Below are 109462 nucleotides of genomic sequence, written 5' to 3' on the forward strand. Positions count from 1 at the left end.
GCAGGAGCTGGAAGCGCGCGACGGCTGGCGCCTGCAGCAACTGGTGGAGAATACCCTGAGTCGCCTGCAGCTGCCGGCGGAGAAGACCCTGGCCGAGCTGTCCGGTGGCTGGCGCCGCCGCGTGCTGCTGGCCCAGGCGCTGGTGGCCGAGCCGGATCTGCTGCTGCTCGACGAGCCGACCAACCACCTCGACATCGGCGCCATCGCCTGGCTGGAAGAGGCGCTGCTCGGCTTCAACGGCGCGGTGCTGTTCATCACCCACGACCGCGCCTTCCTGCAGAGCCTGGCCACGCGCATCCTCGAGCTGGACCGCGGCCACCTGATCGACTGGAACGGCGACTACGCCAGCTTCCTGGTGCACAAGGAGCAACAGCTGGCGGCGGAAGAGGCGGCCAACGCGCTGTTCGACAAGCGCCTGGCCCAGGAAGAGGTGTGGATCCGCCAGGGCATCAAGGCCCGTCGCACCCGCAACGAGGGCCGCGTGCGCGCGCTCAAGGAGATGCGCAGCGAGCGTCGCGAACGCCGCGAACGCCAGGGCAATGCCAGCATCCAGCTGGATGTGGCGGACAAGTCCGGCAAGCAGGTGATCGTCGCCGAGCACGTCGGCTTCGCCCATCCCGGCGGCGAGCCGCTGATCCGCGATTTCTCCATGGTGCTGCAGCGCGGCGACCGCATCGGTCTGCTCGGCGCCAACGGCACCGGCAAGTCCACCCTGCTCAAGCTGCTGCTCGGCGAGCTGCAGCCGACCAGCGGCAGCATCAAGGTCGGCACCAAGCTGGAGGTGGCCTATTTCGATCAGCTGCGTCTGCAGCTGGATACCGAAAAGACGGTGATCGACAACATTTCCGAAGGCCGCGAGTTCATCACCATCGACGGCCAGAATCGCCATATTCTCAGCTACCTCGGCGACTTCCTGTTCAGCCCGCAGCGCGCGCGCTCGCCGGTCAAGGCGCTGTCCGGTGGTGAGCGGGCACGCCTTTTGCTGGCCAAGTTGTTCAGCAAGCCGGCCAACCTGCTGGTGCTGGACGAGCCGACCAACGATCTGGACGTGGAAACCCTCGAGCTGCTCGAGGAAGTGCTGCTCGGCTTCCCCGGCACCGTGCTGATGGTCAGCCACGACCGGGCCTTCCTCGACAACGTGGTGACCAGCACCCTGGTGTTCGAGGGCGAGGGCCGGGTGCGCGAATACGTCGGCGGCTACCAGGACTGGCTGCGCCAGGGTGGTTCGCCGCGCCTGCTCGGGGTTGGCAAGGAGCCGGGTGAGAAGCCGGCCCAGGACAGCAAGCCGGCGACGGTCGAGGCGGCGGTGGTCGCCCCCGCTGCGGTCGCGCGCAAGAAGCTGAGTTACAAGGATCAGCGCGAGCTGGATGGACTGCCGGCACGGATGGAGGCGCTGGAGAGCGAGCAGGCCGCTCTGCAGGAGGAGATCGCCAATCCCGATTTCTATCTGCAGCCTCAGGAGCAGACCCATGCGGCTCTGGCGCGTCTGGAGTTCCTCCAGCAGGAGCTGGATCGTTTGCTGGAGCGCTGGGCCGAATTGGAAGGTTGATGCACTGACACGGATACGGACACGGAGTAGGGAATGACCATCGAGTACAGGATCACGCTGGATGACAACCATGAGTTCAATTATCGGGTCGAGCTGAATCGCAGCTACGATCCGGCCGCCGCCAACGATGCGCCGCGCTGGACCCGCCTGGATCACGAGCAGTGCAGCAACTGCCCGCTGAACAAGGACATCAACACGCACTGCCCGGCGGCGGTCGACCTGTACCAGGTGATCGAGGATTTCCGTGGGCTGCCGGCCTTCAAGAAGGCCAAGGTACGTGTGATCACCGCCGAGCGCGAGTACTACAAGGAGGTCAGTCTGGAGGCCGGACTGCGTGCCCTGCTCGGCGTGCTGATGGCCACCAGCGCCTGTCCGATGCTCTGCCGCCTCAAGCCGATGGCCCAGCAGCACCTGCCGTTCGCCAGCAACCAGGAATTCATCCTGCGTACCGTCTCGCTGTACCTGATGCGCCAGTACTACAACATGCGCGAAGGCCGGCATGCCGACTGGGAACTCAAGGGGCTGGTCAAGAACTACCAGCAACTGCAGCTGGTCAACCAGGCGTTCTGGCAGCGCATCCACGATACCTGCGAGAACGACTCCAACCTCAAGGCCTTCCTCAGCTTCTTCTCCATGGCCTCCAGCGTGTCCTATTCGCTGGAAGCCCAGCTCAGCAAGATCCGTCCGCTGGTGATGAGCAGCGGCACCGAACTGGGCGTGTTCTGACTCGTTGCGTCATGCCGGGCGCAAGGCCCGGCGTGACGCAGTTGACACCCTTTACTCTGGTTTCTTCAGATGCACCGCCAGTACGTCGCAGGGCGCGCCGTGCAGCACGTCGTTTGAGGTCGAGCCGAGTAGCAGGGCCAGGCCGTGGCGGCCGTGACTGCCGACCACGATCAGGTCGCAGCCCTGCTCGCTGGCCAGACGGTGGATCTCCTGGCGCGGCTGGCCGAAGGCCAGGTGGGTGTTGTCCTTGGTCAGTTCGGCGTGGCTGGCGGTGAAGCCGTCCAGCTGGGCGCGCGCCTGGTCGATCTGTTGCTGCTGCAGCGCCGACAGATCCATCGGCACGTCGCCGCCAAAGGCCATGGACATCGGTTCGACCACGTGCACCAGCGACAGGCGAGCCTGGCAGCTGTGGGCCAGTTCTATCGCGCGCTGAATCACGGTGTGGCAATCATCGGTCATGTCGACCGCGACCAGCAGGTGTTGGTAGTTCATTTCGCTTCTCCGTGGCAGGGAATGGATTCCAGTATGGCCCAGCTTGCAGCTCGGCTGTTGGTTCATGATGCAGCAGTGGCGGGCGAAAGCCATGATATTGGTCAGCTCCTGGCGCGTCTCGCCCGGGCAGTCGCCTCGCGGTGCTCGATTGACAAGCCTATGGAATTCCCCGAGGGTGTGGCAATCGGATCAAACACCCGTATGAATCGGTTTGGGTCGTGCCGGGTGCCTGCGCGTAGTTTGTCCTGAATGATCCCGGTGCTGGCGGCTATCCTTGCCGGATGGCGTGTCGGGTGCGCAAACCGGGGCGGATGTGCAGGTTCACGCTTCCATAGATGGAGATCAGTCGATGATTTACCAGGGTAAAGCCATCACCGTTGCGGCGCTCGAGGACGGTATCGCCGAATTGAATTTCGATCGCGAGGGCGAGACCGTCAACAAGTTCGACCGTCTGACCCTGAGCGAGCTGCACGAGGCGATTGCCGCTATCGGCGCCGAGGCTGCAGTGAAGGGCGTGATCGTCACCAGTGGCAAGGAAGCCTTCATCGTCGGTGCCGACATCGGCGAGTTCCTCACGCTGTTCGGCCTGCCGGAGGACGAATTGCTGGCCGGCAACCTCGCGACCAATCGCATCTTCAATGCCTTCGAGGACCTGCCGCTGCCCTCCGTGGTGGCGATCAACGGCCTGGCCCTGGGCGGCGGACTGGAGATGTGCCTGGTGGCGGATTTTCGCGTCATGGCCGACAGCGCGAGGGTCGGCCTGCCGGAAGTGAAGCTGGGCATCAATCCCGGCTGGGGCGGCACCGTGCGCCTACCGCGGCTGATCGGCGCCGATAACGCTATCGAGTGGATCGCCAGCGGCAAGGAAAACGATGCGCAGGCTGCGCTGAAGGTCGGCGTGGTCGATGCGGTGGTCGCCCCAGCACGGCTGCGCGAGGCGGCGCTGGATCTGTGCCGTCGGGCGATGGCTGGCGAGCTCGATCATCGGGCGCGTCGCCAGCCCAAGCTGGAGAAGCTCAAGCTCAACCAGCTCGAACAGATGATGGCCTTCGAAAGTGCCAAGGGCTACGTGGCCGGCCAGGCCGGGCCGCACTATCCGGCGCCGGTGGAGGCGGTCAAGACCATCCAGAAGGCGGCCAGCCACGGCCGCGACAAGGCGCTGGAGATCGAGGCGCTGGGGCTGGTCAAGCTGGCCAAGACCGAAGTGGCGCGCAGTCTGGTCGGCCTGTTCCTCAACGACCAGGCGCTCAAGCGCCAGGCCCGCGCCTATGACAAGGACGCCCGCCCGGTGAAGCTGGCCGCCGTGCTCGGCGCCGGCATCATGGGCGGCGGCATTGCCTACCAGTCGGCGGTCAAGGGCACGCCGATCCTGCTCAAGGACATCCGCGAGGAAGCCATCCAGCTCGGCCTCGACGAAGCGGCCAAGCTGCTCGGCAATCGGGTGGAGAAGGGCCGCCTGACCCCGGCGAAGATGGCCGAGGCGCTCAATGCGATCCGCCCGACGCTGTCCTACGGCGATTTCGCCCAGGTCGACCTGGTGGTCGAGGCGGTGGTCGAGAACCCCAAGGTCAAGCAGGCGGTGCTCGCCGAGGTGGAGGGGCAGGTCGGGGCGGACACCATCCTGGCCACCAACACCTCGACCATTTCGATCGATCTGCTGGCAACGGCGCTGAAGCGGCCGGAAAACTTCTGCGGCATGCACTTCTTCAATCCGGTGCACATGATGCCGCTGGTCGAGGTGATTCGTGGCGCGAAGAGCAGCCCGGCCGCCATCGCCACCACGGTGGCCTATGCGCGCGCGATGGGCAAGACGCCGATCGTGGTCAACGACTGCCCGGGCTTTCTGGTCAATCGCGTGCTGTTTCCCTACTTCGGCGGCTTCACCCGCCTGGTCGCGGCGGGTGTCGACTTCCAACGCATCGACAAGGTCATGGAGACGTTCGGCTGGCCGATGGGGCCGGCCTACCTGCTCGACGTGGTCGGCATCGACACCGCCCACCATGCCCGCGCGGTGATGGCGGCCGGTTTCCCCGAGCGCATGAAGGACGACGGGCGCAGCGCCATCGATGCACTCTTCGATGCCGGTCGCCTCGGGCAGAAGAATGGCAAGGGCTTCTACGTCTACCACCCCGACAAGAGCGGCAAGCCGAAGAAAATGGCCGATCCGGGCGTGCACGAGGTGCTGGCGCCGGTGGTCGGCGAGCGGCGCGAGTTCTCCGATGAGGAGATCGTTGCGGTGATGATGCTGCCACTGTGCCTGGAGGCGGTGCGCTGCCTGGAGGACGGCATCGTCGCCAGTGCGGCGGAGGCGGACATGGGCCTGATCTACGGCATCGGCTTCCCGGCGTTCCGCGGCGGTGCGCTGCGCTACATCGACAGCCTCGGCCTGGCCGAATTCGTTGCCCTGGCTGATCGGCATGCCGGGCTCGGTCGGCTGTACCAGCCGACCGAGAAGCTGCGCGAAATGGCGAAAGCCGGCCGCAAGTTCTTCGCCTGAGCGCGCAACGACTGGAGCGAGAAAAAGTTATGAGCCTGAATCCGCGAGACGTGGTGATCGTCGACTTCGGTCGCAGTCCCATGGGCCGTTCCAAGGGCGGCATGCACCGTCATACCCGCGCCGAAAACCTGTCGGCCGAACTGATTACCCGCCTGCTGGCGCGCAACCCCAAGGTCGATCCGGCCGAAGTGGAGGATGTGATCTGGGGCTGCGTCAATCAGACCCTCGAGCAGGGCTGGAACATTGCGCGGATGGCCGCGCTGATGACGCCGATCCCGCATACCAGTGGCGCGCAGACCGTCAGCCGCCTGTGCGGCTCGTCGATGAGCGCGCTGCACAGCGCTGCCCAGGCGATCCAGAGCGGCAACGGCGATGTGTTCGTGGTCGGCGGTGTCGAGCACATGGGCCACCTGCCGATGACCCACGGTGTCGATACCAACCCGCAGCTGTCGCTACATGTGGCCAAGGCGGCCGGCATGATGGGCCTGACCGCCGAGATGCTCGGCAAGATGCACGGTATCAGCCGCGAGGCGCAGGACGCGTTCGCCTTCCGCTCGCACCAGCTGGCGCAGCAGGCCACGCTGGGTGGCGGCTTCAGGGACGAGCTGATCCCGATGCAGGGGCATGACGAGCACGGCTTCCTCAAGGTCTTCGACTACGACGAGACCATCCGTCCGGAAACCACCCTGGCCGGACTGGCCGAACTCAAGCCGGTGTTCAACCCCAAGGGCGGCACGGTGACGGCCGGCACCTCCTCGCAGATCACCGACGGTGCCTCGTGCATGATCGTGATGAGCGGGCAGCGCGCCATCGACCTCGGCATCCAGCCGCTGGCGGTGCTGCGTTCCATGGCGGTGGCCGGGGTGGATCCGTCGGTCATGGGCTACGGGCCGGTACCGGCGACCCGCAAGGCGCTCAAGCGTGCCGGCCTGAGTCTGGACGATATCGATCATGTCGAACTCAACGAAGCCTTCGCCGCCCAGGCCCTGGCGGTGCTCAAGGATCTCAAGCTGCTGGAGCGGATGGACGACAAGGTCAACCTGCACGGCGGCGCCATCGCCCTCGGTCACCCGTTCGGCTGCTCCGGGGCGCGGATTTCCGGCACCCTGCTCAACGTGATGAAGCAGCGCGGCGGCACCCTCGGTCTGGCGACCATGTGCATCGGCCTCGGTCAGGGTATCTCCACGGTGTTTGAGCGCGTCTGACCTTTTTGCATGACGCAAGCCGGGGCCGTGCGCCCCGGTTTGCGTTTCGGCTGGGCAATGGCTGGGAGGTGAACATGACGCTGCAAGCCGGACTCTACCGTCACTACAAGGGGCGTGAGTACCGCGTGTTCGGGCTGGCCCGGCATTCCGAGACGGAAGAGCAGATGGTGGTCTACCAGGCCCTGTATGGCGACTACAGCCTGTGGGTGCGGCCGCTGGCGATGTTTCTCGAAACCGTCGAGGTGGATGGCGAAACCCTGCCGCGCTTTGCCCTGGTGCGCGGCGAAAGCGTGGAATTTCGCTACGCTGAGGGCAATCGGTAATAGTCGCGCGCTTGACCTCGTTACACCGGCCACTATATATAGCGTGGCCTTATCAGGGCGCAGTTACATTTAATTGCATATTCTGCGCCGACGGTGCCAACCGTTCATCTCGACATCTTTTCAGGAACTTTCCGATTCATGGGCAAATCTCTGGTCATCGTGGAATCCCCGGCCAAGGCCAAGACGATCAACAAGTATCTGGGCAACCAGTACGTGGTGAAGTCGAGCATCGGCCACATCCGCGACCTGCCCACCAGCGGCTCGGCCAGCAAGGAGCCGGTCAAGCGCGGCAAGGCGGCAGCGGCCGAAACGCCGGCGCTGTCGCCGAAGGAGAAGGCCAAGCGCCAGTTGTTCACCCGCATGGGCGTCGACCCCGAGCACGGCTGGAAGGCCAGGTACGAGATCCTGCCCGGCAAGGAAAAGGTGATCGAGGAGCTGCGCCGTCTGGCCAAGGATGCCGACACCATCTATCTCGCAACCGACTTGGATAGAGAGGGGGAGGCGATCGCCTGGCACCTGCGCGAAGCCATCGGTGGCGACGACAGCCGCTACAAGCGCGTGGTGTTCAACGAGATCACCAAGAAGGCCATCCAGGAGGCCTTCTCCCAGCCCGGCGAGCTGGACATCGACCGGGTCAACGCCCAGCAGGCGCGTCGCTTCCTCGACCGCGTGGTCGGCTACATGGTCTCGCCGCTGCTGTGGGCCAAGATCGCCCGCGGCCTGTCCGCCGGCCGTGTACAGTCGGTGGCGGCGAAGCTGGTGGTGGATCGCGAGCGCGAGATCCGCGCCTTCATTCCCGAAGAGTACTGGGACGTGCACGCCGACCTGGCCACCGATAGCGGTGCCCAGGTGCGTTTCGAGGTCACCCGCCAGGGCGGCGAAGCCTTCAAGCCGGTCACCGAAGCGCAGGCCATGGCTGCGGTCGAGGCGCTGAAGGCTTCTGCCTACCAGGTGGCCAAGCGAGAGGACAAGCCGACTTCGAGCAAGCCTTCCGCACCGTTCATCACCTCCACCCTGCAGCAGGCGGCGAGCAACCGTCTGGGCTTCGGGGTGAAGAAGACCATGATGATGGCCCAGCGTCTCTACGAGGCCGGCTACATCACCTACATGCGTACCGACTCGACCAACCTCTCCGCCGATGCCCTCGACATGGCGCGCGGTTTCATCGAGGGCGAGTTCGGCAAGCAATACCTGCCGGCCCAGGCGAATGTCTACAGCAGCAAGGAGGGCGCCCAGGAGGCGCACGAGGCAATCCGTCCGTCCGACGTCAACCTCAAGCCGACCCAGCTGACCGGCATGGAGCGCGACGCCGAGCGTCTGTACGAGCTGATCTGGCGCCAGTTCGTCGCCTGCCAGATGCTGCCGGCCGAGTACCTGTCGACCAGCGTCACGGTCAAGGCCGGCGAGTTCGATCTGCGTGCCAAGGGCCGCATCCTCAAGTTCGACGGCTTCACCCGCGTGCTGCCGCCGCAGAGCAAGCCTGGCGAGGATGACGTGCTGCCGGACATGGCCCAGGGCGACCAGCTCAAGCTGCTCAAGCTCGACCCGGCCCAGCACTTCACCAAGCCGCCGGCGCGCTACTCGGAAGCCAGCCTGGTCAAGGAGATGGAGAAGCGCGGCATCGGCCGGCCGTCGACCTATGCGGCGATCATCTCGACCATTCAGGATCGCGGCTACGTGACCCTGCACAATCGCCGCTTCTACGCCGAGAAGATGGGCGACATCGTCACCGATCGCCTGTCGGAAAGCTTCGCCAACCTGATGGACTACGGCTTCACCGCGGGCATGGAAGAGCGCCTGGACGACGTGGCCCAGGGCGAGCGCGAGTGGAAGCACCTGCTCGACGAGTTCTACGCCGACTTCAAGCAGAAGCTCGAAGCCGCCGAGGTCAGCGACGGCGGCATGCGTGCCAACCTGCCGACCCTGACCGATATTCCGTGCAAGGACTGCGGTAGGCCGATGATGATCCGCACCGCTTCCACCGGCGTGTTCCTCGGTTGCTCGGGCTACGCGCTGCCGCCCAAGGAACGCTGCAAGGCCACCGTCAACCTGATCCCCGGCGACGAGATCGCCGCCGACGACGAGGGCGAATCCGAGTCGCGGGTGTTGCGTGGCAAGCACCGCTGCGCCAAGTGCGGCACGGCGATGGATGCCTATCTGCTCGACGAGCAGCACAAGCTGCACATCTGCGGCAACAACCCGGACTGCCCGGGTTACGAGATCGAGGAAGGCCAGTACCGCATCAAGGGCTACGAGGGCCCGAGCCTCGAGTGCGACAAGTGCGGCAGCGAGATGCAGCTCAAGACCGGCCGCTTCGGCAAGTTCTTCGGCTGCACCAACAGTGAATGCAAGAACACCCGCAAGCTGCTGAAGAGCGGCGAGCCGGCACCGCCCAAGATGGACGCGGTGAAGATGCCCGAGCTGCGCTGCGCCAAGGTCGACGACGTCTATGTGCTGCGCGACGGCGCCTCGGGCCTGTTCCTCGCTGCCAGCCAGTTCCCCAAGAACCGCGAAACCCGCGCACCGCTGGTGGTCGAGCTGCTGCCGCACCGCGACGAGATCGATCCCAAGTACCACTACCTGCTGGAGGCACCGCAGCAGGACCCGGACGGCCGCCCGGCGGTGATCCGCTTCAGTCGCAAGACCAAGGAGCAGTACGTGCAGAGCGAGGTGGAGGGCAAGCCCAGCGGCTGGCGCGCCTTCTACGCTGACGGCAAGTGGACGGTGGAAGACAAGCGCTAAGCCGAAGTCTCGGCAAGCTCTAACGGAACCGGCCGGTGCGTGCAGACGCCCGGCCGGTTCTGCGTTGGGGCTGCGCATGGCGCGCGCTGCGGAGGTTGGCCTCGGCGGCGTATACTCGGGATTCTGTCGAGGAGTCCGCCATGGCCAACGAGCTGTATACCCGTACCAATCAGAAACTCTACTTTGCCGGTCTGGCGTTGGAAGCCTGGCGCGCTGCCGAGGCGGCCCAGGCGTTGAATGCACGGACGCAGATCCAGGCGGCCCGCGAGAGCGCGCTGTTCCATCTGTACGGCGCAGCGCTGGGCCTGTGCCACGAGATCGCCGGCTACTACCGCCTGCCCCAGGCGGCTGCGCCACAGGTCGAACAACTGCTGACCGCCGAGGTGCTGGAGGCTGCGCCCAGTCCTGAGTTGGCCGAGATGGTCGAGCTGGCGCAGGATCGCCAGAGCTGGTTGGGGCAGCTGCTGAGTGCCTACGGCGGGCTGTTCGAGCCGCCGCGCGAGGCGAAGAGGGCCAAGGTCGATCCATCCTTGGCGTTGATCACCGCGGTCAGCGTGGGCGAGCCCGTGCAGGCCGAGCTGGAGTTACCGGCACTGGCTGACTGGCAGCAGCAGATCAGGCTGCTGGCGGCACGCTTTCGTGAAGGCATGAGCGAGTGGTGACAGCCCGCCCGGGTGGCTCCGTCCGCGGTCGGTTGGCCGGACTGATCGCCGCCGCTGCGGGGCAGGGGGCTGTCCGACGCATGGCGGGGTGATCTTGTCGCTGCGCTAGGGTGTGGCGCACGGCGCTGTTACAATGCCGGCCTTTTTCCGCGGAGCACCTTTCCCATGCCGACATCCTTCCTGGAAATCGTGGAATTGCCCGATGGCCGCATCGTCCTGCGTCGCGGCGACGATGAGGAGGCGCTGGTGACTCTCGAGTTTTCCGAGGATGCCAAGGTCTTCCTGCAGGGGCTGCACATCGAGGTGGCCAAGGCCATGTTCAATCTGGGCGTGCAGATGGCCGGCAGCATGGCCGATGGCGACTACGAGCAGGATTACAACGGCGAGTCGCGCGTACTGCACTGACCCGCGGGTGGTTCGAATGCTCTGCGGAAGCCCGCAGCTTAGGCTGCGAGCTTCTCAGAGCCGGACTCAGCGGCGAATGACGCCGACGCTCAGGCCTTCGATGACGAACTCCTGATCCGGCTTGTCCAGATCGATCACGATCGGGGCGAACTCCGGATTTTCCGCCAGCAGCTGCACGCGCTTGCCGCGCCGCTGGAAGCGCTTGACCGTTACCTCTTCGCCGATTCGCGCGACCACGATCTGCCCGTTGCTGGCCTCGCGGCAGGCATGCACGGCGAGCAGATCGCCATCCAGAATGCCCACGTCCTTCATGCTCATGCCGTGCACGCGCAGCAGGAAGTCGGCGCGTGGATGGAAGAATTCCGGGCTGATCCGGCAGCTGTCCTCGATATGCTGCTCGGCGAGGATCGGTGCGCCGGCTGCGACCCGGCCGATGATCGGCAGTTCGCCCTCGCGCAGCGCCGACTCGCTGTCGGGGATGCGGATGCCGCGGGAGGCGCCGGGAATCATCTCGATGGCACCCTTGCGGGCCAGCGCGCGCAGATGCTCCTCGGCCGCGTTGGGGGAGCGAAAGCCCAGCTGTTGGGCGATTTCGGCGCGGGTCGGCGGATAGCCGTGCGCGTCCAGCCAGCTCTTGATGAAGGCCAGGATCTCGCCTTGGCGCGGTGTCAGTTTCTGCATGGACCGTGCTCTGTCTTTTTATCCAGTTGCTGGAAGTATATACAGGGTTGCGGCTCTGGCAACCACTTTGCCAGCCGGGCCCTACGTGGCCGGTTGGCGAGAGGGCGGCAGGGCGTACATACTCACTGGATCAAGCACTTGAAACTCTGGTTTCAAATGCATGTTCGCCAGGTGGGGGGATCATGGTCCAGTCGGAAACCGTCGAGCGGATTCTCGATGCTGCGGAGCAGCTGTTTGCCGAGAAGGGCTTTACCGAAACGTCGCTGCGGCTGATTACCAGCAAGGCCGGGGTGAACCTGGCTGCGGTGAACTATCACTTCGGCTCCAAGGAGGCGCTGATCCAGGAGGTTTTCGCCCGGTTCCTCGGGCCATTCTGCCAGGGACTCGAGCGCGAGCTGGAGCGCCGGCAGCGTCCGCCCGCCGCGGCGGCGGCCACGCTCGAGGAGCTGCTCGAGCTGCTGGTGGAGCAGATGCTCAGCCTCAAGCCGCGAATCGGTAACGACCTGTCGATCTTCATGCGCCTGCTGGGGCTGGCCTTCAGTCAGGGGCAGGGGCATGTGCGCAGCTATCTGGAGATCATGTACGGCAAGGTGTTCCGCCGCTACACGGCGCTGCTGGATCAGGCGGCGCCGCGGATTCCGCCGCTGGAGCTGTTCTGGCGCATGCATTTCATGCTCGGGGCGGTGGCCTTCAGCATGTCGGGGATCAGGACTCTGCGGAGCATGGCCGAGGCCGACTTCGGTGTGCAGACCTCCACCGAGCAGGTGATGCGCCTGATGGTGCCGTTCATGGCGGCGGGCATGCGTGCCGACAGTGCATTGAGCGACGAGATGCTGGACGCGCGCCCGTGTTTGCAGGGCCGAGTCGGTGTTGTGGAATAAGGCGCGCTGCTGACGGGTGCGTCCGGTCGTGCGGATCGGCTAAGCTAGCGCATCCCTGCCAAAAGCCATGCCCATGCTCGATCTGCTGCATATTTCCATCGCCGACCAGTGCCTGTACAGCTTCGCTGCCGGCGAGCTATGCCTGCGCCTGCCGGTCTCCACCGCCCTCAACGGGCCGGGCGAGCAGCAGGGCTCCGGTTGCACGCCGCGTGGCCGCCATCAGGTGCGCGCCAGAATCGGTGCCGGTCTGCCCGAGGCGGCGGTGCTGGTGGGGCGGCGCTGGACCGGCGAGATCTGGTCGCCGGCGCTGGCCGCGCAGCATCCGCAGCGCGACTGGATCCTCACCCGGATTCTCTGGCTGAGCGGCTGCGAGCCGGGGCGCAACCGCCTCGGTACGGTCGACACCTTCCGCCGCTACATCTACCTGCACGGCACCCCGGACAGCGAGCCGATGGGCGAGGCGCGCTCGCATGGCTGCATCCGCCTGCGCAATGCCGACCTGCTCGCGCTGTTCGAGCAGGTGCCGCTGCACTGTCCCGTGATCATTGATGAAGCGCCGCAGCCGCAATGGCGGCTGGCGGCGCTTGACTGAGGAGTTCGAATGTCTGGTTCGCTGATGCTGGATATCGCCGGCACCTGGCTGACGGCCGAGGATCGGCAGCTGCTGCGCCAGCCCGAAGTGGGCGGCCTGATCCTGTTCGCCCGCAACATCGAGCACCCGCAGCAGGTCCGCGAGCTGTGCGCGGCGATCCGCGCCGAGCGCCCCGATCTGCTGCTGGCGGTGGATCAGGAGGGCGGCCGGGTGCAGCGCCTGCGTCAGGGCTTCGTGCGCCTGCCGTCGATGCAGGCGCTGGCGGCGGCGCCCGATGCGCTGCAACTGGCCGCGCAGTGCGGCTGGCTGATGGCTAGCGAAGTGCTGGCGGTCGGCCTCGACTTCAGCTTCGCGCCGGTGCTCGATCTGGATCACGGACGCAGCACGGTGATCGGCTCGCGCTCGTTCGGTGCCGATCCGCTGCGGGTCGGCGAACTGGCGGCGGCCTTCATCGGCGGCATGCGCGAAGCCGGCATGGCCGCCACCGGCAAGCATTTCCCCGGTCACGGCTGGCCCGAGGCGGATTCGCATGTGGCCATCCCGCGCGACGAGCGTTCGCTGGAGGAGATCCGCGCCTGCGACATGCAACCCTTCGCGCGCCTGGCGCCGCTGCTCGACGGCATCATGCCGGCGCACGTGATCTACCCGCAGGTCGACGAACAGCCGGCAGGCTTCTCGCGGCGCTGGCTGCATGACATCCTGCGTGGCGAGCTGGGTTACCGTGGAGTGATTTTCAGCGACGATCTGAGCATGGCTGGCGCCCACGTGGCCGGCGCCGCCGATGCGCGGGTGGCGGCGGCGCTGGATGCCGGCTGCGACATGGCGCTGGTGTGCAATGACCGCGGGGCCGCCGAACTGGCCCTCGAATACCTGCAGCGCCGTGGCGTCAGCCCCGCGCTGCAGCTGGCCGGCATGCGCGCACGGCGCTGGCCGGGACAGGATTATCGGGCCCAGCCGCGCTGGCTCGAAGCGCAGGGCGCACTGCGTTCGGCCGGATTGATTGAATAAGGAGAGCACAATGGCAGTGGTAGCAATCATCGGCGGAACCGGGCTGACCCAGCTCGAAGGACTCAGCATCCGCGAAGCAGTATCGCTGGAAACGCCCTATGGCGCGCCTTCGGCCGACATCCTGCGCGGCGAGTTCGGCGGTCGCGAGGTGCTGTTCCTCGCCCGTCACGGTCATCCGCATCGCATCCCGCCGCACCAGGTCAACTATCGGGCCAACCTGTGGGCGCTGAAGCAGGCCGGTGCCGAGGCGATCATCGCGGTCAATGCGGTGGGCGGCATTCATGCCGCCATGGGCACCGGGCACTTCTGCGTGCCGCACCAGCTGATCGACTACACCTGGGGGCGCGAGCACACCTTCTACGAAGGCGAGCTGGATCATGTCACCCACGTCGACTTCACCCATCCCTATGCCGAAAACCTGCGCGCCAAGCTGATCGGCGCACTGCAGGCTGAAGGCTATCCATACAGTGGGCATGGCGTGTATGCCTGCAGTCAGGGGCCGCGCCTGGAGACCGTGGCGGAAATCGCCCGCATGGAGCGTGACGGCGCAGATATCGTCGGCATGACCGGCATGCCGGAAGCCGTACTGGCCCGCGAACTGGCGCTGCCCTACGCCTGCCTGGCGCTGGTGGTGAATCCGGCGGCCGGCAAGTCGACCGGGGTGATCACCATGGCCGAGATCGAGCAGGCCCTGGCCGACGGCATGGGCAAGGTCAAGGCTGTGCTGCAGCGGGTGCTGGCGCAAGCCTGATAACCGCCAGCAACGGAAAAGGGCGGCAGATCATCGATCTGCCGCCCTTTTTGCTGTCTGGCGCTGGCTTCAGAGCGGGCTGACGCGGATCAGGGCGCCCAGACTCGGATGGTCGAGGTAGGTCAGCTGGCCGGGAATCAGGCGGCGCTGGATCTGCAGGCGTTCGCTGGAGGTCAGGAAGCCGTCGCCGTTGAACTGGTTGACCCAGGTCTGCAGGTTCAGCTCGAGCTGGCGGCCCTGGGTCAGGTCGAGCACGCCTTCGACCGGGAAGTGGCCGTCGCTTTGCTTGCCGGTGGCGAAGCGCAGCGGCGCCGGGCTGGTGCCGACGCCCTGCTGCCAGGCCTTGTGCAGCAGCACCCGGTAGCCCTGGCTGCCTTCCAGCTTGGCCGCGGTGTCGGTCAGTGCCGGGCTGCGCTCGCGTTCCGCGGGGATCGCCGCGGCATTGCCGGCCCAGTCTTCCGGTGCCGGCTGGCTGGCGTGCACGGCCTTATCCGCCTGGCGGAAGACGATCAGTTCGACCTGGTACAGCGCTTCGGCAAAGGCCGTGGGGGCGATCAGCAGCAGCGCGACCAGCAGGGGGCGGAGCAGTCGGGGCATGGGGTTTTCCTTCAGGCGGATGGTGGAGTCAGGCGCTCGAACAGCGCCTCCAGGGTATTGAAGCGCTGTTCCGGGCGTTCCATCGGCACCTGGAACTTGAACAAGGTGGCGCCTTCGAACTTGTAGCGGTTCGGCTGGCTCTGGATCAGCTTGATCAGGGTCAGCGGCTCGACCAGGGTGTCGGCAGTGAACTCGAGGCGCCCGCCTTGCGGGCCGGCATCGACCTTCTTGATCCCCAGTTGCTCGGCCTGCAGCTTGAGCAGGGTCATGCGCATCAGGTTCTTCGCCGGCTCCGGCAGCAGGCCGAAGCGGTCGATCATCTCCACCTGCAGCTCGTTGAGTGCGCGCTCGTCCTCGGCCGAGGCGATGCGCTTGTAGAGGATCAGTCGGGCATGCACATCGGGCAGGTAGTCCTCGGGGATCAGCGCCGGCAGGCGCAGGTTGATCTCCGGGCCACCGCCCAGCGGCTGTTCCAGGTTGGGCTGTTCGCCTTTGCGGATGGCCTTGACCGCACGCTCGAGCATTTCCATGTACAGGGTGAAGCCGACCGCCTGGATCTGCCCGCTCTGACCTTCGCCGAGCAGTTCGCCGGCGCCGCGTATCTCCAGGTCGTGGGTGGCCAGCACGAAGCCGGCACCGAGGTCCTGGGCGTTGGCGATGGCTTCCAGGCGCTTCTGCGCGTCGTCGGTCATCGCCTTGCGCGCCGGGGTGAGCAGGTAGGCGTAGGCCTGGTGGTGGCTGCGGCCGACCCGGCCGCGCAACTGGTGCAGCTGGGCCAGGCCGAACTTGTCGGCGCGCTCGATGATGATGGTGTTGGCGCTGGGCACGTCGATACCGGTCTCGATGATGGTCGAGGCCACCAGCACGTTGAAGCGCTTGTGGTAGAAGTCGCCCATCACCTGTTCCAGCTCGCGTTCGCGCATCTGCCCGTGGCCGATGCCGATGCGTGCCTCGGGCACCAGTTCGGCCAGGTCGGCCGCACACTTCTCGATGGTCTTGACGTCGTTGTGCAGGTAGTAGACCTGGCCGCCGCGCAGCAGCTCGCGCAGCAGGGCCTCCTTGATCACGGTGTTCTGCTGCTCCATGACGAAGGTGCGCACCGACAGCCGGCGCGCCGGCGGGGTGGCGATGATCGACAGGTCGCGCATGCCCGACACCGCCATGTTCAGGGTGCGCGGGATTGGCGTGGCGGTCAGGGTAAGGATGTCCACCTCGCTGCGCAGGGCCTTGAGCTGCTCCTTCTGGCGCACGCCGAAGCGGTGCTCTTCGTCGATGATCACCAGGCCGAGGTCGCGGAACTTCACGTCCTCCTGCAGCAGCTTGTGGGTGCCGATGACGATGTCCACCTTGCCCTCGGCCAGCAGCAGCTCGGCCTCGCGCACTTCCTTGGCCGACTTGAAGCGGCTCATCACCTCGACCTTCACCGGCCAGTCGGCGAAGCGGTCGCGGAAGCTGTTGTAGTGCTGCTGGGCGAGCAGGGTGGTGGGCACCAGCACCGCCACCTGCTTGCCGCTGTGCACGGCGATGAAGGCGGCGCGCATGGCCACTTCGGTCTTGCCGAAGCCGACGTCGCCGCACACCAGACGGTCCATCGGCTTGGCGGCGAGCATGTCCTCGCGGACCGCGTCGATGGCAGCCTGCTGGTCCGGGGTTTCCTCGAAGGGGAAGCCGGCGCTGAAGGTTTCGTAGTCGAGTCGCGGGTCGCTGAAGGCGAAACCCTCGCGGGCGGCGCGTCGTGCGTAGACGTCGAGCAGTTCGGCGGCGACGTCGCGCACCTGTTCGGCAGCCTTGCGCTTGGCCTTCTGCCAGGTTTCCGATCCCAGGCGGTGGAGCGGCGCCAGCGCATCGTCGGCGCCGGTGTAGCGGGCGATCAGGTGCAGGCTGGCCACCGGGACGTAGAGCTTGGCTTCCTCGGCGTATTCGAGCATGAGGAATTCGGCGGCCTGGCCCTCGACTTCCAGGGTGACCAGGCCGTGGTAGCGGCCGACGCCGTGGTCGATGTGCACCACCGGCGCGCCTTCGCGCAGCTCGGTGAGGTTCTTGATCACGTTGTCGCCGCCATCGCGGACCTTGTCGCGACGGCGGCGCTGCATGACCCGGTGGCCGAACAGCGGGCTTTCCGGAATCAGCGCCAGTTCGTCGAGCAGCAGACCCTCGTCCAGCGGCGCGATGGTGATCGCCAGGCGTTCGCTGGTAGCGACAAAACCGGGCCAGCCGTCGACCTCGCGGGGCTTGAGCTTGAGGCGGGCGAGCAGTTCCAGCAGGGCTTCGCGGCGGCCGGCCGACTCGGCGCAGAACAGCACGCGGCCGGGGTACTCCTCGATGAAGCGGCGCAGGGCGGCCAGTGGCTCGCCGGCCTTGGCCTGGATCGCCAGGTCGGGCAGGACGCGGGCGGCGAAACGCTCGCGGCCGACGCCGGTCTGCACATCCTGCTGGTCGGCGATGACCCGCGGCCAGCTTTTCAGGCGGGAGAAGCAGTCTTCCACCGGCAGGAACAACTCGGCCGGTGGCAGCAGCGGGCGTTCGGGGTCGACGCGGCGTTCCTCGTAGCGGTTGCGCACGTCGCCCCAGAACTGCTCGGCGGCCTGCTCGATGCCGGGCAGGGAGAATACCTGGGTATCGCCGGGCAGGTAGTCGAACAGGGTGGCGGTCTGCTCGAAGAACAGTGGCAGGTAGTACTCGATGCCGGCCGGGGCCAGGCCGCTGGACAGGTCCTGGTACAGCGGGCAGCGCCGGTAGTCGACGTCGAAACGCTCGCGAAAGCGTGCGCGGAAGGTAGCCACCGCCTCCTTCTGCATCGGGAACTCGCGCGCCGGCAGCAGGCGCACCGAGTCGACCTTGTCGACCGAGCGCTGGGTCTCCGGGTCGAAGGTGCGCAGGGTTTCGATCTCGTCGTCGAACAGGTCGATGCGATAGGGTAGCGGGCTGCCCATCGGATAGAGGTCGATCAGCGCACCGCGCACGGCGAACTCGCCGTGCTCGTAGACGGTGTCCACACAGCGATAGCCGGCGGCCTCCAGGCGCGTGCGGGTGGTGTCGACGTTCAGGCGCTGGCCGACATCCAGCACCAGGCTGGAGCCGAGCAGGAAGGCCGGCGGCGGCAGGCGGTGCAGGGCGGTGGCGATCGGCACCACCAGCACGCCGTGCTTGAGTTCGGGCAGTCGGTATAGGCTGGCGATGCGCTGGGAAATGATGTCCTGGTGTGGCGAGAATACGTCGTAGGGCAGGGTTTCCCAATCGGGGAAGTGCAGCACCGGCAGGTCGGGGGCGAAGAAGCGCAATTCCTCCTGCAGGCGCTCGGCGCTCTGGCTGTCGGCGGTCAGCAGCAGGGTGAAGCGCTGCGCGGCAGCGGCGGCCTCGGCGATGGCCAGGCCCTGGGCGGCGCCGGGCAGATTGCCCCAGTGTTGTTTGCCGGAAGCGGCCGGCAGGCTCGGAAGACGCAGTACGGTCACGGGCGACTCTGGATGGCGACAAAGTCCGGATTGTAGCGGGCGGCTGCGCCAGCTGTCAGTGCTCGCGGGGGCACGTTGCCCGAAAGCGCCGGGGCCGTCATAATGTAGCCCTTTTTGTCATCTCCTACATGTGGAAGGTACCGCCCGTGAACCAGAAGACCGACCAGTGCCTTGGTGAGTGGATTGACCGCGAGGCCCTCGCTGAGGCCATGATTCCGCTGATCGGCCAGCTCTATCGCAACAATAAAGTGGTGACCTCGATCTACGGTCGCGGCCTGATCAATCGCTCGGTGATCGGCATCCTCAAGGCGCATCGCTTCGCTCGCCAGATCGACGATGCCGAGCTGTCGGTCCACGATACCTTCCCGCTTCTGCAGGCGATGAGCCAGCTGGAACTGGGCGCTGCCTCCGTTGACCTGGGTCGCCTGGCGGTCAAGTTCAAGCACGAAGGCAGCGGCCGCAGCGCCGAGCAGTTCGTCCGTGAAGAGCTGGCTGCGGTGGTTGGCAAGCAGGGCAGCAACGGTCATCAGGGCGCCGACGTGGTGCTGTACGGTTTCGGTCGCATCGGCCGCCTGCTGGCGCGCATCCTGATCGAGAAGACCGGCGGCGGCGACGGCCTGCGCCTGCGCGCCATCGTCGTGCGCAAGGGTGCCGAGAACGATCTGGTCAAGCGTGCCAGCCTGCTGCGTCGCGACTCGGTGCATGGCCCGTTCAACGGCACCATCACCATTGACGAGGAGAACAACACCATCCTCGCCAACGGCAACCTGATCCAGGTGATCTACTCCAACGATCCGACCACCGTGGACTACACCGCCTACGGCATCAAGGACGCCATCGTCGTCGACAACACCGGCAAGTGGCGCGACGCCGAAGGCCTCGGCCAGCACCTCAAGTGCCCGGGCGTGGCCCGCGTGCTGCTGACCGCGCCGGGCAAGGGCGAGGTCAAGAACATCGTTCACGGCATCAACCACGGCCTGATCAGCGACGAGGACAAGATCCTCTCCGCCGCTTCCTGCACCACCAACGCCATCGTGCCGGTGCTCAAGGCGATCTACGACAAGTTCGGCATCGTTCATGGCCACGTGGAGACCGTGCACTCCTACACCAACGACCAGAACCTGATCGACAACTTCCACAAGGGCAACCGTCGTGGTCGCAGTGCCGCGCTGAACATGGTGATCACCGAGACCGGTGCCGCCACCGCTGCCGCCAAGGCCCTGCCGGTGCTGAAGGGCAAGCTGACCGGCAACGCCATTCGCGTGCCGACGCCGAACGTGTCCATGGCCATTCTCAACCTGAGTCTGGAAAAGGCCACCAGCCGCGACGAGATCAACGAGTACCTGCGTCACATGGCGCTGCACTCCGAGCTGCACAAGCAGATCGACTTCACCAACTCGCCGGAAGTGGTGTCCACCGACTTCGTGGGTTCCCGTCACGCCGGTGTGGTCGATGCCGAGGCCACCATCTGCAACGACAATCGCGTCGTGCTGTACGTGTGGTACGACAATGAGTTCGGTTACAGCTGCCAGGTAGTGCGTGTGCTGGAAGACGTGGCTGGGGTCAACCCGCCGGCCTTCCCGCGCTGATCCGCGCAGGGTACTGAAAAACCAAAACGGGAGCCTCGGCTCCCGTTTTGCGTTTCTGAGATATCAACGCCTGTCGGCGGGCGGGGCTGCGCGCCTGTATGAGCCCTTCTCGGTGGTTTTCCCTCCGATCCGGGTGGGTCAAGTGCGCAAGTGTCGCCGGGTGTTACCAATGGCCGAAATAATCAAACGGTTAGGTGGCCAGTGGGAAAGTAGCTCCTTATAATCGTCCGGATAATTTTTCGCGGGTTCGCAATCGTCTGATGTTGCCAAAGGATGGGGCATATTGCCGCACTTTCCGGCGCGGCAGGTGAGGCGGGCCTGAACCCTTTAGTAATAGTGATTAGGCGATACGTATGATTAAAGTCAAACGTGGTCTGGATCTGCCTATCACCGGCGCACCCGCGCAGCGTATCGAGGCCGCCCGGCCCGTGCGCAGCGTTGCGCTCGTTGGCTTCGATTATCACGGGATGAAGCCCACGATGCAGGTGCAGGTCGGTGATCGAGTGAAGCTCGGCCAGGTCCTGTTTTCCGACAAGAAGACTCCTGGGGTGAACTTTACTGCGCCGGCCTCCGGTGTGGTGAGCGCCATTCATCGTGGCGAACAGCGTGTCCTGCAGTCTGTGGTCATTGACCTCGAAGGCGACGAGCAGTTCACCTTCGCCAGCTATCCGGCCGCCCAGCTGGCCAGCCTCGATGCCGGCCAGGTACGCGAGAACCTGCTGAACTCCGGCCTGTGGACCGCCCTGCGGACCCGTCCGTACAGCAAGGTGCCCGCGGTCGACGCGACGCCCAGCTCGATCTTCGTCAGCGCCATCGACACCAATCCGCTCGCCGCCGATCCAGCGGTGATTACCGCCGAGCATGCGGCCGACTTCGAGAGTGGTCTCAAGGTGCTCGGTCGTCTGGCCAAGGTGTTCCTGTGCAAGGCCGAGGGCGTCAGCCTGCCCGGCGAGAGCCTGGCCGGGGTGACCACCGAGGCCTTCGCCGGCCCGCATCCGGCGGGTCTGGTCGGGACCCATATCCACCACCTCGATCCGGTCAGTGCGACCAAGAGTGTGTGGACCATCAACTATCAGGACGTCATCGCCGTCGGCAAGCTGTTCACCAGCGGCCAGCTGTGGACCGAGCGCGTGGTTGCCCTGGCCGGTCCGGTGGTCGACAAGCCGCGTCTGCTGCGTACCCGTCTGGGCGCCAGCCTGCAGGAGCTGACCGCCGGCGAGCTGCAGGCCGGTCACAACCGGCTGATCTCCGGCTCGGTGTTCGGCGGGCGCACCGCGCGTGGCGCCTGTGCCTATCTCGGCCGCTACCACCTGCAGGTGTCCTGCCTGCGCGAAGGCAACGACCGCGAGATGCTGCACTACCTGCGTGCCGGGGTGAACAAGCACTCGGTGCTCAACGTGTTCGTCTCCAAGCTGATGGGCGGCAAGCTGTTCCCCTTCACCACCACCACCAACGGCAGCCCGCGCGCCATGGTGCCGGTGGGCAACTACGAAGAGGTGATGCCGCTGGATATCCTGGCCACCCAGCTGCTGCGTTCGCTGATCGTCGGCGATACCGAGATGGCGCAGAAGCTTGGCTGCCTCGAGCTGGACGAGGAAGACCTGGCGCTGTGCAGCTATGTCTGCGCCGGCAAGTATGAGTACGGCCCGATCCTGCGGGACAACCTCACCCGCATCGAAAAGGAGGGCTGAACATGGGCGTGCGCGAATATCTCGACAAGATCGAGCACAACTTCGAAAAAGGCGGCAGATACGAGAAGTGGTACGCCCTCTATGAGGCGGTGGACACCTTTTTCTATCGCCCCGGCAGCGTGACCAGGACCACCGCCCACGTGCGTGACGGCATCGACCTCAAGCGCATGATGATCACCGTGTGGCTGTGCACCTTCCCGGCGATGTTCTTCGGCATGTGGAACGTCGGCTACCAGGCCAACCTGATCTTCGCCCAGAGCCCCGAGCTGCTGGCGGCGCAGGACGGCTGGCGCTTCTCGCTGATCGGCTCGCTGGCCGGTTTCGATCCGAACAGCCTGTGGGACTGCTTCATCCAGGGTGCGGCGTACTTCCTGCCGATCTACCTGGTGACCTTCATCGTCGGCGGTTTCTGGGAAGTGCTGTTCGCTTCCATCCGTCGTCACGAGGTCAACGAAGGCTTCTTCGTCACCTCCGTGCTGTTCGCCCTGATCCTGCCGCCGAGCATTCCGCTGTGGCAGGTCGCTCTGGGTATCAGCTTCGGCGTGGTGATCGCCAAGGAAGTGTTCGGCGGCACCGGCAAGAACTTCCTCAACCCGGCGCTGGCCGGCCGTGCCTTCCTGTTCTTCGCCTATCCGGCGCAGCTGTCGGGTGACGGCGTGTGGACCGCGGTGGACGGCTATGTCGGCGCCACCAGCCTGAGCCTGGGCGCTGCCGGCGGGGTGGAGGCGATCGTCGGTCAGGGCATCACCTGGATGGATGCCTTTGTCGGCACCATTCACGGCTCGGTCGGCGAGACCAGCACCCTGGCCATCTTCATCGGCGGTGCGGTGCTGCTGCTGACCAAGATCGCCTCCTGGCGCATCGTCGCCGGCGTGATGATCGGCATGGTCGCCACCAGCACCCTGTTCAACACCATCGGCTCGGACAGCAACCCGATGTTCGCCATGCCCTGGCACTGGCACCTGGTGGTCGGCGGTTTCGCCTTCGCCATGCTGTTCATGGCCACCGACCCGGTTTCGGCGTCGATGACCAACACCGGCAAGTGGCTGTTCGGCGCCCTGATCGGCCTGATGGTGGTGCTGATCCGCGTGGTCAACCCGGCATTCCCGGAAGGCATGATGCTGGCGATCCTGTTCGCCAACCTGTTTGCACCGCTGATCGACCACTTCGTCGTTCAGGCCAATATCAAGCGGAGGCTGGCACGCAATGTCTAGTCAAAAAGAGTCGACTGCCCGCACCCTGATGGTGGCGCTGGTGGTCTGCCTGGTGTGCTCGGTGTTCGTCGCCGGCGCCGCCGTGGCGTTGAAGCCGACCCAGATCGAGAACCGTCAACTGGACAAGCAGCGCAGCATCCTGGCCATTGCCGGTCTGGGTGAGGCCGAAATGTCCGGCAAGCAGGTCAAGGAGCTGTTCGCCAGCCGCATCCGTGCGCGCGTGGTCGACCTGCAGACCGGCCGGTTCACCGACGAGCTGAATGCTGCGACCTTCGATCCGCTCAAGGCAGCCAAGGATCCCAAGTTGTCCGACGCGCTCGGTGGCGAGCAGGACATCGCCTCGATCAAGCGTCGCGAGCGCTTTACCACCGTCTATTTGGTGGAGACCGCCGACGGGCAGCTGGAAACCCTGATCCTGCCGGTGCGCGGCTACGGCCTGTGGTCGACCCTGCACGGCTTCATGGCGGTCAAGGGCGACCTCAATACCGTGGCCGGCTTCGGCTTCTACCAGCATGCCGAGACCCCCGGTCTGGGCGGCGAGGTGGACAATCCGAAGTGGAAGGCGCTGTGGCCGGGCAAGACCCTGTTCAACGAGCAGGGCGAGCCGGTCATCGCGATCGTCAAGGGCGGCGTCGATCCGCAGAGTGCGCAGGCGATTCATCAGGTCGACGGTCTGGCCGGTGCGACCCTGACCAGCAAGGGCGTCGACAATCTGCTGAAGTTCTGGCTGGGCCAGGGCGGCTTCGGCTCCTTCATTGCTAATCTGCGTGCTGGGGAGGCCTGATCATGTCCCAACCGACTATCAAGGAAGTCCTGCTTAATCCGATCTTCCACAACAACCCCATCGGCCTGCAGATCCTTGGCATCTGTTCGGCGCTGGCGGTGACCTCGAACCTGAAGACCGCGCTGGTGATGTCGATCGCCCTGACCCTGGTGACCGGCTTCTCCAACCTGTTCATCTCGATGGTGCGCAGTCAGATCCCCAGCTCGATCCGCATGATCGTGCAGATGGTGATCATCGCCTCACTGGTGATCGTGGTCGATCAGGTCCTCAAGGCCTACGCCTTCAGTCTGGCCAAGCAGCTGTCGGTGTTCGTCGGTCTGATCATCACCAACTGCATCGTGATGGGCCGTGCCGAAGCCTTCGCCATGCAGAATCCGCCGGTGCTGTCGTTCTTCGACGGCATCGGTAACGGCCTGGGTTACAGCGCCATGCTGATCGTGCTCGGCATCGTTCGCGAGCTGTTCGGCGCCGGCAAGCTGCTGGGCTTCGAGATCATTCCGGTGGTCAATGACGGCGGCTGGTACCAGCCCAACGGTCTGCTGCTGCTGCCTCCCTCGGCATTCTTCCTGATCGGCCTGATCATCTGGGCCCTGCGTACCTGGAAGAAAGAGCAGGTCGAGGCGCCCAGCTACAAGATGGCTCCGCAAGTGCTGAACAAGGAGGCCTACTGATGGAACACTATATCAGCCTGTTCGTGAAGGCCGTGTTCGTGGAGAACATGGCGCTGGCCTTCTTCCTCGGCATGTGCACCTTCATCGCCATTTCCAAGAAGGTGGAAACGGCGATCGGTCTGGGTATCGCCGTGGTGGTGGTGCAGACCATCACCGTGCCGGCCAACAACCTGCTGTATACCTACCTGCTCAAGGAAGGCGCGCTGGCCTGGGCCGGGCTGCCGGAAGTCGACCTCAGCTTCCTCGGCCTGCTCAGCTACATCGGAGTGATCGCTGCCATCGTGCAGATTCTCGAGATGCTCCTCGACAAGTACGTGCCCTCGCTCTACAACGCGCTGGGCGTGTTCCTGCCGCTGATCACGGTGAACTGCGCCATCATGGCCGGCTCGCTGTTCATGGTCGAGCGCGACTACAACCTCTCCGAGAGCGTGGTCTACGGTCTGGGCTCGGGCTTCTCCTGGGCGCTGGCGATTGCCGTGCTTGCCGGTGTGCGCGAGAAGCTCAAGTACAGCGACGTTCCCGCCGGTCTGCAGGGGCTGGGTATCACCTTCATCACCATCGGACTGATGTCGCTGGGCTTCATGTCCTTCTCCGGTGTGCAGCTCTAAGGAAGGGATGAACAGATGATCAATTTCGAGATTTTCCTCGCCATCGGCATGTTCACCGCCATCGTGCTCGCACTGGTGGTGATCATCCTCGCGGCACGCGCCAAGCTGGTGTCCAGCGGCGACGTGACCATCGAGATCAACGGCGAGAAGACCATTACCGTACCGGCCGGCGGCAAGCTGCTGCAGACCCTGGCCAACAACAACGTCTTCCTGTCCTCGGCCTGTGGCGGCGGCGGCACCTGCGCGCAGTGCAAGTGCATCGTCGAGTCGGGTGGCGGCGAGATGCTGCCGACCGAGGAGTCGCACTTCACCAAGCGCGAGGCCAAGGCCGGCTGGCGCCTGTCCTGCCAGACCCCGGTCAAGCAGGACATGAAGATCGAAGTGCCGGAAGAAGTGTTCGGGGTGAAGAAGTGGGAATGCACGGTGCAGTCCAACCCCAACGTCGCCACCTTCATCAAGGAGCTGACCCTCAAGCTGCCGGAAGGCGAGAACGTCGACTTCCGCGCCGGCGGTTACGTGCAGCTGGAGTGCCCGCCGCACGTGGTCAACTACAAGGACTTCGACATCCAGCCCGAATACCGCGGCGACTGGGACAAGTTCAACATGTGGCGCTACGTGTCCAAGGTGGATGAGCCGACCATTCGCGCCTACTCCATGGCCAACTACCCGGAAGAGCGCGGACTGGTGAAGTTCAACATCCGCATCGCCACGCCGCCGCCGGGCAAGGACGAGATCCCGCCGGGCAAGATGTCCTCGTTCGTGTTCAACCTCAAGCCGGGCGACAAGATCACCGTGTACGGACCCTTCGGCGAGTTCTTCGCCAAGGACACCGACAACGAGATGGTGTTCATCGGCGGCGGTGCCGGCATGGCGCCGATGCGTTCGCACATCTTCGACCAGCTCAAGCGCCTGAAGTCCACCCGCAAGATCAGCTTCTGGTACGGTGCGCGCTCCATGCGCGAGGCGTTCTACGTCGAGGAGTACGATCAGCTGCAGGCCGAGAACCCGAACTTCAAGTGGCACCTGGCGCTGTCCGATCCGCAGCCCGAGGATAACTGGAGCGGTCTCAAGGGCTTCATCCACAACGTGCTGTTCGAGAACTACCTGAAGGACCATCCGGCGCCGGAGGACTGCGAGTTCTACATGTGCGGTCCGCCGATGATGAACGCGGCAGTGATCAAGATGCTGCTGGATCTGGGTGTGGAGCGCGAAAACATCCTGCTCGACGACTTCGGCGGCTAGTCCCGATGTCCCTGGCAGCAGTGCTGCGGCCCGTCATCGCTGTCGTCTGTGCGACAGCCCTGACGGGCTGTTTGTTTTCCGATCCGCTGGAGTCCTTCGGCGGTCCAACCATGGGCAGCACCTACGCGATCAAGTACGTGCGTGCCGACGGAGTGGCGGATGCCGCGACCCTGCAGACCGGCGTCGAGGCGATCCTCGCCGAGGTCGACAGTCAGATGTCCACCTACCGCGACGATTCGCTGATCGAGCAGTTCAACCGCGCGCCGGCCGGTACCTGCATGGCGATGCCGCAGGATGTGCTGGAGCTGGTGCGCCTGGGCGAGGGCTTGGCGCTGCAGAGTGATGGCGCCTTTGACCTGACCATCGAGCCGCTGCTCAACCTGTGGGGCTTCGGGCCCAAGTCGCGCGGCGAGCAGGTGCCCAGCGCCGAAGCGATTGCCGCCGCGCGCCAGCGCGTCGGCCATCGGCACCTGCGCATCGACGGCGAGCAGCTGTGCAAGGACGTCAAGCTGCAGGTGGACTTCAACAGCATCGCCGCCGGCCACGCGGTCGACCGCATCGCCGCCTGGCTCGAGCAGCAGGGCGTGGGCAGCTATCTGGTGGAGGCCACCGGCGAACTCAAGGCGCGCGGGCGTAAGCCGGACGGTTCGCCCTGGCGTATCGCCGTCGAGGAACCGCGCGACGATCAGCGGGTGGCACAGAAGGTGCTTGAACTGGACGGCTACGGCGTCTCGACCTCGGGTGACTATCGCAACTACTTCGAGGAAAATGGCCGGCGCTACTCGCACACCCTCGATCCGCGCAGCGGCGCACCGATTACCCACCGCCTGGCGGCGGTGACCGTGCTGCACCCCAAGGCTCTGCTGGCCGATGGCCTGTCCACCCTGTTGATGGTGCTGGGGCCGGAAGAGGGCGTAATCTGGGCGGAGCGGCAGGGGATCGCGGCCTTCTTCGTGACCCGCGAAGGTGAAGGCTACGTCACCCACGCAACCAAGGCTTTTGACGCGCTGATCGCGGCGCAAGGGGAACGACCATGACCTGGTTACTGGCTTTTGCGGTCATGCTGCTGGTGGTATTCGGCATGGCTATCGGAGTGATCATGGGGCGCAAGCCGATCGCCGGCTCCTGTGGCGGTATCGCCAACCTGGGCATCGAGAAGGACGAGTGTCCGATCTGCGGTGGTGACACCCAGAAGTGCGAGGAAGCCAACAGCGAAGGTGACGGCAAGCCGTCCGCTGTGCAGGCCTACGACGCGACCCGTCGCAGCTGAACCCCGACGGGGCAGTGACCATCACTGCCCCGTTTTTATTTACGGTCGCCGACCGCGAGCCACGGGGCTCGCGACATGAATCCGGCGCCGGATGTGAGGCCCGCCTGATGCGGGTTGCAGTTTGTCCCTAAGGAGTGACAGATGGCCGTCTACAACTATGACGTGGTGGTGCTGGGCTCGGGCCCGGCAGGCGAGGGGGCGGCGATGAGCGCCGCCAAGAGCGGGCGCAAGGTGGCGGTGGTGGATAGCCGCAAGCTGGTTGGTGGCAACTGCACGCACCTGGGCACCATTCCCTCCAAGGCCCTGCGTCATTCGGTCCGCCAGATTCTGCAGTTCAACACCAATCCGATGTTCCGCCAGATCGGCGAGCCGCGCTGGTTCTCCTTCCCCGATGTGCTGAAGAGCGCCGAGTTGGTGATCGACAAGCAGGTCGCCTCGCGCACCGGCTACTACGCACGCAATCGCGTCGACGTGTTCTTCGGTACCGCTAGTTTCGCCGACGAGCACACCATCGAGGTGGTGACCCACAACGGCGTGGTGGAAAAGCTGGTGACCAAGCAGGTGGTGGTGGCCACCGGCTCGCGTCCCTACCGTCCGGCCGATGTCGACTTCAGCCATCCGCGGATCTACGACAGCGACACCATCCTCAACCTCAGCCACACCCCGCGGCGAATGATCATCTACGGAGCCGGGGTCATCGGTTGCGAATATGCGTCGATCTTCAGTGGCCTGGGGGTGCTGGTCGACCTGATCGACAACCGCGACCAGTTGCTCAGCTTCCTGGATGACGAGATTTCCGATGCGCTGAGCTATCACCTGCGCAACAACAACGTGCTGATCCGTCACCACGAGGAGTACGAGCGCATCGAGGGTCAGGATCACGGCGTGGTGCTACACCTGAAGTCGGGCAAGAAGATCAAGGCCGATGCCCTGCTGTGGTGCAACGGCCGTACCGGCAACACTGACAAGCTCGCTCTGGAGAACGTCGGTATCGAGGCCAACAGCCGCGGGCAGATTGCCGTCGACCAGCACTACCGCACCAGTGTGGCGAACATCTACGCCGCCGGCGACGTGATCGGCTGGCCGAGCCTGGCCAGTGCCGCCTACGACCAGGGGCGCTCGGCCGCCGGCAACATCGTCGACAACGACAGCTGGCACTTCGTCGATGACGTGCCGACCGGTATCTACACCATTCCGGAGATCAGCTCGATCGGCAAGAACGAGCAGGAGCTGACCAAGGAGAAGATCCCTTACGAGGTCGGCAAGGCGTTCTTCAAGTCGATGGCGCGCGCGCAGATCTCCAACGAGCGGGTCGGCATGCTGAAGATCCTCTTCCATCGCGAGAGCCTGCAGATCCTCGGCGTGCACTGCTTCGGCTACCAGGCCTCGGAAATCGTCCATATCGGTCAGGCGATCATGAATCAGAAGGGCGAGGCGAATACCATCAAGTATTTCATCAACACCACCTTCAACTACCCGACCATGGCCGAAGCCTATCGGGTGGCGGCGTTCGATGGCCTCAACCGGCTTTTTTGAGCGGCTCCGACCGGTGGCCTGAGCCGGTCGGAGAGTGGCCGCTCAGCGATTCCCGAGGGTGGCTATGGCCAAACCGGGAAAGTCTGTGATCAGGCTGTCCACGCCCAGGTCGGCGAGCCGGCGCATCAGCACCGGTTCGTTGACCGTCCACACCGACACGTGCAGTCCGAGCTGCTGCGCCCGGCGCAGGCGCTCCGGACTGCACAGTGTCCAGTTCAGCACCAGCATGCTGCATTCGTAGCGCTGCGCCACCTTCAGCGGATCGAGCCAGGCGTACTCGGCCACCAGGCCACGGGCCAGCTGCGGCGCCAGTTCCTGCAGGGCGCGTAGCACGCTGCGCGAGCTGCTGGTGACGGTCACCTTGTCTTCCAGGCCGAACTCGCCGGTCAGAGCGGCAATCGCCTTGACCATGCGCTCGGCGCGAACTCTCGAGGCGCTTTTCACCTCCAGCTGCCAGTGCTCAAAGGGGCAGTGCGCGAACAGCGTGCGCAGGCGCGGAATCGGGCAGGGTTGCGGCCAGGCGGGTCCGGCGGCGCGGGCATCGAGCTGCTCTAGCTCGGCGGCGCTGTAGCGGGCGACCTTGCCGCGCTGACCGGTGGTGCGCTTGAGGGTGGGGTCGTGGATCACCATCAGCTGGTCGTCGGCGGACAGGTGCAGGTCCAGCTCGCAGCGGGTCACGCCCTGCTCGAGGCAGCGCTGGAAGCTGGCGAGGGTGTTTTCCGGGGTCTCGCCCCGGGCGCCGCGATGGCCGTAGATGAGGGGCACGACGGCTCCTTGAACGATGGGCTGATGTTGTCTTCTATCACGGCGCGCCGGCTTTGGGGAGGGGCTGCCCGGGGTGGCGGTGCGCGCCGCCCGGCGTTGCGGTAGACTGCCGCCGGTCCGGCGAACTGCCGGCCAGTGGCGTGGTCTGTAAGCAGTCGCAGCCCACACCGTGACAAACGGACGTCTTCCTTTCGCCTGCAAAGCAGCCCAAGCATGTTCAGACCCTTATCCGTCTTTATCGGTATGCGTTACACGCGTGCCAAACGTCGCAACCACTTCATCTCGTTCATTTCCCTCACCTCGATGGTCGGTCTCGCCCTTGGTGTGCTGGTGATGATCCTGGTGTTGTCGGTGATGAACGGTTTCGACCGCGAACTGCGTACGCGCATCCTCGGCATGGTGCCGCACGCGACCATCAGCAGTTACCAGCCGATCGACGACTGGCAAGCGCTGGCCTCCCAGGTGGCCAAGCATCCCGAGGTGGTGGCGGTGGCGCCGTTCAGTCAGCTGCAGGGCATGCTCACCCACAGCGGCGGGGTGCAGCCGGTGCTGGTCAACGCGGTACTGCCGGAGGCGGAGAAGAACGTCTCGATCATCGATCAGCACATGGTCCAGGGCCGGCTGGACGATCTGCAGAGCGGCGAGTTCGGCATTATCATCGGCGAGATCACCGCGCGGCGCTTCCGGGTCAATGTCGGCGACAAGCTGACCTTCATCCTGCCCGAGGCTTCGGTGACCCCGGGCGGGGTGTTCCCGCGCCTCAAGCGCTTCACCGTGGTCGGCGTGTTCAAGGTCGGCGCCGAGCTGGACAGCTCGCTGGCGCTGATCCACATTGGCGATGCCGCACGCCTGTCGCGCTGGCAGGAAAACCAGGTGGAGGGCGTGCGCCTCAAGCTCAAGGATCTGTTCCTGGCGCCGCAGGTGGCCTGGGAGATTGCCGGCAGCTTCGGCAGCGAGGATTACGTCGCTCGCGACTGGACGCGCAGCCATGGCAGCCTGTTCCAGGCGATCCAGATGGAAAAGACCATGATCGGCCTGTTGCTGCTGCTGATCGTCGCGGTGGCCGCCTTCAACATCATCTCCACCCTGGTGATGGTGGTGACCGACAAGAAGGCCGATATCGCCATCCTGCGCACCCTGGGCATGACCCCGCGGCAGATCATGCTGGTGTTCATGGTTCAGGGCACGGTGATCGGCGTGGTCGGCACCCTGATCGGTGGCGTGCTCGGGGTGATTTCCGCGCTCAACGTTACCGCCTGGGTCGCCGCGCTGGAGAACCTGCTGGGGCAGAAGTTCCTCAGCTCGGATGTGTATTTCATCAACTACCTGCCGTCGCAGCTGCGTGTCGAGGATGTGGTGCTGATCTGCTCGGCGGCGCTGCTGATGAGCTTCTTCGCCACCCTGTACCCGGCCTGGCGGGCAGCGCGTACCCAGCCGGCGGAGGCTCTGCGCTATGAGTAATGACAAGGCGGTGCTGCTGTGCCGCAACCTCGGCAAGCGTTACGAGGAAGGCCCGCAGTCGGTGGAGGTACTCGCCGGCGTCGAGCTGGCCCTGCAGCCCGGCGAGCGGGTGGCCATCGTCGGTAGCTCAGGCTCCGGCAAGACCACGTTGCTCAACCTGCTCGGCGGTCTGGATACACCCAGCGAGGGCAGCGTCTGGCTGGCGGGGGAGGAGCTGTCGGCCCTCAATGAGAATGCTCGCGGCCTGCTGCGCAACCGCGCCATGGGCTTCGTCTACCAGTTCCATCACCTGCTGCCGGAGTTCAGTGCGCTGGAGAACGTGTGCATGCCGCTGTTGATCGGGCGTATGCCGATCGGCGAGGCGCGCGAGAAGGCGCGTGCGCTGCTGGAACGGGTCGGTCTGGGTCATCGCCTGGGTCACAAGCCGGCCGAGCTGTCCGGCGGCGAGCGCCAGCGTGTGGCCATCGCCCGCGCCCTGGTCAATCGGCCGGCGCTGGTGCTGCTCGACGAGCCGACCGGCAACCTCGACCAGCACACTGCGAAGGGTATCCAGGAGCTGATGCAGGAGCTGAGCAGCTCGCTGCACACGGCCTTCCTGGTTGTGACCCACGACGTTGCCCTGGCGCGGCAGATGGATCGCATCCTGCGTCTGGAAGACGGGCGTCTGGTGGCGGTGGAGTAGTCGGCGCGCCGACGGCTCAGGGGTGGCGTTGCTGGCGGCGCAGGAGCTGACGCTTTTGCCAGCTGCGCCGAACCCACCAGCGCCAGTAGAGCATGGTCAGGCTGTAGCCCAGGATGGCGCAGACCACGCCGGACACGAACGAGCCGAGCAGGAAGGGTTGCCACAGGGCGCCCAGCTCGCTGGTGATCCACTCCAGGCTCAGGTGCTCGGGCAGGCTGATCGCGGGCAGCTGCATCATCCACGCGCCCAGTTTGTAGGTGCAGTAGAACACCGGCGGCATGGTGATCGGATTGGTCAGCCAGACCAGGCCGATGGAGATCGGCAGGTTGCCGCGGACCGGGATGGCCAGCGAGGCGGCCAGCAGCATCTGCATGGGGATCGGAATGAAGGCGGCGAACAGACCCACGGCCATGGCCCGCGCCACCGAATGGCGGTTGAGGTGCCAGAGGTTGGCGTCGTGGATCAGGTGGCCGAGAAAGCGCAGGGACTTGTTGCTCCTGATGCTGTCCGGGTCAGGCATGTATCGCTTGAAAATACGGCGCGGCATAGGGGCTCTCGGCGGAGATTAAGCGCCAGTATTATGCACAGAATCCACCGCCTATGGATCCGCCGGAACAAATTTCCGGACAGGTTGTCGGTCATTCTGTAACAGGGTTTCACCAGCGCCGTCTGTCGGCCAGCTCAAGGATGAGTGTCATGCGATTGGGAATGATCGCGCTCTGTGGCGGGCTGCTGTGCCTGCGCTTTCTGCCGCAATTGCCGGCCACTGGCGTGCTGCTCATGCTGGCTGTGCTGGGTGCGGTCCTGCTGGGGTCGCGCCTCTACCCGCTGGGTCTGTTCCTGCTCGGTCTGGCCTGGGGTTGTGGCTCGGCGCAACTGGCGCTGGACGACCGTCTGCCCGTCGAGCTGGACGGCCAGACCCTGTGGCTGCAGGGGCGGGTCGCCGGCTTGCCGGAGGAGGGGGCGGGTGTCGTGCGTTTCTACCTGGAGCAGGCCGAGTCGCGCCGTGCGCAGTTGCCGCAGCGCCTGCGTCTGTCCTGGTACGATCCGCCAGCGCTGGTCGCCGGCGAGGTCTGGCGTCTGGCCGTGCGTCTCAAGCGGCCGCGCGGTCAGGTCAATCCACATGCCTTCGACTATGAAGCCTGGCTCACCGCGCGGCGTATCGGCGCCACTGGTACGGTGAAGGCTGGCGAGCGGCTGGACGTCGCCGAGGGGCCTGCCGGTTGGCGCGACAGTTTGCGCCACCGCCTGCTGGCGGTGGACGCGCGCGGCCGCGAAGGCACCCTGGCGGCGCTGGTGCTGGGAGACGGCTCGGGGTTGAGCGACGTCGATTGGCAGATTCTCCAGGCCACCGGCACCGTCCATCTGCTGGTGATCTCCGGGCAGCACGTGGCGCTGCTCGGTGGACTGCTCTATGCGCTGGTGCTCGGGTTGTTCCGTCTTGGCTGGTGGCCGCGCCAGTGGCCGTGGCTGCCATTCGCCTGCGGGCTGGCGATGCTCGGCGCGCTGGGTTATGGCTTGCTGGCCGGCTTTGAAGTACCGGTGCAGCGGGCCTGCGCCATGCTCGCGGTGCTGCTGTTGTGGCGCTGGCGTTTTCGCCATCTGGGCGTCTGGCTGCCACTGCTGGTGGCGCTGAGCCTGGTGCTGCTGGCCGAGCCGCTGGCCAGCCTGCAGCCGGGCTTCTGGTTGTCGTTCGCGGCGGTGGCGTTGCTGGCTTGGTGTTTCAGTGGGCGGCTTGGGCCTCCGGCCGGCTGGCAGATGCTGCTGCGTGCGCAGTGGGCGATGGCGCTGGGGTTGTTGCCGCTGTTGCTGGCTCTGGGTTTGCCGGTCAGTGCCAGTGGCCCGCTGGCCAATCTGCTGGCCGTGCCCTGGGTCGGTATCGCGGTGGTGCCGCTGGCGCTGCTCGGCACCCTGCTGTTGCCGCTGTCCGGCGTAGGCAGCGGCCTGCTGTGGCTGGCCGGCACCCAGCTGGAACTGCTGTTCGCCCTGCTGGCCTGGCTGGCCGAACTGGCGCCGGCCGTGCAGCTGGCGGCTGCGCCGGGTTGGGCGGTGCTGCTTGGAGGCCTCGGCATGCTGTTGACATTGTTGCCGGTGGGCATCCCGGTGCGCCTGTTCGGCGTGCTGATGGTGCTGCCGCTGCTGTCGCCGCCGGTGGAGCCGGTACCCGCGGGGCAGGCCGAGGTGCATGTGCTGGATGTCGGGCAGGGCCTGGCGGTGCTGGTGCGTACCCGCGGACATGTCGTGTTGTATGACGCGGGGCCTGCCGCTCGCGGCTTCGACAGCGGTGCGAAGGTGGTGCTGCCGACCCTGCGTGGTCTCGGCGTGCGGCAGCTGGATTTGCTGCTGCTCAGTCACGCCGATCAGGACCACGCCGGCGGAGCGGCTGCGCTGCTGGCCGGACTGCCGGTAGCGCGGCTGCTCAGTGGCGAGGCGCCGGCCCTGCAGCTGCCCCGTGTCGCCGAGGCCTGTCGGGATGGCGAGCGCTGGCAGTGGGATGGCGTGCAGTTCACCACCTGGTTCTGGGATGCGGCGGGGAATGCCAACGATGCCTCGTGCCTGCTGCTGGTCGAGGCGCAGGGTGAGCGCCTGCTGCTGACCGGCGACATCGGCGTCGCTGGCGAACGGCATCTGCTCGGCAGTGGACACGACCTGCGCGCCGACTGGCTGCTGGCGGCTCATCACGGCAGTCGCAGCTCCTCCTCGGCGGGTTTCGTCGCCGCGGTGGCGCCGCAGGCGGTGGTGTTTTCCCGCAGTTGGCTCAATTCGTTCGGTCACCCCCATCCGTCGGTGGTGGCGCGTTACCGGGCGGCGGGTGCCCGCCTGCACGATACCGCCAGCGACGGTGCGCTGCGCATCCAACTGGGGCGTCGCGTGGCGCTCCTCAGCGAGCGTGGTGAATCACGTTTCTGGCGGGAAAAATGAGAACGGCGGCGGGCGGCAGGTCTGCGACGCTGTGCTAGAGTGGCGCCACTTTTTTGAGGGGGTTGGCAACTGTGTGGGAACTGGTCAAAGCCGGCGGCTGGATGATGCTGCCGATCATTCTCTGTTCTATCGCGGCCATCGGCATCAGTGCCGAGCGCCTGTGGACTCTGCGTCCGGCACGGATCACGCCGGCCAATCTGCTCGGCCAGGTCTGGCGCTGGATTCAGGACAAGCAACTGGACGGCCAGAAGCTCAAGGAACTGCGGGCCTCGTCGCCGCTGGGCGAGGTGCTGGCCGCAGGCCTGGCCAACTCCAAGCATGGTCGCGAGGTGATGAAGGAGTGCATCGAGGAGGCAGCCGCCCGGGTCATCCATGAACTGGAGCGCTACCTCAACGCCTTGGGCACCATCGCCGCCATCGCACCGCTGCTCGGCCTGCTCGGCACCGTGCTGGGCATGATCGAGATCTTCAGCGGCTTCATGGGTAGCGGCATGGCCAATGCGCCGGTACTCGCCGGCGGCATCTCCAAGGCGCTGATCACCACTGCGGCCGGCCTGTTCGTCGGTATTCCGGCCCTGTTCTTCCATCGCTACCTGCAGCGGCGCGTCGACGAGCTGGTGGTGGGTATGGAGCAGGAGGCCATCCGCCTGGTGGAAGTGGTGCAGGGCGACCGTGACGTCGATCTGGGCGAGGGCGGCAAGCGGTGAAATTCCGGCGCAAACCACGGGAAAACGTCGAGATCGGCCTGGCGCCGCTGATCGACGTGGTGTTCATCCTGCTGCTGTTCTTCGTGGTGACCACCACCTTCACTCGCGAGACCCAGCTGAAGATCGACCTGCCGGAAGCTGACAGCGCGACGCCGGTGGAGGAAACCGAACTCAAGCAGCTGGAAGTCATGATCGCTGCCGACGGCAGTTATTCGCTCAACGGCCAGAGTCTGGTCAAGAGCGACCTGGCGACCCTGAGCAGTGCGCTGCAGAAGGAGTCGGCAGGTGACAGCAGCCTGCCGCTGGTGATCAGCGCCGATGCGCGTACCCCGCACCAGGCGGTGATCACGGCGATGGATGCGGCCGGCAAGCTGGGCTTCTCCCGCTTGCGCATCACCACGGTCGAAGCGCAGCCGGCCCAGCCCTGATGAGTTTCGCCGAGCGTCTGTCGGCGGCCTGGTATCAAGGCCATCCGGCCCTGGTCCTGCTGCGCCCGCTGGAGGCCCTGTACCGGCGGGTGCAGCGGCGCCGGCGCGCCGACTTCCTCAGCGGTCGCAAGCCGGCCTGGCGCGCGCCGGTGCCGGTGGTCGTGGTCGGCAACATCACCGTCGGCGGTACCGGCAAGACACCGATGATTCTCTGGCTGATCGAGCACTGCCGCGCCCGCGGGCTGCGTGTCGGTGTGGTCAGTCGTGGTTATGGCTCCACGCCGCCCAGTCTGCCCTGGCGGGTGCGTCCCGGCCAGCGCGCGACAGAGGCCGGTGACGAGCCGCTGATGATCGTCGAGCGCAGCGGCGTGCCGCTGATGATCGATCCCGACCGTTCGCGGGCGGTGCAGGCGTTGCTCGCCGAGGAGCCGCTGGACCTGATCCTCAGCGACGACGGCCTGCAGCACTACCGCCTGGCCCGCGATCTGGAGCTGGTGCTGATCGATGCCGCGCGCGGCCTCGGCAATCGCCGCTGCCTGCCGGCCGGTCCGCTGCGCGAGCCACTGGAGCGCCTGGCCGAAGTGGACGCCTGCCTGCTCAACGGTGCGGCCGGCGACAGCGAGGCCGGTTTCGCCTTCAACCTGCGTCCCTCTGCGCTGGTCAACCTGGTCAGCGGCGAGCGTCGCCCCCTCGACAGTCTGCCCGCGGGGCAGGCGGTGCACGCGGTGGCCGGTATCGGCAATCCGCAGCGTTTCTTCACGACCCTCGAGGCGCTACACTGGCGCCCGGTTCCGCATGCCTTTGCCGACCACGCGAGCTACAGTCGCGAGGATCTGCGCTTCAGTCCGGCCCTGCCGTTGCTGATGACCGAGAAGGATGCGGTGAAATGCCGGGCATTTGCCGCCGATGACTGGTGGTATCTGGCGGTCGATGGTCTGCCGTCACCGGCCTTCGTGGTCTGGTTCGACGCACAGCTCGAGCGCCTGCTGCCACGCTGACGCCGGCGGTCCCCCCTGATGTGTCACTCCAGGACTGGACCATGGACCCGAAACTTCTCGATATTCTCGCCTGCCCGCTGTGCAAGGGCCCCCTCAAGCTCAGCGACGACAAGTCCGAGCTGATCTGCAAGGCCGACGCCCTGGCCTTTCCGGTGCGCGACGGCATTCCGGTGATGCTCGAAGGCGAGGCGCGCACCCTGACCGTCGACGAGCGCCTGGACAAATGAGCATGGGCTTCGTCGTCGTCATTCCCGCCCGCTACGCCTCCACCCGCCTGCCCGGCAAGCCGCTGCAGGATATCGCCGGCAAGCCGATGATCCAGCACGTCTGGGAGCAGGCCAGGAAGAGTGCGGCCAGCCGCGTGGTGGTGGCCACCGACGATGCGCGCATCGTCGCGGCCTGCCAGGCGTTCGGCGCCGAGGTGCTGCTGACCCGTGTCGACCACAATTCCGGCACCGATCGCTTGGCCGAGGTGGCCAGTCAGCTCGGCCTGGCCAGCGACGCTATCGTGGTCAACGTGCAGGGCGACGAGCCGCTGATTCCGCCGGCAATCATTGACCAAGTGGCCGCCAATCTGGCGGCCCATCCGGAAGCGGGTATCGCCACCCTTGGCGAGCCGCTGCATGACGCCGCCCAGCTGTTCAATCCCAACGTGGTCAAGCTGGTCGCCGATGCCCAGGGGCTGGCATTGACCTTCAGCCGTGCGCCGCTGCCCTGGGCACGCGATGCCTTCGCCGTCGGCCGCGAGCAGCTGCCGCCAGGCGTGCCGTTTCGCCGCCATATCGGCATCTACGCCTACCGCGCCGGCTTTCTGCATGATTTCGTCGCCTGGGGCCCGTGCTGGCTGGAAGACACCGAGTGTCTCGAGCAGCTGCGCGCGCTCTGGCATGGGGTGCGCATCCATGTCGCCGACGCCCTAGAGGCGCCGCCGGCCGGGGTCGATACGCCGGAAGACCTGCAGCGCGTGCGCCAGTTGTTGGGAGCCTGAGCATGCGCCTGCTGTTTGTCTGGCCGGGCAACATCCGCCGCGTGGCAGCGACCGAGCTGGTCGGTGAGCGTCTGATCGAACAGATCCGGGAGGGCCTGTGAGCCTGAGCGTGCATGAGCAGCAGTCGCTGCAGCGTTACAACACCTTCGGCGTGGCGGTGGCGGCGCGGTGGTATGCCGAGGCGGCCAGCGATGGCGAGGTGCGTGAGGCGCTGGAGGCGGCCCGCCAGCGCGGCACCGAGCTGCTGGTGCTGGGGGGCGGCAGCAACCTGTTGCTGACCGCCGACCTGGATGCCTTTGTCCTGCGCATGACCAGCCGTGGCCGGCGTCTGCTGGGCGAGGAGGGCGGTCAGCTGCTGGTCGAGGCCGAGGCCGGCGAGCCCTGGCATCCCTTCGTGCAGTGGACCCTGGAGCAGGGGCTGGCCGGTCTGGAGAACCTCAGCCTGATTCCCGGCACGGTCGGCGCGGCGCCGATGCAGAACATCGGCGCCTACGGCGTCGAGCTCAAGGATGTGCTGCACAGCCTGGTGGCGCTGGATCGCGCGAGCGGCGAGCTGCGCGAGTTTCGCGCCGACGAGTGCGAGTTCGCCTACCGCCATAGCCGCTTCAAGCGCGAGGGTGGGCGCTGGTTGATCCTCAGGGTGCGCTTTGCCCTGAGTCGCGACGCAGCCCTGCATCTGGATTACGGTCCGGTGCGTCAGCGACTGCAGGAGCAGGGCATCGCCACGCCGACGCCGTTGGACGTCAGCCGGGCGATCTGCGCCATTCGCGCGGAAAAACTGCCGGACCCGCAGGTGCTGGGCAATGCCGGCAGCTTCTTCAAGAATCCGCTGGTCAGCGAGGCTCAGGCCGCCCAGCTGTGTGCTCAGTGGCCGGGGCTGGTCGGCTATCCGGCCGGTGCCGGGCAGGTCAAGCTGGCGGCCGGCTGGCTGATCGAGCAGGCTGGCTGGAAGGGCTATCGCGACGGAGATGCCGGCGTGCATGCGCTGCAGGCACTGGTGTTGGTCAATTACGGTGCGGCCAGTGGTGGTCAGCTGCTGGCGCTGGCGCAACGCATCCAGGCGGATATCCGCGAGCGCTTCGATGTCGAGCTGGAGATCGAGCCGGTCGTCTGCTGAGGGCGCGACGCTCGAGGCACCTTGGCGGCACGGCTGGCGTAGTCGCCACCACAAACAAAAAAGGGGGAATGCCGAAGCATTCCCCCTTTTTTGTTGGGCGCTAGCCGGACCGTCAGGCCTGGGGCTTGCGCTCCTCTTCAGGCTGGGCCTGCTCCTGGCTCGGCGCTTGCACTTCAGCTTCGGCAACCGGCTCGCTGGTGCGGGCAGGTTGTTCGGCTTCGCTCGGCGCCTGCTCGGTTACCTCCGCTTCGCTGGTCGCTTCGGCCGCAGTTTCGCTGGCTGAGGCTACTACCGGGGCTTCCTCGGCGACGGTCGGAGCGCTCTCGGTGCTCGCCGCAGCTTCGCTGCCCTGTGCCGCCTGGCGTGCCGCTTGCTCGGCAGCCGCGGCTTCACGAGCCAGGCGCTCGGCCTCGCGACGACGACGACGCTCGCGCGGATCGTTCGGTGCGCGAGAGCCGGCCGCTGCGGCGGCTTCTTCGCTGGCTTCGCTGCTGGCGGTTACGCCGGCGGCCACGGTTTCGGTCTCAGCCTCCTGGGCAGCGACAGCCAGTTGCGGCGCTTCGAAGCTCACCACCGGTGCTTCAACCGGTTCGGCGCTTTCAGTGCTGACAGCCACTGCAGTTTCGACGGCAACCTCTGCTGCCGGCTCGACGCTGGCTGCGGCCTCGGGGGTGACGGCGCTGGCGACTTCGGTCACGGCGACGGCAGCGGCGGTACCGGCGGCAGCGAGTGCGATGGCGTCGGCGGTGGCCTGGCGTGCCAGGCTGTCTTCCTCGCTCGGCAGTTCGTCGGGGCCGGCGTCACGCTGGCGCTCGCGGCGATTGCTGCGGCGGCGCTGGCCACGCGAACGACGGCGCGGACGCTCGCCTTCGCTACCTTCCGCCTGCTCGTCCTGGTTCAGCTCTTCCTCGAGGGTCTCGCCTTCCTCGGCGCTGGCCTGCTCGGCGGTCTCTTCGCTACGCGCGGCGCGCGGTGCCCGCTCGCTGCGCGGCTTGCGCTCGGCGCGCTCCTGGCGACCTTCGACCTGCTCGGCGGCTTCTACCGGACGAACTTCCTCGGCAGTTGCAGCCTCTTCGTTAGCCGGAAGCTCTTCGCGGGGCTGGCGTTCCTCTCGCGGCTTGCGCTCTTCACGGGGTTGGCGCTCCTCGCTTACAGGACGCTCTTCGCGGGGTTGACGCTCTTCACGCGGCTGGCGCTCTTCGCGCGGTTGACGCTCCTCGCGGGGCTGACGCTCTTCACGCGGCTGACGTTCCTCGCGGGGCTGACGCTCTTCACGTGGTTGACGCTCTTCGCGGGGCTGACGCTCCTCACGCGGCTTGCGTTCTTCGCGGGGCTGGCGTTCCTCGCTGGCCGGACGCTCTTCGCGGGGCTTGCGCTCTTCGCGCGGTTTGCGTTCCTCGCGCGATTTGCGCTCGCCGCGTTCACCACGGTCGCTGCGCTCACCGTCGCGACGACGGTTCTGCTGGCGGCCATTGCGACGCTCTTCGCTGCGTTGCGGGCGCTCGCCGGTGCTCGGCTGCTCACTGGCGGTGGTCGGCTTGGGCTCTTCCTTGCCGGCAAACAGACCAACCAGCGAGCGGATCAAGCCCTTGAACAGACTCGGTTCGGGGGTCGGGTGGGCGAGTGGAGCGGGTGCGGCCGCCGCGGCAGGTGCTTCGACGACCTGCGGTGCCGGGCGCTCGTGGGTCACGGTCTTCACGACCGCTTCCTGGCGTACCAGGGTGCGGGTGGCCGCCACCGGCTGGACTTCCTCGACTTCGGTCGGGGTCATCTCGTAGCTGGACTGGCCGACCAGGGCATCGGTGCTGTCGTCGCGCAGACGCTGCACTTCGAAGTTCGGCGTCTCCAGGTGATCGTTCGGCAGGATGACGATGCGCGCACGGGTGCGCAGCTCGATCTTGGTGATGGCGTTGCGCTTCTCGTTGAGCAGGAAGGCGGCCACCGGGATCGGCACCTGGGCGCGGACTTCGGCGGTGCGGTCCTTGAGGGCTTCTTCCTCGATCAGGCGCAGGATCGCCAGCGACAGCGATTCGACGTCGCGGATGATGCCCTGGCCGTTGCAGCGCGGGCAGACGATGCCGCTGGTTTCACCGAGCGACGGGCGCAGGCGTTGGCGGGACATTTCCAGCAGGCCGAAGCGCGAGATGCGGCCGACCTGGACGCGGGCGCGGTCGGCTTCCAGGCATTCGCGGACCTTGTCTTCCACGGCACGCTGGTTCTTGGCCGGGGTCATGTCGATGAAGTCGATGACGATCAGGCCGCCGATATCGCGCAGGCGCAGCTGGCGGGCGATTTCCTCGGCCGCTTCCAGGTTGGTCTGCAGCGCGGTCTCCTCGATGTCGCTGCCCTTGGTGGCGCGCGCCGAGTTGATGTCGATGGAGACCAGGGCTTCGGTCGGGTCGATGACGATGGAGCCGCCGGACGGCAGCTTCACTTCGCGCTGGAAGGCGGTCTCGATCTGGCTCTCGATCTGGAAGCGGTTGAACAGCGGCACGCTGTCCTGGTACAGCTTGATCTTGCTGGCGTACTGCGGCATCACCTGCTGGATGAAGCTGAGGGCTTCCTCCTGAGCTTCGACGCTGTCGACCAGCACTTCACCGATGTCCTGGCGCAGGTAGTCGCGGATGGCGCGGATGATGACGTTGCTTTCCTGGTAGATCAGGAAAGGTGCGGCGCGGTCCTGGGAGGCTTCCTTGATCGCGGTCCACAGCTGCACCAGGTAGTCGAGGTCCCACTGCAGCTCTTCGCTGGAACGGCCGAGGCCGGCGGTACGCACGATCAGGCCCATGTCGCCCGGGGCGTTGAGGCCGTTGAGGGCTTCGCGCAGTTCGTTGCGTTCCTCGCCCTCGATGCGCCGGGAGATGCCGCCAGCGCGCGGGTTGTTGGGCATCAGAACCAGATAGCGGCCGGCCAGGCTGATGAAGGTGGTCAGGGCTGCGCCCTTGTTGCCACGCTCTTCCTTCTCGACCTGAACGATGACTTCCTGGCCTTCGCGGAGCACGTCCTTGATGTTGACGCGACCCTCGGGGGTCTTGCTGAAGTACTCGCGGGAGATTTCCTTGAGCGGCAGGAAGCCGTGACGATCGGCGCCGAAGTCGACGAAGGCAGCCTCGAGGCTGGGCTCTACGCGGGTGATGCGGCCCTTGTAGATGTTGGCCTTTTTCTGCTGGCGAGCGCCCGATTCGATGTCGAGGTCGAACAGACGTTGGCCGTCGACCAGGGCAACACGCAACTCTTCGGGTTGAGTCGCGTTGATCAGCATTCTTTTCATGTAATACCAATGGTTTCCGGGCTGCCGGAAACGGCGGTTGGCACACACGACTCTCGTGGGCGGTGTCAGGTGCGCCGGGAACGGTCTGGCCGTTGCCCTTGTCAAGCGCTGCAGGCACGGGCCTGGCGCGACTGGCGTCTCCTGCTAACTGTCAGGCACAGAAGCACTCATTCAGGAGGAGGAATCAAGCGACACTGCGGACGCTCTTGGCGTCTGGGAAGTCGAGTGCTACGCAGTCGGTCGTTTGTGCATCTCCACCCTGCACATGTCCGTGAGAATCGGGTGCCGCGCGCAGAATCCGCAGCGGGTTAGCATTTGCACGGAGCGCCTGGCGACCCGTACGTCATGTCTCGAGGCTGGGTTTCCGAGGCATCCACTTGCACTGGCGGATGCCCCGTCGGACGGCCTGACGTCCAGTAATCGTATGTCCGGCGCCGGATTGTCTGGTCTGGCGCGGGCTTAATACCGCTTTTGGCGGCGCCGGGACTATAGCAGCAATCATTAAGTGCTTCAATTCGGGGAAAAATTGCTATGATTCGCGCATGACAACTCCCTCTCAAATCTCCACTGGCGTCCAGCTGCTCGAAGTGCAGCCGGAGATCGCCGGGCAGCGCATCGACAACTTTCTTCGTACCCAGTTGAAAGGTGTTCCCAAAACATTGATTTATCGCATCCTGCGCAAGGGCGAAGTGCGCGTGAACAAGGGCCGGATCAAGCCTGAGTACAAGCTGCAGGCAGGCGATGTGGTGCGGGTGCCGCCGCTGCGCTTGGCCGAGCGCGACGAGCCCGAGCCGCTGGCGCAGGGGCTGCTGCAGCGGCTCGAGGCGGCCATCGTCTACGAGGACAAGGCGCTGATCGTGCTCAACAAGCCGGCCGGCATTGCCGTGCATGGCGGTAGCGGGCTCAACTACGGGGTGATCGAGGCCTTCCGGCAGTTGCGCCCGGATGCCAAGGATATCGAGCTGGTGCATCGTCTCGATCGCGACACTTCCGGCCTTTTGATGATCGCCAAGAAGCGCAGCATGCTGCGGCATCTGCATGAGGCGCTGCGTGGTGACGGGGTGGACAAGCGTTACCTGGCGCTGGTGCGCGGCAGCTGGCCGACCGCAAAGAAGCGCATCAGTGCGCCCCTGCTGAAGAACAACCTGCGCTCGGGTGAGCGCATGGTCGAGGTCAATCCGGAGGGCAAGGATGCGCTGACCGAGTTTCGCGTGGTGCGCCGCTTCGGCGACTTCGCCACTCTGATCGAAGCCAGCCCGATCACCGGGCGGACCCACCAGATTCGCGTGCACGCCAAGCATGCCGGTCACTCGATTGCTGGCGACAGCAAGTATGGCGACGAGGAGTTCACTCGCGAGATTCGCGAGCTGGGCGGCAAGCGCCTGTTCCTGCATGCCCATGCCTTGCGCGTGACGCTGCCCGATGGCGGCGTGCTCGAGCTTGAGGCGCCGGTCGACGACGTGTGGGCGAAAACCTTGGAGCGTCTGGGTGCCTGATCGTCAGCTGCTGGTGTTCGACTGGGATGGGACCCTGGTCGATTCGATTGCCCGGATCGTCGAGTCGATGCGTGTGGCGGCGAGCGAGTGCGCGCTGCCGCAGCTGGGCGAGATGACTATTCGCGGCATCATCGGCCTCGGTCTGCCGGAGGCGATCCGCGCGCTCTATCCCGGGCTGGAGGATCCGCAGCAGGTGGCGCGCTTCCGGCAAGTCTACAGTGATCATTACATCCAGCTGGAAAGCTCGCCCTCGCCGTTGTTCGAGGGGGTGCGCGAGTCGCTGCTGGTGTTTCGCGAACAGGGCTACCGCCTGGCGGTGGCTACCGGCAAGAGCCGGCGCGGCCTGGATCGGGTGCTGGCCGGGCACGGCTGGGAAGATTTCTTCGATGTCACGCGCTGTGCCGATGAGACGGCGAGCAAGCCAGACCCGCGCATGCTGCGCGAGATTCTCGAACATTGCGCGCTGGCGCCCGAGCAGGCGCTGATGGTGGGTGACTCGCCTTTCGATCTGCAGATGGCGCACAACGCCGGCATGATGGCGGTGGCGGTGGGATACGGTGCGCAGCCGCTGGAAGTGCTGCAGGGGTATCGTCCGCATTTGGCTATTCAGCGCTTTGCTGAGCTCGAGTGCTGGCTGGCGCAAGGTAATCACTCTATGGATGAGGGGGCTGGGCATGCAGTCGGATGAATGGAAGGCGGCGTCGGCGCCGTCGGATGACAAGACCTGGAAGTTGCTGGAGAGGGCGGTGCTGGCCGGGGTGGTCGAGCAGCGCCGGTCGCGACGCTGGGGAATCTTCTTCAAGAGCCTCGGCTTTCTCTACGTGTTCGTGGTGCTGTTCCTGTTTTCACCCTGGTCGAGCCTGGAGAAGGCGGCTGCGCTGAAGTCGCATACCGCGCTGATCGAGGTGAAGGGGGTGATTGCCGACGAGGAGCGGGCCAGTGCCGACAATATCGTCGGCAGTCTGCGGGCGGCCTTCGAGGACAAGAATACCCGCGCGGTTGTGCTGCGGATCAACAGTCCGGGCGGCAGTCCGGTGCAGTCGGGCTACATCTATGACGAGATCCGCCGTCTGCGTGGTGAGTATCCGGACACCAAGCTGTACGCGGTGATCACCGATCTGGGGGCTTCGGGCGCCTACTACATCGCCAGTGCGGCCGATGCCATCTACGCCGACAAGGCTAGCCTGGTTGGCTCCATCGGCGTGACCGCTTCGGGTTTCGGTTTTGTCGATGTGATGCAGAAGGTGGGGGTCGAGCGTCGCGTGTACACCTCCGGCGAGCACAAGACCTTCCTCGATCCGTTCATGCCGCAGAAGGTTGAGGAGACCCGCTTCTGGGCTGAGGTGCTCGACACCACCCACAAGCAGTTCATTGCCAGCGTCAAACAGGGGCGTGGCGAGCGCCTCAAGGACAAGGAGCATCCCGAGCTGTTCTCTGGGCTGGTCTGGTCCGGCGAGCAGGCGCTCGGGCTGGGGCTGATCGACGGGCTGGGTAGTGCCAGCTACGTGGCGCGCGAGGTGGTGGGCGAAAAAAATCTGGTCGACTTCACCCGCAAGGAATCGCCGATCGATCGTTTTGCCAAGAAGCTGGGAGCTGGCGTCGCCGAGCAGATTTCGCTGTGGACGGAGTTGCGCGGCCCGGTTCTGCGCTGAATTGCTGGTAGGGCGCTCAGGGAATCTGCACGCCTTCGGCGAGCAGCATGTCGACCAGGCGGATCAGTGGCAGGCCGATCAGGCTGGTGGCGTCCTCACCGGCGGTGCTGCGGAACAGGCTGATGCCGAGGCCTTCGGATTTGAAGCTGCCGGCACAATCGTAGGGCTGTTCCAGGCGTAGGTAGCGCTCGATGCATGCGTCGTCGAGTGTACGGAAGTGCACGGTAAAGGGTATGCAGGCGGTTTGTGTGTGGCCGCTCTGCGAGTTGTGCAGGCACAGGCCTGTATAGAAGGTCACGCTGGCGCCGCTGGCTGCGCGCAGTTGCTCGCGGGCGCGCTCGAAGGTGTGCGGCTTGCCGAGGATCTGCCCGTCGAGGGCGGCGACCTGGTCGGAGCCGATGATCAGGTGCTGGTGGTGGCGGCTGGCGAGGGCGCGGCTTTTCTGTTCGGCCAGGCGGCAGACCAGTCGTTCGGCGCTTTCTCCCGGCAGCGGGTTTTCGTCGATCTCCGGCGCCTGGCAAGCGAACGGCAGGTGCAGGCGCTCGAGCAGGGCGCGACGGTAGGGTGAGCTGGAGGCGAGAATCAGGGGTAGCATGTTGATCTCCTTGGAATTTGCCGGCGATTTTAGGTGTCCCTGCGGCCAGCTGCACGTACGGAAATTTCTTTGACAGTTAAAAGGGGTATCCCTAGAATGGCGCGCTTATGTTGAAAGGGCCGATTCCATCTCACATCGATCCGCGGAAACTCGCCGATCGCGCCAACACCCTCGAGGGTGATTGGCCGCTCAAGCAGTTTGCACGGCTCTGCGAGCAGTTGGTCAGCGATGCCGGAAATGTTCATGCTCGTTTCGAGTTTGGGCGTGACGAGCAACGGATGATCGTCATGCGCGGTAAGCTCGATGTCGAGGTGCAGATGGTTTGCCAGCGTTGTCTGGAGCCGGCGACCCTTCCCGTGCACAGCGAGTTCATCTACGCCGTGCTCAAGGAGGGCGCTTCGCTGGACGGTTTGCCGAAAGGCTACGATGCGCTGGAAGTGGGTGAGGAGCCGCTTGACCTGATTGCTGTGGTCGAGGATGAGCTTCTGCTTGCGCTACCCATCGTCCCGGCCCACGACCCCGATAAATGCCAACACCCGGCAGGGTTTGCGGCAGCACCAGAACCGAGCGTCAACGAGGTTTCGCGGTCCAACCCGTTCGATGTACTGGCGCAGTTGAAACGTGACCCAAACGTTTAGGAGTTAATCAGTATGGCTGTTCAGCAGAACAAAAAGTCTCGTTCCGCCCGCGACATGCGTCGTTCGCACGATGGCCTCGTGGCTAGCGCGCTGTCCGTCGAGAAGAGCACCGGTGAAGTTCACCTGCGCCACCACGTAAGCCCGGAAGGCGTTTACCGTGGTCGCAAGGTGATCGACAAGGGCGCTGACGAGTAATCCTTGTCCGCTCCGGTCATCGCGATTGATGCAATGGGTGGGGACTTCGGTCCCCACTGCATTGTTCCAGCCTGCATTGCCAGTCTGGCCGAACATCCCTCCCTGCAGCTGATTCTCGTCGGCTTGCCCTCCGTTATCGAACCGCTGATTGCAGAGCATCCCTCTGTGGATCGGTCGCGTCTGCTTGTGCATCCCGCCAGTGAAGTGATTGCGATGGACGAACGTCCGGCGCAGGTGCTGCGTGGCAAGCTCGATTCCTCCATGCGTCAGGCCCTCGAACTGGTGCGCTCCGGCGCGGCTCAGGCCTGCGTCAGTGCCGGCAATACCGGTGCGCTGATGGCGCTGTCGCGTCATGTGCTCAAGACCCTGCCGGGTGTCGATCGGCCGGCGATGGTCACGGCCATTCCGACCCAGCATGGCAGCTGCCTCTTGCTCGATCTGGGCGCCAACATCGATTGCAGTGCCGAGCATCTCTACCAGTTTGCGGTGATGGGTGCGGTCGCGGCCGAGGCGCTGGGTACGTCGAATCCGCGCGTCGCATTGCTCAACGTCGGTACCGAGGAGATCAAGGGCAATCAGCAGGTCAAGCTGGCGGCTGCTCTACTGCGCGAGGCGCGTGCGCTGAACTATGTCGGCTTCGTCGAAGGTGATGGCCTGTATCGCGGTGAGGCGGATGTGGTGGTGTGCGACGGCTTTGTCGGCAACATCGTGCTCAAGGCCAGTGAAGGTCTGGCGGCGATGATCGTGGCGCGCGTCGAGGCGTTGTTCCGCTCCGGCCCGGCTGCCCGGCTGGTCGGCTGGCTGGCGCTGCCGCTGCTGCGTCGCCTGCAGAACGAGCTGCGTCCGGCGCGGCACAATGGCGCCAGCTTTCTCGGTCTGCAGGGGATCGTGGTAAAAAGTCACGGCAGCGCGGGGCTGGAAGGTTTCCGCATGGCCATCCGGCGGGCGCTGACGGAGGTCGGAGAGAACCTGCCGCAGCGTCTGCATGGACGCCTCGAGCATCTGCTGCTTTAGTGGTTCGGGTGTGACCCGTGGGGAGCACCTGTCATCCAACAGTCAGTCCGTTGCGCGGCCTCCGGCGGCGCAGCCCTCTTGATGAACAAGTACACAAGGGATTTGCTCCATGTCTTCTTCCCTCGCTTTCGTTTTTCCCGGCCAGGGCTCTCAGGCGGTCGGCATGCTTGCCGAGCTGGGTGCACAACACGGCTCGATCCGCGAGACGTTCGCCGAAGCCTCTGCCGCTCTCGGCTACGACCTCTGGGCGCTGACCCAAGAAGGTCCGGCCGAGCTTCTTAACCAGACCGACAAGACCCAGCCGGCCATCCTGGCTGCGTCTGTGGCGCTGTGGCGTCTGTGGCAGGCCGAGGGTGGCGCGCAGCCGGCCTTCGTTGCCGGTCACAGCCTGGGCGAGTACTCGGCGCTGGTCGCGGCCGGCAGTCTGGCGTTTGCCGATGCGGTCAAGCTGGTCGAGCTGCGTGGTCAGCTGATGCAGCAGGCAGTGCCGGCCGGGCAAGGCGGTATGGCGGCGATCCTTGGTCTGGACGACGATGCCGTGCGTGCCGCCTGTGCCGAAGCGGCGCAGGGTGAGGTGGTCAGCGCGGTCAACTTCAATGCGCCGGGCCAGGTGGTGGTTGCCGGCTCCGCAGCGGCCGTCGAGCGTGCCATCGAGGCGTGCAAGGCACGTGGCGCCAAGCGCGCCATGGCGCTGCCGGTGAGCGTGCCGTCGCACTGCGCACTGATGCGTCCGGCCGCGGAAAAATTCGCCGCCGCCGTGGAGGCCGTCGACTGGCAGCTGCCGCAAATCGCCATTGTGCAGAATACCAGCGCCCAGGTGCCGGCCGACCTGGTCGTGCTCAAGCGCGACCTGCTCGAGCAGCTGTACAGTCCGGTGCGCTGGGTCGAGTCGGTGGTGCTGCTGGCCGAACGCGGGGTGACCGAACTGGTCGAGTGTGGCCCTGGCAAGGTACTGTCCGGCCTCAACAAGCGCTGCGCCAAGGGCGTGAATACCTACAATCTGGATACCCCCGAGGCCTTTGCCGCTGCTCGTGCGGCGCTGGCCTGAACATCAGGAGAATCACCCCATGAGTCTGCAAGGTAAGGTGGCCCTGGTCACCGGCGCCACCCGCGGCATCGGTCAGGCCATCGCCCTGGAACTGGGTCGTCAGGGCGCCATCGTCATCGGTACCGCCACCAGTGCGTCCGGTGCCGAGCGCATCGCCGAATTCCTCAAGGCCAACGACATCGAGGGCGCCGGCCTGGTGCTGGATGTGTCCAATGACGAATCCGTGGCTCAGACCCTGGAGCACATCCAGCAGCATCTCGGTCAGCCGGCCATCCTGGTCAACAACGCCGGCATCACCCGCGACAACCTGATGCTGCGCATGAAGGATGACGAATGGCACGATGTCATCAACACCAACCTCACCAGCATCTACCGCCTGTCCAAGGCCGTGCTGCGCGGCATGACCAAGGCCCGCTGGGGTCGCATCATCAACATCAGTTCGGTGGTCGGCTCCATGGGTAACGCCGGCCAGGCCAACTACGCGGCGGCCAAGGCCGGCGTCGAGGGCTTCAGTCGCGCCCTGGCGCGCGAGGTGGGTTCGCGCGGCATTACCGTCAATGCGGTGGCGCCGGGCTTTATCGATACCGACATGACCCGCGAGCTGCCCGAAGCCCAGCGCCAGGCCCTGCAGACCCAGATTCCGCTGGGGCGCCTGGGCCAGGCCGAGGAAATCGCCAGCGTGGTTGCTTTCCTGGCCGGCGATGGTGGAGCCTATGTGACCGGCGCGACCATTCCGGTCAACGGCGGCATGTACATGTAAGAAAACGGTGGCCGGCATGGGTCGGCCATTGCTGCTGTCCAACCTCTGTAGCGGTAGGTGGCTGTTTTTACTGGTGCTTCCGGCGGTCGTCGTGTGAATCAGTTCGACAGGTCGGCAAGGGTTTTGCTTGAAAAGCTGAAAACCCTTTCTATACACTAGCCGCCACCAGCTACATGGAACTCTCCATAGGAGTGAGAACTAGATATGAGCACTATTGAAGAACGCGTCAAGAAAATCGTTGCCGAGCAGCTTGGCGTAAAAGAAGACGAAGTGACCAACAGCGCTTCCTTCGTTGAAGACCTGGGTGCTGACTCCCTGGACACCGTCGAGCTGGTAATGGCTCTCGAGGAAGAGTTCGAGACCGAAATCCCGGACGATCAGGCCGAGAAGATCACCACCGTTCAGGAAGCCATCGATTACATCAATGCTCATGGTCAGCAGTAAGTAATCGTCGGTTCCGACCGGAAAAAGCCGCACGTCCCACAAAGACGTGCGGCTTTTCTTTTTGTAAAGGGGAGGCGTGGCGGCAAGCTGGCTACGCTTCACCGCTGTAGTGGATCAACAAGAGGAGAGCGCTGTGTCGCGTAGACGCGTCGTGGTCACCGGTCTCGGCATGCTGTCACCCCTCGGCCCGGATGTGGCCAGCAGTTGGCAGGGCGTGCTGGCCGGGCAGAGTGGCATCGGTCCCATCGGGCATATGGATGTCTCGGCCTTCAATACCCGCTTTGGCGGCTCGGTCAAGGGCTTCAATGTCGAGGACTACCTGCCGGCCAAGGAAGCTCGCAAGATGGACCTCTTCATCCAGTACGGCCTGGCAGCCAGTTTCCAGGCGGTGCGCGATGCCGGTCTGGAAGTCACCGATGCCAATCGCCAGCGCATCGGCGTGGCCATGGGCTCGGGCATCGGTGGTCTGACCAATATCGAGAACAACGCCAAGTCGCTGCACGAGCAGGGGCCGCGGCGGATTTCGCCGTTCTTCGTGCCGGGCTCGATCATCAACATGATTTCCGGATTCCTGTCGATCCATCTGGGCGCACAGGGTCCCAACTACGCCATCACCACCGCCTGCACCACGGGCACCCACTGCATCGGCATGGCGGCACGCAATATCGCCTACGGCGACGCCGACGTGATGATCGCCGGTGGTGCCGAGATGGCCAGCTGCGGCCTCGGTCTTGGCGGCTTCGGTGCGGCGCGTGCGCTGTCCACCCGCAATGACGATCCCGCGCGGGCCAGTCGTCCGTGGGACCGTAATCGCGACGGTTTCGTGCTGGCCGACGGTGCCGGCGCGCTGGTGCTGGAAGAACTCGAGCATGCCCGTGCCCGTGGCGCGCGCATCTATGCCGAGCTGGTCGGCTTCGGCATGAGCGGCGACGCCTACCACATGACCGCTCCGCCGGAGACCGGCGAAGGTGCCGCACGCTGCATGGAGAATGCCCTGCGCGATGCCGGGCTGAATCCGGAGCAGGTGCAGTACATCAACGCCCACGGCACCTCGACCCCGGCCGGGGACCTCGCCGAAGTCGCGGCGGTCAAGCGCGTGTTCGGCGAGCATGCCTATCGTCTGGCGGTCAGCTCGACCAAGTCGATGACCGGCCACCTGCTCGGCGCCGCCGGCGCGGTCGAGGCGATCTTCAGCATCCTCGCCCTGCGGGACCAGGTGGCACCGCCGACCATCAACCTCGACGAGCCGGACGAGGGCTGCGATCTCAACTTCGTCGCCCACAAGGCACAGGCCATGCCGATCGATGTGGCGGTGTCCAACTCCTTCGGTTTCGGCGGCACCAACGGCACGCTGGTGTTCCGCCGTCTGGTGGACTGATGCTGGTGTGGATCGACGGTCGGCCGGCAGCGCTGCTGCCGGTGACCGACCGTGGTCTGGCCTACGGCGATGGACTGTTCGAGACCATCGCCGTACGGCAGGGACGGATGGACCTGCTCGATCGCCATCTGCAGCGCCTGGCCGACGGTGTGCAACGCCTCGGGCTGCCGCTGGACTTGGCGCTGGTACGCGCCGAGTTGCTGGCCTTCGCCGGCGAGTTCGGCCACGGCGTGGCCAAGCTGATCGTCACCCGCGGCGATGGCCTGCGCGGCTACGCGCCGCCGGTCGATACCCACTGTCGGCGCATCCTCAGCGGCAGCCCGGCTCCGACCTATCCTGTCCGCAATCGCCTGGATGGAATCCGCCTGTATCCCTGCGCCACCCGTCTGGCCGAGCAGCCGCTGCTGGCCGGGCTCAAGCACCTCAATCGCCTCGAGCAGGTCCTCGCCCGTGCCGAATGGCAGGATCCGGCCTACGCCGAAGGCCTGATGTGTGACAGCAGCGGGCGGGTGATCGAGGGCGTGTTCAGCAACCTGTTCGTGGTGCGCAATGGCGAGCTGCTCACCCCGTCGCTGGCGCGTTGCGGCGTGGCCGGGGTGATGCGCGCGGAGGTCATCGCTCGTGCGGCGGCGGCCGGCGTGACGACGAGGGTCGGCGATCTCGACCGTGCGGCCCTGCTTGCGGCTGATGAAGTCTTCCTCTGCAACAGCCAATACGGCATCTGGCCGGTGGTCGCGCTCGATAGCCACGGCTGGCCGGTCGGCAAGCTGACCCGTAAACTGCAAGGTCTGCTTGCCGACCTGGTGGATGTCTGATCGTGAAACGTTTTCTGCTCTACCTGCTGGAAGGTGGTCTGCTGCTGGCAGGCCTGCTGCTGGTCTTCGCCGGCTGGCAGCAGCAAGTGGCGCTCACACAGCCCCTCGTGCTCGGCGAGGAGCGCCTGCTCGAGGTGCCGGCAGGATCCACGCCTAGCGGTCTGCTGAGTCGTCTCGAGGACGAGGGGGTGCTGGAGGGCGCGCTGTGGCTGCGTCTGTACTGGCGCTTCAATCTCGACGGCAAGGGTCTGCACAGTGGCGAATACCGCCTGACACCCGGGCAGACCGCCGGTGATCTGCTGGCCCAGTGGCAGCGCGGTGAGGTGGTGCAGTACGGCCTGACCCTGGTCGAGGGCTGGACCTTCCGCCAGCTGCGCAGCGCGCTGGCGGCCCAGGAGCGCCTGGAGCAGACCCTGGCCGATCTGGACGATGCGGCAGTGATGCAGCGTCTCGGTCTCGGCGGTCAGCATCCAGAAGGGCGCTTCTTCCCCGATACCTATCGCTACGTGCGCGGCATGCGCGATATCGACCTGCTGCGTCAGGCCCATGAAAAGCTGAGCCGCGTGCTCGACGAGGAATGGCAGCAGCGCGCCGAGGGATTGCCGTATCGCGAGCCCTACCAGGCGTTGATCATGGCCTCGCTGGTGGAGAAGGAAACCGGCGCGGCCCACGAGCGCGAGGAAATCGCCGGGGTGTTCATCCGCCGTCTGCGCCTGGGCATGCTGCTGCAGACCGATCCGACGGTGATCTATGGTCTGGGCGAGCGCTACACCGGCAACCTGAACCGCGCCCATCTGCGCGAGCCGACGCCCTATAACACCTACACCAATCCGGGTCTGCCGCCGACGCCGATCGCCATGGTTGGCCGCGAGGCGATCCACGCCGCGCTCAATCCAGCCGCTGGCGACAGCTTGTACTTCGTCGCCCGCGGCGACGGCACCCATGTTTTCTCGCGTTCGCTCGACGAGCACAACCGCGCGGTGCGCGAATACCAGCTCAAGCGGCGTGCCGACTACCGATCCAGTCCGGCCGCTGCGCCACAAGGAAATATCCCGTGAGTGGTCTGTTCATCACCCTCGAAGGCCCCGAAGGCGCCGGCAAGAGTACCAATCGCGACTATCTGGCCGAACGCCTCGAGAGTGCCGGCTGCGAAGTGCTGCTGACCCGCGAGCCGGGCGGTACGCCGCTGGCCGAACGCATCCGCGAGCTGCTGCTCGAGCCCAGTGCCGAGCCGATGGCCGCCGATACCGAGCTGCTGCTGGTGTTCGCGGCGCGCGCCCAGCACCTGGCCCAGGTCATTCGCCCGGCCCTGGCGGCGGGCAAGGTGGTGCTCTGCGACCGCTTCACCGATGCCACCTACGCCTACCAGGGCGGCGGTCGCGGTCTGCCGCTGGAGCGCATTGCCCAGCTCGAGAACTTCGTGCAGGGCAGCTTGCGTCCGGACCTGACCCTGGTGTTCGACCTGCCGGTGGAGATCGGCCTGGCCCGCGCCGCCGCCCGCGGCCGCCTGGATCGCTTCGAACAGGAGGCGCAGGACTTCTTCGAGGCGGTGCGCCAGACCTATCTGGCCCGTGCCGGTCTGGCCCCCGAACGCTATCGGCTGCTGGATGCCGCGCAGCCGCTGCACGCGGTGCAGGCGCAGCTCGACCGCCTGTTGCCCGAACTGCTGGAGCGCGCCCGTGGCTGAGGCCTATCCCTGGCAGGCGGCGTTGTGGCAGCAGCTCAGCCGCCGCGAGCGGCATGCCCATGCCTACCTGCTGCACGGGCCGGCGGGTATCGGCAAGCGGGCGCTGGCCGAGCGGTTGGCCGGCCTGCTGCTGTGCCGTGCCCCCACCGCTGCAGGGGCCTGTGGCCAGTGCAAGGCCTGCCTGCTGCTGCGCGCCGGCAGCCACCCCGACTTCTTTGAATTGCAGCCGGAGGATACCGACAAGCCGATCCGCGTCGATCAGGTTCGCGAGCTGGTTGATTTCATCGGTCAGACCGCGCAGCTCGGCGGGCGCAAGCTGGTCCTGCTCGAGCCGGCCGAGGCGATGAACCTCAATGCCGCCAACGCTCTGTTGAAAAGCCTGGAGGAGCCCTCCGGGGATACCGTGCTGCTGCTGGTCAGCCACCAGCCCAGCCGTCTGCTGCCGACCATCAGGAGCCGTTGTCAGCAGCAGGCCTGCCCGCTCCCGGGGCCTGCTGCCGCCCGTGGCTGGCTGGCTGGTCAGTTGCCGGAGCTGGATGCGGTCGTGCATCAGCGCCTGCTCGAGCTGGCGGCCGGTTCGCCGCTGCGCGCCCTGCAGCTGTTTCGCGATGGAGTGCTCGAGCAGCGCACCCAGGTAGAGGAGGGGGTGAAGAAGCTGCTCAAGCAGCAGGTCACGCCCTCCGAGCTGGCGGAGAGCTGGAAGGCTGTCCCCCTGCCGTTGTTGCTGGACTGGTTCTGCGAGTGGCTGTTGCTGGTGCTGCGCTTCCAGATGAGCGGCGACGAAGCGGGGTTGGGCGCGCCGCAGATGGGCAAGGTGATCGGCTATCTCGCCGGGCGCACAGCCCTGCCGGCGGTGCTGGAGCTGCAGGACTGGCTGCTGGCGCAGCGACAGAAGGTGCTCGGCAAGGCCAACCTCAATCGCGTACTGCTTCTCGAAGCACTGCTGGTGCGGTGGGCAAGCCTGCCGCGGGCGAGCTAGAATCGTCTCCCGGATCAGTCTCGGAACATCCCCATGAGCATGCCCCCGAACCTGGGTGGACGAAACGCCATCCTGACGCTTACCCTCAAGGACAAGGCCCAGCTGTACGCGGCCTACATGCCCTTCGTGCGCAATGGTGGCCTGTTTATCTCCACCAGCAAGACCTATCGCCTGGGCGACGAGGTGTTCATGCTGCTCAGCCTGATGGATGAGCCGGAAAAGATCCCGGTCGCCGGCAAGGTGGTATGGGTTACCCCCAAGGGCGCTCAGGGCAACCGTACCGCCGGTGTCGGCGTGCAGCTCAACGACAGCGACCGCAGCACCCGCAACAAGATCGAAACCTACCTCGCCGGCGCCCTCAAGTCCGAGCGTCCGACCCTGACGATGTGATGACTCTCGTAGATTCCCACTGCCATCTCGACCGCCTGGACCTCGCGGCCCACGGCGGTTCCCTGGACGCCGCGCTAGCGGCGGCACGCAGCCGCGGCGTCGGTCGCTTCCTGTGCATCGGCGTGAGTGCCGACAACGCCGCGGCGGTGCGCCGTCTGGCGGAAACCTACGACGACGTGTATTGCTCGATCGGCGTGCACCCGCTGGATCTCGAGCCGGGCAGCGAGCCGGTGCTCGACTGGCTGCTGCGCGAACTGGACCACCCGCGGGTGGTCGCCATCGGCGAGACCGGCCTGGACTACCACTACCAGCCCGAAGCGGCAGCCCTGCAGCAGGCCGGATTCCGCCTGCATCTCGAGGCGGCGCGGCAGACCGGCAAGCCGGTGATCGTGCATACCCGCGAGGCGCGCGCCGATACCCTGGCGATGCTGGCCGAGGCCGACCTGCCCCAGGCTGGAGTCCTGCACTGTTTCACCGAGGACTGGGACATGGCCCGCACGGCCCTGGACATGGGCTACTACATATCCCTGTCCGGCATCGTCACCTTCCGCAATGCCGAGGCGTTGCGCGAGGTGGCGCGGCGCGTGCCGGCCGATCGGCTGCTGGTGGAAACCGATGCGCCCTACCTGGCGCCGGTGCCCCATCGTGGCAAGCCCAATCTGCCGGAGTACGTGCGCGATGTGGCTGAGTTTCTCGCTGGTGTGCGTGGGGTGAGCTTCGAGACGCTGGCGGCGCAGACCACGGCCAACTTTCATCGTCTGTTTCCCCTGACCACACCGCTCGAAAAGTGACAGGCAAAAAAAACCCGGGTTCTGGGGGGGAATCCGGGCCAAGACCATTAGGAGTGAAACCGGAGGAAGCGTTCCCACGCCACTCCGACTGACGGGCACTTGGGGGGAGGTGCCGCAATCAGTAATGATGAGTATTGACCAGCATCCTGCGTTTTGCCGGCAGGAATCCCCCTGTTTTAAAACAGATTTGAAATAGATCGGCCTTTGCTGAGTGCGTCCATGCATCGCAGATGCCAGATCGGGCCGATTCTCTCCACTGTTGCCCCCGCTGCTGGCGGCAGATCCTGTTCAGGCCAGTTGCCGCAGCAGTCCCAGCGTCTCCTCGATTACCCCTTCCGGCGTATAGAAGTGCGGCGACAGGCGAATGCCGCCGCCACGCTGGGCGCAGACCACCTGCTGCTGTTTCAGGCTCTCGAAGAGTTGGCCGTTGTCCCGTCCGGCCAGGCTGAAGGTGAGAATCCCGGCGCGGCGCGTGGGTTCCTGAGGGCTGAGCAGACGGGCGCCGGGCAGGCCGGCAATGCCCTCGTGCAGACGGGCGATGCGCTGCTCCAGCAGAGTCGCCACCTGCGCCATGCCGACCTCCTCGAGTAGCGCCAGGCTGGCCTCCAGCGCCATGGCGCCGAGCATGTTCGGGCTGCCGCACTCGAAGCGGCGGGCGGTCTTCGCCGGCTGCCAGTCGCGCCGGTCGTAGTTGCCGGCATCCTCCAGCATGTGCCAGCCGTATTCGTGCAGCCTCAGTTGCTCGCGCAGGTCGCGGCGGCAATAGAACACCCCGAGGCCTTCCGGGCCGAGCATCCACTTGTGCCCGTCGGCCATGGCGAAGGCGCACTGGCTGGCCTGTACGTCGAACGGCTGGGCGCCGAGCTGCTGGATGGCGTCGATGCACAGCAGCACGCCGCGCTGCGTGCAGCCGGCGCCGAGGCGTGGTAGGTCCAGGCGCAGGCCGCTGGCGTACTGCACGACGCTGATCGCCAACAGGCGGGTGCGTGGCGTGCAGGCGGCGAGCAGGCTGGCCTCCGGATCGTCGCCGGCGAGACACACCTCGATCACCTCGACCCCCTGCGGGCGCAGCGCTTCCCACACCACCCGGTTGGAGGGGAATTCCTGGTCGCTGATGACCACCTGGTCGCCGGGGCGCCAGTCGAGGCCGAAGGCCACGAAGGACAGCGCTTCCGAGGTATTCTTGACCAGCGCCACGTCGGCACTCGAGGGCGCATTGAGCAGACGGGTCAGGCGCGCGCGCAGACGCTGCTCAACCTGCAGCCATAGCGGGTAGTCGCGGGCGCCGATGCGCATGTTCTGCTCGGCAAAGGCGCTCACCGCCTGGCTGGCGCGGCGCGGCCACGGTGCCACTGCGGCGTGATTGAGGTAGCGCAGGCCGGGCTCCTGGGGGAATTCGTCGTGCCATGCAGTCATGTCGGGCTCCGTGTGGGGCAATATGGCGGGGCGGCAAGGCCGCTGGCGCCGCAATGGCGGGGCGAGTGTCGGGTCAATGATAAGCGCAAGTGCACCAGCGCAGACTTCACAGGGGATGACTATGAGTGATTCGGACAAGGCGGGTGACCTGCTGCAACAGATTCCGCCGGCGGCCGGCAAGGGCCTGCCCCCGGTGCATCTGTGGAATCCGCCATTCTGCGGCGATATCGACATGCGCATTGCCCGCGATGGCAGCTGGTTCTACATGGGCACGCCGATCGGGCGCAAGCCGATGGTGCGCCTGTTCTCCACCATCCTGCGCCGCGACGGCGACGCCTACTTCCTGGTGACGCCGGTGGAGAAGGTGGGTATTCGCGTCGACGATGCGCCCTTCGTGGCGGTGGAGGTCGAGGTGGAGGGCGAGGGTGAGGCGCAGCAGCTGCGCTTTCGTACCAATGTCGAGGATCAGGTGTCGGCCGGTGCGGAGCATCCCCTGCGGGTCGAGCTGGACGCGCAGACCGGCGAACCTGCGCCCTATGTCCATGTGCGTGCCAACCTCGAGGCGCTGATCCATCGCAACGTGTTCTATCAGCTGGTCGAGCTGGCCGTGCCGCGCGAACTGGAGGGGCAGGTCTGGCTGGGGGTGTGGAGCGGCGGCGAGTTCTTCCCCATTGCGCCGCAGCCGGAGTAGACCCTGCGTGCAGAAAGCAGAAAGGCTCCCGAGGGAGCCTTTCTGCTGAGCTGGCGCTTACATGTTGGGGTAGTTCGGCCCGCCGGTGCCTTCCGGAGCGATCCAGTTGATGTTCTGCGCCGGATCCTTGATGTCGCAGGTCTTGCAGTGCACGCAGTTCTGCGCGTTGATCTGGAACTTCTTCTCGCCGCTTTCCAGGGTGACCACCTCATAGACGCCAGCCGGGCAGTAGCGCTGCGCCGGTTCGTCATACAGCGGCAGGTTCTTGCCCAGCGGAATGCTCGGATCGGCCAGCTTCAGGTGGCAGGGCTGGTCTTCCTCGTGGTTGGTGTTGGAGAGGAACACCGAGGACAGCTTGTCGAAGCTCAGCTTGCCATCCGGCTTGGGGTAGTCGATCTTCGCGCACGCGGCGGCCGGCTTCAGACAGGCATAGTCCGGCTTGTTGTCGTGCAGGGTCAGCGGGATCTTGCCGCCGAACAGGTTCTGGTCGACGAAGTTGAACGCCCCGCCGAGGATGGCGCCGAACTTGTGGATGGCCGGGCCGAAGTTGCGGCTGCGGAACAGCTCGTCGTACAGCCAGCTGTCCTCGAAGGCCTTCACGTAGTTGTTCAGCTCGTCGCCGCCCTCGCGGCCGGCGCCCAGCGCCTCGACGATCGCCTCGGCAGCCAGCATGCCGGACTTCATCGCGGTGTGGCTGCCCTTGATCTTGGCGAAGTTGAGGGTGCCCAGATCGCAGCCGATCAGCGCGCCGCCCGGGAAGACCATCTTCGGCAGCGAGTTGAGGCCGCCCTTGCAGATGGCACGCGCGCCGTAGGCGATGCGCTTGCCGCCTTCCAGGTACTGCTTGATCACCGGGTGGTGCTTGTAGCGCTGGAATTCGTCGAACGGCGACAGGTGCGGGTTGCTGTAGGACAGGTCGACGATCAGGCCGACCGACACCTGGTTGTTCTCCAGGTGATAGAGGAAGGAACCGCCCGGGTTCTCGTCGTTCAGCGGCCAGCCGGCGGTGTGCACCACCAGGCCCTGCTCGTGCTTGGCCGGATCGATCTCCCACAGCTCCTTGATGCCGATGCCGTAGTGCTGGGCGTCGGCCTGGGCGTCCAGCTTGTAGCGCTGGAGCAGCTGCTTGCCGATGTGGCCACGGCAGCCTTCGGCGAACAGGGTGTACTTGGCACGCAGTTCCATGCCGGGGGTGTAGTAACCCTCTTTCGGATTGCCCTCGTGGTCGACGCCCAGGTCGCCGGTGACGATGCCGCGCACCACGCCGTGCGCGTCGATCAGCGCTTCCTGGGCGGCGAAGCCCGGGTAGATCTCGACGCCGAGGTTCTCGGCCTGCTGGGCCAACCAGCGGCACAGGTTGCCCAGCGAGATGATGTAGTTGCCTTCGTTGTGCATGGTTTTCGGCACGGCGAAGTCGGGGATCTTGCTGGCGGTCTCGCCGCTCTTGAGCAGGTAGATGTCGTCGCGCTTGACCGGGGTGTGCAGCGGCGCGCCCTGGGCCTTCCAGTCGGGGAACAGTTCGTTGAGCGCACGCGGTTCGAACACCGCACCGGAGAGAATGTGGGCGCCGACTTCGGAGCCTTTCTCCACCACACAGACGCTGAGTTCCTGGCCGGCTTCGGCGGCCTTCTGCTTCAGGCGGCAGGCGGCGGAGAGACCGGCGGGGCCCGCTCCGACGACGACGACGTCGAATTCCATGTATTCGCGTTCCACTCTCTAATCTCCTAACTCAAGGCTGGCAATCTGCTTGTTGGAAGTCCGCAATGCGGTTTTTTGTGCAGCGCAATATATTTACGCTGTACGGCAAGGTCGATACAAGCATTTGTTCGAGGCTGGCTCAACGGCGCGCATTTTAAGGTGCGGCGCCGGCACAGTGGAAGTTTTGTCGTATTGACCGGTCCAGGGGATGTCGTCAAGATATTGTGTTTTTGCTGGTCGCGGTAACGCTGAAAGTCGGTTGCACCCGACGGGCAGCCCGGCCTGGTACGCCACGGCGATACCATATCAATTCACCGGAGAACACGAGGAATCCATGAAGATTCTGGTAGCTGTCAAACGAGTGGTCGATTACAACGTCAAGGTTCGCGTCAAGGCGGACAATTCCGGCGTCGACCTGGCCAACGTCAAGATGTCGATGAACCCGTTCTGCGAGATCGCCGTGGAAGAAGCGGTGCGCCTGAAGGAAAAGGGCGTGGCGACTGAAATCGTTGCCGTCTCCGTTGGCCCGACCGCTGCCCAGGAACAGCTGCGCACCGCGCTGGCCCTCGGCGCCGACCGCGCCATCCTGGTCGAATCCGCCGACGAACTGAATTCCCTGGCCGTGGCCAAGCTGCTCAAGGCCGTGGTCGACAAGGAGCAGCCGCAGCTGGTCATCCTCGGCAAGCAGGCCATCGACAGCGACAACAACCAGACCGGCCAGATGCTCGCCGCGCTGACCGGTTTTGCCCAGGGCACCTTCGCCTCCAAGGTCGAGGTCGCCGGCGACCAGGTCAACGTCACCCGTGAGATCGACGGCGGCCTGCAGACCGTGGCCCTGAAGCTGCCGGCCATCGTTACCACCGACCTGCGTCTCAACGAGCCGCGCTACGCTTCCCTGCCCAACATCATGAAGGCCAAGAAGAAGCCGCTCGATGTGGTCACTCCCGATGCGCTGGGCGTGTCCACCGCCTCGACCGTGAAGACCCTCAAGGTCGAAGCCCCGGCCGCGCGCAGCGCCGGCGTCAAGGTCAAGTCGGTGGCCGAACTGGTCGAGAAACTGAAGAACGAAGCGAAGGTGATCTGATGGCTATCCTGGTTATCGCTGAGCACAACAACGCAGCGCTGGGTGCTGCGACCCTGAACACCGTGGCCGCCGCTCAGCAGATCGGTGGCGACATCCACGTGCTGGTCGCAGGTAGCGCGTGCGCCGCCGTTGCCGAAGCCGCCGCCAAGGTCGCTGGCGTGAGCAAGGTGCTGGTCGCCGACAACGCCGCCTTCGCCCACCAGCTGCCGGAGAACGTCGCGCCGCTGATCGCCGAACTGGGCAAGGGTTACAGCCACGTGCTGGCCGCCGCCACCACCACCGGCAAGAACGTGCTGCCGCGCGTCGCCGCGCTGCTGGATGTCGACCAGATCTCCGAGATCGTCAAGGTCGAGAGCCCGGACACCTTCAAGCGGCCGATCTACGCCGGCAACGCCATCGCCACCGTGCAGTCCAGCGCGGCGATCAAGGTGATCACCGTGCGCGGCACCGGTTTCGACCCGGTGGCGGCCGAAGGCGGTGCTGCCGCCATCGAAGCGCTGGCGGCTGGCAGCGATGCCGGCATCTCCAGCTTCGTCGGCGAGGAGCTGGCCAAGTCCGAGCGACCCGAGCTGACCGCTGCCAAGGTGGTGGTTTCCGGCGGTCGCGGCATGCAGAACGGCGAGAACTTCGCGCTGCTCTACAAGCTGGCCGACAAGCTCGGTGCGGCGGTCGGTGCCTCGCGCGCCGCGGTCGATGCCGGTTTCGTGCCCAACGACATGCAGGTCGGCCAGACCGGCAAGATCGTTGCGCCGCAGCTGTACATCGCCGTCGGCATCAGCGGCGCCATCCAGCACCTGGCCGGCATGAAGGACTCCAAGGTGATCGTGGCGATCAACAAGGACGAGGAGGCGCCGATCTTCCAGGTAGCCGACTACGGCTTGGTCGGCGACCTGTTCGACATCGTTCCGGAGCTGGAAAAGGCCCTGTAAGCAGCCTTGCTCCTGCCGAGAACCCGCTCTTCGGAGCGGGTTTTTTATGCTCCGGAAAACCCCCGGCGCGCGGCTGTCCCTTTAATACCCGTCGTCCCTTAGACTAGCGGGCCCACCGGCAGCGCCGGCCATCGACTTGCGAGGTGTTCATGACCATCCGATCCACCCTGTCGCGCCTCGCTGTGGCGCTGCTGGTCCTGGCGGGCGCGAACCAGGCGCTGGCTGCCGGCAAGTGCGAGCGCCTGGTGGCGACCGGCAATCCGGACCAGCCACCCTATCTCTGGCGGGATCCGCAGAACCCGCAGCAGCTGGTCGGCGCCAGTGCCGACCTGCTCAAGGAGTTGGGCAAGGCGCTGGGCGTGAAGGTCGAGGTGATCTACGCCGGCAAGCGCGCCAGCGCGGAGGCCGATGCGCTGAACGGGCGGGTCGATCTGCTGGCCGGCAGCTACCTCACGCCGGCGCGTCTCGAGCAGTTCGACTTCATCCATCCGGCCTATCTCGAGGTGCCGGTGCAGGTCTGGGCGCATCGCGACCGGGCTCCGCTGTTCACCCAGCTGGCCGATCTGGCTCGCCATCGCGGGCTGGTGGTCGCGGCCGGCAATCTCCCCGAGCCGCTGGCGCAGCAGGCTGCCGAGCAGTTCAAGCTCCAGCGCTCCACCCAGGCGAGCGAGGCCCTGCAGCAGTTGTGGCTGGGCAAGGTCGACTATCTGCTGCTCGAGCGCCACTCCGGCGCCGCGCTGGTCGAGCGGCTGGGCATGGCTGCCGATCTGCAGCCCCTCGAGCCCGCACTGGGCAGCGAGCCGTTGTTCCTGGCCCTGTCGCATAACTCGGCCTGCAACGATCCCTGGTTGCGCGGCAAGCTGGCCAGGAAAATGACCGAATTTCGCACCGCCGGCCTGCCGCAGACCCTGCTGCAGCGCAACCTGGAGCGCTGGAAAGCCCAGCGCCCAGAGACGGTGACCCCCTGAGCAGGATGTTTTCGATGACACAACGTATGTGTGCCGTACTGGCACTGTTGCTGCTGGCCGGCTGTGCCAGCGATCCGGTGCCCGAGGCGCAGTTGCAGGTCACCGAGGCGGCGCTGGTCCAGGCCCGCGCGGTCGGTGCCGGCGCCGAACAGGCAGAACTGGGCCAGGCCGAAGCTGGCCTGGAGGCCGCTCGCCAGGCGGCCGGGCGCGAGGAGAATCGGCAGGCGCGCATGCTTGCCGAGCGGGCCGAGCTGGATGCCCGTCTGGCTGAGGCGCAGGCCCTCACCGCGAAGAATCGCGCGCAGATCGCCGAGCTGAGAAGCGAGCTGCGGCGCCTGCGCACCCAGCTGGGAGAGCAGCCATGACGACGTCGCTCAAGCATGTTTCCCTGTGGCTGACGAGCCTGGCCCTGCTGGCTGGCTGTGCTGCGCATGGCACACCGCCGCCGGCACTGACGCAGGCGCGCAGCAGCTACCAGCAGCTGGCCGCGGACTCCGCGGTGCTGGCCAGCGCGCCGAAGGATGTGATGCGCGCCGGCGACTCACTGGAGCGGGCCGAGCGTCTGGCCAGCTACTGGGGCAGTGCGGAAGATGTCGAGCACTATGCCTACCTGAGCCAGCGCTACAGTGCGATCGCTCGCGAGCACAGCGTACTGACGGCGGAACAGCAGCAGCTGGCGCGTCTGCAGCTGGAGCGCGAACGCCTGCAGCTGGCCCTGCGCGAGGCCCGCCTGATCGGTGTGCAGCAGCAGGGCCTCTGGCTGGAGGAACAGATGCTCAGCCTGGCGACCACCGAGACCGAGCGCGGCCTGGTGATGTCGCTCGGCGACGTGCTGTTCGACGCCGACCGCGCCGAACTGAAGGGGGCGGCCAACCGCACGGTGCTCAAGCTGTTCCAGTTCCTCCAGCTCAACCCGCAGCGCACCGTGCGCATCGAAGGCTACACCGACAACCGTGGCCTGGCGGACGATAACCTGGCGCTGTCCAGCGCCCGGGCGCAGGCGGTGGCGGACGTGCTGATCGACCTGGGTATCGCTCCCGAGCGCATCAAGGTGCAGGGCCACGGCGCCGCCTTCCCGGTGGCGGCCAATGCCTCGTCCCGTGGCCGGGCGCAGAATCGTCGGGTCGAAATCGTGTTTTCCGACGAGCAGGGGCGCCTCGCGCCGCCGCGCGAGTAGTGCGTGACGGCCGATGTGGTGAGAATAGTGCTCAGCCAGAGCCGGCGGCGGGGTAGCCGGCGCCCACTCCTGCGAGGCCTGCGATGAGCATCGTGCGCGTTTTCCTTGGTCTGCTGCTGGCGGTGCTGGCCGCCTGCGATGGCGACAAGCCTGAGGCGCCGCAACCGCAGGCGCCGGCGCGCAAGGAGATCCAGTCGCCGGCGCCGGTTGCCGTGCCGCCGCCCGTTGCCGCCCCGGAGGCTGTCGAGTCCGCCCCCGCCGCGCCTCCGGTGGAGCCCCCGGCGGCCACGCCGGAGCCGGCACGGCCTGCGCCTCGGCAACCCGCGGTTTCTTCGCCTCCGCCCAGGGCTGCCACCTCCACCGCGCCGGAAGTTGTGGTCCCCCTGGACCTCAGTCTGCCCGCCGAGCTGCTCGAGCGCCTGCCAGGCGAACAGCCGCTGCAGCAGGTCGTCGAACCGCAGCCCCTGCTGCCGCCATTGTTCAGTGAAAAGACGCAGCCGCAGTCCTTCGAGCTGGGCGGCAGGCTGATCACCAACGAGGGCCCCCCCGCTGTCGACGAGGACAGCTGGCACGAGCTGGAAGGCGCCGAGCTGGAACTGCGCTTTCGCCGCTGAAGCGGGAGGCTATTCGTCCTCGCCGTCCTCCCTGCGCGCCTTGGCGTCCTGCTCGGCGTTGCGTTTGTGCATGCGCTCCAGCTCTTCCTCGCTGAGCGGCATCTTGTCTGCGCTGTCGCGCAGCAGCAGCAGGCTGCCGATCACCGTGCCGAAGGCCAGGGCCAGAAACAACCAGGCATACCAAGGCATGATCTTCTCCATAAGTTGACGTCGCCTTCACCATAGCGCCGGCTGCGGTGGCTGTCTTGCCTGATCGGTCAGCGCTCCGGGCGGCGCGGGCTTGCGCTACAATGCGCGGCGATTCGACTTGCCGAGAGAGCCCCATGTCCTGCCAGACCCCGATCATCGTCGCCCTGGATTTTCCCACCCGTGAAGCCGCGCTGGCCCTGGCCGAGCGCCTCGATCCGCAGCAGTGCCGGGTCAAGGTCGGCAAGGAGCTGTTCACCCGCTGTGGCCCGGCCGTGGTCGAGACCCTGCAGCAGCGTGGCTTCGAGGTGTTCCTCGACCTGAAATTCCACGACATCCCCAACACCACCGCGATGGCGGTCAAGGCTGCCGCCGAGCTGGGCGTGTGGATGGTCAACGTGCACTGCTCCGGCGGCCTGCGCATGATGGCGGCCTGCCGCGAAACCCTCGATGCCATGAGCGGACCCAAGCCGCTGCTGATCGGCGTGACCGTGCTGACCAGCATGGAGCGCGAGGATCTGGCGGGGATCGGCCTGGATGTGCAGCCCCAGGAGCAGGTGCTGCGCCTGGCCGCCCTGGCACAGCAGGCCGGTCTTGATGGTCTGGTCTGTTCGGCCCAGGAGGCGCCGGCGCTGAAGGCCGCGCAGCCGGCGCTACAGCTGGTGACCCCGGGCATCCGTCCGGCCGGTAGCGCGCAGGACGACCAGCGCCGCATCCTCACCCCGCGCCAGGCGCTGGAAGCCGGTTCCGACTATCTGGTGATTGGCCGGCCGATCAGCCAGGCCGCCGACCCGGCCGCCGCGCTGGCTGCAGTGGTGGCCGAACTGCACGGCTGAATTTCTCGTTCCTGACGCGGCGGGCGGGGAGGTGCCGATGAGCGAGTTCGATCCCTACCGACCGCCGCAGGCACCGCTGCTCGATCCGCACCTGCCGGCCGCGTTCGTCGGCGGCGCCTGGAGCCGCAGCCAGCTGCGTCTGCTGGGTGCCCTGGCCCTGGGCTACCTGTTCGGTCTGTTCGTCCTGCTGGCGCTGAGCCTGTGGCAGCTGCTGCATCCGCAGTTCGCACCGCTGCCCCTCACCCATCTGCTGGGTCTGCTGCTGGCGCTGCTCTGGGGCTACCTGTTGCTGCGCCTGCGCGCGCTGCTGGCCAGCCGCTTCGGGTTGCACGATGGCCTGGACTGGCCCCTGGCGCTGCAGATAGTGCTGGGCCTGCTGGCGGTCGGCTTCGCGGCGCTGCTCGACGAACAGGTGCTGAACCCGCTGTGGCTGGATCTGGGCAGCTTCGCGCTGTTCGTCGCGCTGGGCCTGAGCGTGCTGCGCTTCGCCCTGTGCCTGCAGCGCATCCCCCAGCCCTATCCGGCGCTGCGCCTGTTGGCCTGGCTGTTGCTGCTCGCCGGCATCGCCTGTGCCAGCGTGGTGCTGCTGGTGCCGGCACTGCTGCTTGGCTTGGCTGCCGGCGCGGCGCTGGCCTGGGTGTTCTTCACCGCCGCCGGCGAGCTGCCGGAGTGAGCATGTCGGCTCGAGGGGCCGCCTTGCTCATTGCGCTGTGCGCTGCGCCCGGCGCAGCGCACAGCGCAATCTGCTGCGGGACGAGCCCCCGTGGGCTCACTCGTCGCGACCTTCCAGCATGGTCCGCTTGAGCAGCACGTAGACCGCGCCGGTGCCGCCGTGCTTGGCCAGGCAGGAGGTGAAGCCGAGCACCTGCGGGTGCTGGCGCAGCCAGGTGTTGACGTGGCTCTTGATCATCGGTCGGCGTCCGTCGGTGCGTGCCGACTTGCCGTGGGTCACCCGCGCGCAGCGTACCTCGAAGCGTGCCGCCTCGGCGAGGAACTCCCACAGGGTAGCGCGTGCCGTCTCCACGCTCATGCCGTGCAGGTCGAGACTGCCCTCGAAGGCGATCTGCCCGGCCTTGAGCTTGCGCATCTGACCTTCCTGCACGCCGTCGCGCGCCCAGTACAGTTCGTCCTCGGGACCGACGTCGATGACGAACAGGTCGGACAGGCCGTCCACCGTGGTGGTCTGCTGGGTCAGGATCGCGTTCTGCTGGCGACTGCTGAGTTGCTGGCGGTCGGCCTTGGGCTTGCCGGTGTCGGCGCGCTCCTCGACCTTGATGCGCTTGACCCCGCGCATCTCGCTGTGAAACAGGGAAAAATCGTCGTCTGCCATGCTGGCTCTCCACATCAAGGCGGCCATTTTAGCGGATGCGGCGGCGCGGCGGGCGTTCGGCTAGAATGCGCGACCCATCACCGAGGAACCCTGCCATGAGCGCCGACCACAGCCGTCTGCAAAGCATCCGTGACCTGATCCGCTGGGGTGTCAGCCGCTTCCATGGCGCGGAGCTATTCTTCGGGCACGGCACCGACAACGCCTGGGACGAGGCGCGAGCGCTGGTGCTGGGCGGCCTGCATCTGCCCTGGGACATGGCGGCGGACTACCTCGACTGCCGTCTCGAGCTGGACGAGCTGGAGGCGGTGCGTGCGCTGCTGCAGCGGCGTATCGACGAGCGCATCCCGGCCGCCTATCTGCTCGGCGAGGCCTGGTTCTGCGGCCAGCCGTACTGCGTCGACGAGCGCGTGCTGGTGCCGCGCTCGCCGATCGCCGAGCTGATCGAACGCCACTTCGCGCCCTGGCTCAAGGGCACGCCGGCGCGCATCCTCGACCTGTGTACCGGCTCCGGCTGCATCGGCATCGCCTGTGCCCATGCCTTCCCCGAGGCTGAAGTGGTGCTCGCCGACCTGTCGTTCGACGCGCTGGAGGTGGCCAACCTCAACATCGAGCGTCACGAGGTGGAGGAGCGCGTGTATAGCGTGCAGGGTGACGGCTTCGACGGCCTGCCGGGGCAGCGCTTCGACCTGATCGTCTCCAACCCGCCCTATGTCGATGCCGAGGACTTCGCCGACATGCCGGCCGAGTTCCACCACGAGCCGGCCATGGGCCTGGCCTGCGGCGACGATGGCCTGGATCTGGTGCGGCGCATGCTCGCCGAGGCCGCCGACCACCTCACCGAGGATGGCCTGCTGGTGATCGAGGTGGGCAACAGCCAGGTGCACGTCGAGGCCGCCTACCCGGAAGTGGAATTCACCTGGGTCGAGTTCGCTCGCGGCGGCCACGGCGTGTTCGTGCTCAGCGCCGAGCAGTGCCGTCGGCACCAGGCGCTGTTCCGCTCGCGTCTGCAGGGCTGAGCAAGCGCTCAGGGCAGGATGAAGCGCGCCAGCCCGTCGAGCAGTTCGCCGGCCAGTGGCAGCTGCGGGTCGTTGTAGGACGCCAGTGGTGGCGCGTCGGCGGGCACGATGCGCAGCATGTGGTTCATGCCCTCGATCACCAGCAGCTGGGCCTCCGGCTTGGCCTGCAGCAGCAGCTGCGCCTCTTCCACGTCGACCTGGAAGTCGTGGCTGCCCTGGATGATCAGCGCCGGGATCGGCACCTGGGCGAAGGCCTCGGCCGGGCGCTGCCGCAGCAGCGAGATCAGGTAGGGCTGCACGCTCGGGCGCAGCAGTACCCGCAGCTTCGGCGCTACCTCGGCCACCGTGTGGCCCCGTTCGAGTTCGCGCAGGATCGTCTCGGTTTCCGCCGCCAGCAGTGGCGGCAGGCGGCCCTGCAGCTGCTCGCGGAGCACGGTGCCGAGCGGGTGGGCGATGCCGGATACGCTGACCAGCGCATCGGCACCGGCGTCCACCGCGGCCAGGGTGGCGATCAGCGCGCCTTCGCTGTGGCCGAGCAGGATCAGCTGGGAAAAGCGCGGATCGGTCTTGAGCAGCTGCCCCCAGGCCACCGCGTCGGCGACGTAGGCCTCGACGCTCAACTGCTCCTCGCGCGGTGCCACCGCCCGGCTGGCGGCCACCCCGCGCTTGTCGTAGCGCAGGCTGGCGATGCCGCGCTCGGCCAGGCCGAGGGCCAGGCGCTTGAGGCTGTCATTGTTTCCGCCAGCGGGGTTGTTGCCGTCGCGGTCGGTCGGGCCGGAGCCGGCGATCAGCAGCACCACCGGCGCCGGCTGCGCGGTTGCGGGCAGCATCAGGCTGCCGTGCAGGGTGCCGCCGGGCACGACCAGATCGACCGGCCACTGCAGGATGCTCGGCAGGCCTGCCCGGGTCAGGCCTGAACACAGCAGGAGGGTCAGCAGCAGGAGCGCTCGGAACATGCAGGGACGGCTCGCAAGGACGTGAGGGTTGACGGAACGGGGAGGGCGCCGGTGCGGGGGTGGCAGCTTGCCGGCGTTTCCCCAGCAGGCGGACGCTTGGGTATACTTTGCGGCTCTCTATTTTTCTTTTCCCGCCGCGGAGCATCCTGCATGTCTGGCAATACTTACGGCAAGCTGTTCACCGTCACCACTGCCGGTGAAAGCCATGGTCCGGCGCTGGTCGCCATCGTCGACGGCTGCCCGCCGGGGCTGGACATCTCCCTGGAAGACCTGCAGCGCGACCTCGACCGCCGCAAGCCCGGCACCAGCCGCCACACCACCCAGCGCCAGGAAGCCGACGAGGTGGAAATCCTCTCCGGCGTGTTCGAGGGCAAGACCACCGGCTGCGCCATCGGCCTTCTGATCCGCAACACCGACCAGAAGTCCAAGGACTACTCGGCGATCAAGGACCTGTTCCGCCCGGCCCACGCCGACTACACCTACCATCACAAGTACGGCCTGCGCGACTACCGTGGCGGCGGCCGCAGCTCGGCGCGCGAGACCGCCATGCGCGTGGCGGCCGGCGCCATCGCCAAGAAGTACCTGGCCAGCCTCGGCATTCAGGTGCGCGGCTACATGAGCCAGCTCGGTCCGATCGAGATCCCGTTCAAGACCTGGGACTCGGTGGAGGAGAACGCCTTCTTCAGCCCCGATCCGGACAAGGTGGCCGAGCTGGAGGCATACATGGACCAGCTGCGCCGCGACCAGGATTCGGTCGGCGCGAAGATCACCGTGGTTGCCGAAGGCGTGCCGCCGGGGCTGGGCGAGCCGATCTTCGACCGCCTCGACGCCGAACTGGCCCACGCGCTGATGAGCATCAACGCGGTCAAGGGCGTGGAGATCGGCGCCGGCTTCGCCTCGGTGGCCCAGCGCGGTACCGAGCACCGCGACGAGCTGACCCCGGACGGCTTCCTGTCCAACAATGCCGGCGGCATCCTCGGCGGGATTTCCTCCGGCCAGCCGATCGTCGCCCACCTGGCGCTCAAGCCGACCTCGAGCATCACCACTCCGGGCCGCTCCATCGACATCCACGGCAACCCGGTGGAAGTGATCACCAAGGGTCGTCACGATCCGTGCGTCGGCATCCGCGCCACGCCGATCGCCGAGGCGATGATGGCCATCGTGCTGATGGACCACCTGCTGCGCCACCGCGCGCAGAACGCCGACGTGCAGGTGATTACCCCGGTGCTGCCGCAGCTGTGAGTCGCCGCGTAGGTTGGGTGGAGGCCCTGGCCGCTACCCAACATGCGGACTGTCGGCTGTCGCTGCGCGCTAGCCAGCCGGCGGGGCGAGCATGACTTTCGCGTTGCCCTACTGGCGCCTGTCCGGCTTCTACTTCAGCTACTTCGCCCTGCTTGGGGCGACGGCGCCGTTTCTCGCCCTGTATTTCGATCACCTGGGCTTTTCCGCGGCGCGCATCGGCGAGCTGGTGGCGATTCCCATGCTGATGCGCTGCGTGGCGCCCAACCTGTGGGGCTGGCTGGGCGATGTCACTGGCCGGCGCCTGTTGATCGTGCGCCTCGGCGCGCTCTGCACCCTGGTCAGCTTCGCCAGCATCTTCTACCGCCAGGACTACGCCTGGCTGGCGCTGGTGATGGCCCTGCACGCGTTCTTCTGGCATGCGGTGTTGCCGCAGTTCGAGGTCATCACCCTGGCCCACCTGCGCGAGCAGGCGGCGCGCTACAGCCAGATCCGCCTGTGGGGCTCGATCGGCTTCATCTGCACGGTGGTCGGCCTCGGCGCGCTGTTCGAGCGGCTGAGTCTGGATGCCTACCCCTGGACGCTGATCGGCATCATGCTGGCCATCGTCCTCAGCAGCCTGTGGATTCCCAACGCCCAGCTGCAGGTACACGCCGGCGAAACCGGGCGCGGCGGCTTTTTGCAGCAGCTGCGCCGTCCCGGCGTGCCGGCGTTCTATGTCGCGGTGGCGCTGATGCTGCTCAGCCACGGGCCGTACTACACCTTCATCACCCTGCACCTGGAAAGCCTCGGCTACAGCCGCAGCCAGATCGGCTGGCTGTGGGCGCTCGGCGTGCTCGCGGAGATCGTCCTGTTCCTGGTGATGGCGCGCCTGCTGGCGCGCTTCTCGGTGCGCCAGGTGCTGCTCGCCAGCCTGCTGCTGGCCGCGCTGCGCTGGCTGCTGCTGGGCAACCTGGCCGAGCACTGGCCGGTGCTGCTGGTGGCGCAGGTCATGCATGCCGCCACCTTCGGCAGCTTCCATGCCGCTGCGATCCACTTCGTGCGCCACAGCTTCGCCGCCCGCCAGCAAGGGCAGGGGCAGGCGCTGTATGCCGCGCTGTCCGGTGTCGGCGGCGCGCTCGGCGCCCTGTATGCCGGCTACAGCTGGAACAGCCTCGGCCCGGCCTGGACCTTCGCCCTCGCCAGCCTGGCGGCCCTGCTGGCTGCCGTGATCATCGCCCGCCGCCTGCGCGAGCCGGAGCTGGCACCCTGAATCCGCTCTTCGCCACCCGAATATTCGAGATCCCCAAGATGACCGATCAGCGCGAACTCCTCACCCGGCAGATCATCGAGGCCGGCCGCTTCCTCTACGGCCGCGGCTGGTCGCCGGCCACCAGCAGCAACTACTCGGCGCGCCTGGCCGCCGACCAGGCGTTGCTCACCGTGTCCGGCAAGCACAAGGGCCAGCTGACCGAGAACGACGTGCTGGCCACCGACCTTGCCGGCAACAGCCTGGAGCCGGGCAAGAGGCCGTCGGCCGAGACCCTGCTGCACACCCAGCTGTACGCCTGGCGCGCCGACATCGGCGCGGTGTTGCACACCCACTCGGTCAACGCCACCGTGCTGTCGCGCCTCACTCCTGGCGACCAACTGCTGCTGGAAGACTACGAGCTGCAGAAGGCCTTCAGCGGGGTGACCACCCACGAGGGCCAGGTGCTGGTGCCGATCTTCGACAACGACCAGGACATCGCCCGCCTGGCCGGCAAGGTGCAGCAGTGGCTGGATACCCATCCCGACTGCGTGGGCTACCTGATCCGCGGCCACGGCCTTTACACTTGGGGTCCGCAGATGAGCGATGCCCTGCGCCAGATCGAAGCCTTCGAATTCCTCTTCGAATGCGAACTGAAGACCCGCCAGGTGCTGGGTCGCTGAGCCCTACTCGACCAGACAAGCCGACTTAACAAGGAACCGCCCATGAGCCGCCTGAGCGTCTACCACGAGTCCACCCCGCAGCTGCCGAACAAGGTGCTGACCCACGCCGAGGACATCGCCGCCACCCTGGCCGAGGTTGGCGTGCGTTTCGAGCGCTGGCAGGCCAGCGCGCCCATCGCCCCCGGCGCCAGCCAGGAGGAGGTGATCGCCGCCTACCGCCACGAGATCGACAAGCTGATGAGCGAGCAGGGCTACGTCACCGTCGACGTGATCAGCCTGGACCGCAGCCACCCGCAGAAGGCCGAGCTGCGCGCCAAGTTCCTCGACGAGCACACCCACGGCGAGGATGAGGTGCGCTTCTTCGTCGCCGGCCGTGGCCTGTTCACCCTGCACGTCGGCGACCACGTCTACGCGGTGATGTGCGAGAAGAACGACCTGATCTCGGTGCCGGCCGGCACCCGCCACTGGTTCGACATGGGCGAGGAGCCGCACTTCGTAGCCATCCGTCTGTTCAACAACCCCGAGGGCTGGGTGGCCAACTTCACCGGCGACGCCATCGCCAAGAACTTCCCGCCGCTGGAGGACTGACGGTGCCGATCAAAGCCATCCTCACCGACATCGAAGGCACCACCAGCGCGGTCAGCTTCGTCTTCGACGTGCTGTTTCCCTACGCCCGCGAGCACCTGCCGGCATTCGTCCGTGAACATGCCGAAGAGCCGACCGTGGCCGAGCAGCTCGCCGCCGTGCGCGCCGAGAGCGGCGAGGGCGACGCCGACGTCGAGCGGGTCATCGCCATCCTTCTCGAGTGGATCGCCAGCGACCGCAAGGCCACCCCTCTCAAGGCACTGCAGGGCATGGTCTGGGAGCAGGGCTACCGCGCCGGCCAGCTCAAGGGCCACGTCTATGCGGACGCGGTGGACGCGCTCAAGGCCTGGAAAGCGGCCGGCTACGACCTGCATGTCTACTCCTCCGGCTCGATCCAGGCGCAGAAGCTGATCTTCGGCTGCTCCGAGGCCGGCGACCTGACCCCGCTGTTCTCCGGCTACTTCGACACCACCAGCGGCGGCAAGCGCGAGGCCGAGTCCTACGCACGTATCGCCGCGGCCATCGGCCGCCCGGCTGGCGAGATCCTGTTCCTCTCCGATGTGGTCGAGGAGCTCGACGCCGCCCAGACTGCCGGCATGGCCACCTGCGGCCTGGCCCGCGACGGCGGCGAGCTGGCCGGACACCGGACGGTGGCCAGCTTTGCCGCCATCGAGCCGGCCGTCTTCTGACCCCAACCCGACGGGGCTTGCGCAATTTGCCAGCCAGCCGCCCGGCGGCGGCTGGTCTGCCACGGGGCCGTCACACGGCGGTTCCAGACTGTCGCAAAGGCTGCTCGCTGCCTAAAATCCCGATTCTCTGCGAAACCCAGGTTTCGCTATATTTTCAATGACTTGCAAGGAAAATACGCCCATGAGCGACTACCAGGAAACTCTCTACGATGGTTACGGCCAGCGCTTTCGCATCGACGAGATGCTCCACGAAGTGCGCACCGAGCATCAGCATCTGGTGATTTTCCAGAACGCCCGCATGGGTCGGGTGATGGCGCTGGACGGCGTGATCCAGACCACCGAGGCTGACGAGTTCATCTACCACGAGATGCTCACCCACGTGCCGATCCTCGCCCACGGCCTGGCCAAGCGCGTGCTGATCATCGGCGGCGGCGACGGCGGCATGCTGCGCGAAGTCGCCAAGCACCGCAGCGTCGAGCACATCACCATGGTCGAGATCGACGGCACCGTGGTCGAGATGTGCAAGCAGTACCTGCCCAACCACTCCAAGGGCGCTTTCGACGATCCGCGTCTGAACCTGGTGATCGACGACGGTATGCGCTTCGTCGCCACCACCGAGGAGAAGTTCGACGTGATCATCTCCGACTCCACCGACCCCATCGGTCCGGGCGAGGTGCTGTTCTCGGAGAACTTCTACGAGGCCTGCCGCCGCTGCCTGAACGACGGCGGCATCCTGGTCACCCAGAACGGCACCCCGTTCATGCAGCTGGGCGAAGTGCAGACCACCGCCAAGCGCATGCACGGCCTGTTCGCCGACTGGCACTTCTACCAGGCGGCGGTGCCGACCTACATCGGCGGCGCGATGACCTTCGCCTGGGGCAGCACCAACGCCGACTACCGCAAGCTGCCGCTGGAAACCCTGCGCCAGCGCTTCGCCGGCAGCGGCATCGTTACCCGCTACTACAACGCCGACGTCCACCAGGGCGCCTTCGCCCTGCCGCAGTACGTGCTGCAGGCGATCCACAAGCCGAGCAACGACTGATACCTGCACGCAGCAGGCAGCAATAGCGAAGGGGCCCGATCAGGGCCCCTTCGCGTTTGAGACGGGATTGCTGCCGCCATCTGCAGTCTGTGCCTTGACCCTCCCTCGTATTGCCGAGGGTACAGGTCCGGGTGAGCGGCTGGCTTCCCGGTTGGTTGATGGTCACACCGCCTGGTTGATGGGTGGCGTGCCTTCCTTCATCCCTTGCATGATCTGATTGCGGAACTCCGGAGTGTCTTCGTAGCCGTGCACGCTACGTCCGTGCTCGACAACGGCTTCCAGCAGTTCCTCCTTGGTGTCGGCGGCCAGTGCCACTGTGCACTTCACGTCGCCCGGGTGGTCCCGGCAATCGATGTAGTACCTGGACATGATGGCGCCCTCCAGATCGCTAGGGCCCAACTGGCCTGACCTCCCTCCCGCTATGGTGGGAGTCAGGGCCCTGAAGTCGACAGCTCCGAGCTTTTTGTTGTTGGCCTGGGGCTGTCTGGCTCTGTTTTAAGTATAGGTCGCCACGTTCATCCGCCACCTTGCGGCGGGAAATTCCGCCGAGCGGTCTGCGGGCTTCAGGGGCGGCAGGCGGCCATCTCCTCCATCAGTGTGCGGACCAGTTCGCCGGCCGGCAGCGTGCGGGCCATCCCGGCGGCCTGGCCGGCCCACAGCGACAGGTATTCGCTGCGCCCCTGGCGGACGGCGGCCTGGCGAATATCGCCAGTCAGCGCATTCTGCACCGGATAGGCGGGCACCTCGTCTTCCGCCGCCGCCAGGCGGCGCATGAAGTCGTTGGCGATGCCGCGCGCCAGGCGGCCGGAGAAGGCGCGGGTCAGGCGCGTGCTGTCGTCGCGGGCGGCGAGGATCGCCTCCTTCCAGATCGAGGGGATGCCCGACTCCGGGCAGCAGAGGAAGGCTGTGCCCAGTTGCGCGGCCTGGGCGCCGAGCAGCAAGGCCGCGGCGATGCCACGGCCATCCATGATCCCGCCGGCAGCGATCACCGGGATGTTCACCGCCGCCACCACCTGCGGCAGCAGGGCCAGCAGGCCGAGGCAGGACTGCTGCGGATCGCCGAGGAAGGTGCCGCGATGGCCGCCGGCCTCGCTGCCCTGGGCGCAGATCAGGTCGGCGCCGACCGCTTGCCACGCCAGGGCCTCTGCCACCGTGGTGGCGGTGCCGATCACCCGGCAGCCGGCGGCATGGAAGCGCGCGACGGTGGTCGCGTCGAGCAGGCCGAAGGTGAAACTGACCAGCGGCGGCGCCAGCTCCAGCAGGGTTTCGATCTGCGCGCGGTTGTCCTCGCAGAAGCGCGCCGGCCGGCTACCGGGTGGCAGGCCCAGTTCGGCGCGCAACGGATCGAGGCGTGCCTGGGCGCGGGCCACTTCCTCGTCGCTGGGATCGGGGTTCTCGAGAATGAACAGGTTGACGTTGAACGGGCGGTCGGTCAGCGCACGCACCCGTGCCACCCCCTCGCGCATCGCCGCCGGCGACAGCGTGGCCGCGGCGAAGGAGCCCAGGGCGCCGGCGTTGCATACGGCGGCGACCAGCTCCGGGGTGGTCGCGCCGCCGGCCATGGGTGCCTGGATCAGCGGATGGCGTACGCCGGTGAGGGTGGCGAACGGCGTGTTGGGTGCGGACATGGCGTTTCCTCCTGGAGCCTGGACAGTCCGTAGTCTGGCCTCAATGCAGCGGCTTGACCATGTACAACGCCGGCACCCGGTAGGAGGCCAGGTTGTGCTGCTGCACGGACTCCAGTTCGGTTTCGGCGACATAGCCCAGGCGTGCCCAGAAGTCCTCCGAACCTTGTACCGAAACCAGTGCGGAATATTTGATCTGTGGGCTGCGCCCGTGCTCCAGGTTGCGCCGCACCAGCGCCGGGCCGATGCCGCGTCCGGCGGCGCGGCGCGCCACGGCGAGGTCGTGCAGGTACAGGCAGTCCGGACTGTTCGGCGCGCTGAAGGCGCCGTCCAGTGGCGTGACCTTGCCGGCCAGGGAGCGGTAGCCAAACAGGTAGGCGCACAGGCCGTGCGCATCCTCGGCGACCCAGGCCAGTTCGGGAAAGCTGTGCAGGCGCTGGCGGATGATCGCGGCGCTTTCAAGCAGCTCGTGGGGGTAGGACTCTTCCTGGATTGCCAGAACGGCAGGGATGTCGTCCTCGCTCATCAGGCGCAGGTGGTAATTCATGGGCAGTTCGGCAGGGATCGATCGATGGGCTTTCGCGGGAGCAGGGAAGGGGCTGGCCAGTCGGTGGATAGTGGTGGCGACGCGCAAGGGCTGTCGCCCCACGACACGGCAGCGCAATTATTCCAGATTGGCGCCGGCAAGTATGCCCCGTGCGCTGGCGCAGGGATATGCGGTGCGCAATCAGTAATCCAGACGCGCGCCCTGCAGTCGGCCGTGCACGGTAATCAGGTCATAGGTGCGCTCCTCATCCTTGAGCTGATTGACGATCCGGGAGGCGAGCTTGTTAGCGGCGCTGCTCAGTCGCTGGCAGTCCTTCATGGCGGGCATCGCCTGCAACTGGCGGTTGACCTCGAGGGCTGCCTTGCGACCAATCTGATGATGACCGAGTTCATGCTGGTTCAGCGCCGTCAGATAACGCTGGAATCGTTCGCGCAGGATATCGCTGCCGCCGACTAGGCGTGGCAGTTGAATCGTGGTGTTCAATCCGGTGGAAACCTCACTGATCCGGCAATCGCCATTGGCATCCGTAGCCCATTGATAGCGCCAGTTCACCCGCCAGCTGGTGTAGGCATGGAAGGTTTGTCCGTCATGCCGGATCGGCGAAGTATTGTTCAGCGCCCGTGCCAGTGACCTGGAATTGTTGGCCTGAACTTCATAGTCGCTATAGGTGAGTGATTCAGTGATTTCGGCGGAGGCAATTGGCGCTATCAGGGCGAGCGTCATGAGGAAAGTGGCCTGCTTGAGCCTGCGGGCAACGCCTGACGGGCTTGGCTGGCAAGCGCTGGTGCAGTTGAGGTTTCTCATGGTGGTGTGCCCCTGCAGGCTACCCGCATCCTTATTTCCGGGTGCGCAAATGCGCGCACAAGACTCGGTGCGGGATGGCGTTAATTGTTTTCTGATGTATTAATGTGCTTGCAATATTGAAGCTAGCAGGGGTTTTGGTGGCTTCTTGAAGTTCTCTATATGAAATTCGGCGATTGCAGGTTGGCAGGTTTATTTTGAATAATTAATTATGTGTTTAGTTGGCGGCAATAAGTTGTTGTCGGTGTTGTTGCTGGTTATGGTCGGAATTTTTTTGGCTACTTGCTGCGCGTCGAAGAGTCCGTACTCGCATGTGGCCGGGAACACCGGCGGCGGTTGGGTTTTCCTTGTTTATCAGCACTTACGGTGTCGGCGAGGTCAGTCTGATGACGCCTGGCAAGCCGGATGGTCGGCAGGATCTGCTGATCTGGCCGTTGTCTGCTTCGGTTGGGTTTATGAGATGAATATTGTTTTTTGACGTTTAGGTGCGATGTTTTTCTGTCGTCGACGGGGCTGGTCTTTCGTCCAGCGGCATTGGCTCTCGTCACGATCAAGGACGGTGCGCGCAGCCGTGCCTGCCAAAGGCTCGCCGGCAAGTGGGAGAGCGCTATACAGCAGCCATGTTTTGGGTCTAGGCTGAACTCGCTGTGGATTTTCAACTGATGAAAAACCAAGGAGTGCGGGCAATGGCTACGATCGCTCCAGACGATATCAGCAGCACCGTTTTGCGCCGGATGAAGGAGGGTGGTTTCGACTTTGCCCGCGTTCATCCGATCGAGTTTTATGCGATTTTCACCGACGAGGAGAAAGCGCGGCAGGCGGCAAGGAGTTTCCGCGGCGAATCGCTGAATGCCCAGGTCAGTCAGCGTGAGGGGGGCTGGCACTTGCAGGTGAGCAAGGTGATGTACGCAACCCATGCCGGCATCGATGATTTCGAGCATGACCTACAGGAGCTGGTAGCTCCGTTGGGTGGCGTACTGGATGGCTGGGGCGTGACCCAGGAGGTGGTCGAAACGCGACCCTGAAGGCTTGCTGGAAGGTAATCCCGTTCGCCGTTGCAGGAGCAGCGGCGGAGGGAATTTCTATTGTTGCCCGACTTCCGGGCACGTGCCCGGTGAGTGATGGCCGGTCTGCGTTGTTTTGAGGCATGCACTTTGCCGGCGCAGGAACGCGGTGCGCCATTTTGGCGCGCTGGTGCCTGTTTTTTTGTATAAGTATCTGATTTAAATGGAATTATAAGAATGGCGCGGCTCTTGCATTATCCATGGCAAGAGGCACAAACAGGGAGCCCGCGAGCATGGTTCGCAGCACTTACGATGAGATGTACGACGTCCGGGGCGATTGCCGGGCACACTATCGAACCTTCGCCCGCTGGTTGGCCGCCACGCCGGCCGAGCAGCTGGAGCAGCGCCGACGCGAGGCGGACCTGTTGTTCCATCGCGCGGGCATCACCTTCACCCTGTATGGCGACGATCAGGGTACCGAGCGCCTGATCCCCTTCGATACCATCCCGCGCAGCATCCCGGCGAGCGAATGGCGCAAGATCGAACAGGGCTGCATCCAGCGCGTACGTGCGCTGAACATGTTCCTCAGCGACCTCTATCACGACCAGCGCATCGTCAAGGCCGGGATCGTCCCGGCCGAGCAGGTGCTGGCCAACGAGGGCTACCAGCTGGCGATGCAGGGCATCGACCTGCCGCACAACCTCTATGCGCATATCGCCGGAGTTGATCTGGTGCGCGATGGCGACGGCACCTACTACGTGCTGGAAGACAACCTGCGTACGCCCAGCGGCGTTTCCTACATGCTGGAAAACCGCAAGATGATGATGCGCCTGTTCCCGGAGCTGTTCGCCGGGCAGCGCATCGCGCCGGTCAACCACTATCCTAACCTGCTGTTGGATACCCTGAAGAGTTCCAGCCTGGTGGACCACCCCAGCGTGGTGGTGCTGACCCCCGGTCGCTACAACAGCGCCTACTTCGAGCACGCCTTCCTGGCCCGCGAGATGGGCGTCGAGCTGGTGGAGGGGGCCGACCTGTTCGTGCGCGACGAGCGCGTGTACATGCGCACCACCGCCGGCCCGCAGCCGGTCGACGTGATCTACCGGCGCATCGACGACGCCTTCCTCGATCCGCTGGCCTTCAATCCCGACTCCATGCTCGGCGTGCCCGGCCTGCTGGCGGCCTACCGCAAGGGCAACGTGGTGCTGGCCAACGCCATCGGTACCGGAGTGGCCGACGACAAGTCGATCTATCCCTACGTCCCGGAGATGATCCGCTTCTATCTGGACGAGGAGCCCATCCTGCAGAACGTGCCGACCTGGCAGTGCCGCAAGCCGGCCGAGCTGTCCCACGTACTGGCCAACCTCGAGCAACTGGTGGTCAAGGAGACCCAGGGCTCCGGTGGCTACGGCATGCTGGTCGGCCCGGCCGCCAGCCAGGCGGAGATCGAGACCTTCCGCGCCCGCCTCAAGGCCAACCCGGCAGCCTACATCGCCCAGCCGACCCTCAGCCTGTCGACCTGTCCGACCTTCGTCGACAGCGGCATCGCGCCGCGGCACATCGACCTGCGGCCGTTCGTGCTGTCCGGTCGCGAGGTGCGCCTGGTCCCCGGTGGCCTGACCCGCGTGGCGCTGCGCGAGGGCTCCCTGGTGGTGAACTCGTCGCAGGGCGGCGGCACCAAGGACACCTGGGTGGTCGAGGAACCGACCGTCGCCGCTGAATCACGCGAAGTCTGAGCGAGAACCGTCATGCTGAGTCGTACTGCTGCCGATCTGTACTGGATGTCGCGCTATCTGGAGCGCGCGGAAAACATGGCGCGGATGCTGGATGTCAGCCATTCGCTGTCGCTGATGCCGCAGGGCGGTCGCGGCGATGGCTTGGAAGAGCTGGCCATGCCGCTGCTGATCACCGGCACCCTGGATGCCTATCTGGAGCGCCATGGCGAGCTGGACGCCGAGCGCATCCTGCACTTTTTCGCCCTCGATGCCGACAATCCGGCGAGCCTCTACAGTTGCCTGCGCGCGGCGCGGGCCAACGCCCACGCGGTGCGCGGGCGGATCACCGCCGACGTCTGGGAGAACATCAATGCCACCTGGCTGGAGATGCGCCACATCGCCGCGCAGTCGCCGGCGAATTTCGGTGCCAGCCATTTCTGCGAGTGGGTAAAGGAGCGCTCGCACCTGTTCCGCGGTGCCACCGAGGGCACCATCATGCGCGGCAATGCCTACCGCTTCATCCGTCTCGGCACCTTCATCGAGCGCGCGGACAATACCCTGCGTCTGCTCGACGCCCGCAACCAGCTGATGGGCGACGAGCCGCCGGGCGACTCCTCAGCACGCGACTACTTCCAGTGGAGTGCGCTGCTGCGCGCGCTGTCGGCCTACGAGGCGCATGCCGCCCTGTATCGCGGCTCGCCCAGGGTCGCCCAGGTGGCCGAGCTGCTGCTGCTGCGCCCCGAGGTGCCACGCTCGCTGCGCAGCTGCATCGGCGCCCTGAGCCAGATCCTCGCCGAGATTCCCGGCAACAATGGACGCCCTGCCCAGCGCATGGCCGCCGAGCTGGAGGCGCGCCTGCGCTTCACCGGCATCGAGGAGGTGCTGGAGGAGGGACTGCAGGCCTGGATTCACGACTACATCCTGCTGGTGCGCCAGCTGGGTAGCGCCGTCCACAGTGCCTATCTGGAGGCCGTATGAAGCTCGCCATCCATCACGGCACCACCTATCGCTACGCCGACCAGGTGCGTGCCAGCATTCAGTATCTGCGCCTGACGCCGCAGGACAGCCCGCGCCAGCGGGTACTCGACTGGGCGCTGGAGCTGCCGCAGTCGGCCCATGCACAGCGCGACGGCCACGGCAACATTCTGCACGTGCTGACCCTCGACGAGCCGCATCAGGCCATCGTCATCAAGGCTCATGGCCATGTGGAGATCGACGAGAGCTGCGAGAGCGAGAGCGATCCGGGCTCGCCGCTACCCTACCTGTGCAGCACCGCCCTGACCGCGGCCGATGCCGCCCTGCGCACGTTTGCGCGCAGCGTGTGTGGCAAGTCGCGCGACCGCGCGGCACTGATCGGCTTGATGGAGCGCTTGTACCAGCACATGCCCTTCACCCCGGGCGCGACCCGCGTCGAGACCACCGCTGCGCAGGCCTTCGCCCTGGGCGCCGGAGTCTGCCAGGACCACACCCATGTGTTCCTCGCCTGCGTGCGCAGTCTGGGCATTCCGGCGCGCTATGTGTCCGGCTACCTGTGCGCCGCGGGCAGCGACCAACTGGTCAGCCATGCCTGGGCCGAGGCCTGGCTCGAGGGCGCCTGGTACAGCTTCGACGTGACCAACCAACTGGCCCGTCCCGAGCGCCACCTCAAGCTCGCGGTCGGCCTCGACTATCTCGACGCCTGCCCGGTGCGCGGCATGTGCCGCGGCGGCGGTCAGGAGCAGATGCACGCCCAGTTGCAGGTGGTCCCCCAGCAGCAGGAACAAGCGCAGGAGCAGTGATTGCCGCGGCCGCCGGCCGCACGGGTTGCGCGGCGGCCCGGCGCCCATGGCGAGTGGGCGCCGCTTCGGTTACAGCCGGCGCATCAGCCACTTTTCCAGCTCCACCAACAGCAACACGGCCAGGCCGCAGGCCGCCACCAGCGCCCAGCCCGCGGCGTCCAGGGCGGCGGTGCCGAACAGCGTCTGCAGCGGGGACCAGTGGCTGAACGCCAGCTGCAGCGGCAGCAGCACGGCGACCATCGCCCAGACCATCGGGTTGTCACTCAGGGAGAAGCTCGCCGGCCCCTGCAGGCGGCGGGCGCAGAACAGGTAGCCGATCTCGCCGGCCACCAGGGCGTTGACCGCCAGCGTCCTGCTGACCTCCAGCGACATTCCTGCCCCCTGGGCATACAGGAACAGGCCGAGGCTGGCGCCGCTGAGCAGCAGGCCGACGAACAACAGGCGCCACAGCAGTTGCCCGCACAGCAGCGGTTCGGCCGGATCGCGCGGCGGGCGCTGCATCAGGTTGTCCTCGGCCGGTTCGAAGGCCAGTGCCAGCGACAGGGTGATGGCGGTGATCATGTTGACCCAGAGGATCTGCAGTGGCGTGATTGGCAGGCTGCCCAGCCCCATGGCGATGGCCGCCAGCAATACCAGCGACTGCCCGGCGCTGGTCGGCAAAATGAACAGGATCGACTTGCGCAGGTTGTCGTAGACCGTGCGGCCTTCTTCCACCGCATGGGTGAGGGTGGCGAAGTTGTCGTCGGCCAGCACCATCTGCGCGGCCTCCTTGGCCGCCTCGGTACCCTTGATGCCCATGGCGATGCCGATGTCGGCGCGCTTGAGCGCCGGGGCATCGTTGACGCCGTCGCCGGTCATCGCCACCCGCTCGCCGCGGGCCTGCAGGCGCTCCACCAGGCGCAGCTTGTGCGCCGGGTTGGTGCGGGCGAAGACCGTGGTGTCGGCCAGGCGCGCATCCAGTGCGGCATCGTCGAGCTGGTCGATTTCGGCGCCGGTCAGCGACGTGCCGCCGCCCAGCCCCAGGCGTTCGGCGATCACCGCGGCGGTGGCGGCATGGTCGCCGGTGATCATCTTCACCGCGATGCCGGCGCTGCGGCATTCGGCGATGGCGGCGATGGCCTCCTTGCGAGGCGGGTCGAGCATGCCGACCAGGCCGAGGAGAATGAAGTCGCCCTCCAGGTCGGCGTAGTCGAGCTGGCTCTGTGGTTTCGACAGCGGGCGCATGGCCAGGCCGATCATGCGCAGCCCGTTGGCCGCACCCTCGTGCAGGCGGGCATGCCAGACGCGCGGATCGAGACGCTCGGTGTTGCCGTCGTGCAACTGGTGGTTGCACAGCTCGAGCAGCCGCTCCGGGGCGCCGAACAGGTAGATCAGGCCGTGGCCGGAGTGGTCGTGATGCAGGCTGGCGGTGCAGCGCAATTCCGGGCTGAACGGAATGCTGTCGACCCGTGGCAGGCGGCCCAGCTCATGGGCGCCGTCCAGTCCCAGCTTGCCGGCCAGGGTGAGCAGCGCCGCTTCGGTGGGGTCGCCGCTGATCTGCCAGCCTTCGGCGCCCTGCCGCAGGCTGGCGCTGTTGGCGAGCAGGCCGGCGCGGGCCAGTTCGAGCAGGTCATCGGCCGGCGGTGCTGCGAGCAGGCAGCCCTCGCGGCTCAGGCTGCCGCTGGGCTCGTAACCGACTCCGCCGATCTGGTAGCTGTGCGCCGTGGTGAACACCTGCTGCACGGTCATCTCGTTGCGGGTCAGGGTGCCGGTCTTGTCCGAGCAGATCACCGTCACCGCGCCGAGGCTCTCCACCGCCGGCAGGCGGCGGATGATCGCGCGATGGCGCGCCATGCGCTGCACGCCGAGGGCGAGGACGATGGTCAGCACCGCCGGCAGGCCTTCGGGAATCGCCGCCACCGCCAGGCCGACGGCGGCCATCAGCATCTCGCTGGGCGAGTAGTCGCGCCAGAACACGCCAATCAGGAAGGTCAGCACGGCGAGCAGGAGGATGGCCGCGGTGAGCTGCCGGGCGAAGCGCTGGATGTCGGCCAGCAGCGGGGTCTGCAGGCTTTCCACCCGGCCCAGCAGGCCACTGATGTGGCCCAGCTCGGTCCACTGGCCGGTGGCCACCACGACGCCCGTGCCGTTGCCGGCACTGACCAGGGTGCCGGAGTAGGCCATGCCGTGGCGGTCGCCCAGGCTGGCGGCGCGCTCGACGGCGGCGCAGTTCTTGTCGGCCGGCAGCGATTCGCCGGTGAGCATGGCCTCGTCGATGCGCAGCTCGCGACAGTCGACCAGGCGCAGGTCGGCCGGTACGCGGTCGCCGGCTTCGAGCAGGACGATGTCTCCGGGCACCAGCTGCTCGGCCGGCAGCGAATGGCTAACCCCGTTGCGGCGCACTCGGCTGTCGAGGGTCAGCAGCTTGCGGATCGAGCGCATGGCCTGTTCGGCCTTGCCCTCCTGGATGAAGCCCACCAGTGCGTTGATCACCACCACGCCGAGGATCACCAGGCTGTCCAGCGTGTGGCCGAGCAGGCCCACCAGCAGTGCCGAGCCCAGCAGCACGTAGATCAGCAGGTTGTGGAACTGCAGCAGCAGACGGCGGAACCAGCCCGTCCCGGCCGCTTCCGGCAGGCGGTTGGGGCCATGTTGGTGCAGGCGGCGCTCGGCTTCATCTGCACTCAGCCCGGCAGTGTGGCTGTGCAGCTGCTCCAGGCATTGCTGGGCGCTGCGTGCGTGCCAATCCTGTGGCTCTGCCGGGGGCATGGGGGTTCTCCTGGTGGTAACCGATCAAGGGCGATTCGCGTCGCCAGCGGCAAGTATGGGGGCTCAGCCATCCGGGCGCTCGTAGACGTACGGCTCCATCAGGTCCTGCATGCTGTAGAAGCCCTTGTCCCGCGCCAGCAGGTTCTTCGCGGCGAACAGCACGCCATTGCCGAAGGCCTCACGGGCGATGGACTCGTGGCTGAGGCGCACGGTCTGGTAGGGAAAGCCGAAGAGGATCTCATGGCGGCCGACGATGCCGCCGGCGCGGATCGATTTGATGTCGTCGCTGCATTGATCGAGGGTTTCCGCGATGACCCTGGCGGTGCCGGAGGTTTCCGGCTTGGCGGCAAAGTGCTCCTCGATGATCGCGATGTCGGCCTCGGGAGCGATCTGCTTGAGGATCTTCGCCGCCAGGATCAGGAAGTTGATGCCGATGGTGATGTTCGGCGACCAGAGCACCTGGGTGTGCTCGGCCAGTGCCCGCAGCTGCTCGACGCGCTCCTCGGGATACTGGGATATGGCGCTGATAATGGCGATGCCGCGCTGGCCTGCTTCGCGGGCATACAGGTCGAGGCCGTCGGCGCTGGAGAAGTCGATGATCACATCGACCGGATGGCGGTCGAGCAGGCTGTCCATGGCGATCTCGTCTCTGCCGAAGATCAGCGCGGGGTTGTCCGAGGTCACGCCCAGGCAGTCAGCGGCCGACTTGCGCTCGGGATTGGCCGAGCCGCGGATGACCCACTGCAGTGCAGTGGCGTCGCTTTCAAGCAGAACGGAGGCGACAGATTTGCCTGTGCGTCCGAAACCAATCAATCCAACCTTCAATTTCCATGTCCTCGAGTGTCTGATTGTTGTTGTCCGAATACGCATACTCCCGGGGAAAATGACTGCGCGTTCAATGTGTTGTGGCTGGTCCGGGCGGACCGACCGTGTCCCGACCATAACCCATGCTGGCGCGATGGGTCCACGCGCCGGGCTGGCGCCAAGGCTGCGCGATGGATGTGACGATTGCGGGACACTGCGCCACAGCCCCCGGCTCACGGGGGCTGTGGCCTCGTAATATCCCGCAATAAAACCACGGTCTTTGCCGCCCGGCCGCGGCTGCTCGCCCTGCGGCGGGGGCCGCCGGTTGCGCCAAGCGTGGACGCGCCGGCAATTCGGCACCGATCCGCTTTGCCTCGTGCGGTTGGCCCAGTACGATCAGCGCTTTTCGCGAAGGGAGTACGCGCATGCGCACCCAATTGGACAGCTGCCTGGCCGCCGTCAATCAGGTTCTGCTCGGCAAGGACAGACAGGTGCGCCTGGCCCTGGCCTGCCTGCTGGCCCGCGGCCATCTGCTGCTGGAAGACCTGCCGGGGATGGGCAAGACCACCCTCAGCCATACCCTGGCCAGGGTGCTGGGCCTCAGTTACCAGCGCATCCAGTTCACCTCCGACCTGCTGCCCGGCGACATCCTCGGTACCTCGGTATTCAACCGCGAGAGTGGGCAGTTCATCTTCCATCCGGGACCGATCTTCGCCGAGCTGGTACTGGCCGACGAGATCAACCGTGCCACCCCGAAGAGCCAGAGCGCCCTGCTCGAGGCGATGGAGGAGGGCCAGGTGACCATCGAGGGTGCCACCCGGCCGCTGCCCGAACCGTTCTTTGTCATCGCCACGCAGAACCCCAGTTGCCAGGGCGGCACCTTCGCCCTGCCCGAGTCGCAGCTCGATCGCTTTCTCATGCGCGTCTCGCTCGGCTATCCGGCGCGCAGTGCCGAGAAGGCGCTGCTGCAGGGCGAGGCGCGCCGCGACCTGCTGCCGCGTCTGGAGCCGATCCTCGACCACGCCGCGCTGGCACGGATCCAGGCCGAGGTGCCGGCCGTGCATGCCAGCGATGCGGTGATCGATTATGTCCTGCGCCTGGCCGAGGCGACCCGTACCCAGCCGGCCTTTGCCCTTGGCCTGTCGCCGCGCGGCAGCCTGGCGCTGCTCGCTGCGGCGCGGGCCTGGGCGATGTTGGCCGGCCGCGACTATGTGATTCCCGAGGACGTGCAGGCGGTGCTGCCATCGGTGGCCGGCCATCGCCTGCGCGACCAGGCCGACCCGGCCGGGCATGGCGGTGGCGCGCTGGTGCAGTGGCTGCTGCGCGAAGTGACGCCGTTCTGATGCCCGCCCGCCTGTTTGCCGCGCGCTGGAGTCGCTGGCTGGAGAGACGCATTCCGCCGGCCCGCCAGGTGCGCCTGGACCAGCGCCGGATCTTCATCCTGCCCACCCCTCAGGGACTGATGTTCGGCGTGGCGCTGCTGCTGATGCTGCTGGCGGCGATCAACTACCAGAACAGCCTGGCCTACGGGCTGACCTTCCTGCTGCTGTCGCTGGGCTTGGTCACCATCCTGCATACCTACCGCAACCTGGCCGGCCTGGTGCTGGCCGCAGGCGAGGCACCGCCGGTGTTCGCTGGCGAGCAGGCCGGCTTTCGCCTGCGCCTGCAGAGCAGCGGGCGGGCCCATCGTGGCATCGCCCTGGGTTGGCCGCCGGCGCCGTTGCAGCCAGTGGAGATCGAGGCCGACGGCAGCAGCGAAGTTGAGCTGTTCCTGCCCGCCCGCCAGCGCGGCTGGCTGCGTGCGCCGCGCCTGCGGGTCGAGAGCCGCTTCCCCCTCGGCCTGCTGGTGGCCTGGAGCTGGGTCGATCTGGACCTGGCGGCGCTGGTCTATCCGCGCCCGCAGAGCGGCGAGCTGCCGCCCGCCGGTGGCGGCGTGGAGGACGACGAGGAGCCGGGCATGGCCAGCACGCGCAGCGGCGTCGACGATTTTCAGGGGCTGCGACCCTATCAGAGCGGCGATTCGCGACGCCGACTGCACTGGAAGGCCTGGTCGCGCGGTCAGGGGCTGCTGGTGAAGGACTTCGCCGAGCTGCAGGGCCATGACCTGTGGCTGGACTTCGACAGCCTCGGCGGCGATCGCGAAGCGCGCCTGTCGCTGCTCTGCCACTGGGTGGTGCAGTTGGCCGGCCATGAGCAACCCTTCGGCTTGCGCCTGCCGAGGGTGACTCGTGCGCCCGGCAGCGGTGCGCTGCAGCGTGACCTGTGCCTGCGCGAGCTGGCGCTGTTCGGCCTGCCGGCCAACCCGGCGGAGGGGCGTCCATGAGTCACTGGACGAGAAAGGCTTCGCCGGCAATTCCGCGCATCAGCCTGCTCTGGCTGCTGGTGGCTCAGGCGCTGGTGATCCTGCCGCATCTGGCCCATCTGCCGGGCTGGATCAGCGGTCTGTGGCTGGTCTGTGCCACCTGGCGCATCCAGGTGTTCCGCATGCGCACCAGCTACCCGGGTGGGCTGACCAAGGCCTTCATGCTGCTGGCGGCAGGGGTGGGCGTGTATGCCTCGCGCGGTTCGCTGATCGGCCTGGATGCCGGGGTGGCGCTGCTGATAGCCACCTTCCTGCTCAAGCTGGTGGAACTCAAGACCCGCCGCGACGCCCTGGTGCTGGTGTTCCTAGGCTTCTTCGTGGTGCTGACCAGTTACCTGTTCGACGACAGTCTGCTGGCCGGGGTGTACAGCCTGCTGCCGGTGACCGCCCTGCTGGCGGCGCTGATCGGCCTGCAGCAGAGCGGTCTGAGCGAGAAGCCCTGGCCGACCCTGCGTCTGGCCGCCAGTCTGCTGCTGCAGGCGGTGCCGCTGATGCTGGTGCTGTTCCTTCTGTTCCCGCGGCTGGGACCGCTGTGGTCGGTGCCCATGCCGGGCGAGCGCGGCACCACCGGGCTGGCCGAGAGCATGAGCCCGGGCGATATCGCCGAGCTCAGCCAGTCTTCCGCACTGGCCTTTCGCGCCAGTTTCGACGGTCCGGTTCCGCCGCGCCCCGAGCTCTACTGGCGTGCGCTGACCTTCGAGCAGTTCGACGGTCGGCGCTGGTCGCAGCTGCCCGAGCCGCCGCGCGCCGAACCGGCCTGGCAGGCCGAGGGGCCGGCGCTGTCCTACAGCATCGTCATGCAGCCGAGCGGCCAGCCCTGGCTGTTCGCCCTGGATACCGCGCGCACGGAGCTGGAGCAGACCCGGCAAATGGGCGACTTCCGTCTGCAGCGGCGCCGGCCGGTGGAGCAGAACCTGCTCTACAGCGTCACCTCCTGGCCGCAGGCGCGCCGCGAGCCGCAGGCCAGTCCGCGCCTGGGTGTCGCCCTGCAGCTGCCGGCGGACGGCAACCCGCGGGCGCGGCGCTGGGCGGCGCAGCTGGGCCAGCGCCATGACGGGAATCCGCAGGCGCTGGTCGACGATCTGCTCGGCCATTTTGCCCGCGAGGCGTACTTCTATACCCTCAAGCCGCCGCTGGCCGGTGACGATACGGTCGACCACTTCCTGTTCGACAGCCGCCGGGGCTTCTGCGCCCACTACGCCGGAGCGATGACCTTCGTCCTGCGCGCCGCCGGTATTCCGGCGCGGGTGGTGGCCGGCTATCAGGGCGGCGAGCTGAATCCGGCCGGCAACTACGTGCTGGTGCACCAGTTCGATGCCCACGCCTGGGTCGAATACTGGCTGCCCGGGCGCGGCTGGGTCAGTGTCGACCCGACCTTCCAGGTCGCCCCCGAGCGCATCGAACAGGGACTGGAGCAGGCGCTGCCGGCCGAGGATGCCTTCCGCGCCGGAACCGCCCTGTCGCCCATTCGTTACCGGCATGTCGCCTGGCTGAATTCGCTGCGCCTGAGCTGGGACAGCCTCAACTACGCTTGGCAGCGCAAAGTGCTCGGCTACCAGGGCGAGGCGCAGCTCGAGCTGCTGAAGGGCTGGCTGGGCCAGGTGAATGCCACCCGGGTGGCGCTGATCCTGGTCGCGGCACTTGCGCTGCTGCTCGGCAGCCTGGCCTTGTTGCTGCTCAAGCCATGGAAGCGCGAGCATGATCCGCTGCTGCGGCTCTACCAGCGCTTCGAACGCCTGCTGGCGCACCACGGCCTGCGCCGCGAGCGTGGCGAAGGGCCGCTGGCATTCGCTGAACGGGCCGCCGCAGCGCTGCCGGCGCAGGCGCGGGAGATCAACGCCTTTGCCCAGCGTTTCGCCTGGCAGCGCTATGCCGGTACGGCCACCGATGCTGCGGCGCTGCGCCGGGTGCTGAAACAGCTGCGGCGCAAGCTGCCGCAGCGGCGCTGGTGGGGTGCAGGCGCGCTCGTCCGTGGCACCCGCCGCGAAGTCTGAGCCGCGAGGTGCCTGGACTGCTCCGCGGTGGGGGCGGCAGGCGCCTGCTATGCTCGGCGCTGAAGCGGATCAACCCTTCGCGGAGGAAGCTCAATGACGGCATTGGCCAATCGGCTTATTGCGCGCTTCATCACCCTGGAAGTGGCCTTGCTGGCGGCCCAGGCGCGGCTGACGGCGGGTACCGACGCCGAAGCCTTGCACGACCTGCGCATCGTCGTGCGTCGTCTGCGCAGCCTGCTGCGCCCGCTGCGCGGCCTGCCGGGTGTCGATAGCCTGGAGGCGGCCACCGCCGAGGTGGGTGGGCTGAGCAGTCCGTTGCGCGACCTGGAGGTGCTCATCGGCGAGCTGGAGCGGCATGGCCTGGACAGGCCCGCCGTGGTGCGCCGCCGGATCCTCCAGCAGGGTTATCAGGACCTGCTCGCCGGTTCGGCGCTGACGCACCTGCGGCAGTGCCTCACGCAGTGGCCCGGGTTGCTGCGCGAGGTGGAGCGCGAGGGGTTGCTCAAGGGCATGGAGAAGAAACTGCACCGGCGCCTGTTGCGCCAGCAGCGGGCGCTGCAGGCCGCACTGGCCGACCCGGCCCACGACCGCCACCGCCTGCGCCTGCTGGTCAAGCGCGTGCGCTACGCCGCCGAGGTCTGGCCGCATCAGTTGTCCGTGCCGCCGGATGCCCTCAAGGCGGCGCAGTCAGCGCTGGGCGACTGGCACGACCATCTGCAATGGTGCCTGCGCGCCGGCACCGAAGCCGACCTGCAGCCCTGCCTGGTGCGCTGGCAGCGTGAGCTGGCCGCCGCCGAGGTCGAGGCGGACGCGGTGCTGCGGCAGTTGCAGGAGGCGCTGGAGGCAGCGGCCAGCGCCGACTGACCGCACGGCGCGGGCCGTCAGGCCTATGCCAGCTCCGGCAGGCCGAAGAACGCCCGGGCACAGGCCGTGCTGTGTGCCGCCAGGGTTTCCGGCGTCTCGTTGCGATGGCGCGCGACTTCGTTGAGTACCTCGCTCAGGAAGGCCGGCTCGTTGTGGCCGTGCTTGGGGCGCGGCCGCAGGGTGCGCGGCAGCAGGTAGGGGGCATCGCTTTCCAGCATCAGTCGGCCTGCCGGAATCTCGCGCACCAGCGGGTGCAGGTGACTGCCGCGTCGCTCGTCGCAGATCCAGCCGGTGATGCCGATGTGCAGGTCGAGGTCGAGGTAGGCGTAGAGCGCGCGCTTCTCGCCGGTGAAGCAGTGCACCACGGCGGCCGGCAGGCGGTCGCGGAACTCGCCGAGGATCGCCAGCAGCCGCTCGCTGGCCTCGCGTTCGTGGAGGAACACCGGGCGGCCCAGCTCGCAGGCCAGCGCCAGTTGCTCCTCCAGCGCCCGCTCCTGCTGGGGGCGCGGCGAGAAGTCGCGGTTGAAATCCAGTCCGCATTCCCCCACCGCGCGGACCTGCGGCTCGGCCAGCAGGTCGCGCAGCCGGCGCGCGCAGTCGCTGCTCCACTGGCTGGCTTCATGGGGGTGCAGGCCAGCGGTGGTGAACAGACGGCGGCCTTCGGGGTCGAACTGCCGGCACAGTTCCAGCGCCGCCTCGCTGTCCTCCGGCGAAGTGCCGGTGAGCACCAACTGACACACGCCCGCGTCGTAGGCGCGTTGCAGGAAAGCCTCGCGCTCCTTGGCAAATGAGCCATGGGTCAGATTGACGCCGATGTCGATCAGTTGCATGGTGCTGCACCCGTATTTTGGCCGAATGCCCGGGAAGGGAATTCGATATTGACGAAAAAGAGCTTATTTAACCGCAACCTGGCCAGCCGATGCAGCGGCTTTGTCGCGTGGTGTGCCGCGCGACTGCCCGCCCTGATGGTGCTGGTCTGCCTGCTGGTGGTGTTGCCACAGAGCGCCAGTGCGCGCCTGGCCGGCCCCCAGGAGGGCTGGACGCCGGGCGAGTCCACCCGCGACCTGGCCGCCGTGCGTGCCAGCGGTCAGCTGCGTGTGCTGGTCAACCAGAGCCGCCACAGTTCGGGCGAGGTGCGCGGAGAGTCGATCGGCGTCGAGTATCGGCGCCTGCGTGCCTTCGAGCAGTACCTCAATCGCACGGCACGCGACGGCCGCGAGGTGCGCCTGAAGCTGATCCCGTTGCCCAAGGAGCAGTTGCTGTCGGCGCTGCTGCGCGGCGAGGGCGATCTGGTCGCGCCGGGCGAGCTGCTGCCGGTGCGCCGCGGCATGGCAGTGCGCGCCAGCGCGCCGCTCCAGCGCGATGTGCCGCTGGTGGTGGTGGCGCGCCAGGGCAATCGCCGCTATCAGCGTCTCGAGCAGCTGGCCGGGCGCAGCCTGGCGCTGCCGGCGGGCAGTGCGGCGCGCGATGCGCTGCTGAGGATCAATGCCGGACTGAAGACGCCGATCGTGGCCGACTGGCAGGATCCGAGCCTGGCCGTGGAGGATGTGCTGGAGCTGGTGCACGCCGGCATCCTGCCGATGACTGCGGTCGAACTGCCGATCGCCGAGCGCTGGGCCAAGGTGCTGCCCAAGCTGCGCATCGATCGCCACCTGCAGCTGACCAAGAAGGGCGACATGAGCTGGTACGTGCAGCGCGCCGCGCCCAACCTGCGCGCCAGCGTCGACCGTTTCCTGCGCGACTACCGCGCCCCGGCCGATCAGGATGCGGCCTTCCTGCGCGTCTACCGGCGCCTGTACAAGGTTCACTATCCCCTTGGCCGCCTCGAGCGCCAGCGTCTGGAGCGGGTACGGCCGACGCTGATGCAGCACGCCCGTGGCCAGTCGCTGGACTGGCTGCTGCTGGCGGCACTGGCGTTCAAGGAGTCGACCCTCAACCCCGCTGCCCGCGGGGCTGGCGGGGCGACGGGACTACTGCAGATCACTCCGGCGGCGGCGCGCAGCGTGGGGGTGGCCAATGCCGCCACCCTCGAGGGCAACGTGCAGGCCGGCGCGAAGTACCTGGCGATGATCCGTCGGCGCTACTTCGCCAGCGCGCAGTTCAACGAGCGCGAGCGCATGGCCTTCGTCCTGGCCGCCTACAACCTGGGCCCGCAGCGGGTGCAGCGCCTGCGGGCCGAGGCGCGCAGGCGCGGGCTCAACCCCAATCAGTGGTTCTTCCAGGTCGAGCGGTTGGCCGCCGAGCGCTTCGGCATGGGCGTGGTCAGCTACGTCAGCAGCGTCAACAAGTACCATCTGGCCTTCGCCCGCGAGCGCTATCGCCTGGAGCCGTGAAACATCGAATCTGTCGATGGTTTCGCCGAGGATTTTGCCCGGCTGGATGCGATTTTTTCGGCTAGATTCTCAGCATCGTCCACTACCCGAGAATCTGCGATGAATGCGTTCTGTGCCTCCCTGATGTCCACCCGCGGCGGCTACGGCCTGACCGTGCTGCGCGTGGTGATCGGCCTGTCCTTCATGGCTCACGGTGCCCAGAAGCTGTTCGGCTGGTTTGGCGGCCACGGCCTGGCCGGTGTCGGACAGTGGATGGAGTCGATCGGACTGGCCCCGGGCTACCTGATGGCGCTGCTGGCCGGCAGCGGGGAGTTCTTCGGCGGCCTGGCGCTGGTCATCGGTCTGCTGGTGCGTCCGGCGGCTGTCGTGCTGGTCGTGGTCGCGTTGGTGGCGATCTTCAGCGTGCACTGGGTCAACGGCTTCTTCATGAGCAACAACGGCTACGAATACGCCCTGGCGCTGCTGGCCGCCTGTGTGGCGCTGCTGCTGGAGGGCGCCGGCAAGCTGTCGCTGGATGAAGTGCTCGGTCGTGCCTGCTCCAGCCGGCACTGAGGCCGGCGCTCAGGGATAGTCGATCTCGACCACGTACCAGGTGCGCTCGCCAGTTGGCGTGTGCACCTGCACTTCGGCGTCCAGCGCCTTGCCTACCAGGGCTCGGGCCAGCGGCGAGTCGATGCTGATCAGGTTCAGTTTCAGGTCGAATTCGTCGGGCCCGACGATGCGATAGCGGGCGGTTTCGCCCTGCTCGTCCTCGATGGTGACCCAGGCGCCGAAGTAGACCTTGCCGGGGTCGCTCGGCCGTTCGCCGATCACCTTGAGGTTCTCCAGTCGCTTGCGCAGGAAGCGCACGCGGCTGTCGATCTCGCGCAGCATCTTCTTGCCATAGGTGTACTCGGCGTTCTCGGAACGGTCGCCCTGGGCGGCCGCCTCGCTGACCGCCTGGGTGACCTGCGGGCGGCGCACATTCCACAGTTCGTGCAGCTCTGCACGCATGCGCGCCTCGCCCTCGGGGGTGATCAGAGGGGTGCCGGCGGTGCGTGGCGGACGGTAACGGCTCATCGGGCATTCATCCAGCAGGGCAGGTGGTAGACAGGCTCAGGCTTCGCGCAGCACGGCGAGCGGACTGGCATTCAGGGCGCGGCGGGTGCCGAGCAGGCCCGCACCGCCGACCAGCACGGCGCCGATCAGTGGCAGCAGGAGCAGCGACGGGTGCGGCTGCCAGGGCAGGTCGAACACCAGGCGGTAGAGCAGGGCGCTGGCCGCTTCGCAGCCGATGGCGGCGAGCAGGCCACTGCCGGCGCCGAGCACGGCGAACTCGTTGCGCCGGGCGCGTACCAGCAGTCGGCGTTCGGCGCCGAGGGCGCGCAGCAGGGCGCCCTGGCGGATGCGCTCGTCCAGCGTCGCCTGCAGGCCGGCGAACAGCACGGTGAGGCCGGCGGCGAGCACGAACAGCAGCACGTATTCGACGGCCAGGGTCACCTGGGCGAGGATGCTGCGCAGCTGGGCGAGCACCGCATCGACCTGCAGCAGGGTCACCGCGGGGAAGGCGCGGGCCAGCTCGACCAGCGGACGTTCGGAGCCTGGCGGCAGGTAGAAGCTGGTGAGGTAGGTGGTCGGCAGGCCGGCGAGGGTTTGTGGTTCGAAAACCATGAAGAAGTTCGGCTGAAAATTGTCCCAGTTGACGCTGCGCAGGCTGCTCACTCGCGCCTCGATGTCCTGTCCGGCGATGCTGAAACCGAGGCGGTCGCCGACGCCGACGCCGAGGCTTTCGGCCAGCTCGGCTTCCACGGAGACCGCCGGGCCGTGATCGGCCGGAAGACCGTCCCACCACTGGCCGGAGAGCAGCTGGTTGTCCTGCGGCAGGGTGGCCGACCAGGTCAGACTGAGGTCGCGGCGCACGGCGCGTTCGCCGCGCGACTCCTTGCTGACCTGGGTGCGCGCCGCTTCACCATTGATGCTGACCAGGCGCCCCGGGATGACCGGGTAGAGCGTGGCCGGCTGCGGCGACAGCTCGGCGATGCGCGCGGCGAAGGCCTGCTCTTCGGCCGGCAGGATGTTCAGGGCGAAGTGGTTGGGCGCCTGCTCCGGCAGTTGCGCGCGCCAGTTGTCCAACAGCTCGCTGCGCAGCAGCACGGCGAGGGCCATGGCCAGCAGGATCAGGCCGAAGGCCAGCGACTGCCCGGCGGCCGCCAGCGGGTGACGCAGCAGCTGGCCGAGACCCAGGCGCCAGGTCAGCCCGGCGTTGGCCAGCAGGCGGCGCAGGCCGCGCAAGGCCAGCAGCCACAGGCCGCCGAACAGCACGGCGGCGATCAGGCCACCGCCGAGCAGGGCGAGGGTCAGCAGGATGTCCAAGCTCAGCCACCACATGATCAGGGCCAGCGCCAGCAGGGCGCAGGCGTAGACCAGCCAGCTGGCCAGGGGCAGCGGCAGCAGGTCGCGGCGCAGCACGCGCAGCGGCGGCACCCGGCCCAGCGCCGCCAGCGGCGGCAGGGCGAAGCCGGCCAGCGCCACCAGGCCGGTGGCCATGCCGACCAGCGCCGGCAGCAGGCCGCCGGAGGGAATCTCGTCCGGCAGCAGTCCGCCGAGCAGGTGGAACAGGCCGAACTGCGCCAGCCAGCCGAGCAGGGCGCCGCTCAGGCTGGCGAGCAGGCCGAGCAGCAGCAGTTGTAGGCCGAACAGCAGCAGCGCCTCGCGGCGCGACAGGCCGAAGCAGCGCAGCATGGCACTCAGGTCGTAGCGCCGGCTGGCGAAGCGCGCGGCGGACAGGGCGACGGCGACCCCGGCGAGCAGCACGGCGACCAGGCTGGCCAGGCCCAGGTAGCGTCCGGCGCGGTCGAGGGCGCCGCCGACCTGGCGGTTGCCGTCGCGGGCATCCTGCAGGCGCTGGTGGGCGGCCAGGTCGGGTTCGATGGCGCGGCGATAGTCGGCGAGGGCGGCGGGCTCGCCGCGCCACAGTTCGCGATAGCTGACCCGGCTGCCGGGCTGGATCACGCCGGTGCTGTCGAGGTCGGCCAGGTTGATCAGCACCCGCGGGGTCAGGCTGTAGAAGTCGCCGGCACGGTCCGGCTCGTAGGTCAGTACCCGGGTCAGGCGCAGCGGCTGACGACCGATCTCGATCGAGTCGCCGATCGCCAGGTCCAGCGCCACCAGCAGGCGCGCCTCGACCCAGGCCTCGCCGGGCGCCGGCCGGCCACCGGGTGTCTCGGCAGCGAAGGGGCGCTCTGCGCTCTTCAGCTGGCCGCGCAGCGGGTAGGCGTCGTCCACCGCCTTGACGCTGGCCAGCTGGATGGCCTGGTCGGTGGCGATCACGCTGGAAAACTCGACGGCGCGGGCGTGGGCCAGGCCGCGCTGAAGGCCTGCGGCAATCTGCTCGGGGGCGGCTGCGGAGCTGCCGCGCAACACCAGGTCGGCGGCGAGGAATTCGCCAGCGCGCAGCAGCATGGCGCCATTCAGGCGGGCGCTGAAGTAGCCGATGGCGCTGCTGGCGGCGACGGCGATCAGCACGGCGAAGAACAGTACGCGCAGTTCGCCGCTGCGCGCCTCGCGCAGCAACTGGCGCAGGCTCAGCTGCAGCAGGCGAAAGAGCGGCAGGCTGCGCATGTCAGGCCTCCGTGGCGACGAGGCGCCCGGCCTCCATGCGGATCTGCTGCTGGCAGCGTGCGGCCAGGCGGGCATCGTGGGTGACCAGCACCAGGGTGGTGCCGCGCTCGCGGTTGAGTTCGAACAGCAGCTCGGTGATGCGCTCGCCGGTGAGGCTATCGAGGTTGCCGGTGGGTTCGTCGGCAAACAGGATGTCCGGCTCGCCGGCGAAGGCGCGGGCAATCGCTACCCGCTGCTGCTCGCCACCGGACAGCTGGCGCGGGTAGTGGCCGAGGCGCTGGCCGAGACCGACCCTTTCCAGCAGGTTGTGCGCGCGCTCACGGGCATCGTTGCAGCCGGCCAGCTCCAGGGGCAGCATGACGTTTTCCAGCGCGGTGAGACTGTCGAGCAGCTGGAACGACTGGAACACGAAGCCGACGTGTTCGGCGCGCACGCGGGCGCGCTGGTCTTCATCGAGGCGGGTGAGGGCATGGCCGGCCAGCAGGACTTCGCCGGCGCTGGGCTGGTCGAGGCCGGCGAGCAGGCCGAGCAGGGTGGATTTGCCCGAGCCGGAGCGGCCGACGATGGCCAGGCTGTCGCCGCGGCCGAGCTGCAGGGAAAGATCGTCGAGGATGGTCAGCTCGCCTTCCGCGCTGTCGACCACTTTGCTAAGGTTTTGCGCGGTTAGAATGCTGGCTTTCATGGAGAATCCGATGCGTACTTGGTTGTTGCGCGGCTGTCTGGGCCTGTTGTTGCTGGCCCAAAATGCGACGGCGGGGACCCTGCTGGTCGTCGGCGATAGTATCAGCGCGGCTTTCGGCCTGGAAACCCGCCATGGCTGGGTCAGTCTGCTGGCCGAGCGTCTGCAGCAGGAGGCTCCGCAGTGGCAGGTGGTGAACGCCTCGGTGAGCGGCGACACCAGTGCCGGCGGGCTCTCCCGCCTGCCTGCGCTGCTTGAGGAGCATGCCCCGCAGCTGGTGCTGATCGAGCTGGGTGGCAACGATGGACTGCGTGGCCAGCCGCCGCTGCAATTGCAACAGAATCTTGCGGCGATGATTGCGCAGAGCCGCGCCGCCGGGGCAGAGGTGCTGCTGCTGGGCATGAAGCTGCCGCCCAACTACGGCCCGCGCTACACCCGTGCCTTCGAACAGGTGTATGTCGAGCTGGCGGAACGCAAGCAGGTGCCGCTGGTGCCGTTCTTCCTCGAGGGGGTAGGTGGCGTCGACGGTATGGTGCAGGGCGACGGCATCCATCCAACCGCTGCCGCTCAGCCGATTCTGCTGGAAAATCTCTGGCCGACGCTGCAACCGCTGCTCTGAGGCTTTTCCCGCCCGAGGCTTTCGGCTAAGGTTGCGCGCCGCGCCGCCCCGGAGCCGTTGATGTCGCGCCATTCCTGGTCCCTGTATGCCTACCGGCTGCTCGTTCCCGACGAGCAGCTGGACCTGTTCGCCTGTCAGGAGGCACGCATGCACCTGGTCGCCCGGCAGCTGGAGCTGGACGATCCGGGCGACCATACCCTGTGCGGCACTCTGCTGCCGGCGCATCCGCTGTGGCAGGCGCTGGACAAGGCCACGCTGAAGGATCGGCGCCTGTGCTCGGCCTGCCTGCAGCGTCTGCGTGCCGACCGCCACGGCTTGCCGCGCGACTGGCCGTTGCGCTGAGGTTTCCTCCGCTTTGGGCTGGGGTGTACAATTAATGATCGCTAAAATTGCTCAGGTATCGCTGATGTCAACCCGTGTTGTTGCCGTTCGCCCCTTGCTGGCCAGCATGGCCGCACTGCTGCTGGCTGCTCCGGCTAGCGCACTCGAACTGCCTCTGCCGCCGCCCGGCGAAGATGTCGTCGGTCAGGTGCAGGTGATCAAGGCCAAGTACGAGGACACCTTCGCCGACATCGGTACGGCCAACGACCTTGGCTATCTGGAAATGGTCGCTGCCAATCCGGGCGTCGATCCCTGGCTGCCTGGTGAGGGGACCGATATCGTCCTGCCGACCCGCTTCGTGCTGCCTCCGGGACCGCGCGAAGGCATCGTGATCAACCTGGCCGAGTACCGCATGTACTACTTCCCCAAGGGCCAGAACGTGGTGCACACCTTCCCGATGGGGATCGGGCGCGAGGGCTGGGGCTCGCCGATCGCCAACACCACCATCACTGCGAAGACGCCGAATCCGACCTGGACGCCGCCGGCGTCGATTCGTGCCGAGCATGCCGCCGAGGGGGACATTCTGCCGGCGGTGTTCCCGCCGGGGCCGGACAACCCGTTGGGTCCGTTCAAGTTCACCCTGGGCACACCGGGCTACCTGATCCACGGTTCGAACAAGAAATTCGGCATCGGCATGCGCGTCAGCCACGGCTGCTTCCGCATGCTCAACCACAACGTGCTGGAGCTGGCGAAGATGGTACCGGTGGGCACGTCGGTGCGCATCATCAACGAGCCATACAAGTTCGGTGTGGCCGGCGGCAAGGTCTACCTCGAGGCGCACACGCCTCTGGACGATCACGGCGACCCCTCGGTGGTCGACAAGCACACCGAAGTGATCAATACACTGCTAAAGCACGATGACCTGAAGGACAGCATGCGTCTGGACTGGGAGGTGGTGCGCGAAGTGGTCGCCGCCGAGGATGGTCTGCCGGTGGAGATCGCCCTGTCGCGAGAGGAGCTGGCCAGCGCGGTAGCGCCCTGATCCGTGCTGGTCGGAAAAAACCGTTGCGGCTTGGTCGTAACGGGTTTTTTATCGCCTGTCCGCTCTGCCAGCTACTTGTGCTAGTTGTTGGCAGGCAATAAAAAAGCCGACCCTCGCGGGTCGGCTTCTGCAAATGCCAGATCGTTAGACCTATTACTTGCGGCTGGCTTTTTCCAGCATGCGCAGGGCGCGCTCGTTGGCTTCGTCAGCAGTCTGCTGAGCCTTCTGAGCGGCAACCAGAGCTTCGTCGGCTTTGCGGTAGGCTTCGTCAGCGCGAGCCTGAGCGCGGGCAGCGGCGTCTTCGGTAGCGGTCAGACGGGCTTCGGTTTCTTTGGACATGCTGCTGCAACCGGTAGCCAGGATGGCGGCCAGGGTCAGAGCGGAAATTTTCAGAACGTTGTTCATCGTGTTCCCCTTAAGGTGGACTTTCCATGATGCAATCTCCCTTACGGGAAATCGGCTGGGTTATATAGTACGCATTACTTTTAGTAAGTAAACGTGTCGAGTGCAAGGTGCGTGAAATTTTTTATCTTTTGTTATGTACTTGATCGCGTCTCTGTTTAAAAAGTAATCAGTTATCTGCTGGAAGAGGGGCACTTCTCCGACTCGGGGTTGTCAAACCGGCGTTGTCCGCTCCGTTGACGAGGGATGATTTGGCAGAGAGACTTTGGACAGGGGCCGGCAGGCTTTGCTAGTGTTCCGAGTTCAGGCAGGCAGTTTTATGACCGTCGTCGCTTCACTGGACGGCGGTTGCGTAGTGCAAGGGGAGAAGCGTGATGAGCAAGTCACTGCCCATTCGGCATGATCAGGCTGGCAAGCAGTTCGAGGTGACGGTGGATGGTTGTCGTGCCTACCTGTCCTACATGGATTTGGGCAAGCAGACCATCGACATCTATCGCACCTTTGTGCCTGATGCCCTGCGCGGGCGCGGCGTGGCGGCAGCGTTGACCGAACAGGCGCTGCAGTTCGCCGAAGGCAAGGGGTACACCGTGATCCCGTCCTGCTCCTATGTGGAGCGCTACATGGAGCGTCGCCAGCGCAGCGTCGAGCGCCAGGAGTAAGAGGGATCAGGCAACAAAAAGCCGGGCAGATGCCCGGCTTTTTGCGTTCTGCAGGTCCGCTCAGCCACGCTTGCGCTTGGGCAGAACGTCCTTGAGCTTGGCGTGCATGCTGCGCAGGGTCTTTTCCGTGCTGTCCCAGTCGATGCAGGCATCGGTGATGGACACGCCGTACTTGAGGTCGCAGAGGTTCTTCGGAATCGACTGGCTGCCCCAGCCCAGGTGGCTTTCCACCATCAGGCCGATGATCGAGTTGTTGCCCTCGAGGATCTGGTTGGCGACGTTTTCCATCACCAGCGGCTGCAGGGCCGGGTCCTTGTTGGAGTTGGCGTGGCTGCAATCGACCATGATGTTCGGGCGGATGCCGGCGCGGGTCAGTTCCTGCTCGCACAGGGCGACGCTGACCGAATCGTAGTTCGGCTTGCCGCTGCCGCCGCGCAGCACCACGTGTCCGTAGCGGTTGCCCTTGGTGGTGACGATCGACACCTGGCCCTGCTGGTTGAGGCCGAGGAAGCGGTGCGCGCTGGAAACCGACTGCAGGGCGTTGATCGCCACGGTCAGGCCGCCGTCGGTGCCGTTCTTGAAGCCGACCGCCGAGGACAGGCCGGAGGCCATTTCGCGGTGGGTCTGCGATTCGGTGGTGCGCGCGCCGATGGCCGACCAGCTGATCAGGTCCTGCAGGTACTGCGGGGAGATCGGGTCGAGGGCTTCGGTGGCGGTTGGCAGGCCCATCTCGGCCAGGTCGCAGAGCAGCTTGCGGCCGATGTGCAGGCCGTCCTGGATCTTGAACGAGTCGTCGAGGTAAGGGTCGTTGATCAGGCCCTTCCAGCCGACGGTGGTGCGCGGCTTCTCGAAGTACACGCGCATGATCAGGTACAGGCTGTCGGAGACCTCGGCAGCCAGCTTCTTGAGGCGCTCGGCATACTCGTGGGCGGCCTTGATGTCGTGGATCGAGCAGGGGCCGACCACCACGAACAGGCGGTGATCGTTGCCGTCGAGAATGTCGCGCACCACTTGGCGGCCGTGACTCACGGTCTGCCGGGCGGTTTCGGTGAGGGGCAGTTCGTGCTTGAGCTGTTCAGGGGTGATCAGCGCCTCGTTGGAGGCGATGTTAAGGTCGTCGATCGGTAAATCAGCCATCGTGTTACTACTCGTCAGGTCACGGATGCCGTCCGCCAGCCAAGCCCGTGGCGGAGCGCAGCAATATGGGGCAACGGGATGCTTGAACCTTAACGCTTTAGGCCGCCGCTTCACAATAAAGACTTGCAGTTTTTCCGGGGTTAGCGCAGCCGTCCGGCCGCTTTGTTGCACCATATCAGTGTGCGATCAGCGGTGCTTTTCTGTGCAGGCGTCTTGCCTGCGCCGGCGCTGGCCATGGATAGTGCGCGATTACCCTTGTTGAGGAACATTGTCATGAGCGAATCCGCTCGTCCACGCATCGGCATCATCGGTACCGGCGCCATCGGTGGTTACTACGGGCTGATGCTGGCCCGCGCCGGTTTCGAGGTGCACTTCCTGCTGCGCAGCGAATATGCGGTGGTGGCCCGAGAGGGGCTGCGGGTGCGCCATGCCCAGCTTGGCGAGCTGCATCTGCCCAAGGTCAACGCCTGGCAGGATGCGGCGCAGATGCCGGCCTGTGACTGGCTGCTGGTCGGCGCCAAGACCACCAGCAATGGCGAGCTAGCGCCACTGCTCGCCCAGGTCGCCGCGCCGGGGGCGAAGGTGGTGCTCCTGCAGAACGGTTTGGGTGTGGAGGATGCGCTGCGCCCGTTGCTGCCCGACTCGCTGCACCTGCTCGGCGGCCTGTGCTTCATCTGCGCCCATCGCGAGGCGCCCGGGGTGGTGGTTCATCAGTCCCAGGGCGTGTGCAACCTGGGCTACCACAGCGGTCCGGCCCTGGACGACGAGCGCCAGGCGCTGCTCGAGCAGGGCGTGGCCTGGCTGCGTGAGGCGGGGATCGAGTCCAGCGTGATTGCCGACCTCAACCAGGCGCGCTGGCAGAAGCTGGTGTGGAACATCCCCTACAACGGCGTTGCGGTGCTGCTCGGCAGCTCCACTCGGCCGCTGATGAGCAACGCCGACAGCCGCGCGCTGCTGCAGGCGCTGATGCAGGAAGTGGTCGATGCCGCGCTGGCCTGCGGTGGCAGTCTGCCGGATAACTATCCGCAGAAGCTGCTGGCCTACACCGAACGCATGCCCGACTACCTGCCGAGCATGTATCACGACTTCGTCCAGCGGCGCGCCGCGGAGCTGCCGGCCATCTATGCTGCGCCGCTCGCCGCCGCCGAATTGGCAGGCGTCGACATGCCACGGGTGCGCATGCTGTATCAGGCGCTATCTTTCCTGCAGGCTGCAGGCCGGCAATAGGAAGGAAACCGGCCTTGCGGGCACGCTGGGCGGTGGGCCGTTCAGGCCGTTTCTCAAGGCTTGAGGGTCAGGCCACTCATTGCGAGCGCGCCCGCAGCATGAGCGGGGTTGCCACCGGCCACGTGCCCCAGGCGTGGCCAACGAGTGATCGGCCGCCTGCTACGCTGAGAAGGAAACACAGCCCCCGCCAACGGAGGCCTGATGATCCGCTCGATTCTCTACGCCACCGATCTCGGTCTGTTCGCTCCTTACGTGCTGCAGCATGCGCTGTTATTGGCGCGTGCCCATGGTGCCGATCTCTACGTCCTGCATGTGGTCGAACCTCTTGGGCTGTTCGCCGAGTCGGTGCTGCAGACCTATCTGGACGAGGCGACCCTTGCGGATCTGCAGGTGAACGGGCTGGACAGCGTGATGGTGAGCATCGAGCAGCGTGTGTTCAGCGGTTTCTGTGACGAGTTGCAGGAAAGCGAAGGGGATTCGTTGCCGATCCGTGCCGTACGGGTTCTGCTTGGCGACCCGCCGCAGATGATTCTGCAGGAGGCGCAGGATCTGGGGGTCGAGCTGATCGTGATCGGCTCGCACAGCCAGAGCATGGGTGTCTGTTCGGCGCTGGGGCGCACCTGCATGCGGCTGCTGCAGCAGACAAAGGTTCCGGTGTATCTGGTGCCGATCATTCCGGAGGGGGGTGGCTGTTGAGCGAAAGCATACAAAGAGGCCGTTTTGATCTAAGATAAAAAATAGACCATGGATATGGTTATAAAAGATAAGGGCTGCAGTGGGCAGCCTCCGGCCTATTCCCGTTTCGAGGATTTTTCATGAAGCTTCAGCAACTGCGTTACATCTGGGAAGTGGCGCATCATGAACTGAATGTTTCGGCTACCGCCCAGAGCTTGTATACCTCGCAGCCCGGGATCAGCAAGCAGATCCGCCTGCTTGAGGACGAACTGGGGGTCGAAGTCTTTGCCCGCAGTGGCAAGCATCTGACGCGGGTGACGCCTGCTGGCGAGCGGATCATCACCACGGCCGGGGAAATCCTGCGCAAGGTCGAAAGCATCAAGCAGATCGCCCAGGAGTTCTCCAACGAGAAGAAGGGCACCCTGTCGATCGCCACCACCCACACCCAGGCGCGCTATGCCTTGCCGGCGGTGATCCGCGACTTCATCAAGCAATACCCAGAGGTGGCCCTGCACATGCACCAGGGCTCGCCGACACAGATCGCCGAAATGGCCGCCGATGGCACCGTGGACTTCGCCATCGCCACCGAGGGGTTGGAACAGTACGGCGACCTGGTGATGATGCCCTGCTACCGCTGGAATCGTTGTGTGATCGTGCCCCAGGGTCATCCGCTCACCCAGTTGCCGAAGCTGACCTTGGAGGCACTGGCCGAGCATCCGCTGGTGACCTACGTGTTCGGTTTCACCGGCCGATCCAAGCTCGACGAGGCCTTCAGTCATCGGGGGCTCGAGCCCAAGGTGGTGTTCACTGCGGCGGATGCCGACGTGATCAAGACCTACGTGCGCCTGGGACTGGGTGTGGGCATCGTGGCAGGCATGGCCGTCGACCCGGTACAGGACAAGGACCTGGTGGTGCTGGATGCCAGCGAGCTGTTCGAGTCCAGCGTGACCAAGATCGGCTTCCGTCGCGGCACCTTCCTGCGTGGCTTCATGCTCGACTTCATCGAGCGCTTTGCGCCGCATCTGACCCGCGAGCGGGTGGCCGAGGCGGTGCAGTGCCGCAACAAGTCCGAGCTGGAAGAACTGTTCCTGGATGTGCAGCTGCCCACCTGCTGAGCAGGTCGTCATTACAAAAAAAGCCCGACCATCAGTGGTCGGGCTTTTTTGTCTGCGTCCGAGGCGGTTTGCACTGCAGGCGCAGGCCTGCGGTCAGCGGTATTCGCAGAGGTAGGCGGTGTCCTGGGCGACTTTCAGCTGGAACTTGCTGTCGGCCGGCACGTTGAACTTGCTGCCGGCGGCAAAGGTTTCCCAGCTGTCGCTGCCAGGCAGCTTGACAGTCAGGGCGCCGGCCACCACATGCATGACTTCGGCTTTGGCGGTGCCGAACTCGTATTCGCCGGGAGCCATCACGCCGACAGTAGCCGGGCCTTCGCTCATCTCGAAGCCGATGGATTTGACGGTGCCGTTGAAGTACTCGTTGACCTTGAACATGCGGGCCTCGCAGGAAGGGAAGAAAAGGGGCCCGCAGTATGCCGAAGACGCGCTTGCGCGTCATCTGTGCCGGTGGAGCTCAATGGGCTCGTTGTAGCTCGAGGCGTGCCGCGGCGAGCGTCGGCAGGGTCAGCGGCAGCAGGCGGGCGATGTTGCGCGCGTCGTCGATGCCGCGATGCTGGGTGCCGCGAAACTCCAGGCCGGCCTGCTCCAGGGCGCGGTTAAGGCCGACCTGCTTGCGTCCGGCGCTGTCCTTGAACTGGCGGTTGAACAGCTTCTTCAGGTTGAAATGCGCCAGGCCAGCCAGGCAACTGGCGATCTGTTGCCGGCGCCATTCGATCTCGAACTGCTGGCGGTCGTAGTTGCCCCAGCTGAGCCAGCCCTGCAGGCCGTCCAGGTGCTGCTGCAGCCAGGGCTCGAAGCGCGCCTGCAGCTGGTGCAGGGTAGGGGCATCGTCGACGTCGGCCTGGCGGATATGGGTGAGTTGCCGGCAGAAGGCGGTGAGCTGTGGGCGATGGGTGGGGCGGACGAAACTCTGGAAATGATCCTGCTCACGACCCTGCTCATCGACGACCACCGCGCCGATCTCGATGATTTCCATGTCTTCGATCGGCCAGCCGCCGTCATCGGTGGTGGCTTCCAGGTCGATTACCAGCCAGTGCTTCATGCGCCGCTCCTCAGTCCTTGTCCGTCGAGTATGGGGTCTGCCTACTGCGGCAGCAAACCCCTGTGCTAGGCTCGAGCGCTCACTCAATGGAGGTGGAAGGATGGCAAAGGTCGCATTTCTGGGGCTGGGGGTGATGGGCTACCCGATGGCCGGGCATCTGGCGCGCAACGGCCATGAGGTGTGCGTGTACAACCGCACGGCGGAGAGGGCGCGGCAGTGGGGGGTCGAGCACGGCGGGCGCAATGCCGCGACGCCGCGCGAAGCCGCGCTGGGTGCCGAGTTCGTGATGAGCTGCGTGGGCAACGATGACGATCTGCGCGCGGTGGTGCTGGGTGCCGATGGCGCCTTCGCCGGCATGGCGCCGGGCAGCGTGCTGGTCGATCACACCACCGCGTCGGCCACGGTGGTGCGCGAGCTGGCGGTGCTGGCCGCCGAGCGCGAGCTGGAGTTTCTCGATGCGCCGGTATCCGGTGGTCAGGCCGGTGCGGAAAACGGCGTGCTGACGGTGATGGTGGGTGGCGAGCCGGCCGTGTTCGCCCGCGCCGAACCGGTGATCCAGAGCTATGCGCGCATGGTGCGCTTGATGGGGCATGCCGGCAGCGGCCAGTTGACCAAGATGGTCAACCAGATATGCATTGGCGGTCTGCTCCAGGGATTGTCCGAGGCATTGCATTTTGCCCAGTGCGCCGGCCTGGATGGCAAGGCGGCAATGGAGGTGATCAGCAAGGGCGCGGCGCAATCCTGGCAGCTGGAAAATCGCCACGCCAGCATGCTCGAGGGGCGCTTCGAGTTCGGTTTCGCGGTGGACTGGATGCGCAAGGATCTCGGCATCCTGCTCGATGAGGCTCGCAGCAACGGCGCCCAGCTACCGGTCACCGCGCTGGTCGATCAGTTCTACGCCGACGTGCAGGCGGCAGGTGGCGGGCGCTGGGATACCTCTAGCCTGCTGACCCGGTTGAAGGCGCCGGCGAAATCCTGAGCGATCCGAGGCGGTGTGCTCAGGCGCTGCGGTAGATGAAATACACCGCGCCGAACAGGCACAGTCCGGCCCGCAGGTAGTCGAGCCTCAGTGGTTGCTGAACAGGTGAAGGACGCTGGGTGACACGAAGATGGACAGGGTGATTGCCTTCTGCATGATCTTCAGTGGGACGACCGTCAGCTCGCTGCAGCCGATGCGCTTGGTCGGCACGATGATCGGGTGCTCGAACAGGGCGGGTCTCCGCGGAGTCGTCGTGAGGGGTACTTGGCGAGAGCAGGGGCGGCGGCTATCCTCGCCCGCGCGTGACTGCTGTCGCGCCTTGTTACCTTGTTACATGGGTCCAAAATTGTTCTGGTAGTGCTGATCATGCAATGTCGAGCCGGTTGTGGTGCCTGCTGTATCGCCCCGTCGATTTCCTCGCCGATTCCCGGCATGCCTGAGGGCAAGCCGGCCGGTGTGCGCTGTGTGCAATTGGACGAGGGCAACCTCTGTCGTCTGTTCGGTCAGCCCGAGCGGCCGGCCGTGTGCGCGCAGTTCTCCGCCGATCCCGCCGTGTGCGGTGCGACGGACGAGCAGGCCATTCGCCTGCTGGGCGAGCTGGAGCGGCTGACGGCCTGAGCCGGGGTCCGCTCGGATGGGCGTAGTCAAGTACTCTCGCGACTTGCGGCTCGGGGTGTGGGTGGCAGGGGCGCGAGGGGGATGAGAAACGCAAAAGGGCTGCCGAGGCAGCCCTTTTGCAGGTAGCGCTGAACTTACTTGCGCTGATCCAGCGGCAGGTAGTCGCGCTGGGTGTAGCCGGTGTAGATCTGGCGCGGACGACCGATCTTGTAGCCTTCGGCGTACATTTCCTTCCACTGGGCGATCCAGCCGGCGGTGCGCGCCAGGGCGAAGATCACGGTGAACATGCTGGTCGGAATGCCGATGGCCTTCAGGATGATGCCCGAGTAGAAGTCTACGTTCGGGTACAGGTTGCGTTCCTTGAAGTACGGATCGTTGCGCGCGATCTCTTCCAGCTTCATGGCCAGCTCGAGCTTCGGATCGTTGATGCCCAGCTCGGACAGCACCTCGTCGCAGGTCTGCTTCATGACCTTGGCGCGCGGGTCGAAGTTCTTGTACACGCGGTGACCGAAGCCCATCAGCTTGAACGGGTCGTTCTTGTCCTTGGCCTTGGCGATGAACTTCTCGATGTTCTCGACGCTGCCGATCTCGTCGAGCATGGTCAGCACGGCCTCGTTGGCGCCACCGTGAGCCGGTCCCCACAGCGCGGCGATGCCGGCGGCGATACAGGCGAACGGGTTGGCACCGGTGGAGCCGGTCAGGCGCACGGTGGAGGTGGAGGCGTTCTGCTCATGGTCGGCGTGCAGGATGAAGATGCGGTCCATGGCCTTGGCCAGGATCGGGTTGATCTTCTTCTCTTCGCACGGGGTGTTGAACATCATGTGCAGGAAGTTTTCCGCGTAGCTCAGGTCGTTGCGCGGATACATGATCGGCTGGCCGGCCGAGTACTTGTAGCACATGGCAGCCATGGTCGGCATCTTGGCGATCAGGCGGATCGCGGAGATTTCGCGGTGCTGCGGATTGTTGTTGTCCAGCGAGTCGTGGTAGAACGCCGACAGGGCGCCGACCATGCCGCACATGACCGCCATCGGGTGAGCGTCGCGACGGAAGCCGTTGAGGAACGACTTCATCTGCTCGTGAACCATGGTGTGGTTCTTCACCAGGCCGGTAAACTCGGCTTTCTGATCGGCAGTCGGCAGCTCGCCGTACAGCAGCGCGTAGCAGGTCTCGAGGTAGTCGGACTTCTCGGCCAGCTGCTCGATCGGGTAGCCGCGGTGCATCAGGATGCCCTTGTCGCCGTCGATGAAGGTGATCTTCGACTCGCAAGCGGCTGTCGACATGAAGCCAGGATCATAGGTGAAGACGCCCTGATTGGTCAGGGCCCGGACGTCAATGACGTCGGGACCGGCGGTCCCAGAGAGAATGGGCAGCTCGACGGGGGCTGCGCCCTCGATGATCAACTGTGCTTTCTTGTCAGCCATAACCGGCCTCCTAAAATTTTGCTTGGCTTGAAATCATCTTTATGAAACACGGCCCCCCAGGCAGGGCCCGTGCCACTATAGAGCCATAAAAGCGAAAGTCAATTTGTCCGAAAGTCGGTTTGCGTCGCTTTCCGGCCGGCATGTTCGTGCCAATTAGACGGCTATTTACTCCTTTTGCAGGGGTGCGACAATCAGTCCTTTAGGCTAGGGGCGCGCGTTGTCATCGAAGGTCTAACTGTCTATACTGCGTGGCCGACCGCCAGAGGCTATGCCAGGCCTAGGTTCTGGCTGTTGTCGTTCCCTGGTGATGGGTACCTGACAAGTGCACCTTCCCGACAACTTGCCCTGCTGGTTGGGGCTCTCAGTGTGAAAAGAAGCCGTGAATAGCAAACGACCCGTAAACCTAGACCTTAGGACCATCCAACTCCCAATCACTGCTTACACGTCCATCGCTCACCGTATTTCCGGCGTCATTCTGTTTGTGGGCATCGCAGTGCTGTTGTATGCACTCGACCTGTCCCTGACGTCCGAGGAAGGCTTCGAGCAGGTGAAGGCGTGTCTGACCAGCCCTCTGGCCAAGTTCGTGATCTGGGGCCTG

The 109462-nt window shown here is 66.2% G+C and carries 111 protein-coding genes and 1 pseudogene (2 of these 112 only partly in view); 83 read left to right on the plus strand and 29 right to left on the minus strand.

Translation table 11 applies throughout. From position 1 onward, the window contains the following. Both BMZ19_RS04920 and BMZ19_RS04925 read left to right on the plus strand, forming a co-directional pair. Positions 1 to 1549, plus strand: partial view of an ATP-binding cassette domain-containing protein gene (locus BMZ19_RS04920; protein WP_090307740.1) — the 3' portion only. Its footprint begins 362 nt before the window's first position; the window shows 1549 of its 1911 coding nt (coding positions 363–1911); its start codon lies beyond the left edge, outside the window; the stop codon is at positions 1547 to 1549. A 33-nt stretch (positions 1550 to 1582) separates the two neighbouring features. After that, on the plus strand, positions 1583 to 2275 hold the full coding sequence (locus BMZ19_RS04925; RefSeq protein WP_090307742.1) for a DUF6901 family protein: 693 nt from the start codon (positions 1583 to 1585) through the stop codon (positions 2273 to 2275). A 51-nt stretch (positions 2276 to 2326) separates the two neighbouring features. Here BMZ19_RS04925 and BMZ19_RS04930 read toward each other — a convergent pair whose 3' ends face one another. Beyond that, positions 2327 to 2767, minus strand: coding sequence for a universal stress protein (locus tag BMZ19_RS04930; RefSeq protein WP_090307745.1), 441 nt, complete (start codon positions 2765 to 2767; stop codon positions 2327 to 2329). Between the two features lie 349 nt (positions 2768 to 3116). Between BMZ19_RS04930 and fadB the strand changes: the two genes are divergently transcribed. From fadB to BMZ19_RS04960, 6 genes are all read left to right on the plus strand, one after another. Then, positions 3117 to 5264 (plus strand): fatty acid oxidation complex subunit alpha FadB, encoded by a 2148-nt coding sequence (fadB, locus tag BMZ19_RS04935; RefSeq protein WP_090307747.1) that lies wholly within the window; start codon positions 3117 to 3119, stop codon positions 5262 to 5264. A 29-nt stretch (positions 5265 to 5293) separates the two neighbouring features. Then, positions 5294 to 6469: an acetyl-CoA C-acyltransferase FadA gene (gene fadA / locus BMZ19_RS04940; RefSeq protein ID WP_090307750.1), complete on the plus strand. Its 1176-nt coding sequence runs from the start codon at positions 5294 to 5296 to the stop codon at positions 6467 to 6469. 74 nt (positions 6470 to 6543) lie between these two features. After that, entirely contained in the window at positions 6544 to 6792 is a 249-nt protein-coding gene (locus BMZ19_RS04945) for a DUF1653 domain-containing protein (RefSeq protein WP_090307753.1), read from the plus strand. Between the two features lie 138 nt (positions 6793 to 6930). Further along, entirely contained in the window at positions 6931 to 9534 is a 2604-nt protein-coding gene (gene topA, locus BMZ19_RS04950; protein WP_090307756.1) for a type I DNA topoisomerase, read from the plus strand. A 140-nt stretch (positions 9535 to 9674) separates the two neighbouring features. Next, positions 9675 to 10196: a DUF6586 family protein gene (locus tag BMZ19_RS04955; protein WP_090307759.1), complete on the plus strand. Its 522-nt coding sequence runs from the start codon at positions 9675 to 9677 to the stop codon at positions 10194 to 10196. 165 nt (positions 10197 to 10361) lie between these two features. Further along, entirely contained in the window at positions 10362 to 10601 is a 240-nt protein-coding gene (locus BMZ19_RS04960; RefSeq protein WP_090307761.1) for a hypothetical protein, read from the plus strand. A gap of 66 nt (positions 10602 to 10667) precedes the next feature. Here the strand turns inward: BMZ19_RS04960 and lexA are convergent, their stop codons facing one another. Further along, entirely contained in the window at positions 10668 to 11282 is a 615-nt protein-coding gene (gene lexA / locus BMZ19_RS04965) for a transcriptional repressor LexA (protein WP_090307764.1), read from the minus strand. Between the two features lie 182 nt (positions 11283 to 11464). Here lexA and BMZ19_RS04970 point away from each other — a divergent pair, with 182 nt between their 5' ends. From BMZ19_RS04970 to BMZ19_RS04985, 4 genes are all read left to right on the plus strand, one after another. Continuing rightward, on the plus strand, positions 11465 to 12163 hold the full coding sequence (locus tag BMZ19_RS04970; protein WP_090307767.1) for a TetR/AcrR family transcriptional regulator: 699 nt from the start codon (positions 11465 to 11467) through the stop codon (positions 12161 to 12163). A gap of 67 nt (positions 12164 to 12230) precedes the next feature. Continuing rightward, positions 12231 to 12755, plus strand: coding sequence for a L,D-transpeptidase (locus BMZ19_RS04975; RefSeq protein WP_090307771.1), 525 nt, complete (start codon positions 12231 to 12233; stop codon positions 12753 to 12755). Positions 12756 to 12764: 9 nt separating this feature from the next. Continuing rightward, positions 12765 to 13763, plus strand: coding sequence for a beta-N-acetylhexosaminidase (gene nagZ / locus BMZ19_RS04980; protein WP_170847707.1), 999 nt, complete (start codon positions 12765 to 12767; stop codon positions 13761 to 13763). Between the two features lie 10 nt (positions 13764 to 13773). Further along, entirely contained in the window at positions 13774 to 14514 is a 741-nt protein-coding gene (locus BMZ19_RS04985; RefSeq protein ID WP_090307774.1) for an S-methyl-5'-thioinosine phosphorylase, read from the plus strand. A 69-nt stretch (positions 14515 to 14583) separates the two neighbouring features. Here BMZ19_RS04985 and BMZ19_RS04990 read toward each other — a convergent pair whose 3' ends face one another. Continuing rightward, the gene (locus BMZ19_RS04990) at positions 14584 to 15111 is read right to left on the minus strand and encodes a CsiV family protein (RefSeq protein ID WP_090307776.1); all 528 of its coding nucleotides are present in this window, start codon (positions 15109 to 15111) and stop codon (positions 14584 to 14586) included. Between the two features lie 11 nt (positions 15112 to 15122). Next, positions 15123 to 18563, minus strand: a complete 3441-nt coding sequence (mfd, locus tag BMZ19_RS04995) for a transcription-repair coupling factor (protein ID WP_090307779.1) — start codon at positions 18561 to 18563, stop codon at positions 15123 to 15125. 128 nt (positions 18564 to 18691) lie between these two features. On the opposite strand from mfd, the gene BMZ19_RS05000 reads away from it, so the two are divergent. From BMZ19_RS05000 to sthA, 10 genes are all read left to right on the plus strand, one after another. Next, complete coding sequence (locus BMZ19_RS05000; RefSeq protein WP_090307781.1) at positions 18692 to 20152, plus strand: glyceraldehyde-3-phosphate dehydrogenase; 1461 nt, start codon at positions 18692 to 18694, stop codon at positions 20150 to 20152. Between the two features lie 353 nt (positions 20153 to 20505). Further along, entirely contained in the window at positions 20506 to 21843 is a 1338-nt protein-coding gene (locus tag BMZ19_RS05005) for a Na(+)-translocating NADH-quinone reductase subunit A (RefSeq protein ID WP_090307783.1), read from the plus strand. Positions 21844 to 21845: 2 nt separating this feature from the next. Continuing rightward, on the plus strand, positions 21846 to 23057 hold the full coding sequence (locus BMZ19_RS05010) for an NADH:ubiquinone reductase (Na(+)-transporting) subunit B (RefSeq protein WP_090307786.1): 1212 nt from the start codon (positions 21846 to 21848) through the stop codon (positions 23055 to 23057). Beyond that, positions 23050 to 23841, plus strand: coding sequence for a Na(+)-translocating NADH-quinone reductase subunit C (locus BMZ19_RS05015; protein ID WP_090307789.1), 792 nt, complete (start codon positions 23050 to 23052; stop codon positions 23839 to 23841). Before BMZ19_RS05010 ends, BMZ19_RS05015 begins: the two co-directional genes overlap by 8 nt. Continuing rightward, positions 23838 to 24512 (plus strand): NADH:ubiquinone reductase (Na(+)-transporting) subunit D, encoded by a 675-nt coding sequence (locus BMZ19_RS05020; RefSeq protein ID WP_170847710.1) that lies wholly within the window; start codon positions 23838 to 23840, stop codon positions 24510 to 24512. The genes BMZ19_RS05015 and BMZ19_RS05020 overlap by 4 nt, the downstream gene beginning before the upstream one ends. Continuing rightward, positions 24512 to 25120 (plus strand): NADH:ubiquinone reductase (Na(+)-transporting) subunit E, encoded by a 609-nt coding sequence (nqrE, locus tag BMZ19_RS05025; RefSeq protein ID WP_090307794.1) that lies wholly within the window; start codon positions 24512 to 24514, stop codon positions 25118 to 25120. The genes BMZ19_RS05020 and nqrE overlap by 1 nt, the downstream gene beginning before the upstream one ends. Before the next feature lie 15 nt (positions 25121 to 25135). Then, a complete protein-coding gene (gene nqrF / locus BMZ19_RS05030; protein ID WP_090307797.1) occupies positions 25136 to 26362 on the plus strand; it encodes an NADH:ubiquinone reductase (Na(+)-transporting) subunit F in 1227 nt (408 codons plus the stop codon). A 5-nt stretch (positions 26363 to 26367) separates the two neighbouring features. Further along, on the plus strand, positions 26368 to 27399 hold the full coding sequence (locus BMZ19_RS05035; protein WP_090307800.1) for an FAD:protein FMN transferase: 1032 nt from the start codon (positions 26368 to 26370) through the stop codon (positions 27397 to 27399). Then, the gene (gene nqrM, locus BMZ19_RS05040; protein ID WP_090307803.1) at positions 27396 to 27632 is read left to right on the plus strand and encodes a (Na+)-NQR maturation NqrM; all 237 of its coding nucleotides are present in this window, start codon (positions 27396 to 27398) and stop codon (positions 27630 to 27632) included. The genes BMZ19_RS05035 and nqrM overlap by 4 nt, the downstream gene beginning before the upstream one ends. 141 nt (positions 27633 to 27773) lie before the next feature. Further along, positions 27774 to 29168, plus strand: a complete 1395-nt coding sequence (sthA, locus tag BMZ19_RS05045) for a Si-specific NAD(P)(+) transhydrogenase (RefSeq protein ID WP_090307806.1) — start codon at positions 27774 to 27776, stop codon at positions 29166 to 29168. A 42-nt stretch (positions 29169 to 29210) separates the two neighbouring features. On the opposite strand, the gene BMZ19_RS05050 is transcribed toward sthA, so the two are convergent. Then, a complete protein-coding gene (locus BMZ19_RS05050) occupies positions 29211 to 29933 on the minus strand; it encodes a glycerophosphodiester phosphodiesterase (RefSeq protein ID WP_090307808.1) in 723 nt (240 codons plus the stop codon). A gap of 213 nt (positions 29934 to 30146) precedes the next feature. Between BMZ19_RS05050 and BMZ19_RS05055 the strand changes: the two genes are divergently transcribed. Both BMZ19_RS05055 and lolD read left to right on the plus strand, forming a co-directional pair. Further along, on the plus strand, positions 30147 to 31394 hold the full coding sequence (locus tag BMZ19_RS05055; RefSeq protein WP_090307811.1) for a lipoprotein-releasing ABC transporter permease subunit: 1248 nt from the start codon (positions 30147 to 30149) through the stop codon (positions 31392 to 31394). After that, entirely contained in the window at positions 31387 to 32076 is a 690-nt protein-coding gene (gene lolD, locus BMZ19_RS05060) for a lipoprotein-releasing ABC transporter ATP-binding protein LolD (protein ID WP_090307814.1), read from the plus strand. Before BMZ19_RS05055 ends, lolD begins: the two co-directional genes overlap by 8 nt. 16 nt (positions 32077 to 32092) lie before the next feature. Here the strand turns inward: lolD and BMZ19_RS05065 are convergent, their stop codons facing one another. Beyond that, complete coding sequence (locus tag BMZ19_RS05065; RefSeq protein ID WP_090307816.1) at positions 32093 to 32623, minus strand: DUF2062 domain-containing protein; 531 nt, start codon at positions 32621 to 32623, stop codon at positions 32093 to 32095. A gap of 149 nt (positions 32624 to 32772) precedes the next feature. Here BMZ19_RS05065 and BMZ19_RS05070 point away from each other — a divergent pair, with 149 nt between their 5' ends. The 7 genes from BMZ19_RS05070 to murB all read left to right on the plus strand — a co-directional run bounded on the left by BMZ19_RS05070 (position 32773) and on the right by murB (position 39236). Beyond that, positions 32773 to 34998 carry a DNA internalization-related competence protein ComEC/Rec2 gene (locus BMZ19_RS05070; RefSeq protein WP_244517104.1) on the plus strand — a complete coding sequence of 742 codons (2226 nt, stop codon included), beginning with the start codon at positions 32773 to 32775 and terminating at the stop codon, positions 34996 to 34998. Positions 34999 to 35069: 71 nt separating this feature from the next. Continuing rightward, positions 35070 to 35705, plus strand: coding sequence for a MotA/TolQ/ExbB proton channel family protein (locus tag BMZ19_RS05075; protein WP_090307822.1), 636 nt, complete (start codon positions 35070 to 35072; stop codon positions 35703 to 35705). Further along, entirely contained in the window at positions 35702 to 36133 is a 432-nt protein-coding gene (locus tag BMZ19_RS05080) for an ExbD/TolR family protein (RefSeq protein ID WP_090307825.1), read from the plus strand. Before BMZ19_RS05075 ends, BMZ19_RS05080 begins: the two co-directional genes overlap by 4 nt. Continuing rightward, the gene (gene lpxK, locus BMZ19_RS05085; RefSeq protein ID WP_090307826.1) at positions 36133 to 37131 is read left to right on the plus strand and encodes a tetraacyldisaccharide 4'-kinase; all 999 of its coding nucleotides are present in this window, start codon (positions 36133 to 36135) and stop codon (positions 37129 to 37131) included. Before BMZ19_RS05080 ends, lpxK begins: the two co-directional genes overlap by 1 nt. 41 nt (positions 37132 to 37172) lie before the next feature. Continuing rightward, positions 37173 to 37358 carry a Trm112 family protein gene (locus BMZ19_RS05090; protein ID WP_090307829.1) on the plus strand — a complete coding sequence of 62 codons (186 nt, stop codon included), beginning with the start codon at positions 37173 to 37175 and terminating at the stop codon, positions 37356 to 37358. Continuing rightward, the gene (gene kdsB, locus BMZ19_RS05095; RefSeq protein WP_090307833.1) at positions 37355 to 38119 is read left to right on the plus strand and encodes a 3-deoxy-manno-octulosonate cytidylyltransferase; all 765 of its coding nucleotides are present in this window, start codon (positions 37355 to 37357) and stop codon (positions 38117 to 38119) included. The genes BMZ19_RS05090 and kdsB overlap by 4 nt, the downstream gene beginning before the upstream one ends. Before the next feature lie 97 nt (positions 38120 to 38216). Then, the gene (gene murB, locus BMZ19_RS05100) at positions 38217 to 39236 is read left to right on the plus strand and encodes a UDP-N-acetylmuramate dehydrogenase (protein WP_090307836.1); all 1020 of its coding nucleotides are present in this window, start codon (positions 38217 to 38219) and stop codon (positions 39234 to 39236) included. A 112-nt stretch (positions 39237 to 39348) separates the two neighbouring features. On the opposite strand, the gene rne is transcribed toward murB, so the two are convergent. Further along, positions 39349 to 42507, minus strand: coding sequence for a ribonuclease E (gene rne, locus BMZ19_RS05105; RefSeq protein WP_090307839.1), 3159 nt, complete (start codon positions 42505 to 42507; stop codon positions 39349 to 39351). Between the two features lie 542 nt (positions 42508 to 43049). Between rne and rluC the strand changes: the two genes are divergently transcribed. Genes rluC through BMZ19_RS05120 form a run of 3 tightly spaced genes read left to right on the plus strand, consistent with a single transcriptional unit; the run spans position 43050 to position 45655 of the window. After that, positions 43050 to 44003 (plus strand): 23S rRNA pseudouridine(955/2504/2580) synthase RluC, encoded by a 954-nt coding sequence (gene rluC / locus BMZ19_RS05110; protein ID WP_090307842.1) that lies wholly within the window; start codon positions 43050 to 43052, stop codon positions 44001 to 44003. Beyond that, positions 43996 to 44691, plus strand: a complete 696-nt coding sequence (locus BMZ19_RS05115; RefSeq protein ID WP_090307846.1) for an HAD-IA family hydrolase — start codon at positions 43996 to 43998, stop codon at positions 44689 to 44691. The genes rluC and BMZ19_RS05115 overlap by 8 nt, the downstream gene beginning before the upstream one ends. Continuing rightward, positions 44678 to 45655, plus strand: coding sequence for a S49 family peptidase (locus BMZ19_RS05120; RefSeq protein ID WP_090307850.1), 978 nt, complete (start codon positions 44678 to 44680; stop codon positions 45653 to 45655). Before BMZ19_RS05115 ends, BMZ19_RS05120 begins: the two co-directional genes overlap by 14 nt. 16 nt (positions 45656 to 45671) lie before the next feature. Here BMZ19_RS05120 and BMZ19_RS05125 read toward each other — a convergent pair whose 3' ends face one another. Beyond that, complete coding sequence (locus tag BMZ19_RS05125; protein WP_090307853.1) at positions 45672 to 46250, minus strand: Maf family protein; 579 nt, start codon at positions 46248 to 46250, stop codon at positions 45672 to 45674. 107 nt (positions 46251 to 46357) lie between these two features. Here BMZ19_RS05125 and BMZ19_RS05130 point away from each other — a divergent pair, with 107 nt between their 5' ends. From BMZ19_RS05130 to BMZ19_RS05190, 13 genes are all read left to right on the plus strand, one after another. Next, the gene (locus BMZ19_RS05130; RefSeq protein WP_090307856.1) at positions 46358 to 46888 is read left to right on the plus strand and encodes a YceD family protein; all 531 of its coding nucleotides are present in this window, start codon (positions 46358 to 46360) and stop codon (positions 46886 to 46888) included. Positions 46889 to 46900: 12 nt separating this feature from the next. Then, positions 46901 to 47083 carry a 50S ribosomal protein L32 gene (gene rpmF, locus BMZ19_RS05135; protein WP_090307860.1) on the plus strand — a complete coding sequence of 61 codons (183 nt, stop codon included), beginning with the start codon at positions 46901 to 46903 and terminating at the stop codon, positions 47081 to 47083. Between the two features lie 3 nt (positions 47084 to 47086). Continuing rightward, the gene (gene plsX, locus BMZ19_RS05140; RefSeq protein ID WP_090307862.1) at positions 47087 to 48097 is read left to right on the plus strand and encodes a phosphate acyltransferase PlsX; all 1011 of its coding nucleotides are present in this window, start codon (positions 47087 to 47089) and stop codon (positions 48095 to 48097) included. A gap of 109 nt (positions 48098 to 48206) precedes the next feature. Continuing rightward, complete coding sequence (gene fabD / locus BMZ19_RS05145) at positions 48207 to 49145, plus strand: ACP S-malonyltransferase (RefSeq protein WP_090307865.1); 939 nt, start codon at positions 48207 to 48209, stop codon at positions 49143 to 49145. A gap of 19 nt (positions 49146 to 49164) precedes the next feature. Beyond that, a complete protein-coding gene (fabG, locus tag BMZ19_RS05150) occupies positions 49165 to 49905 on the plus strand; it encodes a 3-oxoacyl-ACP reductase FabG (protein WP_090307869.1) in 741 nt (246 codons plus the stop codon). 204 nt (positions 49906 to 50109) lie between these two features. Then, positions 50110 to 50349: an acyl carrier protein gene (acpP, locus tag BMZ19_RS05155; RefSeq protein WP_090307873.1), complete on the plus strand. Its 240-nt coding sequence runs from the start codon at positions 50110 to 50112 to the stop codon at positions 50347 to 50349. Positions 50350 to 50482: 133 nt separating this feature from the next. After that, positions 50483 to 51727 carry a beta-ketoacyl-ACP synthase II gene (fabF, locus tag BMZ19_RS05160; RefSeq protein WP_090307876.1) on the plus strand — a complete coding sequence of 415 codons (1245 nt, stop codon included), beginning with the start codon at positions 50483 to 50485 and terminating at the stop codon, positions 51725 to 51727. Continuing rightward, complete coding sequence (gene pabC, locus BMZ19_RS05165) at positions 51727 to 52542, plus strand: aminodeoxychorismate lyase (RefSeq protein ID WP_090307879.1); 816 nt, start codon at positions 51727 to 51729, stop codon at positions 52540 to 52542. Before fabF ends, pabC begins: the two co-directional genes overlap by 1 nt. A gap of 2 nt (positions 52543 to 52544) precedes the next feature. After that, positions 52545 to 53600: an endolytic transglycosylase MltG gene (gene mltG, locus BMZ19_RS05170; RefSeq protein ID WP_090307882.1), complete on the plus strand. Its 1056-nt coding sequence runs from the start codon at positions 52545 to 52547 to the stop codon at positions 53598 to 53600. Continuing rightward, positions 53597 to 54229 (plus strand): dTMP kinase, encoded by a 633-nt coding sequence (gene tmk, locus BMZ19_RS05175; RefSeq protein WP_090307885.1) that lies wholly within the window; start codon positions 53597 to 53599, stop codon positions 54227 to 54229. The genes mltG and tmk overlap by 4 nt, the downstream gene beginning before the upstream one ends. Then, the gene (locus BMZ19_RS05180; RefSeq protein WP_090307887.1) at positions 54222 to 55208 is read left to right on the plus strand and encodes a DNA polymerase III subunit delta'; all 987 of its coding nucleotides are present in this window, start codon (positions 54222 to 54224) and stop codon (positions 55206 to 55208) included. Before tmk ends, BMZ19_RS05180 begins: the two co-directional genes overlap by 8 nt. A gap of 33 nt (positions 55209 to 55241) precedes the next feature. Then, on the plus strand, positions 55242 to 55598 hold the full coding sequence (locus tag BMZ19_RS05185; protein ID WP_090307891.1) for a PilZ domain-containing protein: 357 nt from the start codon (positions 55242 to 55244) through the stop codon (positions 55596 to 55598). Then, a complete protein-coding gene (locus BMZ19_RS05190) occupies positions 55598 to 56389 on the plus strand; it encodes a TatD family hydrolase (RefSeq protein ID WP_090307893.1) in 792 nt (263 codons plus the stop codon). Before BMZ19_RS05185 ends, BMZ19_RS05190 begins: the two co-directional genes overlap by 1 nt. Before the next feature lie 288 nt (positions 56390 to 56677). Here the strand turns inward: BMZ19_RS05190 and BMZ19_RS05195 are convergent, their stop codons facing one another. After that, on the minus strand, positions 56678 to 57805 hold the full coding sequence (locus tag BMZ19_RS05195; protein WP_090307896.1) for an aminotransferase class V-fold PLP-dependent enzyme: 1128 nt from the start codon (positions 57803 to 57805) through the stop codon (positions 56678 to 56680). 121 nt (positions 57806 to 57926) lie between these two features. Between BMZ19_RS05195 and BMZ19_RS05200 the strand changes: the two genes are divergently transcribed. Further along, the gene (locus BMZ19_RS05200; protein ID WP_090307899.1) at positions 57927 to 58496 is read left to right on the plus strand and encodes a DUF1285 domain-containing protein; all 570 of its coding nucleotides are present in this window, start codon (positions 57927 to 57929) and stop codon (positions 58494 to 58496) included. 57 nt (positions 58497 to 58553) lie between these two features. Here BMZ19_RS05200 and BMZ19_RS05205 read toward each other — a convergent pair whose 3' ends face one another. After that, the gene (locus tag BMZ19_RS05205) at positions 58554 to 60209 is read right to left on the minus strand and encodes an electron transfer flavoprotein-ubiquinone oxidoreductase (protein WP_090307901.1); all 1656 of its coding nucleotides are present in this window, start codon (positions 60207 to 60209) and stop codon (positions 58554 to 58556) included. A 319-nt stretch (positions 60210 to 60528) separates the two neighbouring features. On the opposite strand from BMZ19_RS05205, the gene BMZ19_RS05210 reads away from it, so the two are divergent. From BMZ19_RS05210 to BMZ19_RS05235, 6 genes are all read left to right on the plus strand, one after another. Beyond that, positions 60529 to 61278 carry an electron transfer flavoprotein subunit beta/FixA family protein gene (locus BMZ19_RS05210; protein WP_090307904.1) on the plus strand — a complete coding sequence of 250 codons (750 nt, stop codon included), beginning with the start codon at positions 60529 to 60531 and terminating at the stop codon, positions 61276 to 61278. Further along, complete coding sequence (locus BMZ19_RS05215; protein WP_090307907.1) at positions 61278 to 62207, plus strand: electron transfer flavoprotein subunit alpha/FixB family protein; 930 nt, start codon at positions 61278 to 61280, stop codon at positions 62205 to 62207. The genes BMZ19_RS05210 and BMZ19_RS05215 overlap by 1 nt, the downstream gene beginning before the upstream one ends. A 149-nt stretch (positions 62208 to 62356) precedes the next feature. Further along, positions 62357 to 63175 carry a substrate-binding periplasmic protein gene (locus tag BMZ19_RS05220; RefSeq protein WP_090307911.1) on the plus strand — a complete coding sequence of 273 codons (819 nt, stop codon included), beginning with the start codon at positions 62357 to 62359 and terminating at the stop codon, positions 63173 to 63175. 14 nt (positions 63176 to 63189) lie between these two features. Beyond that, positions 63190 to 63540 carry a DUF4398 domain-containing protein gene (locus BMZ19_RS05225; RefSeq protein ID WP_090307915.1) on the plus strand — a complete coding sequence of 117 codons (351 nt, stop codon included), beginning with the start codon at positions 63190 to 63192 and terminating at the stop codon, positions 63538 to 63540. Next, positions 63537 to 64352 (plus strand): OmpA family protein, encoded by an 816-nt coding sequence (locus BMZ19_RS05230; RefSeq protein ID WP_090307918.1) that lies wholly within the window; start codon positions 63537 to 63539, stop codon positions 64350 to 64352. The genes BMZ19_RS05225 and BMZ19_RS05230 overlap by 4 nt, the downstream gene beginning before the upstream one ends. Before the next feature lie 83 nt (positions 64353 to 64435). Further along, the gene (locus BMZ19_RS05235) at positions 64436 to 64966 is read left to right on the plus strand and encodes a hypothetical protein (protein WP_090307921.1); all 531 of its coding nucleotides are present in this window, start codon (positions 64436 to 64438) and stop codon (positions 64964 to 64966) included. 9 nt (positions 64967 to 64975) lie between these two features. On the opposite strand, the gene BMZ19_RS05240 is transcribed toward BMZ19_RS05235, so the two are convergent. Then, positions 64976 to 65155: a DUF2897 family protein gene (locus BMZ19_RS05240; RefSeq protein WP_090308295.1), complete on the minus strand. Its 180-nt coding sequence runs from the start codon at positions 65153 to 65155 to the stop codon at positions 64976 to 64978. Between the two features lie 134 nt (positions 65156 to 65289). Between BMZ19_RS05240 and pyrF the strand changes: the two genes are divergently transcribed. Both pyrF and BMZ19_RS05250 read left to right on the plus strand, forming a co-directional pair. After that, complete coding sequence (gene pyrF, locus BMZ19_RS05245) at positions 65290 to 65988, plus strand: orotidine-5'-phosphate decarboxylase (RefSeq protein ID WP_090307924.1); 699 nt, start codon at positions 65290 to 65292, stop codon at positions 65986 to 65988. 37 nt (positions 65989 to 66025) lie between these two features. Next, positions 66026 to 66661: a hypothetical protein gene (locus tag BMZ19_RS05250; protein ID WP_090307926.1), complete on the plus strand. Its 636-nt coding sequence runs from the start codon at positions 66026 to 66028 to the stop codon at positions 66659 to 66661. 96 nt (positions 66662 to 66757) lie between these two features. Here the strand turns inward: BMZ19_RS05250 and BMZ19_RS05255 are convergent, their stop codons facing one another. Further along, on the minus strand, positions 66758 to 67318 hold the full coding sequence (locus tag BMZ19_RS05255) for a Smr/MutS family protein (RefSeq protein WP_090307928.1): 561 nt from the start codon (positions 67316 to 67318) through the stop codon (positions 66758 to 66760). Between the two features lie 95 nt (positions 67319 to 67413). Between BMZ19_RS05255 and prmB the strand changes: the two genes are divergently transcribed. After that, complete coding sequence (gene prmB / locus BMZ19_RS05260; protein WP_090307931.1) at positions 67414 to 68334, plus strand: 50S ribosomal protein L3 N(5)-glutamine methyltransferase; 921 nt, start codon at positions 67414 to 67416, stop codon at positions 68332 to 68334. An 8-nt stretch (positions 68335 to 68342) separates the two neighbouring features. Here prmB and BMZ19_RS05265 read toward each other — a convergent pair whose 3' ends face one another. After that, positions 68343 to 69290 carry an alpha/beta hydrolase gene (locus BMZ19_RS05265; protein ID WP_090307935.1) on the minus strand — a complete coding sequence of 316 codons (948 nt, stop codon included), beginning with the start codon at positions 69288 to 69290 and terminating at the stop codon, positions 68343 to 68345. 150 nt (positions 69291 to 69440) lie between these two features. On the opposite strand from BMZ19_RS05265, the gene aroC reads away from it, so the two are divergent. The 6 genes from aroC (at position 69441) to speE (ending at position 74756) form a co-directional block, all read left to right on the plus strand. After that, positions 69441 to 70532, plus strand: a complete 1092-nt coding sequence (aroC, locus tag BMZ19_RS05270; protein WP_090307938.1) for a chorismate synthase — start codon at positions 69441 to 69443, stop codon at positions 70530 to 70532. Between the two features lie 91 nt (positions 70533 to 70623). After that, positions 70624 to 71781 (plus strand): MFS transporter, encoded by a 1158-nt coding sequence (locus tag BMZ19_RS05275; protein WP_090307941.1) that lies wholly within the window; start codon positions 70624 to 70626, stop codon positions 71779 to 71781. 38 nt (positions 71782 to 71819) lie between these two features. Continuing rightward, entirely contained in the window at positions 71820 to 72440 is a 621-nt protein-coding gene (locus tag BMZ19_RS05280; RefSeq protein WP_090307944.1) for a methylthioribulose 1-phosphate dehydratase, read from the plus strand. A 42-nt stretch (positions 72441 to 72482) separates the two neighbouring features. Next, on the plus strand, positions 72483 to 73028 hold the full coding sequence (locus tag BMZ19_RS05285) for a 1,2-dihydroxy-3-keto-5-methylthiopentene dioxygenase (RefSeq protein ID WP_090307947.1): 546 nt from the start codon (positions 72483 to 72485) through the stop codon (positions 73026 to 73028). 2 nt (positions 73029 to 73030) lie between these two features. Next, entirely contained in the window at positions 73031 to 73714 is a 684-nt protein-coding gene (mtnC, locus tag BMZ19_RS05290) for an acireductone synthase (protein ID WP_090307951.1), read from the plus strand. A gap of 181 nt (positions 73715 to 73895) precedes the next feature. Further along, positions 73896 to 74756: a polyamine aminopropyltransferase gene (speE, locus tag BMZ19_RS05295; RefSeq protein ID WP_090307953.1), complete on the plus strand. Its 861-nt coding sequence runs from the start codon at positions 73896 to 73898 to the stop codon at positions 74754 to 74756. 162 nt (positions 74757 to 74918) lie between these two features. On the opposite strand, the gene BMZ19_RS05300 is transcribed toward speE, so the two are convergent. From BMZ19_RS05300 to BMZ19_RS05315, 4 genes are all read right to left on the minus strand, one after another. Next, positions 74919 to 75125, minus strand: a complete 207-nt coding sequence (locus tag BMZ19_RS05300) for a DUF1059 domain-containing protein (protein WP_090307956.1) — start codon at positions 75123 to 75125, stop codon at positions 74919 to 74921. Positions 75126 to 75319: 194 nt separating this feature from the next. Beyond that, positions 75320 to 76384: an NAD(P)H-dependent flavin oxidoreductase gene (locus BMZ19_RS05305; RefSeq protein WP_090307958.1), complete on the minus strand. Its 1065-nt coding sequence runs from the start codon at positions 76382 to 76384 to the stop codon at positions 75320 to 75322. A gap of 40 nt (positions 76385 to 76424) precedes the next feature. Next, positions 76425 to 76907, minus strand: a complete 483-nt coding sequence (locus BMZ19_RS05310; RefSeq protein ID WP_090308298.1) for a GNAT family N-acetyltransferase — start codon at positions 76905 to 76907, stop codon at positions 76425 to 76427. A 201-nt stretch (positions 76908 to 77108) separates the two neighbouring features. Next, on the minus strand, positions 77109 to 77732 hold the full coding sequence (locus BMZ19_RS05315) for a DUF922 domain-containing protein (RefSeq protein ID WP_090307961.1): 624 nt from the start codon (positions 77730 to 77732) through the stop codon (positions 77109 to 77111). A gap of 683 nt (positions 77733 to 78415) precedes the next feature. Between BMZ19_RS05315 and BMZ19_RS05320 the strand changes: the two genes are divergently transcribed. The 4 genes from BMZ19_RS05320 to BMZ19_RS05335 all read left to right on the plus strand — a co-directional run bounded on the left by BMZ19_RS05320 (position 78416) and on the right by BMZ19_RS05335 (position 82223). Next, complete coding sequence (locus tag BMZ19_RS05320; RefSeq protein WP_090307963.1) at positions 78416 to 78754, plus strand: ribonuclease E inhibitor RraB; 339 nt, start codon at positions 78416 to 78418, stop codon at positions 78752 to 78754. A 272-nt stretch (positions 78755 to 79026) separates the two neighbouring features. Next, on the plus strand, positions 79027 to 80466 hold the full coding sequence (locus BMZ19_RS05325) for a circularly permuted type 2 ATP-grasp protein (protein WP_090307968.1): 1440 nt from the start codon (positions 79027 to 79029) through the stop codon (positions 80464 to 80466). A 12-nt stretch (positions 80467 to 80478) separates the two neighbouring features. Continuing rightward, the gene (locus BMZ19_RS05330; protein WP_090307971.1) at positions 80479 to 81423 is read left to right on the plus strand and encodes an alpha-E domain-containing protein; all 945 of its coding nucleotides are present in this window, start codon (positions 80479 to 80481) and stop codon (positions 81421 to 81423) included. Continuing rightward, positions 81420 to 82223, plus strand: coding sequence for a transglutaminase family protein (locus tag BMZ19_RS05335; RefSeq protein ID WP_090307975.1), 804 nt, complete (start codon positions 81420 to 81422; stop codon positions 82221 to 82223). The genes BMZ19_RS05330 and BMZ19_RS05335 overlap by 4 nt, the downstream gene beginning before the upstream one ends. 69 nt (positions 82224 to 82292) lie before the next feature. Here the strand turns inward: BMZ19_RS05335 and BMZ19_RS05340 are convergent, their stop codons facing one another. Both BMZ19_RS05340 and BMZ19_RS05345 read right to left on the minus strand, forming a co-directional pair. After that, positions 82293 to 84971 carry an HAD-IC family P-type ATPase gene (locus BMZ19_RS05340; protein ID WP_090307978.1) on the minus strand — a complete coding sequence of 893 codons (2679 nt, stop codon included), beginning with the start codon at positions 84969 to 84971 and terminating at the stop codon, positions 82293 to 82295. Between the two features lie 63 nt (positions 84972 to 85034). Then, entirely contained in the window at positions 85035 to 85796 is a 762-nt protein-coding gene (locus BMZ19_RS05345; RefSeq protein WP_090307980.1) for a 4-hydroxy-tetrahydrodipicolinate reductase, read from the minus strand. A 404-nt stretch (positions 85797 to 86200) separates the two neighbouring features. Between BMZ19_RS05345 and BMZ19_RS05350 the strand changes: the two genes are divergently transcribed. The 4 genes from BMZ19_RS05350 to BMZ19_RS05365 all read left to right on the plus strand — a co-directional run bounded on the left by BMZ19_RS05350 (position 86201) and on the right by BMZ19_RS05365 (position 90995). Then, positions 86201 to 87118: an AAA family ATPase gene (locus tag BMZ19_RS05350; protein WP_090307983.1), complete on the plus strand. Its 918-nt coding sequence runs from the start codon at positions 86201 to 86203 to the stop codon at positions 87116 to 87118. Then, a complete protein-coding gene (locus BMZ19_RS05355; protein WP_090307985.1) occupies positions 87118 to 88098 on the plus strand; it encodes a DUF58 domain-containing protein in 981 nt (326 codons plus the stop codon). Before BMZ19_RS05350 ends, BMZ19_RS05355 begins: the two co-directional genes overlap by 1 nt. After that, the gene (locus BMZ19_RS05360; protein ID WP_090307988.1) at positions 88095 to 90131 is read left to right on the plus strand and encodes a transglutaminase TgpA family protein; all 2037 of its coding nucleotides are present in this window, start codon (positions 88095 to 88097) and stop codon (positions 90129 to 90131) included. The genes BMZ19_RS05355 and BMZ19_RS05360 overlap by 4 nt, the downstream gene beginning before the upstream one ends. A gap of 93 nt (positions 90132 to 90224) precedes the next feature. Beyond that, positions 90225 to 90995 (plus strand): CHAD domain-containing protein, encoded by a 771-nt coding sequence (locus BMZ19_RS05365; protein ID WP_090307991.1) that lies wholly within the window; start codon positions 90225 to 90227, stop codon positions 90993 to 90995. Between the two features lie 23 nt (positions 90996 to 91018). Here the strand turns inward: BMZ19_RS05365 and BMZ19_RS05370 are convergent, their stop codons facing one another. After that, positions 91019 to 91825, minus strand: a complete 807-nt coding sequence (locus BMZ19_RS05370) for a TatD family hydrolase (RefSeq protein WP_090307993.1) — start codon at positions 91823 to 91825, stop codon at positions 91019 to 91021. 135 nt (positions 91826 to 91960) lie between these two features. On the opposite strand from BMZ19_RS05370, the gene BMZ19_RS05375 reads away from it, so the two are divergent. Next, positions 91961 to 93328 carry an MltF family protein gene (locus BMZ19_RS05375; protein WP_090307996.1) on the plus strand — a complete coding sequence of 456 codons (1368 nt, stop codon included), beginning with the start codon at positions 91961 to 91963 and terminating at the stop codon, positions 93326 to 93328. Positions 93329 to 93427: 99 nt separating this feature from the next. Then, a complete protein-coding gene (locus BMZ19_RS05380; RefSeq protein ID WP_090307999.1) occupies positions 93428 to 93880 on the plus strand; it encodes a DoxX family protein in 453 nt (150 codons plus the stop codon). A gap of 9 nt (positions 93881 to 93889) precedes the next feature. On the opposite strand, the gene greB is transcribed toward BMZ19_RS05380, so the two are convergent. The 3 genes from greB to BMZ19_RS05395 are packed head-to-tail and all read right to left on the minus strand — an operon-like array spanning position 93890 to position 97610. Beyond that, the gene (gene greB, locus BMZ19_RS05385; protein ID WP_090308001.1) at positions 93890 to 94387 is read right to left on the minus strand and encodes a transcription elongation factor GreB; all 498 of its coding nucleotides are present in this window, start codon (positions 94385 to 94387) and stop codon (positions 93890 to 93892) included. Between the two features lie 36 nt (positions 94388 to 94423). Continuing rightward, positions 94424 to 96928 carry an ABC transporter permease gene (locus BMZ19_RS05390; RefSeq protein ID WP_090308004.1) on the minus strand — a complete coding sequence of 835 codons (2505 nt, stop codon included), beginning with the start codon at positions 96926 to 96928 and terminating at the stop codon, positions 94424 to 94426. A gap of 1 nt (position 96929) precedes the next feature. After that, a complete protein-coding gene (locus BMZ19_RS05395; protein WP_090308007.1) occupies positions 96930 to 97610 on the minus strand; it encodes an ABC transporter ATP-binding protein in 681 nt (226 codons plus the stop codon). 10 nt (positions 97611 to 97620) lie between these two features. On the opposite strand from BMZ19_RS05395, the gene BMZ19_RS05400 reads away from it, so the two are divergent. The 3 genes from BMZ19_RS05400 to BMZ19_RS05410 all read left to right on the plus strand — a co-directional run bounded on the left by BMZ19_RS05400 (position 97621) and on the right by BMZ19_RS05410 (position 99589). Then, on the plus strand, positions 97621 to 98226 hold the full coding sequence (locus tag BMZ19_RS05400) for an arylesterase (protein WP_090308010.1): 606 nt from the start codon (positions 97621 to 97623) through the stop codon (positions 98224 to 98226). A 60-nt stretch (positions 98227 to 98286) separates the two neighbouring features. Continuing rightward, on the plus strand, positions 98287 to 98568 hold the full coding sequence (locus BMZ19_RS05405; protein ID WP_090308012.1) for a hypothetical protein: 282 nt from the start codon (positions 98287 to 98289) through the stop codon (positions 98566 to 98568). 64 nt (positions 98569 to 98632) lie between these two features. Beyond that, positions 98633 to 99589 (plus strand): L,D-transpeptidase family protein, encoded by a 957-nt coding sequence (locus BMZ19_RS05410; protein ID WP_090308015.1) that lies wholly within the window; start codon positions 98633 to 98635, stop codon positions 99587 to 99589. A gap of 153 nt (positions 99590 to 99742) precedes the next feature. Here the strand turns inward: BMZ19_RS05410 and BMZ19_RS05415 are convergent, their stop codons facing one another. Beyond that, positions 99743 to 99994: an Lpp/OprI family alanine-zipper lipoprotein gene (locus tag BMZ19_RS05415; RefSeq protein ID WP_090308018.1), complete on the minus strand. Its 252-nt coding sequence runs from the start codon at positions 99992 to 99994 to the stop codon at positions 99743 to 99745. A gap of 371 nt (positions 99995 to 100365) precedes the next feature. Between BMZ19_RS05415 and BMZ19_RS05420 the strand changes: the two genes are divergently transcribed. Then, on the plus strand, positions 100366 to 100650 hold the full coding sequence (locus tag BMZ19_RS05420; protein WP_090308020.1) for a GNAT family N-acetyltransferase: 285 nt from the start codon (positions 100366 to 100368) through the stop codon (positions 100648 to 100650). 60 nt (positions 100651 to 100710) lie between these two features. Here the strand turns inward: BMZ19_RS05420 and BMZ19_RS05425 are convergent, their stop codons facing one another. Next, positions 100711 to 101787, minus strand: coding sequence for a 3-deoxy-7-phosphoheptulonate synthase (locus BMZ19_RS05425; RefSeq protein WP_090308023.1), 1077 nt, complete (start codon positions 101785 to 101787; stop codon positions 100711 to 100713). A gap of 273 nt (positions 101788 to 102060) precedes the next feature. Here BMZ19_RS05425 and BMZ19_RS05430 point away from each other — a divergent pair, with 273 nt between their 5' ends. The 3 genes from BMZ19_RS05430 (at position 102061) to cysB (ending at position 104804) form a co-directional block, all read left to right on the plus strand. Continuing rightward, the gene (locus BMZ19_RS05430) at positions 102061 to 103014 is read left to right on the plus strand and encodes a putative 2-dehydropantoate 2-reductase (RefSeq protein ID WP_090308025.1); all 954 of its coding nucleotides are present in this window, start codon (positions 102061 to 102063) and stop codon (positions 103012 to 103014) included. Positions 103015 to 103215: 201 nt separating this feature from the next. Further along, positions 103216 to 103710 carry a universal stress protein gene (locus BMZ19_RS05435; protein ID WP_090308028.1) on the plus strand — a complete coding sequence of 165 codons (495 nt, stop codon included), beginning with the start codon at positions 103216 to 103218 and terminating at the stop codon, positions 103708 to 103710. A gap of 119 nt (positions 103711 to 103829) precedes the next feature. Further along, complete coding sequence (gene cysB / locus BMZ19_RS05440) at positions 103830 to 104804, plus strand: HTH-type transcriptional regulator CysB (RefSeq protein ID WP_090308029.1); 975 nt, start codon at positions 103830 to 103832, stop codon at positions 104802 to 104804. A 93-nt stretch (positions 104805 to 104897) separates the two neighbouring features. On the opposite strand, the gene ppnP is transcribed toward cysB, so the two are convergent. Next, on the minus strand, positions 104898 to 105179 hold the full coding sequence (gene ppnP, locus BMZ19_RS05445) for a pyrimidine/purine nucleoside phosphorylase (RefSeq protein WP_090308032.1): 282 nt from the start codon (positions 105177 to 105179) through the stop codon (positions 104898 to 104900). Between the two features lie 79 nt (positions 105180 to 105258). Next, positions 105259 to 105846, minus strand: a complete 588-nt coding sequence (locus tag BMZ19_RS05450) for a 3'-5' exonuclease (RefSeq protein WP_090308034.1) — start codon at positions 105844 to 105846, stop codon at positions 105259 to 105261. Between the two features lie 100 nt (positions 105847 to 105946). On the opposite strand from BMZ19_RS05450, the gene BMZ19_RS05455 reads away from it, so the two are divergent. Then, the gene (locus BMZ19_RS05455) at positions 105947 to 106825 is read left to right on the plus strand and encodes an NAD(P)-dependent oxidoreductase (protein ID WP_090308036.1); all 879 of its coding nucleotides are present in this window, start codon (positions 105947 to 105949) and stop codon (positions 106823 to 106825) included. 19 nt (positions 106826 to 106844) lie between these two features. Here BMZ19_RS05455 and BMZ19_RS22075 read toward each other — a convergent pair. Continuing rightward, positions 106845 to 107059, minus strand: a pseudogene (locus tag BMZ19_RS22075) (DMT family protein); the annotation flags it as partial. Between the two features lie 132 nt (positions 107060 to 107191). Here BMZ19_RS22075 and BMZ19_RS05460 point away from each other — a divergent pair. Then, positions 107192 to 107443 (plus strand): YkgJ family cysteine cluster protein, encoded by a 252-nt coding sequence (locus tag BMZ19_RS05460; RefSeq protein ID WP_170847708.1) that lies wholly within the window; start codon positions 107192 to 107194, stop codon positions 107441 to 107443. A 134-nt stretch (positions 107444 to 107577) separates the two neighbouring features. Here the strand turns inward: BMZ19_RS05460 and gltA are convergent, their stop codons facing one another. Then, positions 107578 to 108864, minus strand: a complete 1287-nt coding sequence (gene gltA, locus BMZ19_RS05465; RefSeq protein WP_090308038.1) for a citrate synthase — start codon at positions 108862 to 108864, stop codon at positions 107578 to 107580. Between the two features lie 379 nt (positions 108865 to 109243). On the opposite strand from gltA, the gene sdhC reads away from it, so the two are divergent. After that, positions 109244 to 109462, plus strand: the 5' portion of a protein-coding gene (sdhC, locus tag BMZ19_RS05470) for a succinate dehydrogenase, cytochrome b556 subunit (RefSeq protein WP_090308041.1). 156 nt of this gene lie beyond the right edge of the window; only the first 219 of its 375 coding nucleotides appear in the window; the start codon lies at positions 109244 to 109246; its stop codon lies beyond the right edge, outside the window.

This window comes from Pseudomonas linyingensis, from assembly GCF_900109175.1.
In the GTDB taxonomy this organism is placed as follows: Bacteria; Pseudomonadota; Gammaproteobacteria; order Pseudomonadales; family Pseudomonadaceae; genus Geopseudomonas; species Geopseudomonas linyingensis.

Excerpts from the sequence above, each read along its gene's own strand:
- BMZ19_RS04925 (WP_090307742.1), top strand. The coding sequence starts at position 1,583 with ATGACCATCGAGTACAGGATCACGCTGGATGACAACCATGAGTTCAAT.
- BMZ19_RS04930 (WP_090307745.1), bottom strand. The coding sequence starts at position 2,767 with ATGAACTACCAACACCTGCTGGTCGCGGTCGACATGACCGATGATTGC.
- fadB (WP_090307747.1), top strand. The coding sequence starts at position 3,117 with ATGATTTACCAGGGTAAAGCCATCACCGTTGCGGCGCTCGAGGACGGT.
- fadA (WP_090307750.1), top strand. The coding sequence starts at position 5,294 with ATGAGCCTGAATCCGCGAGACGTGGTGATCGTCGACTTCGGTCGCAGT.
- BMZ19_RS04945 (WP_090307753.1), top strand. The coding sequence starts at position 6,544 with ATGACGCTGCAAGCCGGACTCTACCGTCACTACAAGGGGCGTGAGTAC.
- topA (WP_090307756.1), top strand. The coding sequence starts at position 6,931 with ATGGGCAAATCTCTGGTCATCGTGGAATCCCCGGCCAAGGCCAAGACG.
- BMZ19_RS04955 (WP_090307759.1), top strand. The coding sequence starts at position 9,675 with ATGGCCAACGAGCTGTATACCCGTACCAATCAGAAACTCTACTTTGCC.
- BMZ19_RS04960 (WP_090307761.1), top strand. The coding sequence starts at position 10,362 with ATGCCGACATCCTTCCTGGAAATCGTGGAATTGCCCGATGGCCGCATC.
- lexA (WP_090307764.1), bottom strand. The coding sequence starts at position 11,282 with ATGCAGAAACTGACACCGCGCCAAGGCGAGATCCTGGCCTTCATCAAG.
- BMZ19_RS04970 (WP_090307767.1), top strand. The coding sequence starts at position 11,465 with ATGGTCCAGTCGGAAACCGTCGAGCGGATTCTCGATGCTGCGGAGCAG.
- BMZ19_RS04975 (WP_090307771.1), top strand. The coding sequence starts at position 12,231 with ATGCCCATGCTCGATCTGCTGCATATTTCCATCGCCGACCAGTGCCTG.
- nagZ (WP_170847707.1), top strand. The coding sequence starts at position 12,765 with ATGTCTGGTTCGCTGATGCTGGATATCGCCGGCACCTGGCTGACGGCC.
- BMZ19_RS04985 (WP_090307774.1), top strand. The coding sequence starts at position 13,774 with ATGGCAGTGGTAGCAATCATCGGCGGAACCGGGCTGACCCAGCTCGAA.
- BMZ19_RS04990 (WP_090307776.1), bottom strand. The coding sequence starts at position 15,111 with ATGCCCCGACTGCTCCGCCCCCTGCTGGTCGCGCTGCTGCTGATCGCC.
- BMZ19_RS05000 (WP_090307781.1), top strand. The coding sequence starts at position 18,692 with ATGTGGAAGGTACCGCCCGTGAACCAGAAGACCGACCAGTGCCTTGGT.
- BMZ19_RS05005 (WP_090307783.1), top strand. The coding sequence starts at position 20,506 with ATGATTAAAGTCAAACGTGGTCTGGATCTGCCTATCACCGGCGCACCC.
- BMZ19_RS05010 (WP_090307786.1), top strand. The coding sequence starts at position 21,846 with ATGGGCGTGCGCGAATATCTCGACAAGATCGAGCACAACTTCGAAAAA.
- BMZ19_RS05015 (WP_090307789.1), top strand. The coding sequence starts at position 23,050 with ATGTCTAGTCAAAAAGAGTCGACTGCCCGCACCCTGATGGTGGCGCTG.
- nqrE (WP_090307794.1), top strand. The coding sequence starts at position 24,512 with ATGGAACACTATATCAGCCTGTTCGTGAAGGCCGTGTTCGTGGAGAAC.
- nqrF (WP_090307797.1), top strand. The coding sequence starts at position 25,136 with ATGATCAATTTCGAGATTTTCCTCGCCATCGGCATGTTCACCGCCATC.
- BMZ19_RS05035 (WP_090307800.1), top strand. The coding sequence starts at position 26,368 with ATGTCCCTGGCAGCAGTGCTGCGGCCCGTCATCGCTGTCGTCTGTGCG.
- nqrM (WP_090307803.1), top strand. The coding sequence starts at position 27,396 with ATGACCTGGTTACTGGCTTTTGCGGTCATGCTGCTGGTGGTATTCGGC.
- sthA (WP_090307806.1), top strand. The coding sequence starts at position 27,774 with ATGGCCGTCTACAACTATGACGTGGTGGTGCTGGGCTCGGGCCCGGCA.
- BMZ19_RS05055 (WP_090307811.1), top strand. The coding sequence starts at position 30,147 with ATGTTCAGACCCTTATCCGTCTTTATCGGTATGCGTTACACGCGTGCC.
- lolD (WP_090307814.1), top strand. The coding sequence starts at position 31,387 with ATGAGTAATGACAAGGCGGTGCTGCTGTGCCGCAACCTCGGCAAGCGT.
- BMZ19_RS05065 (WP_090307816.1), bottom strand. The coding sequence starts at position 32,623 with ATGCCGCGCCGTATTTTCAAGCGATACATGCCTGACCCGGACAGCATC.
- BMZ19_RS05070 (WP_244517104.1), top strand. The coding sequence starts at position 32,773 with ATGCGATTGGGAATGATCGCGCTCTGTGGCGGGCTGCTGTGCCTGCGC.
- lpxK (WP_090307826.1), top strand. The coding sequence starts at position 36,133 with ATGAGTTTCGCCGAGCGTCTGTCGGCGGCCTGGTATCAAGGCCATCCG.
- BMZ19_RS05090 (WP_090307829.1), top strand. The coding sequence starts at position 37,173 with ATGGACCCGAAACTTCTCGATATTCTCGCCTGCCCGCTGTGCAAGGGC.
- kdsB (WP_090307833.1), top strand. The coding sequence starts at position 37,355 with ATGAGCATGGGCTTCGTCGTCGTCATTCCCGCCCGCTACGCCTCCACC.
- rne (WP_090307839.1), bottom strand. The coding sequence starts at position 42,507 with ATGAAAAGAATGCTGATCAACGCGACTCAACCCGAAGAGTTGCGTGTT.
- rluC (WP_090307842.1), top strand. The coding sequence starts at position 43,050 with ATGACAACTCCCTCTCAAATCTCCACTGGCGTCCAGCTGCTCGAAGTG.
- BMZ19_RS05120 (WP_090307850.1), top strand. The coding sequence starts at position 44,678 with ATGCAGTCGGATGAATGGAAGGCGGCGTCGGCGCCGTCGGATGACAAG.
- BMZ19_RS05125 (WP_090307853.1), bottom strand. The coding sequence starts at position 46,250 with ATGCTACCCCTGATTCTCGCCTCCAGCTCACCCTACCGTCGCGCCCTG.
- BMZ19_RS05130 (WP_090307856.1), top strand. The coding sequence starts at position 46,358 with ATGTTGAAAGGGCCGATTCCATCTCACATCGATCCGCGGAAACTCGCC.
- rpmF (WP_090307860.1), top strand. The coding sequence starts at position 46,901 with ATGGCTGTTCAGCAGAACAAAAAGTCTCGTTCCGCCCGCGACATGCGT.
- fabD (WP_090307865.1), top strand. The coding sequence starts at position 48,207 with ATGTCTTCTTCCCTCGCTTTCGTTTTTCCCGGCCAGGGCTCTCAGGCG.
- fabG (WP_090307869.1), top strand. The coding sequence starts at position 49,165 with ATGAGTCTGCAAGGTAAGGTGGCCCTGGTCACCGGCGCCACCCGCGGC.
- acpP (WP_090307873.1), top strand. The coding sequence starts at position 50,110 with ATGAGCACTATTGAAGAACGCGTCAAGAAAATCGTTGCCGAGCAGCTT.
- pabC (WP_090307879.1), top strand. The coding sequence starts at position 51,727 with ATGCTGGTGTGGATCGACGGTCGGCCGGCAGCGCTGCTGCCGGTGACC.
- BMZ19_RS05185 (WP_090307891.1), top strand. The coding sequence starts at position 55,242 with ATGAGCATGCCCCCGAACCTGGGTGGACGAAACGCCATCCTGACGCTT.
- BMZ19_RS05190 (WP_090307893.1), top strand. The coding sequence starts at position 55,598 with ATGACTCTCGTAGATTCCCACTGCCATCTCGACCGCCTGGACCTCGCG.
- BMZ19_RS05195 (WP_090307896.1), bottom strand. The coding sequence starts at position 57,805 with ATGACTGCATGGCACGACGAATTCCCCCAGGAGCCCGGCCTGCGCTAC.
- BMZ19_RS05200 (WP_090307899.1), top strand. The coding sequence starts at position 57,927 with ATGAGTGATTCGGACAAGGCGGGTGACCTGCTGCAACAGATTCCGCCG.
- BMZ19_RS05210 (WP_090307904.1), top strand. The coding sequence starts at position 60,529 with ATGAAGATTCTGGTAGCTGTCAAACGAGTGGTCGATTACAACGTCAAG.
- BMZ19_RS05215 (WP_090307907.1), top strand. The coding sequence starts at position 61,278 with ATGGCTATCCTGGTTATCGCTGAGCACAACAACGCAGCGCTGGGTGCT.
- BMZ19_RS05220 (WP_090307911.1), top strand. The coding sequence starts at position 62,357 with ATGACCATCCGATCCACCCTGTCGCGCCTCGCTGTGGCGCTGCTGGTC.
- BMZ19_RS05225 (WP_090307915.1), top strand. The coding sequence starts at position 63,190 with ATGACACAACGTATGTGTGCCGTACTGGCACTGTTGCTGCTGGCCGGC.
- BMZ19_RS05230 (WP_090307918.1), top strand. The coding sequence starts at position 63,537 with ATGACGACGTCGCTCAAGCATGTTTCCCTGTGGCTGACGAGCCTGGCC.
- BMZ19_RS05235 (WP_090307921.1), top strand. The coding sequence starts at position 64,436 with ATGAGCATCGTGCGCGTTTTCCTTGGTCTGCTGCTGGCGGTGCTGGCC.
- BMZ19_RS05240 (WP_090308295.1), bottom strand. The coding sequence starts at position 65,155 with ATGCCTTGGTATGCCTGGTTGTTTCTGGCCCTGGCCTTCGGCACGGTG.
- pyrF (WP_090307924.1), top strand. The coding sequence starts at position 65,290 with ATGTCCTGCCAGACCCCGATCATCGTCGCCCTGGATTTTCCCACCCGT.
- BMZ19_RS05250 (WP_090307926.1), top strand. The coding sequence starts at position 66,026 with ATGAGCGAGTTCGATCCCTACCGACCGCCGCAGGCACCGCTGCTCGAT.
- BMZ19_RS05255 (WP_090307928.1), bottom strand. The coding sequence starts at position 67,318 with ATGGCAGACGACGATTTTTCCCTGTTTCACAGCGAGATGCGCGGGGTC.
- prmB (WP_090307931.1), top strand. The coding sequence starts at position 67,414 with ATGAGCGCCGACCACAGCCGTCTGCAAAGCATCCGTGACCTGATCCGC.
- BMZ19_RS05265 (WP_090307935.1), bottom strand. The coding sequence starts at position 69,290 with ATGTTCCGAGCGCTCCTGCTGCTGACCCTCCTGCTGTGTTCAGGCCTG.
- aroC (WP_090307938.1), top strand. The coding sequence starts at position 69,441 with ATGTCTGGCAATACTTACGGCAAGCTGTTCACCGTCACCACTGCCGGT.
- BMZ19_RS05275 (WP_090307941.1), top strand. The coding sequence starts at position 70,624 with ATGACTTTCGCGTTGCCCTACTGGCGCCTGTCCGGCTTCTACTTCAGC.
- BMZ19_RS05280 (WP_090307944.1), top strand. The coding sequence starts at position 71,820 with ATGACCGATCAGCGCGAACTCCTCACCCGGCAGATCATCGAGGCCGGC.
- BMZ19_RS05285 (WP_090307947.1), top strand. The coding sequence starts at position 72,483 with ATGAGCCGCCTGAGCGTCTACCACGAGTCCACCCCGCAGCTGCCGAAC.
- speE (WP_090307953.1), top strand. The coding sequence starts at position 73,896 with ATGAGCGACTACCAGGAAACTCTCTACGATGGTTACGGCCAGCGCTTT.
- BMZ19_RS05300 (WP_090307956.1), bottom strand. The coding sequence starts at position 75,125 with ATGTCCAGGTACTACATCGATTGCCGGGACCACCCGGGCGACGTGAAG.
- BMZ19_RS05305 (WP_090307958.1), bottom strand. The coding sequence starts at position 76,384 with ATGTCCGCACCCAACACGCCGTTCGCCACCCTCACCGGCGTACGCCAT.
- BMZ19_RS05310 (WP_090308298.1), bottom strand. The coding sequence starts at position 76,907 with ATGAGCGAGGACGACATCCCTGCCGTTCTGGCAATCCAGGAAGAGTCC.
- BMZ19_RS05315 (WP_090307961.1), bottom strand. The coding sequence starts at position 77,732 with ATGAGAAACCTCAACTGCACCAGCGCTTGCCAGCCAAGCCCGTCAGGC.
- BMZ19_RS05320 (WP_090307963.1), top strand. The coding sequence starts at position 78,416 with ATGGCTACGATCGCTCCAGACGATATCAGCAGCACCGTTTTGCGCCGG.
- BMZ19_RS05325 (WP_090307968.1), top strand. The coding sequence starts at position 79,027 with ATGGTTCGCAGCACTTACGATGAGATGTACGACGTCCGGGGCGATTGC.
- BMZ19_RS05330 (WP_090307971.1), top strand. The coding sequence starts at position 80,479 with ATGCTGAGTCGTACTGCTGCCGATCTGTACTGGATGTCGCGCTATCTG.
- BMZ19_RS05335 (WP_090307975.1), top strand. The coding sequence starts at position 81,420 with ATGAAGCTCGCCATCCATCACGGCACCACCTATCGCTACGCCGACCAG.
- BMZ19_RS05340 (WP_090307978.1), bottom strand. The coding sequence starts at position 84,971 with ATGCCCCCGGCAGAGCCACAGGATTGGCACGCACGCAGCGCCCAGCAA.
- BMZ19_RS05350 (WP_090307983.1), top strand. The coding sequence starts at position 86,201 with ATGCGCACCCAATTGGACAGCTGCCTGGCCGCCGTCAATCAGGTTCTG.
- BMZ19_RS05355 (WP_090307985.1), top strand. The coding sequence starts at position 87,118 with ATGCCCGCCCGCCTGTTTGCCGCGCGCTGGAGTCGCTGGCTGGAGAGA.
- BMZ19_RS05360 (WP_090307988.1), top strand. The coding sequence starts at position 88,095 with ATGAGTCACTGGACGAGAAAGGCTTCGCCGGCAATTCCGCGCATCAGC.
- BMZ19_RS05365 (WP_090307991.1), top strand. The coding sequence starts at position 90,225 with ATGACGGCATTGGCCAATCGGCTTATTGCGCGCTTCATCACCCTGGAA.
- BMZ19_RS05370 (WP_090307993.1), bottom strand. The coding sequence starts at position 91,825 with ATGCAACTGATCGACATCGGCGTCAATCTGACCCATGGCTCATTTGCC.
- BMZ19_RS05375 (WP_090307996.1), top strand. The coding sequence starts at position 91,961 with ATGGTGCTGGTCTGCCTGCTGGTGGTGTTGCCACAGAGCGCCAGTGCG.
- BMZ19_RS05380 (WP_090307999.1), top strand. The coding sequence starts at position 93,428 with ATGAATGCGTTCTGTGCCTCCCTGATGTCCACCCGCGGCGGCTACGGC.
- greB (WP_090308001.1), bottom strand. The coding sequence starts at position 94,387 with ATGAGCCGTTACCGTCCGCCACGCACCGCCGGCACCCCTCTGATCACC.
- BMZ19_RS05390 (WP_090308004.1), bottom strand. The coding sequence starts at position 96,928 with ATGCGCAGCCTGCCGCTCTTTCGCCTGCTGCAGCTGAGCCTGCGCCAG.
- BMZ19_RS05395 (WP_090308007.1), bottom strand. The coding sequence starts at position 97,610 with ATGAAAGCCAGCATTCTAACCGCGCAAAACCTTAGCAAAGTGGTCGAC.
- BMZ19_RS05400 (WP_090308010.1), top strand. The coding sequence starts at position 97,621 with ATGCGTACTTGGTTGTTGCGCGGCTGTCTGGGCCTGTTGTTGCTGGCC.
- BMZ19_RS05405 (WP_090308012.1), top strand. The coding sequence starts at position 98,287 with ATGTCGCGCCATTCCTGGTCCCTGTATGCCTACCGGCTGCTCGTTCCC.
- BMZ19_RS05410 (WP_090308015.1), top strand. The coding sequence starts at position 98,633 with ATGTCAACCCGTGTTGTTGCCGTTCGCCCCTTGCTGGCCAGCATGGCC.
- BMZ19_RS05415 (WP_090308018.1), bottom strand. The coding sequence starts at position 99,994 with ATGAACAACGTTCTGAAAATTTCCGCTCTGACCCTGGCCGCCATCCTG.
- BMZ19_RS05420 (WP_090308020.1), top strand. The coding sequence starts at position 100,366 with ATGAGCAAGTCACTGCCCATTCGGCATGATCAGGCTGGCAAGCAGTTC.
- BMZ19_RS05425 (WP_090308023.1), bottom strand. The coding sequence starts at position 101,787 with ATGGCTGATTTACCGATCGACGACCTTAACATCGCCTCCAACGAGGCG.
- BMZ19_RS05430 (WP_090308025.1), top strand. The coding sequence starts at position 102,061 with ATGAGCGAATCCGCTCGTCCACGCATCGGCATCATCGGTACCGGCGCC.
- BMZ19_RS05435 (WP_090308028.1), top strand. The coding sequence starts at position 103,216 with ATGATCCGCTCGATTCTCTACGCCACCGATCTCGGTCTGTTCGCTCCT.
- cysB (WP_090308029.1), top strand. The coding sequence starts at position 103,830 with ATGAAGCTTCAGCAACTGCGTTACATCTGGGAAGTGGCGCATCATGAA.
- ppnP (WP_090308032.1), bottom strand. The coding sequence starts at position 105,179 with ATGTTCAAGGTCAACGAGTACTTCAACGGCACCGTCAAATCCATCGGC.
- BMZ19_RS05450 (WP_090308034.1), bottom strand. The coding sequence starts at position 105,846 with ATGAAGCACTGGCTGGTAATCGACCTGGAAGCCACCACCGATGACGGC.
- BMZ19_RS05455 (WP_090308036.1), top strand. The coding sequence starts at position 105,947 with ATGGCAAAGGTCGCATTTCTGGGGCTGGGGGTGATGGGCTACCCGATG.
- BMZ19_RS05460 (WP_170847708.1), top strand. The coding sequence starts at position 107,192 with ATGCAATGTCGAGCCGGTTGTGGTGCCTGCTGTATCGCCCCGTCGATT.
- gltA (WP_090308038.1), bottom strand. The coding sequence starts at position 108,864 with ATGGCTGACAAGAAAGCACAGTTGATCATCGAGGGCGCAGCCCCCGTC.